The sequence below is a fragment of the Enterobacter soli ATCC BAA-2102 genome (genome assembly GCF_001654845.1).
Lineage (GTDB): Bacteria > Pseudomonadota > Gammaproteobacteria > Enterobacterales > Enterobacteriaceae > Enterobacter > Enterobacter soli.
Genome location: NZ_LXES01000042.1, coordinates 1 through 86,880, shown reverse-complemented (window position 1 = coordinate 86,880; position 86,880 = coordinate 1). Strand labels below are relative to the sequence as shown.

Here is an 86,880-nt window from a genome sequence, read left to right as displayed (position 1 = left end):
TGGCCAGAGGCGAATCGAGACAGGACAAAATTGCCGGGAGCAATTTTGAACAACGCTTGCGTTGGCCCCGAAGGGGCGAGTCCCAGGGATGGGACGAGTAATCTCGAGTTGAGCCGACCGCAGGCAGAGGGTCGGGAGGTGAGCGCAGTGCGAAGCACCGATTTCCTGGCGGGCCGCGGGGATTGATAAGGGGGCCGCGGCGGCTCCCTTATCCCGTTCACGTGTTCTGAACGCGGCTATTAAGGTGAACGGAACACTCCACCGTGCTTAGCTGACAAGCATTACAACCTATGAGTTGCCGTTTTACTGTATGCCCCTGACATTTCCCCTGCTTCCAGGCTCACTAAAAAGTTAAAGAAATTCCTCAGCTTGTCGATTTACAGCAATACTGCATTTTACTTAGCACGAGGAATAAATGTTAAAAGCACTGGCAACGATCTATGTCATCGGGTTCTTTGTTGTTGGGCTTTTTCTGACGTTTACATCAGAAATGACAGCCTATGAATCAATGGATATCGCAGCAGAGTGGCCTTACAGGCTTTATAAGTATGTTGACCTGTATTTGACGATGAAAGAATACAGTCAGGAGACAACGTTTGGTAAATAACCGGCAGTCAGCTATAGCCCTGACGAACAGGTTCATAATGCGCTCTCTCTACCCAGAAAAATAGACGAACACGCACGGCCCCTCTCCCCAAACAGGAGAGGGAGCGGATTGTGATCGTCTTTTTTGTAGTGTTCCCTCACCCCTTAACTCAACCCGCGATTCTTCAACATCGGTTCAATCTTCGGATTGTGCCCACGCCAGTCACGGTATAACGCTTCCAGGTCACTGCTGTTTCCGCGCGACAAAATCGCATCGCGGAATATCTGCCCGTTCTCACGCGTTAACCCGCCCTGCTCAACAAACCACTGATAGCCATCGTCCGCCAACATTTGCGTCCACAGATACGCATAATAGCCAGCCGCGTAGCCGCCGCCGAAGATATGGGCGAAATAGCTGCTGCGATAGCGCGGTGGAACAGCAGGAAGATCCAGGCCTTCTTTTTTGAGTGCAGCAGCTTCAAACGCATCAACATCGTCCACCGGTTCCGCGATCCCGTGCCAGTTCATGTCGAGCAGCGCAGCACTGAGCAGCTCCGTCATGTCGTAGCCTTTATTGAACTGGGTGGCGTTAAGCATCTTGTCCCGCAGCGCCTCCGGCATGGGTTCGCCCGTTTCGTAATGCCGCGCATAATGGGCAAACACCTGCGGATGGCTGGCCCAGTGCTCGTTAATTTGCGACGGGAACTCCACAAAATCACGCGGTGTATTGGTGCCAGAAAGCGTGGCGTACCGTTGGCTGGCAAACAGACCATGCAGAGTATGACCAAATTCATGGAACAGCGTGACCACGTCATCCCAGGAGATCAGCGCTGTCTGCCCGTTAGCCGGTTTTTGATAATTGCAGACGTTATAAATGACCGGACGTGCGGCAAATTCGTAAGACTGCTCCACGAAATTGCCCATCCAGGCCCCACCGCCTTTTGAGTCACGGGCAAAGAAATCACCGTAGAACAACGCCATCCCTTCGCCCGTGTGGTCGAAAATTTCCCACACGCGAACATCCGGGTGATACGCAGGAATATCAAAACGTTCGACGAAGCTAATGCCAAACAGCTGGCTGGCGGCCCAGAACACGCCGTCTTGCAGGACAGTATTGAGCGCAAAGTAAGGTTTAATCTGCGACTCATCCAGGGCGTATTTCCCCAAACGCACGCGCTCTGCATAAAGCGACCAGTCCCAGGCCTGTGCGGTGAATCCGCCCTGCTCGTCGTCGATCACTTTCTGGATATCCGCCAGTTCTTGCTCTGCCCGGCCACGTGCCGCCGGGACAATGCCGCGCATAAACGTCAGCGCTGCCTCCGGCGTTTTGGCCATTTGGTCGGCGGTGCTCCAGCTTGCGTAACTGTCGAACCCTAACAGTTGAGCCTGACGTGCACGTAGCGCCGACAGACGACGTATGATCTCGCGGGTATCATTTTCATCACCCTTTTGCGTGCGCAGCCAGCCGGCGTTGAACAGGTTTTCACGCGTCTGTCGATTTTCAAGTGTTGAAAGCGCAGGCTGTTGCGTGGTGTTAAGCAACGGAATAAGCCAGCGATCGTTCAGCCCCTTTTCCGCCGCTGCCTGGGCGGCAGTGGCAATCTCATCGGCACTAAGCCCTTCCAGTTGGTGAACATAATCCACCACCAGCCCACCCGTTTTATCCGCCGCCAGCAGACGCTGGTTAAACTGGCTTGTCAGAGAGGCTGACTCGGTGTTCAGGGATTTCAGTTCAGCTTTTTCGTCAGCATTCAGTCGCGCACCCGCCAACACAAAATGCTGATGGGTTTCTTCCACCAGGCGGCGGGATTCGGCATCCAGCGTTGCCCTTTCCTGCCAGACGGCCTCGACGCGGGAAAAGAGCGTTTCGTTCAGCCAGATATCGTTGGCAAGCCCTGCGAGCTCGGTTGAAAACGCCTCGTCCAGCTCCTGTAAATAATCATTGGTATGCGCGGACGTCATGGCGAAAAACACGCTATTGACGCGCGACAGCATGGCACCGCTTTTTTCCAGCGCCAGCACGGTGTTGGTGAAATCAGGCGCAGTGGTTTGCGCGCTGATGGCATCAATGTCAGCGCGCTTTTGGCGCATGGCTTCATCAAATGCCGGACGGTAGTGGCTATCGTTAATTACATCGAATCGCGGAGCCTGGTAAGGTAAGAGGCTGATTTCAAAAAAAGGATTGCTGACCGACATCGTTGACTCCTGAGAACGGGATATCCCCCCAGAGTAGGTCAGCCGCTCCCCGCCTGCAATCCTGACATAGAAAAGTTGCCTTAACGCGCTCCCTGAGAGCGTGCTATGGTAGTAAAACATAAAAAGCGTTGAGGAACAGTGAGATGATTATTTTAGTTACCGGGGCGACGGCAGGTTTTGGTGAAAGCATCACGCGCCGCTTTGTTGCCAACGGCCATAAAGTGATTGCGACCGGGCGCCGTCAGGAACGTTTGCAGGAGCTGAAAGACGAGCTCGGCGACAGCATCCTGACTGCGCAACTGGATGTCCGCAACCGTGCGGCGATCGAAGAGATGATTGCCAACCTGCCTGCTGAATGGCGTGCCATTGACGTGCTGGTCAACAATGCTGGTCTGGCGCTGGGTCTGGAGCCTGCGCACAAAGCCAGCGTTGAAGACTGGGAAAACATGATCGACACCAACAACAAAGGTCTGGTATACATGACGCGCGCAGTTCTGCCTGGAATGGTTGAACGTAATCGCGGCCATGTGATTAACATCGGGTCCACCGCAGGCAGTTGGCCTTACGCGGGCGGCAACGTCTATGGCGCAACCAAAGCTTTTGTTCGCCAGTTCAGCCTCAACCTGCGCACCGACCTGCACGGCACGGCAATTCGCGTGACGGATATCGAGCCGGGCCTGGTAGGCGGCACTGAATTCTCCAACGTGCGTTTCAAAGGCGATGATAACAAAGCGGACAAAACCTATGAGAACGCCAATGCGTTAACGCCGGAAGACGTTACCGAAGCGGTGTGGTGGGTGGCGACGCTGCCAAAACACGTCAACATCAATACCGTTGAAATGATGCCGGTTAGCCAGAGCTTTGCCGGGCTGAGCGTGCATCGCGGTTAATCCGCTCCCTACCCGGCCTGCGGGCCGGGTCTGTGATGGCCGGCAAAAGAATGGTAGTATGTTCGCGTTAACTCTCTGAGAAATCACAACCCATGGCCGCTGAATCGCAACTCAACCCTACCCAGCCTGTTAATCAGCAAATCTATCGCATTTTGCGACGTGACATTGTGCATTGCCTGATCCCGCCGGGAACGCCTCTTTCTGAAAAAGAAGTGTCGGTGCGTTTCGACGTTTCTCGTCAGCCCGTTCGCGAAGCCTTTATTAAACTCGCCGAAAACGGTTTAATTCAGATCCGTCCTCAGCGCGGCAGCTATGTAAATAAGATTTCACTTTCCCAGGTCCGTAACGGCTGCTTTGTACGCCAGGCCATCGAGTGCGCCGTCGCTCGCCGTGCCGCTTCGCTTATCGACGACAATCAGTGTTACCTGCTGGAACAAAACCTGCATCAGCAACGCATTGCTATCGATCGCAAGCAGCTAAATGACTTTTTCCAGCTTGACGATGAATTCCATCAAAAACTGGCGCAAATTGCCGATTGCCAGCTTGCGTGGGACACCATCGAGAATATCAAAGCCACCATCGACCGTGTGCGCTATATGAGCCTGGATCACGTCTCGCCGCCGGAAATGCTGCTCCGTCAGCACCATGATATTTTTAAGGCGCTGGAAAAACGCGATCCTGATGGTGTGGAGAAAGCGATGACGCTGCATTTGCAAGAAATCAGCGAATCCGTGCAGTTAATTCGACAGGAAAATAGCGACTGGTTTAGCGAAGACTAATTTATGCCGCATCCCACGACTATCGGGGGACGCGGCGGTGTTATTAGCGAACCACTAATACCGGGATTCTGGCGTACCGTAATATCGATTCCGCATTTGAGCCAAGCAAGTGCGTGGTAATGCTTGGATTTTTCGAACCGATAACAATGATGTCATATTCGCCCTCTTTACTCATGGCGATAATTTCATCACGCACGTTACCAAAACGTACCGTGCAATGGATATTCTCTGGCGCAATATCAAATAAGCGTTTTAATTCGCTCATCTTTTTTTCTGACTCATTCGTCATATATTCTTCAAACTTCTTGATATCCGCGTTGAAGCCGCGCAGAAGAGAACGACTGCTGCTGGGCAGGATGTTCACCAGCGTGATCGCTGCCCCTTCTTCCTTCGCCAGATTAGCTGCATGGCGAACCGCTTTATCGCTCAAATCCATTTCAAACACATCAACAGGCATCAAAATGTTTTTATACATAAGCCTGGCTCCTTATTCCGCTGAAGAGTTATTTTCTGAATACAGAGTGACATTCACCCTATAAACAAACCTTAAACGGTCACATGCAGAAACTATCAATAAAAGAAAATAACTGTCCGCTTTGTAAATACCTGTCGGGTTACGTCAACCCCTACGAAAATTGAGAAAAAAGTGTGAGTTTGATCAAAAACAAAAAAATGCGTGGCTGACAGGCGTATTTATAGTGCTCCGAAAGCGGCAAGAGATGAATATCGCCGTATCGGCTAAGCAAGAGAGGAGAAAATACCATGATGACTTACGATCGTAACCGCAACGCAATTACCACTGGCAGCCGTGTAATGATCAACGGCACAGGCCGCACCGGCATTATTAAAGCGATTCACAGCAACGGCCTGGATGCCGCACACGTGCGTCGTAGCAAAACGGTTGAAGTGGAAGGATGCGAAGGGAAATTTGAACCGATTGAACTGATTCGCCTTGGTATGCACTAAAACGTGCGGAACATGCCGCCGCGAACGGCGGCATGTGATGGATTACAACTGCCCGGCGTATGCTTCAACCGTGGCTTTCGCGCCGTTCGCCAGTAATGACTGATAGGCTTTCTTCACCGCATCAACAAAGACAGGCTCCTGCGGCAATTCCTTACCGAAAATGGCTTCAATGCCCAGCAGCGCTTTCACTCGGCTTTCACCTTCGGCACTGCCCTTCACTGCGGCCTGAATCACCGCTAACTGCGGATCGCTGACTTCAATGGCGTTACCCTGCTCATCCACGCCACCGACATAGCGCATCCAGCCTGCCACACCCAGCGCCAGCAGAGGGAAACTACGCTGATGCACCAGATGCCAGCGCACAGAATCCAGCATCCTTTGTGGCAGTTTCTGGCTACCGTCCATCGCAATTTGCCAGGTACGGTGGCGCAACGCCGGGTTGCTGTAGCGTGCAATCAGCAGGTCGGCATAATGTGCCAGATCAACCCCTTTTACTTTCAAAGTCGGCGCCTGTTCTTTCAGCATCAGCGCATGTGCTGCCCGGCGATAGTGGGCATCTTCCATGCAGTCGTTGATGTGCTGATAACCGGCCAGATAGCCGAGATACGCCAGGAATGAGTGGCTACCGTTCAGCATCCGCAACTTCATTTCTTCAAACGGGATGACGTCTGCAACCAGTTCTGCACCGGCTTTCTCCCACTGCGGGCGGCCAGCAACAAAGTTGTCTTCGATGACCCACTGACGGAACGGTTCGCAGGCCACACCTGCCGGGTCACGTACGCCGGTCAGTTGCTCAATTTTATCCAGCGTTTCAGCCGTTACCGCCGGAACAATACGATCCACCATGGTGGACGGGAATGTGACGTTTGCTTCAATCCACTCCGCCAGTTCGCTATCCAGTGCGCGGGCAAATGCGCAGGTGACATTGCGCATCACATGGCCGTTTTCAGGCATGTTATCGCAGGACATCACCGTAAAGGCAGGTAGTCCCGCCGCTTTACGGCGTGCCAGCGCTTCAACAATCACGCCAGGTGCGGATTTAGGCTGATGAGGGTTTTGCAGGTCAGCAACGATAAACGGATTGTCGAGCATCAATTGCCCGGTTGCCGGAGAATGGCAGTATCCTTTCTCCGTAATGGTCAGCGACACAATCGCGACCTGAGGTTCGCACATCGCCGCCAGCACGGTCTCCAGACCATCAACCTGAACATGCAACGCCCTGTTCACCACGCCTACCACGCGTGAGGTCCACGCATCGGCAGACATTTCAGCCACGGTGTAGAGATTATCCTGAGCTTTGAGGTCGGCAATTTGCTGCTCGCCACCAATCAGGTTAACTTCGCAGTAACCCCAGTCGCTACCCTGTTCAGCGGCAAGGATATCGGTATACACCGCCTGGTGCGCACGATGGAAGGCACCAAACCCTAAATGAACAATGCGCGTCTTCAGGCTGTCGCGATCGTACTGAGGAAGCGTAGCTTTCGCCTTTAATAACCGGTTTTCCATGATTGAGACTCGTTGTCGTAAATGAAAAATGTAACCCCGCAGCAGCAAGATCATCACCGCTGCGGATTTGCTGACTACACCAACTAGAATGGCAGTGCGTATAATTTTGGATGAGCCATAACCATACTGAATGCACCGGGCCGAATATTGATTTACATTAACTTTGGTCTAATTGGTGTGATATAAAAATTAAGTTGTGTGACATCTAAGGCAGAAGTTATAAACCACCCAGCCAACGCTGGGTGGTGTTTGCTGAAGGGTTATTGCCATTCAAAAGCGGTCATTTAAAACTCATGACTGCACCCCGTAGTTATGCGCTTTCACTTTTAACGCGTTAGCCTCTGCGGCATCTTCGGCTTCGCTCAAATCCCGGTCGCACACTTCCGGCATTAAAATTGCGGACAACAAGCCTATCAGTGAGTACACCACCATCATCACCACAATAGGCCACCAGGAACCGGTCATGTTGCAGAAGATCCCCGCCAGCACCGGACCAAAGCCAACCGCCACCAGGCCACCCGCCTCTTTCGAAATAGCCATACGGGTAAAGCGGTTACGCGAGCCGAACATTTCCGCCATGGTGATGTTTTCCAGCGCGAACAGCCCCAGTACGGCGAAGTTGTGGATAATAATGATGCAGAGCATTACCACACCCGGAGTGTAGGTTTTGTCGACGATGATCGACAGCATCGGGTACGCCAGAATGATGGCCGAGATGTTAAGAACAATGTAAGGCAGACGACGCCCGATTTTGTCCGACAGCCAGCCCAGCAACGGAATGGTGATGAACCCCAGAATGGAACTGATCATCAGCGCATCGGTTGGAATGCTTTTATTAAACAGCAGCGTCTGCACCAGATAGCCCGCCAGGAAGGTCTGAATCAGACCAGAGTTACCCGCCTGACCAAAACGCAGACCGGTCGCCAGCCAGAAGGATTTGCTTTTGAACATCGCGCCCAGCGTCGTTTCCTGCTCAGGGACCGGCGCCGCGTTGTCTTCATCATTTACCTTCTCAAAGACCGGGCTTTCTTTCAGGTTCATTCGCAGCCAGATAGCAAAGATCATCACCACCACGCTTGCCAGGAAAGGAATACGCCAGCCCCATGCCACCAGCTCTTCACGATCGAGAACAAAGAACATCAACGCCCAGATAGCCGTCGCGCTCAGCGTTCCGCAGTTAGTCCCCATCGCCACCAGTGAAGAGATAATGCCGCGCTTACCTTTCGGCGCATACTCGGCAAGCATGGTGCCCGCACCAGAGATTTCTGCCCCGGCGCCAAGCCCCTGGATAATACGTAATGTGACGAGCAGAACCGGGGCAAAGATGCCAATCTGCGCGTAGGTGGGTAATACACCAATCAGGGTGGTACAGATCCCCATCATCGTGATGGTGATGAACAGCACTTTTTTACGACCGATTCTGTCGCCCATTCTGCCGAAAATAAACGCCCCGACGATGCGCGCAATATAGCCTGCACCGTAGGTTCCCATTGCCAGGATCAATGCCATCGCAGCGGATTGTTCCGGGAAAAAGATCTCATGGAAGACAAGGGCGGCACCCAGCGAATACAGCTGAAAATCCATAAACTCGAGCGCGGTGCCAAGCCAGCCGGAAACAGCGGCTTTCACCAGATCCGAGGTCGTTCTTTGAGGTTGTGTCTGAGTCATAATGGCTATCTCTGAAAGGTAAGATGCGTACCACGTAGAGCCTGTCTGCGCAGGCTCTTAACCGCACTCATTGTTATTGGTCGAATGTGAGCAAAACCTTGCAGCACTGCCGCTGGTCTTTCTCAAACAGTTCAATGGCGTCTGTTACGTGGTGATAGTCAAAGGTATGAGTAACCAGTTTTTCCGGGTCGATAAGCCCTTTTTCCAGCCACTCAATAACAACCGGGAATTTGTGTGCATTCAGGCGCGACGAGAAAATCGACAGCTCTTTGCCGGTAATGCCCTGCTGCACAATCTGGCTCGGTTCACTGGAGAACCCCATCAGGACAATGCGGGCTGCCGGTGCAGCCAGGTTGATAGCCTCCTGTAGAATGGATGGATGACACGCGGCATCAATAATCAGCGTGGGTTTGATGTCTTTTTCTTCCAGTACGGACTGCACGGAGCGCTCTACGTTGTTGAATACCCAATCCGCGCCGCTACGTTCGGCCATCGCCAGGCGTTCATCGATCCTGTCGACGACGATGACTTGCTTCACCTTGTAAACCCCTTTCAGGGCCTGCACGGTGACAAGCCCCATCGGGCCTGCGCCGAAGATCAAGGCCACATCCTGCTCCGTGGGTTTAGCCTGCCCGGTCACGTTCGCCGCAATGGTAAAAGGTTCGACCATTACCGCATGTTTATCGGGGATGGCATCGGGAATAACCCACGCATTTTTTGCCGGTACCACGGCGTACTCACTGAAGCCGCCGTCACGGTGCACGCCCAGCACCACAAGGGATGCACAGACGTTTGGTTTACCGACTGAGCACTGATAGCAGTGACCACAGCTAATGACCGGGTCAACCGACACGCGCTGTCCAACACGTGAGGCATCAATCCCCTCACCCACGGCATCAATCACGCCAAAGAACTCATGGCCGATCACTCGCGGATATTTGGCGAAGGGGTTGTGGCCGCGATAGATATGACTATCTGAACCACAGATCCCGGCAAGTTTGATTTTGACGCGGACTTCACCAGCTGCGGGAGCCGGGAGCGTGCGCTCTTCAATCACCAGTTCATTCGGTTTTTGAATCACTACGCTTTTCATTGTTCGCTCCTCTTTTACCAGTTCCACAGCGTGCCATCTTCAAGACGTGCCACCGGCAGGTAGGCCGGATCGTACGGATATTTCGCTGCCAGTTTTTCGTCGAACTCGATGCCCAGCCCTGGCTTTTCGCCCGGGTGCATATAGCCGTTATCAAAGCTCCAGTTATGCGGGAAGACTTCGAGCATCTGTTCGGAATAGCCCATATATTCCTGCACGCCAAAATTCGGCACCCACAGGTCGAAGTGCAGCGCGGCCGCGTGGCATATCGGTGACAAATCGGACGGGCCATGCGAGCCAGTGCGCACCTGATACAGCGAGGCGAAATCAGCAATTCGACGCATCCCCGTGATCCCACCCGCATGGGTGATGGTGGTACGGATGTAGTCGATTAGCTGCTCTTCGATGAGCTGTTTGCAATCCCAGATGCTGTTGAACACTTCACCCACCGCAATCGGGGTAACGGTGTGCTGGCGAATCAGGCGGAAGCACTCCTGATTTTCCGCAGGGGTTGGGTCTTCCATCCAGAACATGCGGAATTCTTCGATGCTCTTGCCAAAACGCGCCGCTTCAATTGGCGTCAGGCGGTGGTGCATGTCGTGCAGCAGGTGTTCATTGAAGCCATACTTGCTACGCACGGCATCAAACAATTTCGGCGTAAAATCGAGATATTTTTCCGTTGACCACAACTGCTCTTCCGGCCAGCTGCCCTTGGTGGCAGGCTCGTAGGCCAGCCCTTTCCCTTTAGACATACCGTAAGTGGTTTTCATTCCCGGCACGCCGCACTGGACGCGAATGGCTTTGAAGCCCATCTCTTTGTGACGCGCATAGTCTTCCAGCACATCATCAATGGTGTGGCCCGTGGTATGGCAATACACCATAACCCCTTCACGGGATGCGCCGCCAAGCAGCTGGTATAACGGCATATTGGCCGCTTTCGCTTTGATGTCCCACAGCGCCATATCAACGGCAGAAATCGCCGACATGGTGACCGGCCCGCGACGCCAGTAGGCACCTTTATAAAAGAACTGCCAGATATCTTCGATTCGGTGGGCATCGCGGCCAATCAGCTGCGGGCAGAGATGATCTTTCAGGTAAGAGGCAACGGACAGCTCACGCCCGTTAAGCGTGGCATCACCCAGACCGACAATTCCGTCATCGGTGGTGATTTTAAGGGTGACAAAGTTGCGCCCCGGACAGGTCACAAATACTTCAGCCCCGACAATCTTCATAATCCAGTTCCTTACATCGCTCGTTGTGATGCAGGAAATTTACTCAACTACACTACTACCATACAAGTATAATGATCATGAAATAAGCGCCTGGTCACAAAATTGGGGCACTTAGGTGCGCCCCCATCCGGCTACGATGATCAGCATTCCGCACAGCGCAACCAGCGCGCCAGCCCAGTCATACAGGCTCAGTTTTACGCCATCCACAACCCGCAGCCACAGCAGCGCAGTGCAAACATACACGCCACCGTAGGCCGCATAGACCCGGCCACTGGCGGCGGGATGCAACGTCAACAGCCAGACAAACAGGGCCAGCGCTATCCCGGCGGGAACCAGCAGGAATACCGAAGCCCCCTTTTTCAGCCAGAGCCAGGGTAAGAAACAACCGATGATTTCACACAGTGCGGTGGCAAAAAAAAGCAGCGTTGTTTTGATCATATCGAACATCTTGTGAGGATTGATTTAGACATCATACGCGATAATCTCCTTTACTTTTCCATACCTGCCGCACGGGTATGCCGCCCTTTTGGATTGGTGTAGAATCCGGGTTGGGTATAACGCTTATCTGCACCCATTAAAAAGGAAACGCGATGACTACATTAAGCAAACGCCTTTGTCTGTCAGCGATGCTCGCGCTGTCAACGTTCGCCTTCGCCGCTACGGCATCAGCCGAAACCAGCAAGCTCGTTATCGAGTCTGGTGATAGCGCGCAAAGCCGTCAGAACGCTGCTATGGACAAAGAACAATGGAATGACACCCGCAATCTTCGCCAGAAGGTAAACAAGCGGGCTGAAAAAGAGTGGGACAAAGAAGATGTCGCCTTTGATGCGCGTGACAAATGCCAGCAAAGTGCGAACGTCAACGCCTACTGGGAGCCTAACACGCTGCGCTGCCTGGATCGCCGTACCGGCCGCACCGTTGCCCCCTGATTTCGCGGAGTCACTATGGCCGATATGTTAGCCGTTAAACTTCGTCCGCTGGAACGCGAGGATCTGCGCTTCGTCCACCAGCTCGATAACAATGCCAGCGTGATGCGCTACTGGTTTGAAGAGCCTTACGAGGCGTTTGTTGAGCTGTCAGATCTTTACGATAAGCACATTCACGATCAGAGTGAGCGTCGCTTTGTGGTGGAGTGTGAAGGCGAAAAAGCCGGTCTGGTCGAACTGGTTGAAATCAACCACGTTCACCGTCGGGCGGAATTTCAGATCATTATTTCGCCAGAGCACCAGGGCAAAGGTCTGGCGTCACGGGCGGCGAAGCTGGCGATGGATTACGGGTTTAACGTCCTGAATCTCTACAAGCTGTATCTTATCGTCGATAAAGAGAACGAAAAAGCGATCCATATCTACCGCAAACTGGGCTTTATGGTGGAAGGCGAACTGATTCATGAATTCTTTATCAATGGTGAGTACCGCAACACCATTCGCATGTGCATCTTCCAGCATCAGCACCTGGCCGGACACAAAGCCTCTCCGGCAAGCCTGCTAAAACCAACCGCGCAATAACCTGCGCGGTTTTCATTTTCATCAATAGTAATCAATGCTGTTCTTGATGGTGTACTTGCGTTCAACGGCCGGTTTTACGCTGTCGTCGGTGATCAACAATTGGCAGGTAACCGGGTTGTTATGACGATCGTAATCGCAGCTCTGTTTTACGTGCCCGAGCGGTTTGTCGTTCAGCAGGCTGATGGCCGTGTAGTCCAGTTTTTTACGCACATCTTTTGACGGCGTGGCCTGAACAGACAAATGTTGCTCGCCGGATACCGTGGTTTTTCCCAGCGGATACCCTTCTGCATCATAGCGATACTTCACTTCCATCTCTTTGCCGTGCGCGGCCACCACAAATCCGTTGTCGTCGGTATCCCAGGTTACCCCTGCCGCAGGCAGTTCTGCCAGCTGACATTTGCCCTGCAACTTCACATTACGCTGCTGCGTTTCCGCGTCAAGGTAGTAGTTGGCATCCAGTACCAGTGCGACACCGGTATTGGCCTCCAGGTCGTGTAATTCCAGCGTATCAAAGCACCCTTCTGTTGATACGGTTCCTGTTACCCGTTTCGAGACTTCGCCCTTATCGTTGAGCAACGTCTGGGTAAAGTCTTTTACCGGCCCGCGCAGGGGATCAAAATCAAACTCATTCGAGAAACTGGCCATCTCCGGCGAAAAAGACAACGGCGCAGAGGCGTTATCGCACCCCACCAGCGCCGTAGCCAGAAGCGTCATCACTGCGTATTTCTTCACATTATTTACCGATACAGGGAGATAATTCCCAATCATATTAGCAAATACATATGTTTACGCGAACCCTGCTAAAATTATTCTACACACAGAGAAGAGAGAAGGAGCTACAGATGAAACGGTTACCCTGGATTACCGCCCTGCTGTTGATGAGTGTTTCCCCGGCCATTCTGGCTGCGCCGGACTCCTGCGAGCGAATTAAAAGCGACATCCAGCAGAAGATTATTAACAACGGCGTGCCTGAAACCGGCTTTACGCTGAACATCGTGCCGAACGATCAGGCCGACCAGCCGGATGCGCAGGTCGTTGGGCATTGTGCCAACGACACCTTCAAAATTTTGTACATCCGCACAGGAAGCGGTGCGGCAGCGGGCACTCAGGACAGCACACAAGGTGAGCCGCAGTGATTTTTATCCAATTTCGCCGCAACAATACCCGTTGATTTGATGAGGATTAATATTTAGTACCTCCAAATAAGTAAAACTCACCCATCATTAGCCCGGTTGTAATAACGGGTGTAAATAGTTCCCATTACAATGATGGAGTGAGTCATGTCCGAGGCAGATATCCACGGCGGGATTAGCCGTCGAACGCTGGTTAAATCCACCGCAATTGGCTCACTGGCGCTTGCCGCCGGTGGGCTTTCATTACCTTTCGGTTTAAAAAGCGCAGCCGCCGCGGTGAAAGATGCCGTGTCGCCCGCTGAAGATAAAGTGGTCTGGGGAGCCTGCTCCGTAAACTGTGGTAGCCGGTGTGCGCTACGCCTGCACGTCCGCGATAACGAAGTGTATTGGGTAGAAACCGATAACACCGGCGACGATATTTACGGTAATCATCAGGTTCGCGCCTGCCTTCGTGGACGCTCAATCCGTCGTCGTATCAACCACCCGGATCGCCTTAACTACCCGATGAAACGCGTGGGGAAACGCGGTGAGGGCAAATTTGAGCGCATCAGCTGGGATGAAGCCCTGGATACCCTTACCGCCAGCCTGAAAGGGGTGGTGGAAAAGTATGGTAATGAAGCGGTGTACATCAACTACTCCTCCGGCATTGTCGGCGGCAATATCACCCGCTCCTCCCCTTATGCCTCGCTGGTGGCGCGTCTGATGAACTGCTACGGCGGTTTCCTGAGCCATTACGGCACCTACAGTACGGCTCAAATTGCCTGCGCAATGCCTTACACCTATGGCAGCAACGACGGCAACAGTACCTCTGATATCGAAAACACCAAACTGGTGGTGATGTTCGGCAATAATCCGGCGGAAACGCGCATGAGCGGCGGCGGGATCACTTACTATCTGGAACAGGCCCGTGAGCGTTCCAATGCCCGCATGATCGTTATCGATCCGCGCTACACTGACACCGCCGCCGGACGCGAAGACGAGTGGATACCGATTCGTCCAGGCACCGATGCCGCACTGGTCGCCGGGATTGCGTGGGTACTGATCGACGAAAATCTGGTTGACCAGCCGTTCCTGGATAAATACTGCGTAGGCTATGACGAAAAAACGCTGCCGGAAGGCGCGCCAGCTAACGGCCACTACAAAGCCTACATCCTCGGCCAGGGCGATGATGCCACCGCCAAAACGCCGGAATGGGCGTCGCGGATTACGGGTATTCCCGCCGACCGAATCATCAAGCTTGCCCGTGAAATCGGCTCAGTGAAACCGGCGTATATCTGCCAGGGATGGGGCCCACAGCGTCAGGCAAACGGTGAGCAAACCTCACGTGCTATTGCCATGCTGCCAATTCTGACCGGCAACGTGGGGATCAACGGCGGCAACAGCGGCGCTCGCGAATCCACCTACACCATCACCATCGAACGTATGCCGCTGCCGGACAACCCGGTGAAAACGCAGATCTCCTGCTTTAGCTGGACGGACGCCATCGTGCGTGGCCCAGAAATGACAGCGCTCCGCGACGGCGTGCGTGGCAAAGATAAGCTCGATGTGCCGATTAAATTTATCTGGAACTATGCCGGGAATACCATCACCAACCAGCATTCCGATATCAATAAAACCCATGACATTTTGCAGGACGAAAACAAATGCGAAATGATCGTCGTGATCGACAACTTCATGACCTCGTCCGCGAAGTACGCCGACATCGTGTTGCCAGACCTGATGACCGTAGAGCAGGAAGACATTATTCCTAACGACTACGCCGGTAACATGGGTTACCTGATATTCCTTCAGCCGGTGACCGCACCGAAATTCGAACGTAAACCGATCTACTGGATCATGAGCGAAGTCGCTAAACGACTCGGCCCGGATATTTACCAGCAGTTTACTGAAGGGCGCACTCAGGAGCAGTGGTTACAGTATCTGTACGCCAAAATGCTGGAAAAAGATGCCAAACTGCCTTCGTATGATGAGCTGAAAAAGATGGGCATTTATAAGCGCAAAGATCCTGCCGGGCACTTTGTCGCCTACAAGAAATTCCGCGATGATCCTGCGGCGAACCCGCTCAAAACCCCTTCCGGTAAGATTGAGATTTACTCCAGCGCGCTGGCGAAAATCGCCTCGACCTGGGAGCTGGAAAAAGACGAAACCATCACCCCGCTGCCGGTGTATGCCTCCACATTTGACGGATGGGATGCACCAGAACGCAGCACCTACCCGCTGCAACTGTTCGGCTTCCACTTTAAAGCCCGTACCCACTCCAGCTATGGCAACGTCGACGTACTAAAAGCGGCGTGCCGTCAGGAAGTCTGGCTGAACCCGGTCGATGCCGCGCAACGCGGGATTAAAAACGGCGATATGGTGCGTGTATTCAACAGCCGTGGTGAGCTACGCATTCCGGTCAAAGTGACACCGCGCATCATGCCGGGCGTAAGCGCCATGGGCCAGGGGGCGTGGCACGATGCCAACATGAATGGCGATCGAATCGACCACGGCTCTTGCATCAACACGCTGACCACGCATCGCCCTTCTCCGCTGGCGAAAGGTAACCCACAACACACCAACCTGGTGCAGATCGAGAAGGTATAAGGAGTAACCGATGACAACCCAGTATGGATTTTTTATTGATTCCAGCCGCTGCACCGGTTGCAAGACCTGCGAACTGGCCTGTAAGGATTACAAAGATTTAACTCCGGATGTCAGCTTCCGCCGTATTTACGAATACGCCGGCGGCGACTGGCAGGAGGATAACGGCGTCTGGCACCAGAACGTGTTTGCCTACTATCTGTCGATTGCGTGTAACCACTGTGAAGATCCGGCCTGCACCAAAGTGTGCCCGAGTGGCGCGATGCACAAACGTGACGACGGTTTTGTGGTGGTGGATGAAGATGTCTGCATCGGCTGCCGTTACTGCCACATGGCCTGTCCGTATGGCGCACCGCAGTACAACGCCGCCAAAGGCCACATGACTAAGTGCGACGGCTGCCACACCCGCGTGGCGGACGGCAAAAAGCCAATCTGCGTGGAGTCCTGCCCGCTGCGTGCGCTGGACTTTGGCCCGATTGAAGAGCTGCGCCAAAAGCACGGCCAGCTTGCGGCAGTAGCACCCCTGCCGTCTGCGCACTTCACGAAGCCGAGCATTGTTATTAAACCTAACGCCAACAGCCGTCCGACGGGTGACACCACCGGCTACCTGGCAAATCCGAAGGAGGTGTGAGATGGGAAGTGGATGGCATGAATGGCCGCTGGTGATCTTCACCGTCTTTGGGCAGTGCGTAGCCGGTGCGTTAATTGTCAGTGGATTTGCCTGGTTCAAAGAGGAAGACGCGGCTGCAAAAGCGCGCATTGTGCGCAGCATGTTCTTTTTATGGGTTGTGATGGGGATTGGCTTTATCGCCTCTGTGCTGCATCTGGGTTCTCCGATGCGCGCCTTTAACTCGCTTAACCGCGTCGGCGCTTCCGCGCTTAGTAACGAAATCGCGGCCGGCTCGGTGTTCTTTGCCGTTGGCGGGTTCTGGTGGCTGGTGTCTGTCATCGGTAAAATGCCCCCGGCACTGGGCAAAATCTGGCTGGTGGTGAGCCAGATCCTCGGGCTGGTTTTTGTCTGGGCGATGACCCGGGTGTATCAGATAGATACCGTCCCCACCTGGTACACCGGCTACACCACACTGGCATTTTTCCTGACGTTAGTTCTCGGCGGCCCGCTGTTTGCCGCATTGCTGCTGCGCGCAGCCAGAGCACCCTTTAAGGGTTCTGCCGCCGCGGGGCTGAGCGTCCTGGCCCTGCTGGCAAGCGTGGGAGTGATTGTGTTGCAAAGTAACGAATTAGCCACGATCCACAGCTCAGTCCAGCAGGCCAGCGCCCTGCTGCCGGAGTATGGTACATGGCAAATCTGGCGTATCCTGTTAGTAACAGCCGGTTTAGGTTGCTGGCTGTGCCCGCTTAATCGCCGCCAGGAGCCCAAAACGCTCGGCCTGTTCGCAGGGATCGTGCTGGTGGTATTCGGTGAGCTGATTGGTCGCGGGCTGTTTTATGGCCTGCACATGACCGCAGGTATGGCGATTGCCGGTTAATACACGCGTGCGGGGCAACCCGCGCGTGCGCAAGGAATGTCGTAATGAATGAATTATCACAACGCGAGTCTTTCGCTTTCAGCGCCCGGGTTCTGGGTGCATTGTTTGGTTTTGCCCCAGACAGTGAACAGGCAGCACCGCTGGTGAGTGCGCTCACCACCAGCGACTGGTATCAGGACTGGCCTTACGCGCATCAGTCGCTGGCGAGTATCGCGCAGACGTTTAAAACCCCTGCCGATGAGCCGTTAACAGAGGCCTGGCAGCGCCTGTTTATTGGCCCTTATGCGCTCCCGGCTCCGCCGTGGGGTTCCGTCTGGCTGGATCGTGAGTCTGTGTTATTCGGTGAATCCACCCTGGCACTGCGCCAGTGGATGCGTGAAAACGCGATAGCTTTCGAGATGCAGCAAAACGAGCCAGAAGATCACATCGCGACGTTACTGATGCTGGCGGCCTGGCTTGCGGAGAATGGACGTGACGCGGAATGCGACCAACTGCTGGCCTGGCATCTTCTGCCGTGGAGCCATCGCTTCCTCTCGGTGCTTATCGACAACGCCGGCCACCCTTTCTACGTTGCGCTTGGCAAACTGGCACAGTTAACGCTGGCTGACTGGCAATCCACATTGCTAATCCCGGTCGCAGAAAAGCCGCTTTACCGCTAATACCCCGCAGCCAGTGTTTCCACTGGCTGCTCTTTTTCGCCTCTTACTCTTTACTGTTGGCAAGCCACGTGCGCCACCCGCCAAACTCCGTGATGTCCCGCGCATTCTGCAATCCATACTCTTCGCAGATAAACCCGGTGACCCAGCGCCCATCCTCCAGCTCGATTTTGCCTAACCCCAGAGGGGCAGGAATACCGGCCAGAAACGATCCGACTTCGCTGTGCGGCATGTCCCACACTTCAACCGCGATAGCGGCCCCCTGCTCCCGGATACGCACCATGCCAGGCCGCTTACCATCCGCCAGCGCATACAGCTGGTAATGTGGCGCACTGCGTGTAGCTTTCAGCAAGGTTGCGCCACGCTGACGCAGCTGATAATTCAGTGCCAGTCCATCAAGATGCGCGCCGCAAACCACAATGGCCATTTTGTCGTGGGTTGCACAGGTTGCCGGGGCTTCAGTGCGCATTTCACGCCCGCCAGGCAAGGCCAACGGCTGAGTGCGTTGTAAGGCATCGGCAAGGCTCAGTAAATACTGATCTGTAAAGGCGCGGCCAAACAGCGTCACGCCGGAAGGCAGTCCATTCGCCATAACACCCGCCGGGACCGCAACCGCCGCGTAGTCGAGCAGGTTCATAAAGTTGGTGTATACCCCAAGGTCGGAGTTGCGTTTCACCGGCTCTTCTGCCAGCTCCGCCAGGGTCACAGGCCGTGGATAGGTTGGGGTTAACACACATGACACCCCGGCCAGAATGGCATCACACTGCATTTTGTAATGCTGCAATTTGTACTGGGCATCAAACGCCGCCACCGCATCCGTTGACGGTGCCTTTTGCAGGACATCGCGGATCACCGGCAGCACGGCATCCGGTTGATCCTCAATCAGTTTACCCGCCACGTGGTAACGCTCTGCCACCCACGGGCCGTCGTATAGCAGCTTTGCCGCGGCCAGGAACGGCGAGAAATCGATGGTTTCCGGCACGCCGCCGAGTGCCATCAGGCGCGTTTTGGCGGCATTAAATAGCGCTTCACTTTCCGCACATCCCAGGAATTCCAGGGTGTCGGGGATGCCAAAGCGGAATCCCGGTTCTGGCGCGCCAAAGGCCTGAATACCATTCCAGGATGGGTTAGCGCGGCTGTACGCATCACGTGGGTCTTGCACCGCCGTCAGCGCCAGCAAGCGGCTGGCTTCTGCGGCGGTAGCGGTAAAGAAGGTTACGCAGTCCAGGGTGCGACAGGCTGGCACCACGCCAGCCGTTGAAATTAACCCTTTGGTGGCTTTCAGCCCCACCAGGTTATTCAGCGAGGCCGGAACGCGGCCGCTGCCCGCGGTGTCCGTGCCAAGGGCGAAACTCGTTATTCCCAGTGCCACCGCCAGGGATGATCCGGCGCTGGAGCCACCCGACGGATAATCCGCATGAACGCTGTTGCGGCACAAGCCATACGGCGAACGGGTGCCGTTTAACCCGGTGGCAAACTGATCAAGATTGGTCTTTCCGAGCGGTACGGCACCTAACGCAATCAGCTGCGCGACAATGGTCGCATCGTCTTTCGCCTGATAGGCAAACGCCGGGCAGGCAGCGGTGGTGTCAATCCCCGCCAGATCGATGTTGTCCTTGATAGCAAAGGGAATGCCGTAGAGCGGTAACGACGCAGGATCAGCCTCTTCCAGTGCGGCGAGGTACGGCTCCAGCTCGGCTGACGTCAGGACATAAATAAAGGCGTTAAACTCCGGGTTTAACGCAAGCGCACGTTCACGCAGTGTGGTGATGACTTCTCGCGGCGTGTAACGCCCTTCGCTGTAGACCTGAGCCAGAAAATCAAGACGTAAATCAAACGGATGCATCATGCTGTTTTCTCCAGAACGACCACACACTGCCCCGCGCGAACCGATGATCCCGGCTGCACGCGCACCTGGCTGACCACACCGTCCCGCGTGGCGAGCAGCGGGATCTCCATTTTCATGGATTCAAGCACCACCAGAACATCGCCTTCCCGCACCGGCTTGCCGACTTCAACGTTCACCTGCCACAGGTTGCCCGACACCGGGCTATCAACCCCTTCCTGCCCGGGTTTGAGCGGCGCATCGTCCCCCTCATCCACCAGCACATCACTGCTGTCGAAATGGGCCTGACCATTGGCAATCCAGCGTTCACGCTCGGCGTCAAACGCCCCCTGCTGATGGGTGCGAAACGCGGCAATTTCTTCGGCTTCATCAGTAAGGAACTGCTGATATTCCGCCAGCTTCAGGGTGGTGTGCTCGATACGCAGCGGGTAACGTCCCAGCGGGAAATCGCGCCGGATGGTCAGTAGCTCGTCGGCAGAAACAGGATAGAAACGGATCTGGTCGAAGAAGCGCAGCAGCCAGGGCTTACCGCCGAAGTCTTCAACCGCGTGATAGCGATTCCACATCTGCAACGTGCGCCCGACGAACTGATACCCGCCAGGCCCTTCCATCCCGTAAACGCACAGATATGCCCCGCCGATACCCACCGAGTTTTCCGCCGTCCAGGTGCGCGCCGGGTTGTACTTGGTGGTCACCAGCCGATGACGCGGGTCGAGCGGCGTGGCCACCGGTGCGCCGAGGTAAACATCCCCCAGCCCCATCACCAGATAGCTGGCATCAAACACCGTTTTGTAGACCTGATCGATATTCGCCAGGTCGTTAATACGGCGAATAAACTCCAGGTTGCTCGGGCACCACGGCGCATCACGACGCACGGTGGTCATATATTTATCGATAGCCTTCTGGCAGGCAGGATCGTCCCATGACAGCGGCAGCCAGACGGTACGCGAAGGCACATCCAGATCCTCGCGCTCGCAGACGCTTTGCCACAAACCAGCAACCACATCCAGCAGGCTCGCCAGGCTCAAAGCCTCTGGCTGATAGTGAACCTGCAACGAACGAATACCCGGCGTCAGATCGATAACCCCATTAAGTTCATGACTCTCCAGGGCCTGCATCAGCGCATGAGCGCGAAAACGCAGCACCAGATCCAGCTCCGGCTCGCCAATCTCCAGCAACAGGTGTGTATCACCAGAAAGCCTGGCAACAAGGCGTTTATCCGCATGGCCCTGTTCCAGAACAATGGGTGACGCAAGTTCTGCGGGTTGCCACACCACATCCTGCGGATGGAGGCTGTTTATTTGCGCCTCCTGCGCCTGCGCCAGCTGCCGCGCAGTGGTAATATCCACCGGCACAAAGCGCACTTTATCCCCTGCTTTCAACTGCCCGACGGCATGTAGATCGGCTTCAATGATAGTGACCGGGCACACAAATCCGCCCAGGCTTGGGCCATCCGGGCCGAGGATCACCGGCATGTCGCCCGTAAAATCGACCGCGCCAATGGCGTAGGGGTTATCGTGAATGTTCGACGGATGCAGCCCCGCTTCGCCGCCGCTTTCTCGCACCCATTCCGGTTTCGGTCCAATCAGGCGCACCCCGGTACGGCTGGAGTTGAAATGCACTTCCCACTCGGTCGCGAAAAAGGTCGCCACATAAGCCGGGGTAAAATATTCCGGTGCGCCGTGCGGCCCGTAAATCACCCGCAGTTCACGCACGGCCGCAAACGTGGTGCGCAGCGCCTGGGGTAAAACGGCCTCACTGCCCGCAGTGGCAAGCGGCGTAAGGTGCAGTACATCCCCGGTTCGCAGCGCGCGCCCGGCGTGCCCGCCAAACTGGCCCAGAGTGAAGGTACTTTTGCTGCCCAGATAATCCGGCACGTTAAACCCGCCGCGCAGGCACAGATAACTGCGCACGCCGTCACCACGAATATCGCCCATGCGTAGCGTCATCCCGGCACGCACCGTAAAGACACTGTTGTTTTCCAGCGGCTCACCGTCCAGCGTCAGGTCTATTTCTGCCCCGGTGACGACCAGCTGCGCGTCACAGTTGAATTTCAGCGTAGGGCCGCTGAGGGTGATTTCCAGCGCGGCAGCGCGATCATCATTCCCTAGCAGACGGTTGCCCAGACGCAGGGCGCGGCTGTCCATTGGCCCGGAGGGCGGCACGCCCACGGCCCAGTACCCCACACGCCCGGGATAATCCTGAACGGTGGTTTGTGTCCCGGCGCTAAGGACTTCCAGGGTGGACGCCTGATAGGTCAGCCCTTCCAGGCAACGCGTCCAGGGTTCGCCGCAGGCAAACGGCGTGAAGGTCAAAATCTGTCGCAGGTAGCTGCGGTTCGTCTCCACGCCGTAGAGCCGCGTTTCACCAAGTGCTGCGTGCAGCGCGCGAATGGCCTCATCTCTTGTCGGCTCCCATGCGATAATCTTTGCCAGCATCGGGTCAAAAAACGGCGGCACCTCACAACCGGATTCCACCCAACGGTCGATACGCAACGTGGTGCGGTTATCTTTCGGAAAAACCACTTCGGTCAGCAGGCCCGGCGAAGGCTGAAACTGACGGCCGGGGTCTTCCGCATACACACGCGCCTGAATGGCGTGCCCGCTGGCGGTAAGGCTTTCGCGCAGCGCGGCCAGAGGTGGCAAATCCCCGGCGGCAAGGGTAATCATCCAGCGCACCAGGTCGACACCCCAGACCTGCTCGGTCACGCCGTGCTCCACCTGCAAACGGGTATTCACTTCGAGGAAATAAAAGCGTGCGGCATCGCTGTCGTAGACGAACTCAACCGTGCCTGCACTGCGATAATTCACCGCTTTGCCAAGCTTTATGGCCGCCTCACATAATGCGCTTTCCATGCCCGCAGGCAGGTTTGGTGCGGGGGTTTCTTCCAGCACTTTCTGGTTACGGCGCTGCACCGAACAGTCCCGCACACCGAGGGCAATCACCTCGCCCTTGCCGTCACCAAACAGCTGCACTTCAAGATGGCGTGCCCGCTCGATGTACTTCTCAATAAACACGCCCGCATCGCTGAAGTTGTTTTTACCCAGGCGCACCACGGCATCAAACGCCTCGCTGAGTTCGGCGGCGGAATAGCACACACGCATCCCGATACCACCGCCACCGGCTGTGCTTTTCAGCATTACCGGGTATCCCACGCTTTCAGCAGCCTGGAGCGCCTCGCCGACATCCGCCAGCAGCTCTGTGCCCTCCAGCATCGGTACGCCATGCGCTTTTGCCAGCGCACGGGCGGTGTGTTTCAGGCCAAACAGACGAAGCTGTTCCGGCGTGGGGCCCACAAAGGCGATCCCTGCGGCTTCACAGGCTTCGGCAAAGGCGGCATTTTCCGAGAGAAAACCGTAGCCCGGATGAATAGCCTGTGCGCCGCTGGCTTTCGCCGCCGCGATGATTTTATCGGTGACCAGGTAAGTATTCGCGGCCGGGCCCTCGCCCAGGCTCAGAGCTTCATCGGCTTCACGAATGTGCAAACTGCTGATATCGGCTTCAGAATAAACGGCCACGCCGCTCACGCTCATGGTGCGCAGCGTACGAAGAATGCGGCAGGCAATGGCCCCGCGGTTAGCGATCAAGAGTTTAGTAAACATAGTTAAGACTCAATCGGGGCGGGTCGTCCCGCCGAAAATCGGCTCGCCGCATGGTCGTCCATGGGGAAAAAGCAATTACGGCAGGATGCGTCCGGCACGTACTTCAAACAGGCGATAAATCATCTTTCGCAGGCGCTGCCAGCGCCCTGGTGTCAGTTCCATACCAGCACCTCGGCAGGCGTCGGGTTCCAGCCGTTGCAGGGGTTGTTGAGCTGCGGACAGTTGGAAATCAGCACAATGACGTTGCACTCCGCGCGCAGCTCAACGTATTTCCCCGGCGCGGAAATGCCGTCTTCGAAGGTTAATCCGCCCTGCGGGGTAACCGGCACGTTCATAAAGAAGTTGATGTTGGCGCCAATATCGCGCTTTTGCAGGCGGCCATCATGCAGGCAGGCGCACAGGAAATTGTCGCGGCAGCTGTGCATATGGCGCTTGTCGAGGGAGTAACGCACGGTGTTACTTTCCTGAGCGCAGGCGCCTCCGAGGGTGTCGTGACGTCCGCAGGTATCGGCAACGATGGTCAGCAGCGGGTTACCGAGGTTGGAGTACAGCACGCTGCCGGTGGTGAGATAGGCATTATTCTGGCGGCGCAGCGTGCGCTGGGCATCGTAGCGTTCGCGCGGGCTGTCGGCGTTGTAAAACAGCGTGTCGACGGCCTGGTTACCTTCCAGATCGAGCAGGCGCAGGGTCTGCCCTTTTTTCACTTCGAACAGGTAAGGTTCGCCCGCCGGGATCACATGGCGGAAGCTGGCGTGTTGGGCGTTTTTTTCGCTGGCAACGGTCATTTGCGGCTCCTTACAGGGCAAAAAGTTGAGTGTTGGTGAAGGCGCGGTCATTTTCCGGGCGCGTAAGCAGCGCGTGAATGGCCGCCTCCTCGTCCTGCGCCTGTCGCCAGCTCAGCGCAACCGGGCGCGGTGCATACTCGGTGGAAGGATCCATCGGATGCTGTAACGCCGTCATCACCACCAGCACGTCCATCGGCGCGAACAGTTCGACATAACTGCCGGGCTGCGAATGGCCGCTGTGGAAGCTGAACTGGCCGTTGTTGTCCACTGACACCTTGCTGAAGAAGTTCACCACCATCAGCAGGTCTTCCAGGTTGAGATCCCACTTGCCCATCTCTACCAGCAGGTTGTCCGTGCCGTTACGGAAGAAGCCGTTACGTAATTCCTGATAACGTCCCTGACCATATTTTTCCGCCACTTCAGCCGCGTTGAGCACGCCGCCAAACGGATCATGCCAGCCGCAGGTATCGGCGGTGATCCCCGCCAGCACACGCCCCATATCGGAATAGAAGCAGTGTCCCGCCGTCAGGCGCGCGGTGTGCTGGCCTTTCAGGGTGTCAGGCAGGTTCAGGCGTTCACTTTTTTGGTGGGCGTTGAGCATCATCAGGCTGACGTTTGCCCCACCGTCGATGTCTGTCATGCGCAGGATCTGTCCGCGTTTGAGGATAAAAGAGAGATGGCCGCCACCGGGCAGGATCTCTTCGCGTAATGTTGTTGTATTCACAGGATTAACCCCTTAATGCGTAAACGTTATCTTGTGCAGTACCGCTCAGCGCGGAAAGGCGCGTCTCGTTGAGCGGGATGTCGTAAGTAATGCGCGCGCCGTAGGCGTTAGGTGCCTGTGGGTCAAGGCGCACTTTGTCGAACACCAGCAAACGGGTGCCAAGGTTGAAGCCTTCAGAAAGATCGTGCGTGACCATAAAGACCGTCATGCGGGTTTCCCCCCACAGTTGCAGCAGCAAGGCGTGCATGTCTTTACGAATTCCCGGGTCAAGCGCGCCGAAAGGTTCATCAAGCAACAACACGCGTGGCTGCATAATGAAGGCCTGGGCAATGGCCAGACGCTGCTGCATCCCGCCGGAGAGCTGCGCGGGATATTTGTGCAACGCGTGGCCAAGACCCACTTTTTCCAGCATCTGTGTTGCCCGTTCCCGCGCCGCGCGCTTTTTCGCGCCAAACAGCCGTCCGAACAGCGGTGATTGCGGCAGTTCAAGACCGATGGCAACGTTATCCAGTACGCTGAGGTGCGGAAAAACGGAGTAATGCTGAAACACCACGCCACGGCTGCTGTCCGGCTCGGCGGTCAGCACGTTGCCGTCCAGCGTGATGGAGCCCCGGCTTGGGGATTCCTGGCCCAGCAACAGGCGTAAGAATGTCGATTTACCGCAGCCGGACGCCCCCACCATCGAGCAGAACTCCCCCTCTTTCACCGTTAAATTCAGGTTCTCCAGCACCACGTGGTCGCCGTACTCCTGCCAGATATTGTTGATGGTGATAAAACTCATGCTTTTCCTCCTTCCGCCCACGGGAAACAGGTCTTGTGAAGCTTGCGCAGCGCCAGATCCATCAGCCATGCCAGCAGCGTGATCCACAGGACATAAGGGATGATGACGTCCATGGCCATATAGCGGCGCACGAGGAAAATACGGTAGCCAAGCCCGGCGGTTGACGAGATTGCCTCCGCCGAAATCAGGAACAGCCACGCCGAGCCCAGCAGCAGACGCAGCGAGGTCAAGAGGCGGGACAGCAGCTGCGGCAGCACCACCCGCAGCACCAGCGTCCAGCTGTTTGCCCCCAGCGTCTGGGCTTTGATCAGGATCTCCGGCGGGATTTCACAGGCGCGATGTTCAAGGTCACGAGCCAGCATCGGGGTGATGCCGATAACAATCAGCATCACTTTTGATAGCTCGTCCAGCCCGAAAACGATAAACAGCACCGGTAAAATCGCCAGCGGTGGGATCATCGACAACACCGTCATCAGCGGTGACAGCGAGGCCCGCCACAGCGGGAATACGCCGGAGGTGATGCCAATGCACAGGCCAATCAGCGACGCGATCGCCAGCCCTGTCAGCAGACGGGCCAGGCTCACCAGGGTATCCACCCAGAACAGGTACTCGCCGCTGCGTTTATCCGGGCTAAACGCCATCCGTGAAAGTGCATCCAGCATCTGTTGCAGGCCGGGCAAAAGTTTGTCCTGCGGGTTGGCTTCCAGCCGTACTGCGGAGCCAAAAAAGTAGGCGGCCAGCAGCAGGACGAAAGGCAACATCACAAGCATCAGCCTCATGCCCGAGGTGGGATGGCGGTTAATTTGTCGCATGGCGAACTCCGTCAGTTATCACAGCTTGCCGGCAGCGGCCATTTTCACGAAGCTGTCGTCAAAGCGCAGTTTCACGTTATTCGCATCACCCTGAATGACATTGCCCGGGAAACTCATGCCGATAAAATCAGCACTCTGCGCCCCATCGCCCAACAGCCCTTTCTCGAAGGAGAATGACGCCACGCGCTGCATGGTTTTCGCCAGGTCTGGCGAGGTGACAAAGGCGATGTTGTCCTGCGGGGTGTAGAACAGGTGCGTCGTTTTCAGCTGCGCCTGATAACCCGCCAGATCGGTGCCTGAGGCAGCGGCCATCGCGTTCAGGGCGTTTGCGTCCTGCGCTTTCATCAGCCCCATCATTTCGTACCATGCGCCGGTCAATGCTTTGCCCAGCGACGGGTTGTCTTTCAGGGTTTCACTGTTGACGACCATCATGTCGATGAGCTCGCCCGGTACCTGAGAGGAGCTAAAGACTTCAGTGGTTTTCGGTGTGGCTTTGATAACGGAAAGCTGCGGGTTCCAGGCCACGGCGGCCTGCACGCTTGCCGTGCCAAACGCCGAGACGATATCCGCATCAGAGGTATTCACCACGGTGACGTCTTTCTCGGCCAGCCCGGCTTTTTCCAGGCCGCGCACCAGCAGGTAGTGGGAAACGGACAGCTCCGGCAGGTAGACCTTCATCCCTTTCAGGTCCTTGAGGGTTTTGCCCTCACCTTTCATCACTACGCCGTCGTTGCCTTCCGAGTAGCTGCCGAGGATCAACGCAGTGGTATCGACCCCGCCCGCCGCCGGGATGGTCAGCGCGTCCATGTTGGTCATGGTGCAGCCGTCGAACTGGCCTGCGGTGTACTGGTTGATGGATTCGATATAGTCGTTGAGTTGTACGACATTGATTTTGATGCCGTATTTACTGGCCCATTTATCGATGATTTTGCTACTGCTGATGGTGCCCCAGGGCATCCAGCCGGCGTAGATGGTCCAGCAGACGTTGAATTCTTTTTTAACAGCAGCAAACGTGGGGAGACTGACCAGCATCGCCAGCGACAGTACAAGAGAGCGGAGTAATGGCGTTTTCTTCATTCTTGACCTCTGAGTGGCACAAAATTAGGGGGCAGCGCGACACCGTTGGTGCTGCTGTCTCCCGGGTTTTTGTCCCGCCGTGTAACCTCTCAGAGGTCGCCAGCTCTTGGACCAGCCATTCACCGAAGTGAACCGGAACCCTAGCCAGCTATTGTTCAAATTGTGTGGTGCTGCCCTTCAGTGAAAGAGATTGCAAAGGCTATGCCAGAATTTTTTATGTTTTTTATTAATCACTTAGAAATTAATACGGGTTGAGTTTCACTGTTTTGGGGAGGCGCGCGCAGGTGGTGCACTGTGGTGGGGCGTTGAGGCAGTTCTGGTTTCGGGGAGAGATTTCTCGCCAGCATCTCACCCCAGCGCTTCAAGATTCAACTTAACAGCCTTTAACATCCTTTTGCGGATCCAGCCGCTTCCCGCCCGTATTGCGAGCCAGTAGGCAGCCATTTTTAGCTGAGTCGCTCTGTCAGGACAATAGATGAAGGTTTCTGTACTGAGTTCATGCTGGTCTGTCGTCAGTTCCGATGCCTGATAGCGCAGTAAAAGCTTTGCGCTACCCGGCGCGATCGGCGCCTGAAAAGCGCGGGCATCCGGCACATCTTCCAGACCGAAATCCGCACGCCAGAACTGCCCTCTTAAGCCATAGCAGAGCTCAGTTGCAGAACTTTTCAACAGGGTAAAACTGTGCAACCCAAAGTCACTGGTCGCACGAGCTTGCTGGTTAGGCATAAATTTCTGCGGAATTTTCCGCAACGACATTAATCGCCGGATAACGGCGTCTTGCTGGACGTCAAATTGTGCAATTAACGGCAGAATAATTTCAGGACTCGTAGTGTGTATGATGGTGCGATGTTTTTCATGGAACTGAAACTGGGGTAAGAAGACCGGCGCATCCTGCCATTCAGCAAGCGCTTTGCGGGTAATGAATCCTGGGTTTAGCATTTGTCTTCCTGGTCATCCTTTCAACCCAGCCAGATTAACAGATACACCACCCCACGCAATTACCAGGAAAATGGAGTACTGGGGAATGCATCAATTGAATATTTGCAGTTTTACAATTCCAGTTTCGCGCGTCGCACACCGTTGATCAGCCCCCCAGCCAATCAAGATGAAGTACGTCTTTATCAAGCCAACCTTTGTAGGCGTATCATTGTATGTTTTGCCGGGAAATCGACAATATTAAGAACAGCGCAGACATTAGCCATTCTCTGACATTCACTAAGCCACATTTCAAACGTCATACCAGAAGGGAGATAAAACATAGAACGTAAATCCACTTCATCTGGATTTGGACGGCCTATAATTGTGATATGATTAGCATAATCATGAAGATGTAAACCCGCTTTGTTTAGAAAGTACTGCCGCCCATTATCGAAGGTAAAAACAGTACTATTGAAAAGTTGCGTGACTATTAATTTGTGATGACGGAATTCAGTTGTTTTTATCATTTACGGTATAACTCATTCCCTTATGAATAATGATATAATCAAGATTATCACAAGCAACTGCCATTGAATTTAAATACTTTTTGACCTCAGTAACGTGATTACACACTTTTCCACTGCTGAGTATAATTCCTTGCACCCGATTCATTTGCTCCTGGAGCTCTGGTGTAATGAACCGGGTAGCATTGCTACTACCCGCCACCAGTACTAATAACAGTACAAGATATTTCATCTACCACATCACAGATATATTATTTATACAGATCATTGAATACCCGACATACCAAACTACAGAATTAGCTTTGGCATTTGTTGTACTTTATGCCCTCTAACTCGTTCAGGCGTAATTGTGCCCTTTCACGGGCAGAATCTTTAGCCATGCCATTTCCGATCCCAAAGTCCCCCAAAAAGCCAAATACAGTACGTGCATCAAATTCACCTATCCGCTCAATCTCGCCCTGTTGAGCGTGTACCTTTGCGATTTCAGTCTTCACGTCCTGGCAAGTGAATAAAGCGTTTTCCTCACCGGTGACGGCGGCAGCCTGTGGGTACTGCTTAGTTGCACAACCACTCGTTGCCATCGCCAGTACTGCCAATGTGATAATTTTTTTCATTTAAATAGGCATCTCATTACTAAGTGGAAATAAAGTTCTGAAGAATAATAAACCGTACTTTTCTCTTGTAGATAACGGCCAGGCCTATGCCATAAAACAAGAATTACGTTTATGCCCCTATCCCAATAAAAGAATAACCTGATTTTTACCTTAGAATACTAATGGTGATAACAATACTGAAGGAGGCAATATGTTGTTTAAGACCGATAACATTATTAAGAGATCATGACCACATGCCTAAAGAGCCGCCGCCATTATTAACGCCCCCGTTAGTTTGATAATAATAGCCCGCGAAATTCTGTAACAGAAGTAATATTTATTGATACAACATTAGCACCACTAATTAAACCCAGGTATTACAAGGGTATCTCTCCCTGTCTTGTTACTTTGTGACTACCTTACGGAATTCATCAAAATTATCATTTACCGTTTCAGCTTTATACCGTTCAAAGTACTGTAACGCGGGACGGTGCTGATCCCGACCGTCCGCCAGATAGAACGACTCGCCCTTGTACGCTGCGTTAAAGCAGGTATGGCAGGCCCCTAACCCGGGTTTGGTTCACCCTCACCGGCTGAGTCACCCTCACTCACACTCTCTTTGCTTTGGATGAACCGAAGTGCCAGATAGAGGTCTGGCGCCAGAATCATGTCATCATCGTTCATTGTTGGCCGACTTTCTTTAAACCAACGTGTTAATTCTGTTTTCCTGCCCGCAAGGATTAACGTGATCTGTCGGCCTTTCAGATCGCGCTTTAATTCATTTATGGTGGCCAGGACGCTTATATCTGAATAGGTGAAGCAAGCAACGGCATCAATGACCACCCATTTAGTTTGTAATGTTGTACCATCAACTAAGTTTAATACCCGACGTTTAAAATAAGCCGCGTTAAAATAAGTCAACGGGGAGTTAAATCGATACATCAGAACACCAGGGACCATTTTAATATCGGTTGTATTACCTAAGGAGTGAATCATTCCATTTTCGTCGGTTCCCAGTAAATGTTCAGAGGGACGAAAGACGGTACGCAGGAACTGTAACAGACCAAGCAACACCGCGAGCCCGATCCCCTGGATAACGCCGATAATTAAAACACAGCCAAACGTGAAGAAGGCAAGGCGAAATGCCTGTTTATTTCTTCGTCTCAGATTCCATAGCCCGCGTAAATCAATCAATGACCAGGATGCATACATTAAAACAATGCCTAATGCAGAGACTGGAATAAACTGTAATGGCTGAGTGAAAAAAACGATCACGATACCGATGAGTAAGGCTGCGACAATGGAAACCAGCTGGCTTTTTCCCCCTGTTGAATCATTAACTGCGGTTCGGGAATCGGCGCCACTGATAGCAAAACCCTGAGATAATCCAGACATCAGATTCGCAATACCCAGAGCCCTGAACTCCGCATCAGCATTAATGTCATAGCCGTTTTTCGCGGCGAAACTGCGAGCGGTCAGCATCAGACTGACAAAACTGACCAACGCCAGGTTCAGCGCAGGGATCACTAAATCACGCATCGGGCCTGGCTGGAATGTCGCCCAGTTAACGACGGGTAAACCCGGCTGAAAACCGTCTCCTCCAATAGTGGCAATCCCATAATTTTGTGCATGGGTTCCCCATACCAGTGCCGTTGTTATCACAATGGCAATTAGCGGTGCAGGCCAGTGGCCGCGATACGTTTTGATAACCATTAAAATAGCTAACGTTAAAAGTGATAGCCCAAAGGTTAATAAATGGCTGTCCGCAATTCGACCTGGCAAGGCCATTATTTTCTCAATAACCTGCGCCTCATTAAGCGAGATCCCCAAGACCTTGCCTAATTGCCCGACAATAATCGTCACGGCGACACCATTAAGCAAACCCGTAAGAATGGGATGAGAAAGCAAGTCGGCAAGCGCACCGAGGCGAAATTTACTGGCAAGCAGGCACCATCCGCCCATCATCAATGTCATGATGATCGTCAGTTGCCAGTGCAGTTCGGGATTTCCTGCTGATAGGGGAAACACGACGGCCGCAATCACCGCGCAGGTTGTTGCATCAGGGCCAACAATGAGCTGACGTGAAGAACCAAACAGTGCATAAGCTATCATCGGTAAAACGCAGGAATAAAGCCCTACGATGGCCCCAACCCCCGCCAATTCAGCGTAAGCAATAGCAACGGGTAGTGCGACAGCCGCAACAGATAACCCGGCTTTAACATCATGTTTTAGCCAGCTTTTATCGTAGGCTAATAAATTCTGCAAACCAGGCATGTAATTTAATAATAATTTCCCGAACACGTTATTCTCCGGATGTTGTTCTTACCCACGCGATGTTGGCACACTTCTGAGTGAGGTTCTGGTTTTCAAATGCTTCCGGAATGCGAAAGTCGCTGCTCAGGCCATAATGACACTGCAACCAACTTATTATTCTGACTGGTGTTAAACATAGTTCAAAAACCACTACTTAGCTGGAGTGGACTTTTTGGTAGTTGTCAGCGGGGAGGTATTTCAGCAGAATGAAATCGCCTTTAATACTGACCACGAGTTGTACACAAAAGTAAGGATGCAGGAGATCGCGCTATGCGTACTCATCAACTGAACAAGCCCCGCAAACTGTATCGCCGCGAGAACACGACGACGCGGCACCATTCTTCTAATCCGGGTGCGGAGTATCGCTGGGAGCGCAATCGTAAAAAGGTCAGTGATGAACTGCTGGCAACGCGCGAGACAATGCACAGCGAGCAAAAGCGTGGCCGGGACTACACGCCTTTGTTTTACTTTCTGATCAAACAGATTGGTCAGCCGTGGGATGACATATTTAGCGAAGTATGTGGACGCCTTGATACCACAGAGCCCGTATTCTGGCTGGTGGCACTACATGAACATCAGCAACAGGATTTAGTCCGCATTGGTGAAAGCAGTTTTTATCCGGGTCTGTTTGTTGATGAGAATGGAATTCTGCAACAGGTAAACCCGTCAATTAGCGGGAAGGACGTTGTGGTGACTTGCCGCTGTTGCACACACACTTATATGGGTGAACCTGTACCCTCGATGGATTGAGTCACGACCCCTGTTCTGCCAGGAGCGTGCGTCATCAACCCTGAGAGCGGCACTCATAGCGCACCTTCAGGCCAGTTAACTTGTCCGCTTCGTGCCAGAAGCAGACATTGATGATCCCCATGATGTCATCGTCTCGATCAGTTTCTGCGATGAGGTTTAAATCCCTTTTGTAGAGTTGCAACTGGGCAACGTCCTTATATGCAAGCCCAGTGTCGGATGCACAGAGAAGAACATTTAGCTAACTTAAGTAAGAAATCCCCGGTGACTCAAACAAAAGTTTCATTGCGTTATTTTCATGACGATGTATTCAATATCGTCTCTGGAAGGTGGTGAGTGATCCACTGAGCAGTGAATACTGTACCCCTCTAGTAGAGCATCCAGCCCATCGGAAGTGCGCTTGTCAAAAAATACCAGTAACTTTTCTCTTACCTGTTCCAGCCAGTTCAGTAATATCCTTCCCGGATCACCACCTCGTCCAGAAAACGCATACAGTTCATAGCAAAGCAAAAGATTGCGCCGAGAAGCCCATCCTTCGCCGCAAATATGATCCACAACCGCTTTTACGGCGTCTTCACGACTTGTACAACGGTCCATTTTTTCGGCAAAACAAGCAAACATCTCATCGGCAAATTTGGCGAAGGATTCGCAAAGAAATGTTGTTCGATCTGTGAAGTGATAGGTCATAGATCCCAGAGGAACATCTGCTGCTGAGGCAACTCTTCGCAATGATGTTTCAGCAACTCCGTATTCGGCAATAACATCCAGTGCAATATCAAGAATTCTCTCACGTCTGTCTGGATCAAAGCGCCGCGGCGCGCGTTTCGTCTTCATCTTTATTCCTCAAAAGCAATGCAATACATATTGCTATGTACAGATGTACATAGCAATATGTACAAACGTACACATCGTTGTGTACAATCGTACGTATCGGCAAATCATCAGACATGGAGTACACATGAAAGAGCTGTATCGAATCCGAAGAGGCCTGTTTTGTTGTTTTCTGATCCTCGGATTTTCTATGGCGTCATGGATTGTAAGAACGCCCTCAATTCGTGATGTGCTTAATGCATCAACCGGGGAAATGGGCCTGATCCTCTTTGGTTTTTCAGTGGGTTCAATGACCGGCATTCTTATGGCGGGAAATGTCGCCTGGCGCATGGGAACACCCAAAACGATATTGTCAGGTCTTCTACTCGCCCTTGCGGGCCTGGCTGTTTTGGCGGGAGGAACGGTTCAGCTTTCGTCCTGGATTGCTGGATGCGGACTTGGCATGGTGGGGTTTGGCATGGCTATGTCTGAGGTAGCAGTGAATATCCAGGGAGTACAGGTTGAAAGAGGCCTGAAAAAACCAGTACTGCCCTCACTACATGGATGTTACAGCCTGGGCACGGCAGCCGGGGCCGTGTGCGGACTTGGTCTCGTTGGCTGGCAGATACCCGTTGGCTGGCACATGCTGGTGACCAGTATTATCCTTCTGCCCGCAGTATTTTACGTCTACGCTTCGGTACAAATATCTGCAGGCTCCCTTGACGACTCCAGCACTAAACGTATCAGCGTCGTGTCACTCATACGTTCCGATCCACGAATTCTGCTGGCTGGACTTATTGTGCTTTCAGTGGCACTGGCTGAAGGTGCAGCTAATGACTGGCTTCCATTACTGATCGTGGACACACATTCAGTCCCTGAGCAGATGGGTTCTCTAATTTTTGTTGCCTTCGCCTTAACAATGACTATTGGACGTTTCTCCGGTACCGCAATTCTGGACCGTTATGGACCTGCTATCGTCATTCGTACATGCGGCATCATCGGTGCTTTGGGGATTCTGGGTGTTATTTTTTCTCCTAACCTTTGGATTGCTGGCGTGGCTGTTGTTTTTTGGGCAATGGGGGCTGCACTGGGTTTCCCCGTAGCTATGTCAGCCGGAGCGGCAAGCGGCAATTATCCTGCAATGAGAGTCAGTATTCTCGCCACCGTAGGGTATACCGCATTTCTTGTTGGCCCTCCTCTACTGGGATTCATTGGTGAGCATGCTGGTTTGAGAATGTCCATGGTCCTGGTTGTAAGTATGCTGATTTTCCCGATCATGTTTGCAAGAGTTCTACATAAGCCTGTTGAACCAATTATCAATAATTAATTATCTGTACATACCCCCCGATATTTGTGTGAGGACGCATAATGAGTGTGAAAGTAATTGCTGTAGATATGGACGGGACTTTTCTTGATCACAACAGCGAATATGACCGAGTTCGCTTTAAGAAACAGTACAATGAACTAAAGAAACGTGGTATTCGGTTTGTTGTGGCTAGTGGTAATCAGTATTATCAACTTGCTTCTTTTTTTCCGGATATATGCGACGAAATTTCATTTGTAGCAGAGAATGGTGCATTTGTACTCGAAGCAGGTGAGAAAATATTTAATGGGGAACTAGATGCCAAAAGCGTAAAAAAAATAAATGGCATACTGGAGAACTATGGTGGTATTGATTTCGTTGTCTGCGGGTTGCGAAGTGCGTGGGTAAAAAGAGGAGCATCGGAGGAATTCCTTGAGATAATGAGAAAGTATTATCATTGTCTTCAGATCGTAGATGATTATGATGAAATAGACGATGTTATTTTCAAATATGCACTTAGCCTTGATGATGAGGCTATTCCAGCGCTTTTCAGGAGTCTGGTTGCTCAGCTAGGTGGGACTATGACACCCGTCACCAGTGGACATGGTTTCATGGATTTGATTATTCCAGGCACTCACAAGGCGAGTGGCATTCAGCGACTTCTGAACAAGTGGAAAGTGCACCATGATGAGGTTGCTGCTTTTGGCGATAGTGGAAACGATATTGAAATGCTGGCAATGACGAAATATTCATTTGCGATGGAAAATGCAACAAATGCAGTTAAAAATGTTTCTGCATATATAATCCCTCCCAACACGCAAAATGGCGTCCTTAAGATTATCGATGATATTCTGGAGGGTAATAAGCCATTCTGATTTTCAACTCCCTCGATTGATATATCAAACCCGGTTAAAGAGAATTTCTTTTTCCGGGGTTTAACAAATGCTATGTCAAACGTGATTTGCATACATAAACCTGAAAATAAGAAAGCGGTACCTGGCGCATTATCGATATAGATTGTCGTTACATCGATTGGATGACAACCTGTTTAACAGCAATATAGATATTTCTAATCTGATTTGAGACATATCTAATGACGACTTCTTTTGATCAAGGCAAAACAAAAGACAGTATCCAGCATTCCTCCTCCGAAATGACTGTATTGGGTGAAAATAATTCACTGTTGTCCAGAGCAAAACTGTCGACCCGACTTGCATTCTTCATGGGAGGATTTGGTATAGCATGCTGGGCTCCCATGGTTCCTTTCGCCCAACAACGACTCCAGGCTGATTCTTCTTTGCTGGGAAGCATACTTCTTTGTCTCGGACTTGGTGCGTTACTTGGCATGCCAGCATGTGGTGGGCTGGTCGCAAGAAAAGGCCCCAGGATTGCAGTCATCTCAGGGGCTGCTGGGCTGATCATCGCCTTGCCACTACTCGCTAGTGTGACGAGCCCCTTGTTAATGGCTCTAAGTTTGTTGCTTCTTGGGGCATCCGTTGGTGCTGTGGATGTTGCAGCGAATATCCATGGTACCGAAGTGCAGAATGCAGCAGGAACTCCCCTGATGTCTGGGTTTCATGGCCTTTACAGTATTGGTGGACTGTGCGGAGCCAGTGGGATGACCCTGGCAATTGCAGCAGGCCTGAGTGTCACCATGGCCGCATGTGTTGCTTCTGGTTTGATCTTTATTGCAGTCATCATTGCAGCATCCAGATTTCTTACTATCAATATGGACGTTCATCACCCTGTTATTGTTATTCCACGAGGCATTGTCATCGTGATTGGTTTCCTCTTGTTCACCATTTTTATGGCTGAGGGTGCAATATTGGACTGGGGGGGGATCCTTCTGACCCAGATTAAAGGTGTTGATGTTTCCATTTCTGGCTCTGGCTTTAACAATCAGCAGGCTTGTCGGGGATGCCATGGTTTCCCGCTTTAACAGTCGTACTGTGCTTATTGCAGGTATATCTCTGACAGCGACGGGGATAGTCATTGCGACAATTGGAACACACTTTGTTGCTGTTTTCGGGGGGATTGCAATAGCTGGTCTTGCTGCAGGAAATGTCGTTCCGATCCTCCTGACACTCTCAGGACAGCAAAAAACTATGCCAGCAACAATTGCCATTGCCGCTACCAGTACACTTGGCTACATGGGGATCCTCATAGGTCCAGCGCTGATTGGCTACATTTCACATTATACTGGACTGGAACTCTGCCTTATTCTTCTTGGCGTCCTTACTTTTTCCACTATTTTTATGGTCACTCCTGTGTATGCCAGTTTGAGTAAGAAGTGATGGGATTAACTCCATATTTCTATGTTCATCAATACAGATGGTTAAACTCTGGTTTTTGACTGTTAACTAAATTTTTCTGAATCGCCTTATTTTGAATATTTTATTTCCAACTTTAGAAGGGTAAAGCGATGGTGGATTTTTTCAGACCAATTGATTATGAGGTGGATAATTATTCCCCTGTTGTTGGTCGGGTTGATTTTTCAGAGCCGGAGTTGGTTCCTGAGCATTGTCACGAAAGACATCAACTTAGCTACGCCATATCTGGTGTCTTACATATTACGACGCATGCTGGCGAATGGGTATTGCCACCCAGCCGTGCGTTGTGGATTAAAGCAGGAACACCGCATTCATCAGAGGTTAAAAGACAAGCACAAATCAGGACTCTCTATATTGATTCTACTGTTTATCCTTCTCCCGGAGAAAATGAATGTCTGGCACTTGAAGTGACACCATTGGTTCGCGAACTTATACTGGCCTGTGCTGCGCTTCCCTGGAAAAGACCAACGGATTCCGCGGAAAACCGGCTTGGGCAATGCCTTGTCGACCAATTGCAGGTTCTTAGTTCTGCTCCTGTAAATATCCCAATGCCCTCAGATATGCGGGCACTACGGGTTGTGAAAATTTTGCAGCAAGATCCCGGCAATAAGCAAACTCTCAGAGAACTGGCGCTTCATGCTGGAGCCAGCTCACGTACTATTGAGCGGATTTTTAACACCCAGACAATGATGAGTTTCAGGTCGTGGCGTACGCGCAATCGCCTGATATGCGCGGTTGAGAGACTGGCATATGGTGAAAGCGTCGCTAATGTTGCGCTAGATGTTGGTTATGAATCGGCCTCCAGCTTCGTTTACGCATTCCGTTGCCTTTTTGGAACAACACCCTCGAAGTATTTTCAGATTTCACAATCTGCATGACTTTTATCGTAAACAATTAATTCAAAAGATAATGCTTCGTAGAATGAATGTCCGCTCTTCGCTCAAAGCGGACGTTCATCTGATTCTGTCCGCTCTGTGCCATGAGCAGACAGGGATGCGTAGCACCATGGATTACACGTCGCGGGATTTCTCTAATCTGATATCCGTGCCATCGATGTTCTTTTTTTTAACCCAGCCGAGTTGCATATAGAATTGCGCCGCACGACTATTTTTATCCGTTTCCAGCCAGGCCGTTTCATGGTGTTTAAATAATTCATGCTCGGCTAGCTCGACAAGGCGACGGCCAATACCCCTGCCCTGATATTCCGGCAAAACAAACGCCGCAAATAGACAGCCTTCATCCGGCAAAATCATCGAGAAGCCAATGACGTTGTCGTTTAGGATGGCAACCCATGCACATTGGCTCTGCTCAATCATATCGGCAACGGCGCTTTCGGTAATTCCTATCAGTCGCATTTCTTCACGGCTCAAATGATTCTCGGTAACCGACGTTCTGACGTCGAAAATACTATTAACATCAGAAGGTTGAGCTGTTCTTATAAAGATTGTCATAGGGCTTAATCCATACAGGGCAAAGATACATATTGAGAATATGCTCGCAACCTCCTTATTCAGGAGGCGGTATCAGGCATGATTTTTCTCCACCAGTCTGGTTTCATATCCTGAAACGAGTGGGACTGGGGCGAAAATATAAGGCATTCGTTGTGATCAAAAACACCGCTGAGTAAAGCCGTCATCGGAGCGTCATCGATAGCACCCATTGAGCTACCACAGCGGGGGCAGAACGCTCTGGATGACGTCTCAGATGAGCGATACAGAGAAGGTATGCCCCCTTCACCAGTCCACTCAACATCCGCCGAGTGGAATTCAAGCCATACCGCGGTCTGACAACCAGAATGTTTCTGGCATATATCGCAGGAGCAGGAATGAGTGGAAACAGGGTTAATTGCTGTGAATCGGATCAATCCACATAAGCATCCGCCTGACAATTTTATATCCATATGAGTTGATACCTTATCAACGCTCAGAGAATGACACCGATAGCATCTTCCTCTTCGAACCCGGAACGGTCCGCGTTTACCCGCGAAGCCATGGGGTTATTGTAAGCCCTGTAAGCAACCCTTCAGGGCTAAGCAGACGCGTAACGGTTTGCCCCCAGGGCTCAGTGCGATTAGCCACCAGCAGGCGGTACCCCTTCTCACTCAGGATACGGGTAGCAGCATCGAGATCCTGAACCTCATATTCAATCCATCCCTGCGGTATGGGGTATTCGGTTGTCCATTGCTCCGTGCCAAAACATGAATTTGCGGCCTGTGGTAACGGCCAGACAGCAAAATGCTTAACGCCCTTCAGCCTGTTTTCCGATAGCAGATAATCGCAGTTACCCTCCATTGGCTTAAGCGGCAAACCGAGTACCTGTACATAAAACTCGGAACTGTCTTCAGCGTTCTGCGAGATGGGCCCAAACCCAGCGACAAACAAGACGTCAATTTCCGGTAAATTCTGCGACATACCTGCTTCCTTGATTCTCTGAAATTGAATCCTGAATGTATCCTACGGCTCACGGAATCACCACGCCCAATATTGGCATTTGAGTGCCCTGTAAGCGGCAACAATAACGTTCGCTTCTCGCTCTCAGCGGAACTTCCGCTCAGGTAGTTCGTCCGTACCTTGTGAGAAGCGGGCATTAATAGCTCATGAATCACCGCGAGTAAGCCTGCATTGAAATAGAAACGCCTGATGACATTCCACCAGGCGTTATTCCACGTCAAAAATACCCTTTGAGCCTATACGTCGCAGTATCTATATCTGGTTATTTCGGGTTTCTTCTTTGGCTTCCACCTCACGATACCAACGCGGGTGATGTTTCTTCGCCCAACGACGACTCACCTTACCTTCAATCATTCCTTTAATTGACCCTTTCACCCAGAAAGCCATATAGATGTGAATGAGGATGGCGTGGATCAATACAATCGCCGCCGTCGCATGCACGAGTAAGCTCCAGCGGATGAGTTTTATCGGGAAATAGTGAGCAAAGTACGGACGCCAGATAATAAAACCGGTCACCAGCAGGACAAATATCATGCTCATGATGCTCCAGAACATCATCTTCTGGCCGGCGTTATATTTGCCGACATCCGCCACCTTATGTTCGTTGCCCTTCAGAACTTCCACAATACCTTTAATCCAGGGGAGATCCTGTTTATCGGGAATATTGTGATGCACAAAACGGGCAAACATAAACATCAGCACGAAAAAGATCACCACCCCAAAGAAAGGATGCAGAATGCGCCCCATCTGCGGTGTACCAAAGGTTTCCGTCAGCCACTGTAATGTCGGGAAGAAAAGCGCAATGCCGGATAATGACACCAGGAAGAAGAAAATCACTACCGTCCAGTGACAGGCGCGATCGATAAATTTCGTGCGCAAGATCATCTTACTTTTACTCATGATCGTTCTCCTCTTCCTCGTCATCGCTCTCCTTGTTTGGCCCTATTCCCACATAGTGGTAAATCAGCCCGGCAAAGGTAGCAATAAACCCGGCAGCAGACAGCGGCTTGAGGATGCCTTTCCACAGGTTAACGGGCAGATCGATTTTAGGGTCGTTCGGCAGATTGTGGTAAAGCGCCGGTCTGTCGGCGTGATGCAGGACGTACATCACATGCGTTCCGCCCACGCCCTCCGGGTTGTAGAGCCCGGCATTACTGTAACCCCGCGTTTTTAGCTCCGTTACGCGCGTTCTGGCGACTTCCAGCATCTCTGCTTTGGTACCAAAGTGAATCGCCCCGGTCGGACAGGTTTTCACACAGGCAGGTTCCTGCCCCACGCTGATACGATCAACGCACAGGGTGCATTTGTAAACGCGGTTATCGTCCGGGTTCAGGCGTGGAATATTGAACGGGCACCCGGCAATACAGTATCCGCAGCCAATGCAGTGCTCAGACTGGAAATCGACAATCCCATTGGCATACTGAATAATCGCTCCGGCGGACGGACAGGCTTTCAGACAACCCGGATCGGCGCAGTGCATACAGCCATCTTTGCGAATGAGCCACTCCAGCTTGCCATTGCTGGCGGTTTCGCTAAAGCGCATCACCGTCCAGGATTTGGCGCTGAGATCGGTTGGGTTGTCATAGACACCGACACATTCACCCACGTTATCGCGAATGTCATTCCATTCGGCGCAGGCCACCTGACACCCTTTACAACCGATGCAGGTCGAGACGTCGATAAGTTTCGCCACCTCCTGCTTGTAGTTACGCGCCTGCGGTGGCGGAGTCAGATCGTTGGTGGCGGAACGTTTGATAATATCCTGTGATTCCATTGACATAATTCGCTTCCTTACGCCTTCTCAATGTTGACTAAAAACGCCTTAAACTCTGGCGTGTTTGAGTTGGCGTCACCCACGGACGGCGTCAATGTATTGGCCAGGAACCCTTTTCGAGTAGCACCCTCAAAACCCCAGTGGCACGGAATACCGATGGTCGGCACGGCTTTTCCGGCGACGTTCAGGGTTTGCAGACGCGCGGTCACCACTGCTTTAGCTTTGATAAAGCCACGACGGGAGGAGACTTTCACCCAGTCGCCCGCGTTGATGCCTTTTTCCTGCGCCAGCTGCTCGCCAATTTCAACAAACTGCTGCGGCTGGGCGATGGCGTTGAGTCGCGCATGTTTGGTCCAGTGGCGGAACAGTTCGGTAATCGAGTAAGTCGTGCCGACATACGGGAAGTCTCTCGCCTCACCGAGCATCGCTTTATCGCTTTCATAAAGGCGCACCACCGGGCTGTGGATCACATTCGGGTGCAATGGGTTAGTGCCAATCGGGCTTTCCATTGGTTCGTAATGTTCCGGGAACGGGCCGTCCGCCAGTTTGTTGAGGGCGAACAGATGGCCCAGACCATCGGGCAGCATGATAAATGGCCCCACTTTGTCTTCCGGCGCCGAAGTCGGCGGGAAGTCCGGCACATCGAAGCCCTGCCATTTTTTACCGTTCCACTGCATCAACGGACGAGTTGCATCCCACGGTTTCCCCTGTGCATCCGCTGATGCGCGGTTATAGAGAATGCGACGATTGAGCGGCCACGCCCACGACCAGTTGTTTACCGCACCGAGACCAGACGGATCCGCGTTATCGCGATTCGCCATCTGATTGCCCTGCTCGGTCCAGCTACCGGCGTAAATCCAGCACAGGCTGCTGGTCGAACCGTCAGCGCGCAGATGGGCAAACGAGCTAAGTTGCTGCCCCGCTTTCGCCAGCAATGTACCGTCTTTATCATGAACATCTTTCCAGGCACGACCGTTGGCCTCGCGCGCCAGCTCTTCCGGCTGAGGGTCGAGCGGGTCGGCGTAGCGCCAGTCGATAGCCATCAGCGGCTCAGGCGCAACGCCCCCTTCCTGGCGGTAAAGTTCACGCAGACGCAGGAAAAGTTGAGCAAGAATTTTGCTGTCGTGCAGCGCTTCTCCCGGTGGTGTAGCAGCAGAATAGTGCCACTGCAACCAGCGGGAAGAGTTAGCTACCGAACCATTTTCTTCAGCAAAGCAGGAGGTCGGCAGGCGGAACACTTCGGTCTGGATTTTGCTACTGTCTACATCGTTCATTTCATCGTGGTTTTGCCAGAAACTGGCGGTTTCGGTGGCCAGCGGATCCATTACCACCATAAACTTCAGCTTAGAGAATGCTTCAACGGCTTTGTTTTTATTCGGGAATGACGCCAGCGCGTTAAAGCCCTGCACCAGTAGACCATTGAACTGACCATCGACCATCATGTCGACCTGGCTGAGAACGTCGTATTTTTTGTCCCACTTCGGCAGATAATCGAAGCCCCACTGGTTTTCTTCCGTGGCGGCATCGCCATAAAAGCCTTTAAGCAGGCTGACCATAAACGCAGGGGTGTTCTGCCAAAAATTCACCTGCCCCGGGATCGTTGTTTTCGGTGTCGCCTGTTCAAGCAGCATTTGCAGGGTGGTCTGTTTTTCACTCGGCAGTGGCAGATAACCCGGCAGTGAGCCATCGAGCAAACCGAGGTCGGTATAGCCCTGAACGTTTGAGTGACCACGCAGGGCGTTAATCCCTCCGCCCATCATGCCGATATTGCCCAGCAGGAGCTGGATAATCGCGGCGGTACGGATGATCTGCGCACCGTTGGTGTGGTGCGTCCAGCCCAGCGCGTAGAGTATCGATGCCGTTTTATTGGTGGCGGCGGTTTCCGCCAGCGTCTGCGCGACGCGCAGGAATTCTCCGCGTGGTGTGCCGCAGACGGTTTCGACCATTTCCGGCGTATAGCGGCTGACGTGCGTTTTCAGCAGATTAAAGACACAACGCGGGTGACTCAACGTTTCATCACGTTTAACCTGGCCGTCTTCGCCCAGCTCATAGGCCCAACTGCTGCGATCGTACTGGCGAGTGACGTCATCGTAGCCGCTGAACAAACCGTCATCGAAACGGTAATCTTCACGTACAATCAGACTGGCATTGGTGAACTCACGCACGTACTGATGCTGAATTTTGTCATTCGCTAACAGATAGTTGACCATGCCGGAAAGGAACGCGACATCGCTGCCGGGGCGAATCGGCGCATACTGATCGGCAACGGCAGCGGAGCGGTTGAAGCGCGGATCAACCACCACCAGCTTCGCGCCACGATTTTTCTTCGCTTCGATAACCCATTTAAAACCGACCGGGTGCGCTTCTGCGGCGTTGCCACCCATAATCAGAATGACGTCGGCATTGCGGATATCAATCCAGTTGTTGGTCATCGCACCGCGCCCAAAGCTCGGAGCCAGTGCGGATACGGTCGGCCCATGGCACAGCCGTGCCTGGTTTTCTACGGCGACCATTCCCAGGCCACGAGCAAATTTATTGTCGATAACCCCGGTTTCGTTACTGGCGGCAGAAGAGCACAGCATACTGGTCGTCGCCCAGCGGTTAACCGTGACACCCTGCTGGTTTTTCACCTCAAAGTTGGCGTCACGATCCTCTTTCATCAGGCGCGCAATGCGCGTAAATGCGTCTTCCCAGCTAATACGCTGCCACTTGGTGCTGCCCGGGGCGCGATATTCCGGGTAATGCAGGCGGCTTTCACTGTTGATGAAATCCACCACGCCTGCACCTTTCGGACACAGTGAGCCGCGGCTGACCGGATGGTCCGCATCGCCCTCTACGTGATAAATACTTTCGCTGACGTTTTTTGCGTTATCGCCGAGGCTATACAGGAGCATTCCGCACCCGACAGAGCAATATGTGCAGTTGTTACGCGTCTCTTTGGCTTTTAAGAGTTTGTATTGACGAGTTTCCGCGTGAACGGAAAATGAGGATAGAAATCCGAGAGAGGCAACAGTTGTTCCTGCCATACCACCCGCGCAGATTCGGAAGAATTGCCTCCGATTAAGCTCCATGTAACCTCCAGCTTAAACTTAAGACTTGAAAAGGAACGGGTATTATCGTCATATGCACGACATAAAACCACTATCCTTTTGTGGTTATAGGGAGGCTACCTCGTTGCAGTTACCCACGTCGAAGAACAGACGTCTGTGAAGCGCTTTACCTGTTACCCGGCAGCTAAACAGCGCACGCTTAAAACGGTGTTGATCTTTCGCAGTGAACATTTTAGTTTCACAAAACCAGTCTTTCTCAACTCAAGTTAAGGATAACCATGCTTTGTCGAATGATTGTTGTATTGACAGGGATACTGAATTTAACAAGTTGCGTGGTGGCGGATATGGATTCAACAAACCATACCTCGGTCCCCTGGATACAGGTCTTTCAAAAAGTGGATTCGACAGGACAAACCAATAGTCATGAACGGAAAGAGGCGCTTTATAGTTGCGGCGTTGATCGACGTGAAAATCTCGACGACAAAAATTGGGGGTTAAATACTGTTTATAAAAATCAGACTATTGAAGAAATGATGGACAGAAAAGACAGAGTTATCTCCTGCATGAAAAGTAAAGGCTATCAGGTTTATGGTTTCGAACAGTGCGGGCCGTTAAAAGCGCCCAGCGGGTTATGCCCAAATTAATACGCTCCTCACTCCGGGCGTGCTCATGCCCCATCAGTTTTGAGCCAGAAGCGGAAGTTACTAACAACAATCAGTGTTAATAATTAGGGTATGGGTCAGCGTGAAAAAGCGTCGGGAAGCACCCACAGTACATTAGCGTATCATGCACAGTTTTTCGTCCCACACTCTACGTCCTGGAATAGTGGCTCCGGTAGTATTGGCGGCGTCGAGTCTTCATAGCGCAGCCAGTTCTGCCACTGATTATGAATCCTTAATTCAATCAGAGTTATTTCACGTTCAGCAGCTTTAACTCCCCGAATGGTGCCTCCTTGCCACTCTACACCAGTAGCATGTGATGCCGCATCAATCAGAATATCCCATGCCTTATTTTCTGCCTCAAAGGCATTAAGGGTCTGCTCATCCTGTGTTGCCAAAATACGCTGACGTGATGCGCTTACATACTTCGCTTCGACAGACTTAACTGCATCACGTTTTGTGCCCATACAATCATTCATATCAATAGTGGTCTGCCGGGGATTATTAGGGCAAGCTATCTCAAAAGTTTCAGCATTATCCTTCAGCACACTACTCGGCAGCGGAACCTCGGCATAAGCGTATAAACCGTATCCTAATAAAATAGCTAGCGGTATCAGACGATAGTGTAGTGGTGACATATTGGGAAGTTATTAAAGATTATTGATAAATCGACAGTAACACATCTCGAACATAAAGTTCATCCTGCTAGCTTGTCCGCTCCGTGTCAGACTGTTCCGGAGCGGTTCAGCTCAGAAACCGGATGAGATAAAGTATCCAGTTTCGGTTCCCGTACTATTTGGCCCCCCAATATGGCGGGTGAGATGGTCAGTTCCAGTATTCGTATTTCGTCGTCATGACGGCTTTATGTTTGTCCGCATATTGTTTACCCGTCCGATCGACGGGGACGATCATAATATCCATATTGGCGCGTGTGCATTCTCCATGCAAATTCCACTCCTCACACGTGGTCAGGTTCTTTTCGATAGTGAAATACGTCTGGGTCTTGCTCAAGGACAGGTCACGGCCCTCGTTATCATAAGCATACTCTTCTATGGTTGAGGGAGACTGGGTTTTGATCAGGCGATCATTACCATCATAGCTGTATACAATCGTATAGTTGTTTATCGCCATACTTCCTTTGTTTACCGCCCTTGCCAGCAACCCTGATGAATTGAAAACGTAGTCTATTGCGCCCACAGTGGTTTTGTCTTTATCTCCTGCTTTTGTGGCCGCGATAATCGAACGATTAGCCGCGTGGCTGATGAATCCCTTATTGTTTAGCTGGTACAGTCCTTCCAGAGTCTGCCGATAGAGTTGTGTGGTCTTCTGACTGTCGTTATCGGTTATGACTCCGTTTGCATCCATCTGAATGCGCCAGCCAAATTCCGTTCTGTTCAGCTGGACTTCATTGGTAGCCGTGAAAACATTTTTTGTCGGGCCTGTTGAGATTTTGACCTCTTTTATACTGCTGCCAATGAGCTCACCGCATTGCGTAAAGTGGCTTTGAGCCGATGCGCGGAGATAACCATCAGGGCTATCAATAGTCATTTCAACCGATTTGGGGATTTCTGTTCTTGTCTGCTGGCTCAGGAGGATGAAGTTGTTCAGTTTGTTTTTAGCGAAGGTTTCCGCTGTGCATTGTGCTGCATAAGTCTGGAAAGTGCAGAGGGATAAGAGAGTAATAAACAGGTTTTTATTATTGAATGGCATTATTTGTTGTCCTCAGGAACCGATCAATTATCTGAATGTACTATTTAACTTGCCTGGGAAAGGTTTATTTCTTGGGCTCGGTTGAACTCCGGCATCGTCTCATCGGTATGGAGTGGCGAAATAAACTGTGCCTTTAAATCAAATAATCGGTTCTTTTTCCCACACCTGATGAAACAATGCGCGATTCCAGTCCGGCTTGAGCCGACCACGCCGTTTAAGGCGCTCACCATTATATATTGGGTGTTCGGCGGGCCACTGCGCTTTGCCGAAACAATCCTGAATGTATCCTACGGCTCACGGAATCACCACACCCAAGATTGGTATTTGAGTGCCCTATAAGCGGCAATAATTATGTTCGCTTCTCGATCGAAGCGGATCTACTGCTTAGTTAGCTCGTCCGCTCCGTGCCATGAGCGGACGTTGCTAGTTTTGACCAGAAAATTGCTCAGTTATCTTTGATCAACTGAGATACACAAGACAAATTACGGAACTTGTTCTGCCAGGGCATGCCGTAGCCTATCAGCAGATCATCATTCTCCATTTCATAAGCGTAATAACAGCGCGCAGGAATGGATATGCGGCCGGGTTTTACGAAAAGCACGGCAACCGAGACTGACTGTGGGTTATATTTTTCGTTAAGGTGTTCAACAAGCCGTTTCATTGTCCCCCCGGATTCGATCGCGTCATCGATAACAATCACATTTCGTCCTTCAATGCCGATGTTATTATGGAAGACAATCTCTGACGCGTTATTGCGCTCTCCAGGTGTGTGCGGGCAAGAAATATAATCCATTTCAACATCAAATTTCAGCTTTCTGGTTAAGTCAGCGGTGAGGAATATCCCTCCTGGTGTAACGGTAATAATCACCGCATCACTGAAGTCAGAATTAAGCCTGTCGGCAACAAGATTGACACCTTCCGCGATTGCGGATTCGTTGAGTATGATTTTTCCTGCATACGAATGATTCATTTTAGTCACTCTCCTTTACTGAATCTATTTTGACACTCTGGCGGGCCCCCACCGGCTATAGCCCTGTCCGGAATATCACGGGTCACAACGCTCCCTGCGGCAATAACAACATCATTGCCGATCTTCACTCCCGGAAGAATGACCGATTCACCTCCAACCCAGACGCGGTCGCCGATTGGTTTCCTCTGAATTCAACGTATCATCGGCGGGCGATGCTTCGTGAAAATATCAGCTCAATCGCTTCGTGCCTCTTTGAAATAGAGAACAAGCATTGCTGATAATGCGTTATGTTTATGAGTCTCAAACCACGCGGAACTGAGTTTTTCCAGGTTCACAGCGTATTGCTCAAGTCTTTTCATACATACTGGCGCACACATTTTTCCCGCTCTCCCGATCAACATGGTCAAAAGATACCTGCCCGGTACATCACACGTGTATGATATTCACAGACCCACTATGCTTCATTGTGTACACTTATGCAATTTTACGTTTATTTTGAGAGTATAGAATGATTGATTATGACGCCCTGCCTGAACAGAGGCAGGAAGTGATTTACCAGATTCTGCAGCAGACCGGTCGGGTGATTGGCGCTGATATTGCCCGCCAGCTGGGCGTGTCTGAACACACGATACGCAGAGATTTGCAGGCGATGGTCCGCAAGGGGATGTGTAAAAAGGTCTACGGGGGGGCTGTCAGCCAGTTCAAACAATCCGCAAGCTTTGAAACGCGGGTTATGCACAGCATTGAGGAAAAGTCAGGGGTGGCAAGGCGTTGTGCGGAACTGATCAGACCCGGAACCTGTATCTTTATAGATGGGGGGTCGACGTATCTTGCTATGGTCAGCTTCATTCCTGAGGATTACGATCTCACTATCGTGACAAATTCCCCACAAATAGCAGCGGCCCTGAGCGGACGCAAGCAGGGGGAAGTTATTATGCTGGGCGGAAAACTCAATTCACAGACCGGAAGCATTCTGGGGTCAGAGCCGCTTAATCACGTCAGGGAGATGTTGTTTGATCAGATGTTTATCGGCGTCTGCGGATTAGACCTTCAGGCAGGGCTGACGGCTGTTTACTATGAGGATGCCTGCTTCAAAAAAGAAGTGATGCGCCAGAGCAATGAGGTTATCGCCGCTGTCATTGCGGATAAAATGCCTCAGGTCGCCCGGTATAAAGTCGCTTCATGTGAGGATCTTGATGTCGTCGTGGCAAGCAGCCAAACGGATACAAGCTCTCTTGCGCATACAAATATACGGCTGGAAATTGCAGGCTGATATGCACCCAATCTTCGGGAAGGCATGTGTTAAGCCTTCCCTTTCATTCCCGTCAGGATTGTAGTGCAAGCAGGCGGTTGATGGTTTCCATTACCGCACTGTCATCGTTGGTTCCGGTGACAAAACGCGCCGCGTGCTTTACCTCTTCAAAAGCGTTTCGCATGGCAAAGCTATATTCTGCCTGGGCCAGAAGCTCCAGATCGTTGTAGCCGTCACCAAAGGCCATTGTTTCTGCCGGACTGACATTCAGGATTTCCTGAAGTTTTTGTACGGTGCTTCCCTTGTGCACGCCATAACCGGCAATATCGATCCATGAGGCTTCAGACACTACGATGTACACATCATCCTCAAACGGACTCAAGTGCGGGCGAGTTTGCGGGCAATTTCCTTCCTCATCAAAAACAGTGATTTTGACAAAATCACTGTCGACCCTGTTAAAGTCCACGGTCTCTAGCATGCGGGCATAGGAGCGTCTGACTTTATCCTTTAGATGCTGGGGAACATCAGAGCGAACAATCGCGCCTTCCGGAGTACAGGCAATAATGACATGCGTGGAGCTCACTTCCTCTAGCGTGTTAATGATTGCCTTGCCTGTCGCATTATCTATCAGTGACTGAAAGGCAAAATTACCCTTATGTTTGATGCGTGTAGCGCTATCGCCCACTATCCAGATGTCTTTACTTAATTCCCCGAAAAGCTCTTCCACCCGCTCGCATTGCTTGCCGGTACATGCAGCAAAATGCACCCCGTTGGACAACATATTCGCCCACGTTTTGGCAAATAAATCACGGTCATAGTCCCCATGGCTGTTTAAAAATGTGCCATCAAGATCCGTAATAATCAGTTTTATCATGCTTCCTCCTGACTGCCTGGTCATCAATAGTCGTTTTGAACACATAAATCTGAGCGCTTAAACGTTACGTAAATCAAAGTATCACTGCATGATAGATCATGCAGAGTTATGTTTACTTGTGTTCATTTTATTGATGAGTAAGCAAGAGATAATGGCCGCTTCTCGCTCAAAGCCGGCCGTGCTGTGCCTGGAAGCGGATTTGTGCCACCGCGGGACGTTCAAATCGTCAACGGGTGTCTATAGTTAATCTATCGTCCCTTCGCTAATACACTCACATCATGCTCTTTTCTTTCAGAACGTATTTTCACGGGCGCATGCGTTTGCTGGTTGCTATTTTGGCCGGAGTCATCTGCTTTTTAGCCCTTCCCCCCGAGCAGGGATATCTGCAACGGTTGCTGATAGGCTGGAATGTGCTGGCGTGGCTATATTTGTTCTTTCTGTGGTTTCGTATGTTACGCACTGATGTGAAGGATATTCCGCATATTGCCAGAATGCAGGATGAGAGCGCGGGGCTGGTGCTGGGCATGATGATTCTCGGCTGCCTGGTCAGTATCCTGGCGATCCTGATTGAGCTGACCTCACTAAAGCACCTCACCGGAACACCGCGCGTGCTGCATCTGCTGTTGACCGGCACCACGCTGGCGGTTTCCTGGGCCTTATTGCCCACTTCATTTGCCATGCATTACGCTCACCACCATTACTTACACCGAAGTAAAAACGTCACGCCGATGATCTTTCCGGAAAAACCGGAAGAACCCGGTTACTGGGATTTCCTCTATTTTTCCTTCACCATCGCTGTGGCGTCACAAACCGCCGATGTGGCGACCGGTACCACCGACATGCGACAAATTACGTTGCTCCAGTCCGTGATTTCTTTTGTATTCAATCTGGCGATCCTTGGTCTGTCGGTGAACGTCGGCGCCGGGCTTCTGAGCTGAACTTCCGCAGAAGGTGGCTCATGGTGACGGTAAACTCCTCGCATCGCGCGTTCGCGTGAAAAGAATATGATGCTCGATCACGAATGCCGCAGATTGCTTCAAAATAATTACCGTATTTGTTATATTGTTGTTTATTGCTTATTCACCTCTGCGGTGCCAAAAAGAACAAGATTCACCGCAACCCAGGACAGAAAAATGTTAGATTACCGCTTCCCGACAGCTTTGCAGATGGTTCTCAGCGTAGCGATGGCGGAGCAATTGGGTGAACGTTCGACGAGTGCAATTCTGGCCTACGGCCTGGAAGCGAATCCGAGCTTCATCCGCAAATTGATGGTTCCGCTCACGCGTGACGGCATTATCGTCTCAACGCTTGGCCGTAACGGCTCAATTCATCTTGGTCGCCCGCCGGAAGAGATCACCCTGCGCGACATCTACCTTTCCGTTATCGAAGATAAAAAGCTGTGGGCGTCGCGCCCTGATGTACCGCCCCGCTGTGTGGTCAGCGCTAACGCCTGCTGGTACTTTAAATCGATTTCTGAAGAAGCTGAGCAGGCGTCGTTAGAGGTATTAGCCCGCCATACTGTGGCAAGCGCCCTGGAAGCGGTCAAAAACGCCGACAGCAGCGGATGTGATCCGCTCCCCGAGCTTATGGCTCAGTATCAAAAATCCTCTTAACGCTTTCCTTGTTACGAAAAAAAACCGCCTTCATTGTGAAGGCGGTTTTTTATTATCTGCGACGTTCCTACGCAGGCAGAACTTCTCTTGCCACTTTGCCGCGCGTCACGAATTTACGCAGCGTCACGTAGAACACCGGCGTCAGGAACAGACCAAACAACGTCACGCCCAGCATCCCGGAGAATACGGTGATCCCGGTAACGCCGCGCACTTCTGCCCCCGCGCCGTGGCCAAGGATCAGTGGAATGGTCCCGGCAATAAAGGCGATGGAGGTCATCACAATCGGACGTAAACGCAGGCGGCAGGCCTCCAGCGCGGCTTCCATAATGCCTTTTCCCTGAATTTCCAGCTCGCGGGCAAACTCCACGATAAGGATCGCGTTTTTACACGCCAGCCCCATCAGCACCACCAGCCCCACCTGCACGAACACGTTGTTATCGCCACCAGTCAGCCAGACGCCAAACAGCGCGGACAGCATGGTCATCGGAACGATCAGGATCACCGCCAGCGGCAGCGTCCAGCTTTCATACAGCGCCGCCAGCACCAGGAACGCCAGCAGCACCGCAACCGGGAAGACGATCAGCGCCGTATTACCCTGCGTGGCCTGCTGGAAGCTCAGGTCCGTCCATTCAATATTCATCCCGTTTGGCAGGATTTGTTTAGACATCGCATCCAGCTGCGTCATCGCCTGAGCGGACGAGAGCACGCGCGGGTCGGCATCGCCAATCAGATCCGCTGCCGGGTAGCCATTGTAGCGGATAACCGGATCCGGCCCGTAGGTGGTCGTGATTTTCACCATGCTGCCAATCGGCACCATTTCGCCCTGGTTATTACGGGTGCGTAAATTCGCAATATCTTCCACGCTGTCGCGGAACGGCCCGTCGGCCTGGGCCATCACGCGCCAGGTACGCCCGAACTGGTTGAAATCATTCACGTACGACGAACCCAGATAAGTTTGCAGCGTACCGAAGAGATCGGTCAGCGATACGCCCTGCGCTTTCGCCTTATCACGGTCAACCTGTACGTCCAGCTGCGGAACGTTAGCCTGATAGGTTGAGATCGGGAAATGCATCCCCGGCGTCTGCATAATCGCACCGGACATGGTGTTCACCGCGTTTTGCAGCGCACCATAGCCCAGGCCCGCGCGATCCTGAATGTACAGGGAATAACCCGACCCCTGACCCAGCCCTAAAATCGGCGGCGGCAGGATGGAGAAGCCAAAGCCCTCCTGAATTTGCGCAATTTTGGCGTTGATCTCAGCGTTAATTTCCGCCGCAGTATGTTTACGCTGATCGAACGGTTTCAGGCCAAAGAAGACTGTCCCGGTGTTCGGCGTGTTGGTGAACTGCAACGCATTCAGCCCCGGAAACGCGACCGCATAGTCCACGCCTTCAGTATTCATCCCGATTTCGCTCATTTTGCGGATCACCGCATCGGTGCGCGCCAGAGATGAACCTTCCGGCATTTTCACGCCGCCAATCAGGTACAGCTTATCCTGCGTCGGAATAAACCCGCCGGGTACCGCTTTAAACATCACGCCTGCCGCGCAAAGCAGCAGCAGATACACGGCAAACACCGCGCCGCGTCGCCCGAGCGTTTTCCCCACCAGCCCCTGATAGCCGTTCGAGCTGCGATGGAAAAAGCGGTTAAACGGACGGAAGATCCAGCCGAACAGACGATCGATAAGCCGGGTCGGAAAATCTTTCGGCGCGCCGTGTGGTTTTAACAGCAGTGCCGCCAGCGCCGGAGAGAGCGTCAGCGAGTTAATGGCGGAAATCACCGTTGAAATCGCAATCGTCACCGCAAACTGCTTGTAGAATTGACCGGTAACGCCGGAGAGAAACGCCATCGGCACAAACACCGCGCACAGCACCAACGCAATCGCGATGATCGGCCCGGACACTTCTCGCATCGCCTGATGCGCCGCCGCAAGCGGTGCAAGACCCTCTTCGATATTTCGCTCGACGTTCTCCACCACCACGATGGCGTCATCCACCACGATACCAATGGCGAGAACCAGCCCGAACAGGCTCAGGGTATTCAGTGAAAAGCCCAGCAGGTAGAGAATACTGAAAGTCCCCACCACGGATACCGGCACCGCGATCAGCGGAATGATCGACGCGCGCCAGGTTTGCAGGAACAGAATCACCACCAGCACGACCAGCACCACCGCTTCCAGTAGCGTTTGCACGACCGCACGGATGGAGTCGCGCACAAACACCGTCGGATCGTAAGGTGCGGCCCACTTCATGTCTGCCGGGAAGCGCGTGGACAGTTCATCCATTTTAGCGCGCACCGCGTTAGACAAATCGATGGCGTTCGCCCCCGGAGACTGGAAGATACCAATCCCGACCGCGTCTTTATTGTTCAGCTGGGAACGCAGCGCATAGCTGCCGGAGCCCATTTCGATACGTGCCACGTCACGCAGGCGGACAACCGATCCGTCCTGCGCCGTTTTCAGCACAATATTGCCGAACTCCTCTTCGGTATGCAGGCGGCCCTGGGCGTTAATAGAAATCAGGAAATCGCTCTCTTTCGGCAGTGGCTCAGCACCAAGCTGCCCGGCAGAAACCTGCACGTTCTGCTCTTGCATCGCCGTGACCACATCCGAAGCGGTCAACCCGCGTGACGCCACCTTGTTGGGATCCAGCCAGATGCGCATCGCGTATTCACCCGAGCCGAAAATCTGGATCTGACCGACACCGGGCAGACGCGCCAGCTCATCCTTCACTTTCAGCGTGGCGTAGTTGCGCATATACAGGGAGTCGTATTTCCCGTTGGGCGAAAACAGATGCACCACCAGCGTCAGCGTCGGCGACTGTTTCTGGGTGGTAATGCCCAGACGTCGCACATCCTCCGGCAGGCGCGCTTCAGCCTGCGCGACCCGGTTTTGCACCTGAACCTGCGCCTGATCCGGGTCGGTTCCTGGACGGAAGGTTACGGTGGTCACCAGCACGCCGTCAGAGCCCGCAACGGATTTCATGTACATCATGTTTTCAACGCCGTTGATCGCCTCTTCCAGTGGCGTCGCCACGGTCTCGGCAATCACTTTCGGGTTGGCGCCCGGGTACTCCGCGCGTACCTGCACGCTTGGCGGCACGACGTCAGGATATTCGCTCACCGGCAACAGCGGGATGGCGATCAACCCTGTGATAAAAATCAGAATCGACAGTACGGCGGCAAAAATCGGCCTGTCGATGAAAAAACGGGAAAAGTCCATGGGTTGGATTCTCAGGTAAGGGATCAGTTAAGGGCGGCGTTGGCGGTCATGGCAACGGTTTTCGCGTTAACCGGCATCCCCGGCATAAACACTTTTTGCAATCCCTCGACGATGACTTTATCGCCAGGATTTAGCCCCAGCCGCACGATGCGTAAACCGTCGGCCAGACGCCCTGGCGTAATGTCGCGACGCTGCGCCTTCCCCTCTTTATCCACGATATACACGTATTTACGATCCTGATCGGTCAGCACGGCTTTGTCGTCGATAAGCGTGGCTTTGAATTCCGCACTGCCCGGCAGGCGTACGCGGGCAAACAGACCCGGCGTGAACTGCCGCTGCGCGTTATCCAGCAGCGCGCGCATACGGATCGTGCCGGTACTTGGCGTGAGCTGATTATCAAGGAAGTCCACTTTGCCCTGATGGGGATAACCCTCTTCGCCCGTCAGGCCAATCTCAACGGGAAGCGCCATGTGATTACTGGACGCCCCTTGCCCGCTGCGGGCCAGATTTTGATAGTGAAGGTAGGTCGACTCATCCACGTCAAAGTAAACGTAAACCGTTTTCTGCGAGACCAGCGTGGTGAGCACGCTGGCAGTGTCGCCCGCAGTGACCAGGTTGCCGCTGGTGATCAGCGCACGGCTGGCACGGCCGTCGATAGGTGCGGTGACTTTGGTGAAATCCAGGTTGAGCTGTGCGGCATCAACCGCTGCCTGTGCGGCGCGAATATCGGCCTGCGCCTGAGTGGCGGCCGAACGACGCTGCTCCCACTCTTCACGGGAAACCACGTTGGTATTGACCAGTTTATCGGTACGGTTTGCCTCACTTTGCGCCAGGCTGGCCTGGGTTTTGGCTCTCGCCAGGTTCGCCTGTGCCTGTTCCAGCGCCGCACGATAGGTTCGGTCATCAATGGTGAACAGCACCTCGCCCTTTTTCACTTCCTGGCCGTCGGCATAATTCACTTTATCGATATAACCGGAAACGCGTGGACGCAGCTGAACGCTTTCCACCGCTTCAATCCGGCCGTTAAAACTATCCCACTGGCTAATAGATTTCACGACCACGTCAGCGGCACTGACAGTGGGCGCAGGTGGCGCGGCGTTTTGCGCGACGCTGTTATCACATCCGACGAGCAGCAGGGAGAGCAACATCGCTCCCAGCGCGCTCGGATAAACGTTACCCCAGGTTTTTTGCAGGCTCATTATTTTTATTCCGGTATTGGTAGCCGCCGGGCAAGACGCTGCGGGAGACGCCGCGCCACTTCCTTTGTCCGGTAGCTGGCTTAAGGCCATTTGTGCCGTTCATCGCCACAAAACTGTAACAGTTGCGAATACACTATTCGCGGCGATTGTAGGAAGGCGCTTAATTAAGTGCAAGAATAATTGTTGCACTTTATGTGCTATTTGTATCGATGTGAAAAGACCCATTTCGGGCTTGGATTTAAATGCAACAATAAAACTTGCAATTAACGTAAAAACACGCCACCTTTAAATGCAACAAACAAAGATACTTTTAGATATACTGCTTGGGGTAACCAGATGAACACTGGCGCATTTATGCATGATTTACTTGACTGGATCGACAACAACCTGGATAGCCGTCTTGATATTGAGTCCGTCGCCAGGCGATCCGGCTACTCGAAATGGCACCTCCAGCGCCTGTTCAAGGAACATACAGGCTATCCCCTCGCGGGGTATATTCGCGCGCAAAAGCTGCAAAAATCGGTTGAGCGCTTAACCCGCAGCGATGAACCCATTCTGAACGTGGCGATCGCACTGGGCTTTGACTCCCAACAGTCCTTCAACCGCAGCTTTAAGCGTCAGTATGGTCAGGCACCTGGGGCATGGCGGCGCAGTTTAGGTGGCCCACAAGCGCAGCAACTACGCCAGTAATCCAGGGTGTGCCGGGTAACTTACTCAGGAATCATCACCCGCAATCGACGGAAATGCTCTTTCGTATGCTGGCAATAAAATTGTCACGGATGACATCCTCCTTGCTTGTGTCCCACGCGATGCCCACCTTCCAGCTTATCGACTCCCCCGTTAACGGGATAATCACCAGTTCCGGCGGCGCGATATGTGTAACGCTGGTGGGCAGAATGGCAACACCGATACCCGCAATCACCATCGCGACGATAGTCTGGATATCGTCAGTCAGTTGAGTTGATGAGATGAAAAGATCGTTGTCGTGCAGATAACGGTCGATCTGCGTATTTAAACCCCGTCCTCGCTCATCATAAAGGCGTAACAAGGGACGTTTTGCTAGCCACTGTGCAGCAGACATTTTCGCAGACGTTGCGGGCGCCACCAGAACCAGCCGATCGGTAAATAACGGCAGGTATTCAAGCGCCACAGGGGCTGGAACCCTGACAAAACCGACCTGAAGCTCATCATTTTGCAAAAGCTCGTACTGCTGGAATGAGGGAAGATCCGTCAATGACATCTCTACGCCAGGATAGTCGCGGCGAAAGTCAGCAATACAGCGTGGTGCCAGATAAAAGCTTGAGAGACCGAACCCAACGGCGATATGCCCCTCCATTCCTTTTGATACCCACTCAGCATGTTGCATGAATGACTGGGTTTGCCTGACCACTTTTTCAGCCTCTGGCAGCAAACGCCTGCCAGAGGCCGTCAGTATTGCGCCGTGACGACCACGTGAAAAAAGAGACATATTCACCTGGGATTCGAGGAGATTAATCTGTTTGGTCAGTGCCGGTTGCGAGATAAACAACGCCCGCGCCGCATCGGCATAATTTCCTTTTTCAGCCAGTATCAAAAAGGCTTTGAGCAAACGGATGTTCAATTTTACATTCCAGATGGTTATCGAAATCAGAAATCATTTGATTATACAGTTATTGGTTATCGTTATGTAATTCAGTTTCGATGACAACTGGAGACACATCATGAACGAATCTCAATCCTTAAAGGCGGCAACCGTGCAGTTTCAGCACCAGGCCAATAACAAAAAACACAACCTGCTGATCATGGAGAAATTTATTGAACAGGCGGCGCTTGAGCAGGTGAAAATCCTCACGTTCCCTGAAATGTGTATCACCGGGTATTGGCACGTACCCAAACTCACCGCAACTGAGGTGTCTGCTCTGGCAGAGTCGATTGCTGATAGCCCTTCCCTGACGTTAATTCGCGCTCTGGCGATAAAACATCAAATGCTGATTGGCGCCGGTCTTATTGAAAGGGCCGACGATGGCCGCCTTTATAATGCCTATGTTGCCTGTATGCCGGACGGCTCAATGCATACGCATCGTAAACTCCATGCTTTTGAACATCCGGCCATCAGCAGCGGGGACAGCTTTACCGTTTTTGATACCCCCTGGGGAGTGAAAGTCGGTATCCTGATTTGCTGGGACAATAATCTGGTCGAAAATGTGCGCGCAACGGCGCTGCTGGGGGCAGATATTCTTCTCGCGCCGCATCAAACAGGCGGTACCGATTCCCGCAGCCCTCACGCGATGAAGCGTATTCCGCTGGCACTCTGGGAAGAACGGGAAACGCGCAAGGATGAAATTACAGCTGCATTCAAAGGGGCAAGCGGTCGGGAATGGCTCATGCGCTGGCTGCCTGCCCGTGCCCATGACAACGGATTATTTCTTCTTTTCAGCAACGGTGTCGGTGCAGATGATGACGAAGTGCGCACAGGGAATGCCATGATCCTCGACCCTTATGGAAGGATCATTGTTGAAACCTGGGCAGCGGAAGATGCTATGGTGAGCGCTGAACTGGATTTAAGCCTGCTCGCAATGAGCACCGGACGCCGCTGGATCCATGGTCGTCGCCCTGATTTATACCAGATACTGACACAGCCGCAGGGCTATGAACGTGATGCGATCAGTGCGCGGTTTTCGAATGTGATCCCTGCTCGCCGGGAGTGAATGGATTTTTTAGCTGCAACATAACCCTGGGATTGTTATACTGTTTATAATTACAGTGTGAGGTGCGCATAATGGCTGTTGAAACAAAATTCGTTGTCGTAAGAAAAGGTGAAGAGAAAATGACATTTGCCAGTAAGAAAGAGGCTGACGCTTACGACAAACTGCTCGATATGGCAGACGCGTTCACCGACTGGCTGCTGCAAAGCGGAATGCAGATGGATGAAACGCAGGCTGAAAATCTTGGCCTGTATCTCGCCGAGCAGAAAGAGACCGTGCAGCATATCCTGCGTACCAGCAAACTTCCCGAGCTTAATGCTCCAGTTGCAGCGGATAAAACAGAATCCGATGCGGCTGACTCGAAAAAAATCAAAGCCGTAAAAGCGGCCTGATTGTCAGAAAAACCATCCCCTGCCCTGGGCCGTAAGCAGATAGCTGCTTACGGCCTTTTTGTTGGGAGAGACGGCAGCGTTAGAACCCTGCATTATTGATTTCGTTTCACTTCGTATTGCAAGCACACTACGCCCGACGGGAACACGTTACTCTTCACCAGCATGAGTGAGGTTCTGTCTTTTACGTTTTTGAACAAGGGAATACCGTGCCCCAGCAGCACCGGATTGACGAACAGCCAGTACTCATCGATAAGGTTTTCCGCCATCAGCGAGTGAGTCGCTGAGGGACTGCCAAATATTAAGATTTCGCTGCCCGCGTTATGCTTAAGCTTGCTGATTTCGTCGCTTAAATTGCCACTGATGATTTGCGTATTAGGGTGATCTTTTTGCAACAGCGTTTTCGACAACACCACTTTGCTGGCTGATTTATACCAACGCGAATGCGCATGGTCATGCGGGCTGGCGTCAGGCTTATCGGCAGCCGTTGGCCAGTACGATTCCATCATCTGGTAGGTGTTGCGGCCATACAAAGCGGTGTCGGTCTGCTGAATTCGCTGCTCCACGTATTCAAACAAATCAGGGCTGATGCTTATCCAGTCCAGGCCCGCCGGGCCCTCGGCGGTAGAAGCGACAAAACCATCCAGCGACACATGAACAAACGATACGAGTTTTCTCATGATTTTCTCCAGGGCCATCTTGATACCTGACCGGTGAGGGCTGTTTAACGGGCTTTTCGGGTGAACTGTTGCTCAGTAATGGTACTCCCCCACTGATCGCCTTCCCATTCTTTGGACAATTCAAATCCAAATGATTCGTACAACCGCCTTGCCGCCTTAAGCTTATTAAACGTCCATAACTGGACTGACGAGAACTTTTGCTCATCACAAAATTTCATCGCCTCGGCAATGAGTTTTCTGCCCACCCCGCTGCCGCGACATCCATCGTCAAGGATAAACCAACGCAGATGTGCCTCATTATTTCCCAGGTCTTCCCCGTCAATCGCAACGGAGCCAACGACGCGATCGTTCACCATTGCCAGCCAGATCTGATTACAGGGCTTATCCAGGCGGTCAGAAAAATCAACAAGACCTGCGGCAACCTTCCTTTCAAAAAATGAACCGAAGTGATGCTCTCGGGCGTAATAGCTGCCATGCATTTCAGTAATTCGGCCAATCATACCGGGATGATATCCCGTGACTATGTTGACGCTGTTTCGCACTTTGCCTTCGCCGTTTTCGCGGCTGGCTTTCAGCGCGCTGGCATAAGAAGAAAGGCCTTGTGATACGGTGTCCTGGGTAAAGGGATCCAGTTTCCCGAGTGCTGCTGCGACCCGTTCGTCAGCATAAGTATTAATGTTCCGCACGGTCTCTCTGCCCTTCCCTGTGAGGCTTAGCAGCTTCGTCCTCGCATCTTCGGCGGATGGGGTTTCTTCGAGTTCTCCGGCTTTGACAAGTTTAGCAAGCATCCGGCTGACGCTGGATTTCTCTAGCCCCAGAATCTGAACCAATTGCGCGGCAGTCATTGACCCATGCGCGTCAACTTCCAGCATGGAGTGAACGGCTGAGGGGGGATAGTCCGTTGTCGCCAGATTTTGGTTCATAAACCCCAGCTCTCGCACCATTAAGCGCGATGCCGCACGTATCGTTTGTATGTTCTTTAGTTCAGAAATCATCTGTATTGCCCTGCAATAATAGTTGTACTATACAACCATTATTGCAGAGAACGTGTCAATCACTTCATGTCTGCTTCGTGCCAGGTTGATTTTTGGTGTTAGCCCGCCGCCCTTTTTGGCAAACGGTTAAAACGATCTGACCATGGCTGAAACGACAATCCCGGCGGAGATAGCAATCAAAGGTCTTTTAAAAACTAACATCACGACTGCCGTGGTCAATAATGCCAACTGAGCGCCTTTGTCGCCTGTGAGGGCAACGGGGGCTAATATCGCCACAAGAACCGAGCCTGACATACCCTGAATAAAGGCTTTTATGCGGTGATTAAAAGGAACAAAAGACATAATCCAGACGCCGCCCCACCGGGTAGCGAGTGTCACCAGCGCCATCACTAAAATAATTATCAGTGGTCCCGCACCTACCGTCTCAATACTCATTTTTTCTCTCTCATGATAATTCCAGTAATACCTCCGGCGAGGGCTCCGGCGATCACATGACTATTTTCTGGTAACCATTTAAACGCTAGCAGCGAAGCACCGGCCGCTACGGCCCAGATAATAAACATCCTCAGGTTTCTTTCCCCTTCGAACACCATAGAAAGGAGAAAACACCCCATGACCATATCCAGACCAAAGCTTTTGGGATCCTGTATAGCACTCCCGAGATAAAGTCCTGCAATGGTACCGACTCCCCAAAAAAGCCATAACGCGAGACCGCCGCCAAAAAGTAATCCCAGCCCCGCTCTTCCCCGGCTGAATGCCTGAATGGACATAGCCCAGTTAGCATCGGATACGACCATCATGATCCCGTAGCGTTTCGCAGGGGTTAACGATCGCAACCACGGGTATAAGGTGGCCCCCATTAACAAATGTCGGGCATTAATGGCAAAAACGGTGGCGATGAGCGTGACGACGGGCACGTGAGACGTCCAAAGTTCTAACGCGGCAAACTGCGCATAACCGGCAAAAACCAGCACACTCATCATTGTCGCCGACATCTGGTCCATCCCTTTCTGTGATGCGGCCAGGCCAAAGGCAGCACCAAAAATAGCGACAAACAGAGAAACCGGGATAAGTTGCCGAAAACCCGCCCATACCAGTGAATGACTAAGTTGAGATAATTCGGGCTCGTGATACGTCATCGGTGACCTCATGATCGTTCAAACGGTGAAAGCGATGAGCGCCACTATGGCAGTATTGTTGAATCGATAAAAACGCATAATAATAGATGTTACTATTTGATAATCGAATGCAAGGATCACCGGTGCATTATCAAGATCTCCAGATGGACTGGCTCAAATGTTTTGTTGCGGTAGTGGATGCAGGATCGCTTTCGGCTGCATCACCTGAGGTCCATCGCTCACAGTCTGCGGTCAGTATGCAGCTTAAAAAGCTGGAATCTGCATTAGGGTGTCAGCTTTTGCTGCGCGGCCCACGGCAGCATCAACTCACCTCTGAAGGACAAAAACTGCTGGGGTATGCCCGAAGGATGCTCGACCTTCATGCTGAAGCGCAGGCGGCATTCCACGGTAAGGAGCTAACGGGGCGTATTCGCCTGGGTGTCCCGGATGACTATGCAGCAAAATACCTGACACCTGCTCTGAAGAGATTTGCCCCAAACTTTGGGTCAGTCGAGATCGAACTGAGTTGCGAGCAGTCAACGTCATTAATTCCTCGCGTTGAGGCCGGCGATCTTGATTTGGCGCTGGTCTCCAGGGAACATCCTGGTCAGGGAGCGTTATTATTTTATGAACCGATGGTGTGGGTCGGTTCTCCACAGTTTGAAGTCTGGAGGCGCGACCCATTACCCATTGCGGTGTATGAAAGCACAAGCCTTGCTAAGCGTAGTGCTATCAACGCATTAGCCCTACAGGGGCGGAGATATAAGGTGGTGTATAACAGCTCCAGCCTGTCAGGGCAGATCACAGCAGTGGAAAGTGGCCTGGCTGTTGCGGTTCTGACCCAGTGCAGCGTACCGCCTCACCTGCACGTTCTTGGCAGCGAACATCTTTTGGGCCCCCTTGAACCGATGGAAGTCGCATTGTTCAGAAGCCGTGCTTCTCAGGGGTCTTCTGCTGTGGATAGTTTGTATGATTTGCTACTGCGAACGTTACGGGTCAGAAAGGTGTAACGGTGAGACGATTTTTAGATGTATCAACGTCTGCACCTTGCTCACAGTGGATAGAGACCAACAAGGCGAAATTTCCAATTGTAATGATAACTATTCTCATATTAATATGGCCGCGTGATAATTAACTTTTGATACACTTCGCATGTCTGACCGCGCCACTACCACTGCCTCATTAACGCTCGAGTCGCTTTATGGCTCACATCACGGCTGGCTGAAAAGCTGGCTGATGCACAAGCTCCGGTCTGCTTTTGATGCAGATGACATTGCCCAGGACACTTTTCTGCGGGTAATGGGCAGCGACACGCTCTCGACAATCCGCGATCCTCGCTCATTCCTGTGCACTATCGCCAAACGCGTGATGGTCGATTTATTCCGCCGAAACGCGCTGGAAAAAACGTATCTGGAGATGCTGGCGCTTATGCCGGAGGAGATGGCACCTTCTCCCGAAGAACGCGAAAGCCAGCTCGAAACCCTGCAACTCATCGACACCATGCTTGACGGGCTAAGCGGAAAAACACGCGAAGCGTTTCTGCTTTCGCAACTGGATGGTCTGAAATACAGCGAGATCGCGCTGCAACTGGGTGTTTCCGTCAGCTCGGTGAAAAAGTATGTGGCGAAGGCTATCGAACATTGTCTGCTGTTTCGTCTGGAGCACGGCCTGTGAACGCGTCTATCACCGATTCTCGCCGCCAGGCATTGCGCTCGGCCTCACACTGGTATGCCGTATTGAGCGGCGAGCGCGTCAGTCCACAGCAGGAGGCGCGCTGGCAACAATGGTATGAAGAGGACAAGGATCATCAGTGGGCCTGGCAACAGGTTGAAAATCTGCGCAGCCAGCTCAGCCACGTACCGGCCGATGTCGCCAGCCGGGCGCTGCACGATACACGCCTTACCCGTCGTCACGTGATGAAAGGGTTGCTGTTGCTGCTCGGCGTGGGCGGCGGCTGGCAGATCTGGCAATCTGAAACCGGTGAAGGTCTGCGTGCAGACTACCGCACGGCCAAAGGCGCAGTCAGTCATCAGCGGCTGGAAGATGGCTCGCGGCTGACGCTTAACACCCAAAGCGCAGCTGACGTTCGTTTTGATGCGCATCAGCGCGCTGTCCACCTCTGGTACGGCGAAATTGCCATTACCACCGCAAAAGACACTCAGTCGCGACCTTTCCGCGTGATGACCCGCCAGGGCCAACTCACCGCGTTAGGCACAGAATTTACCGTCTACCAGCAGGACAACATCACTCGCGTTGCCGTTCAACGACACGCTGTTGAAGTCTTACTGGCAAGCCATCCGCAGGAAAAACGTATTGTAAACGCTGGCGAGAGTCTGGAGTTTAGCGCGTCGGAATTTGGTGCGATAACCCCAACAGATGATGAAAGCACCACCTGGACGCAGGGTGTTCTGAGCTTTAGTGATAAACCGCTCGGTGAAGTGATCGCCGCGCTCAGCCGCTATCGCAACGGCGTGCTGCGCTGTGATCCGGCGGTGGCCGGGCTGCGCCTGAGCGGGACCTTCCCGCTGAACAATACTGATGCCATCCTGAATGTTATCGCTCAGACTCTTCCAGTTAAAATTCAGTCGGTTACGCGATACTGGGTAAATATCTCAGCATTGTAAGAAAAATAATTCTCATTTCCATTGTCCCTTTTCCCCTTCTCGTTCGACTCATAGATGAACACAACAAAAATGATGATGGAGAAGGTATGACGCCTTTACGCGTTTTTCGAAAAACAACACCTTTGGTTAACGCCATTCGCCTGAGCCTGCTGCCGCTGGCCGGGCTGTCTTTATCCGCCTTCGCAGCACAGGTTGATATCGCACCGGGTTCGCTCGACAAAGCCCTTAACCAGTATGCCGCGCAAAGCGGAATTACTCTGTCGGTTGACGCCAGCCTGACGCGCGGCAAACAGAGTGACGGTCTTCACGGTGACTACGACATCGAAACCGGCCTGCAACATCTGCTGAACGGTAGCGGCCTGCAGGTGAAACCGCTGGGGAATAACAGCTGGACGCTGGAGCACGCCCCCACACCGAAAGAAGATGTCCTGACCGTGGTGGGAGACTGGTTAGGAGAAGCGCGCGAGAACGATGTATTCGAACACGCTGGCGCGCGTGACGTTATCCGCCGTGAGGATTTCGCCAAAACCGGCGCGACGACCATGCGCGATGTGCTAAACCGCATCCCTGGCGTCACTGCCCCGGAAAATAACGGCACCGGCAGTCACGATCTGGCGATGAACTTTGGTATTCGTGGCCTGAACCCGCGCCTCGCCAGCCGTTCAACCGTGCTGATGGACGGTATTCCCGTGCCGTTTGCCCCTTACGGCCAGCCGCAGCTTTCACTGGCGCCCGTCTCGCTCGGAAATATGGACGCCATCGACGTGGTACGTGGCGGTGGTGCGGTGCGTTACGGACCTCAGAGCGTGGGCGGCGTGGTGAACTTTGTCACCCGCGCCATTCCACAAGACTTCGGTATCGAAGCCGGCGTGGAAGGCCAGCTCAGCCCAACGTCCTCACAAAATAACCCAAAAGAGACGCACAATCTGATGGTGGGCGGCACGGCGGATAACGGTTTTGGTACCGCCCTGCTTTACTCCGGCACCCGCGGCAGCGACTGGCGCGAGCACAGCGCGACGCGCATCGACGACCTGATGCTGAAAAGCAAATATGCGCCGAACGAAGTGCATACCTTCAACAGCCTGCTGCAATACTACGACGGTGAAGCCGACATGCCCGGAGGCCTGTCTCGCGCGGATTACAACGCCGACCGCTGGCAGTCCACGCGCCCTTACGATCGCTTCTGGGGGCGTCGCAAGCTGGCAAGCCTCGGCTATCAGTTCCAGCCGGACACTCAGCATAAATTCAATATTCAGGGCTTCTACACCGAAACCCTGCGCAGCGGCTACCTGGAACAGGGCAAACGCATCACCCTTTCACCGCGTAACTACTGGGTACGCGGCATTGAACCGCGCTACAGCCAGAGCTTTATGCTTGGCTCTTCCGCGCACGAAGTCGGCGTGGGGTATCGCTATGTGAGCGAGTCGACGCATGAAATGCGTTATTACACCGCCACCAGCAGCGGGCAGTTGCCGTCCAACTCCAGCCCTTACGATCGCGACACCCGTTCCGGTACCGAAGCGCACGCCTGGTATCTGGATGACAAAATCGACGTAGGCAACTGGACGATCACACCGGGTATGCGCTTTGAACATATCGAGTCATACCAGAACAATGCCATCAAAGGCACGCATGAGGAAGTGAGCTATAACGCCCCACTTCCGGCGCTCAACGTGCTCTATCACCTTACTGACAGCTGGAATCTTTATGCAAATACCGAAGGCTCGTTCGGCACCGTACAGTACAGCCAAATTGGCAAGGCTGTGCAAAGCGGCAATGTGGAACCGGAAAAAGCGCGAACCTGGGAACTCGGAACCCGATACGACGATGGCGCGCTGACGGCAGAAATGGGGCTGTTCCTGATTAACTTTAATAATCAGTACGACTCCAACCAGACCAACGACACCGTTACCGCACGGGGTAAAACGCGCCATACCGGGCTGGAAACCCAGGCCCGCTATGACCTCGGCACGCTGACACCCACGCTGGACAATGTTTCGGTCTACGCAAGCTATGCGTATGTGAACGCCGAGATCCGCGAGAAAGGCGACACCTACGGCAACCAGGTGCCGTTCTCGCCGAAACACAAAGGCACATTGGGCGTGGACTATAAACCGGGCAGCTGGACGTTCAACCTGAACAGCGATTTCCAGTCCAGCCAGTTTGCGGATAACGCCAACACCGTTAAAGAGAGTGCCGACGGCAGCACCGGCCGCATCCCGGGCTTCATGCTCTGGGGCGCACGCGTCGCCTATGACTTTGGTCCGCAGATGGCAGACCTGAACCTTGCGTTCGGCGTGAAAAACATCTTCGACCAGGCGTACTTCACCCGCTCTTACGACGACAACAACAAAGGCATCTACGCAGGCCAGCCGCGCACGCTGTATATGCAGGGGTCGTTGAAGTTCTAATTCACACCGATTTCGTAGGCCGGGTAAGCGCAACGCCACCCGGCTTTCAGGAGCACCGATGTTCACATTTATCCGCACACTTTTCGCCGCTCTGCTGCTGGTCACCAGCCACGCTTTTGCCGCCACGGTTCAGGACGAACATGGCACCTTTACGCTTGATAAAACGCCACAGCGGATAGTGGTACTGGAGCTGTCATTCGCGGACGCGCTGGCTGCTGTCGATGTCAGTCCTGTCGGTATTGCCGACGATAACGATGCCACGCGCATTCTTCCCGAAGTTCGCGCACATCTGAAACCCTGGCAGTCTGTCGGCACGCGTGCGCAGCCGAGTTTAGAAGCCATCAGCGCGCTGAAACCGGATCTGATCATTGCCGACAGCAGCCGTCATGCGGGTATTTTCAGCGCCTTACAGCAAATAGCACCGGTTCTGCTGCTGAAATCTCGCAATGAAACCTACGCTGAAAATCTTCAGTCTGCGGCCATCATTGGCGAGATTGTGGGCAAAAAGGCACAGATGCAGTCACGCCTGGCGCAACACAAACAACAGATGTCAGCGTGGGCCAGCCAGTTGCCACAAGGCACGCTGGTGTTGTTTGGTACGTCCCGGGAGCAGCAGTTCAACCTGCACACGCAGGGGACCTGGACCGGTGGCGTCCTGACCTCTCTGGGGCTGAAGGTACCTGCGGCGATGGCGGGTGCGTCTATGCCGTCCATCGGCCTGGAACAGCTGCTGGCGCTCAATCCTGCATGGCTGCTGGTCGCACATTATCGCGAAGAGAGCATCGTGAAACGCTGGCAGCAAGACCCGCTGTGGCAGATGTTAACGGCTGTGCAAAAACAGCAGACGGCGTCGGTCGACAGTAACGCCTGGGCGCGGATGCGCGGCATTTTTGCGGCCGAACGTATTGCCAGCGACACGGTAAAAATCTTTCATCAACAGCCTTTATCCGATGTGAAATGACAGTTCTCAGACATCCGGCGTTGCAATGGGGGCTGCCCCTTGCCGCGCTTATCGCAATTTTCTGGCTGAGTCTGTTTTGCTACTCGGCCATTCCTGTTTCTGGTGTTGAGGCTATTCGCGCCCTGCTGCCGGGTCATGCGCCGACGCTTCCACAAGCGCTGGTGCAAAACCTACGTCTGCCGCGAAGCCTGGTCGCCATTCTGATCGGCGCAAGCCTGGCTCTCGCGGGCACGTTGCTGCAAACCCTGACGCATAATTCAATGGCCTCCCCTTCGCTGCTCGGCATTAACAGCGGCGCGGCGCTGGCTATGGCGCTCACCAGCGCCATCAGCCCTGTGCCCGTTTCGGGTTATTCCATCTCCTTTATCGCCGCCTGTGGCGGCGGCATAAGCTGGCTGCTGGTGATGACCGCAGGCGGCGGATTTCGCCATGCCCAGGACAGAAACAAACTGATCCTCGCGGGTATCGCTTTCTCGGCTTTTTGCATGGCTCTGACCCGCATCACCCTGCTGCTGACGGAAGATCACGCCTACGGCATTTTTTACTGGCTCGCAGGGGGCGTATCTCACGCACGCTGGCAGGAGTTCTGGCAGCTTTTCCCGGTGGTGGCGGTTGCTGTACCGGTGGTGTTGCTGCTGGCCAATCAACTGAACCTGCTTAACGTCAGCGACAGCACCGCCCGCACGCTGGGGGTGAATCTGCCGAAGCTGCGTTTGATCATCAACATTCTGGTGCTGCTTCTGGTCGGTACCTGCGTCAGCGTGGCTGGCCCGGTGGCGTTTATCGGCCTGCTGATGCCGCATCTGGCTCGCTTCTGGGTAGGATTCGACCAGCGCAAGGTCCTGCCGATGAGCATATTGATGGGCGCCACGCTGATGCTGGTGGCGGATGTTCTGGCCCGCGCGCTGGCCTTCCCTGGCGAATTACCCGCGGGGGCCGTGGTGGCTCTGATTGGTGCGCCCTGCTTTGTCTGGCTGGTCAGGAGGCGTGGATGAAAATTACGCTAGTCATTTTCATCGCCCTCGCACTGGCAGGATTTTCGCTGCTGTCGCTGCAAATGGGGGTGATCTCCGTTCCCTGGCGCGCCCTGCTGACCGACTGGCAGGCCGGACGTGAGTATCATTACGTGTTAACGGCTTACCGCCTGCCGCGACTGCTGCTGGCGCTGTTTGTCGGTGCAGCCCTCGCGGTTGCAGGCGTTCTGGTACAGGGGATAGTGCGTAACCCTCTGGCGTCGCCGGATATTCTCGGCGTAAACCATGCCGCCAGCCTTGCCTCTGTGGGCGCACTGCTTCTCTTACCGTCACTGCCGGTGATTGTCCTGCCGCTGCTGGCCTTTGCCGGTGGCATGGCGGGCCTGATCCTGCTGCGAATGCTGGCGAACACCAGCCAGCCGATGAAGCTGGCACTCACGGGTGTCGCGCTGTCTGCCTGCTGGGCCAGCCTGACGGACTGGCTGATGCTCTCGCGCCCGCAGGATGTGAACAGCGCCCTGCTGTGGCTGACCGGCAGCTTATGGGGCCGTGACTGGAGCTTTGTGAAGATTGCCGTCCCGCTGCTGATGTTGTTTCTGCCGCTGAGCCTGGTTTTTTGCCGCGATCTCGACCTTCTGGCACTGGGCGATGCACGCGCCACCACGCTCGGTGTGGCAGTTTCGCGTACCCGGTTCCGAGGTTTGCTACTGGCTGTCGCCATGACATCGACTGGCGTAGCCGTCTGCGGCCCAATTAGCTTTATTGGTCTTGTGGTGCCGCATATGGTGCGAAGTATCACCGGTGGACGTCACCGCTGGCTGCTGCCCGTTTCGGCGCTGGCAGGTGCGTTGCTGTTGGTGGTTGCCGATCTGCTGGCGCGAATTATTCATCCCCCGCTGGAGCTTCCGGCTGGCGTGCTGACCGCCATTATCGGTGCGCCGTGGTTTGTCTGGCTGCTTGTGAGAATGCGATAAATGACATTACGAACTGAAAATCTGACGGTCAAGTACGGTACGAACACAGTGCTTGACGGCATTTCGCTCGTACTGCCAGCGGGGAAGATTACCGCCCTGCTCGGCCCAAATGGTTGTGGGAAATCGACGCTGTTAAACTGTTTTTCGCGGCTGTTAACGCCACAGTCCGGCAGCGTATTTCTCGACAATAATCCGATCAACGCACTCTCATCGCGCCAGCTGGCTCGCAGGCTGGCTCTGCTGCCACAGCACCATTTAACGCCAGAGGGGATCACCGTCCGGGAGCTGGTTTCGTACGGTCGCAACCCGTGGTTGTCACTCTGGGGGCGCCTTTCCGCTGAAGACAATGCGCGGGTCAATGCCGCCATGAGCCAGACCCGGATCCATCATCTTGCCGAACGTCGGTTAACCGAACTTTCCGGCGGTCAGCGCCAGCGCGCCTTTCTGGCGATGGTCCTGGCCCAGAATACCTCCGTCGCACTCCTCGATGAGCCAACCACCTATCTCGATATCAATCACCAGGTGGAACTGATGCGGTTGATGGGCGAACTCCGGGATCGGGGGAAAACGGTGGTCGCAGTGCTGCACGACCTTAATCAGGCCAGCCGGTACTGCGATCATCTGGTAGTCATGGCGAACGGACAGGTTATGGCGCAAGGCACGCCAGAAGAGGTGATGAACCCTGGATTGCTGAGAACCGTATTCAGCGTAGAAACGGAGATACACCCCGAGCCAGTATCTGGCAGGCCGATGTGTGTTGTGAGGTAGATGGTGCAGGCCGTAATTCAGCCATTAACATGCCAGACAGGTTCAGTCCCCCATGGTCTGTCTGGCACGATGATGACGATATCAGACTAAATCACTGATAATTTTCACTCTGATGCCTTCTGTTTTATTTCAGCATAGCGGGCTGCCAGTTGTTTCAGATGCATCTCCAGTTGAGACTGCGCTGCGGCAGATAAAGGGTCTCCAGCGGGGTTTCCTGACAATACACGCAGTTGCTCTTCCGCCGGAATGGACTGGTTAAAAGACTGTCGGATGGAAAATACAACGGACTTCAGTTCGCTGACCGTCATGTATTTGCCCTTCTGCTCATCAAGTCCGTTCAGGCGGTCACTCAGTTTTTGTAACGTTGTCATCCCCTGATACCAGCCATTGAGTTGTTCTGTGGGTAGTGCGGAAGCATGAAGTTGTTGCTGCCACTGTTGAACCAGGGGCTTAGCCTGTTCCGGCCACAGCATCAGTGCCTGTTCTGTTAGTTTTCGGCTGTAAGTAATATTCCAGTCAGGCGGCAATTTCTCCAGTCGGGCAAGCTGCTGCTGGGTTTGTGTAATTACGGTTTGTGATAATGGCGACTGCTGACGCAACACATCCAGCTGTTCAGGGGTGAGTGTCGCAGGTAACGGTGTCAGAGATGCGGCAAGCTGAGTTTCTAACGGATCAGGCCGGTGAAGAAACAGCCAGCCCCACACGGCAAGGGGGCCGATCACCAGCATGGTACCCATGCCGGCAACAAAGGATTTCCACTTTTTTACCGGCGCGGGCAGTGCCGTCAGCACGTCCACGTTCGTTTGCTGTTCCTGCTGCGCAACGTACACCCACTTCATGGCGTTGCCTGGCGTATCGTCAGGCGTACTACTGGCGCGGGCGCCTGACGAGATCCCGACACCATGTATTTCGGTAGCAGGCAACACGTTACCCGACTGAATGGTCGCCCCGGAGCGGGTTACGTCATCGAGGTTTTCCAATCTGACAGCACTGTTGTGCATCAAAGTACGCAACGTATCGAGCTGACTGAGATGCTTAAGCTCCAGGCGCTGCAGCACCTCTCCCAGCCCCGTAAGTAACTGTTCTGCCCGGTACAACTGGCTAAGGTCGTTGTAATTGAGCGGAAGCGAGCGCATCCGTTGCTGCAGGCGCTGACTCAGACTGCTGAGGATTTCCATGCGGGCATGGACGGGCTGCGGCCAAAGTACGCCCCACTGATGGCTAATCAGAGCCTCGAGTATCGCCAGCCCTTCATTGAGCCCGACTAAGCCGGCCAGCTGCGTCCGCGCCAGCGTATACCAGGCCGCTGTCTGTAGCTCCACCCCGTTCTGCTCAAACAGTGAAAGACAGCGTTTTTCGACAGACTGCCAGTTCACATCCGGACGCGCCGGATGGGCCAGCTTACTCAGTTCATCACGCAGGGCGTCATAATCCGGCAGCGTGCGCGGATCGCCACCGGTTTTTATTTTACGTGGAATAATGTCATTCATGACCCGTTGTCCATTAGGTATATCAGGAATTGTTGAACGTTGACGTTTATGCAGCGTCGCTTTCTGCATATTCAGAGGGGATGGGTACTGCAATACCCGCAGCTATGGCAGAAGCCTCAGGATCAAACTGAAAAATGTGCTTTCATCAAAACCCTGTCCAGGGCGGGATAACGCACCGGACGGAGCAAAGGTCCAGGCACTCACGGTACCTGACCGCATGAATAAACGCCCCAGTGACGTCACATGCCCTCCATCATGGAAGGTCGTCTCCACGCCCCCGGTCACGCTTTGTCCGTACAAAAAAACTGGCGTAAATTTTACAAACCGGCCATCAACACGCAGAACAATACCGGCAATCTCAAAAGCCCCGCACCCCACCAGCAGATCTGTAACAGAGACGGTTAACATCTCCACGTTCAGTCCGGAGCCCTCCAGCCACGCGTCCATCTGCTCCTGAAGTTGCGTCATTCGCAGGCGAAACTCTGCAATATCAGCCTGAGTCTTGCTGACAGATGAAGCCGGAGCAGGTTGTCTGGCTTGCAGTTTTTTGAGGAACTGTGATTTTACTGACATGATGTTATCTGACCTCACAGACGGGTAGTCGTGTCTAGATACTGCTGTTGCCTGAGATGCCTCAACAGGACACGTCCTTCGGGCATAAACTCGGTGCCGTAACGCACGAGGCCAATCCCCTTAAGCTCAGCATCAATGGCATAACGCAGCTCGCCCGGGACACTCTGCTCCAGCAGGACAACGGCTATTTTTTTCAGTCGCGGCTCATATCTGAGCAGAACAGCCGACAACGTGCCCATTAACTCATGGGCGGTACCTGGCATACCCTGAAGGATTTTGGTCATATCCGGTAGCCCGAAGTCCGGCAGATGCGCCAGCGTACCGGCGCGGCAGTTGAGGATACGTTGCATGTTATCGAGCACGGACAGAATCACCTGGTTCTGTTCGCTGACCTGATGGAGAGCAAGGCCGCCGGTGAAGTTGCCGGTCAGCATTTCATACAGGGAAGGAGTGTTATGTCTCTGGGGCATCAGTCGTCCTTGAGCGGTTGCAGCGTCAGATGATTGTTACCGGCTTCCAGAATGCGCGGCGTATCCGGGTCAAGGTCTTCGCGCCCTATCACCAGCTTCCAGGTGTTGTTGACCATATCCGGGTGACGGAACAGCCCCACCACTGCCACAAACTGTGTATCGGCCTCCATCGGCATATTCAGGTTCGCATCACCACCCGGCTTCACCACCACATCACGGCTCGCCAGCAGGTCAGCTTTCAGAATGGTCTCCCCATCTTTCAGCAACTGCGGGTAGACCGTTTTGTCGAAGGTTTTGCGGTCTTTCAGCTGGTAGATTCGAATCATTACCGGCTCGGACAGTGAATGATTCTCGCGGGAATCGGTGTTTAGCGCTTCACGCGCCGTGAAGTCCAGGTGCAGCACCTTAATCTTTTTGTAGAACACGGCGTTAAATGCCGATTTAGTGCCATCGGTGATGCCCTGCGTCACCCCGCACCCCACCAGGCTGAATGCCAGCAGGGGTAACAGCCAGCGCGCTGTTTTAGTTAAACTTGTACGTAACACGTCGGTTTCCTTGTTGTGGTGTCGCAGGCTCCAGCCCGGCGTAGTAACCCAATTCGGTGGTAAAGGTCTGTGGAATATCCTCGGGGAGGTCTTCGTCTTCTGCGCCCAGCACACCATTCATGCCGAGCCAGAAAGGGCCGTCGCCAAGCGGCGGAGCGGCCAGCAGGCGGGTTCGGGCGGTCAGGGTGATTTTGGCCTTGAATCGCCAACCGAGGTAGACCCGTAGCATCACCAGAAAGTCCTGATAAAGCAGGCTATCCGGTTTCCAGCCCTGTGATTCTTGCTCGTTATCGGTGAACAGGGCAATCAGCAACTGGCTGTTGGCATCCATTGCTTCGTCACCCAGTGGCGTATTGCCGTCCAGGAGGAATTCATCGTCACCGTAAAAACCCAGGGGTCGACTGACCTCCACCGGACGCAGACAGTAAGGACTGACCCTGACGGTGGTCTCTGGGGCCAGCAGACTCACCAGGGCCTGCATCCCCTCCTGGGTTTTCCCGGGCTGCTGTAGCACACCCAGCAGCGACAGAAAGCGCGACACCGGGGTGGCAATGTGGTTTGCCGTACCGGGAATACCCAGCCCCACCAGGCCAAGCAGCGACTGTGAAATGCTATCGGTGCCGCCGGGTTCAAACGTAGCCGGATAAGAGTATTTACGCCAGATGCGGTAAAACTGCGTCAGGATGCGGTGGCTGAAGATATCGAGGAAACTCTGCAACGCCTCGTGCCCTTCCCGGCGCTGGGAGATGTCGTCGAGATAGGCGGTCGGCAGCGGCGAATCCACACCGTACATCCCCATAAAGGTGGTGCGTACTACCGGCGGCTTGCCGTCATCCTCTTCGTCATATTCCACCGCTTTCAGCTCGCTCGCTGGAAAGCCCATCCCGGGGTGCGGCGCAAAGCGCACCGGGTCGTCACCAGGATGGCTAGTTGAGCCCATCAGCGGCCGGTCCGGATTCAGTTTCTCCAGCAGTTGGCAGAAACGGTAAAAATTTATACGGTTAAGATCAGCTTCCAGCCGCGGGGTCAGCCGGGAATACGGCGATTGTGCTTCTCTTCCCATTCCAGGCGTTCTCCGGTCGGTTGCAGGATGATAATCAGGCGGTTAAACAGATAGATATCGGTGTATAGCGCAAAGAAGCGACTCAGCATTTCACCAAACAGGCAGATATCCCCACGTCCGGCAAAGCCGTGACTATCGAGCGTCACCTCAATCTGCACGCCGCGCACCAGGTAGCCCTGCTCAAAGCGCTCGGTTTCGCTGTGCTTTACGTCGATAATCGCTTCCAGACGGCGGCGGTTCATCTCGCTATCAGTCCACTCATACAGCGCCAGGGTGCCTCGAAGCACGTCAGCGTTGTCCATCATCGACAGAAAACTGCTGCCAAGGTGGCTCAGCACGCGCCAGTGGAAGCGATCCTGATCCGGCGGGTAACAGGGTAATGTCGGCGCACAAAGGTTGCGCACGGCAATACTGGCTGAGGTCGTTTTCATCACCGTATCCAGCACTGTGCTTTGTAGCGCGCGACGTGGCAGCTGGCCGTTAGTGCCGGTGAGCATCAGCGACAGGCTTTCATTTTCCGGTACCGTGTGGCTATCAAACGCTTCTCCACCAAGGATAAGCCAGGTGTTATGCAGCCCGGATGGACCCCGTCGCACGCGGGTGTGGTAGTAATATTCCGGGGCCTCATGGCGCATCATTCCACCCTTGTGGCGGAAGCTCGAGAACGGCACGTAGGTATGCTGGCTTGATGACATTACCGAATCGACCGCATATATCTCGGTATGGCCATCCTGCACCCGCATCGGGCGCAACATGTATTCGGTTTGCAGGGAGTTGAGCGTCAGCGGGTCAGACTCCAGCGGGAACAGGTTAATCACCGGTACGCAGTTCAGGCGCAGATGCTTTTCGGTAAAGCTGAAGTCATGCTCCCAGCGATCCGCCAGTACCACGTCGATTTCAAACCAGGGGAGCTCAGCCGGGAAGGCCACGCTCTCCAGACCACGCAGGCCCGTAAACATGAACTTCTCGCGGAAGGTGAAATACTCCAGCAGCAGCTGATAGCCGCTAAAGCTGCTGCTTCCCTTCGGCCACAGGTCATCGTCATCGCCAAAACCCAGCGCAGTGAAATATCCGTCGAGCGGCTTTCTGTCCGTGTCACCCGGCATACGCAGCCAGAGGCGCGCAGTGTTCATGGTAAAGGCTTCATGCATGGCGCAGGCCAGCGGCGCGTCGGCATTGAAGTAGAACGGGATTTGACTGAGATCGACACGGCTCCAGTCGGCAAGGTGGCTGCAGTTAAACCGCAGGCTGATAACCGAACGCCCGTCAGAGTCGGTCGACAGGCGAGCGTGTTCCAGCGACAGCGGCTGAAGGGTGATCTCTTTGGTAGTGGTGTAGCGGCAACGCGTGCCCTTCTCCCCTATCGGACGCGAGTTTACCTCAAAGCCTTTGACGATACGCATCTGCTCTTTCATTTCGCGCCAGTCAGGGGTGAATTCCACCACCGACATCGACGGAATGGTGCGCAGGTAATGCGGCCACAGTAAGCTCACCAGCCCTTCGGTCAGTTCCGGGAGGTCGTCGTCAAGCTTCTCCCGCAGGCGGCCCATCAGGAAAGCAAAGCCTTCGAACAGGCGCTCTACGTACGGGTCGCGCGCCCCCGCTTTATCGAGATTGAGCATTGCCGCCTGCTCGGGGTGAGCGCGGGCGAACTCTTCGCCAGCTTCCAGCAGGTATCGCATTTCGGCGTCGTAATAACGCAGGGTTAAGTCATCCATAAAAAACCTGAATATATGAATTTTAAAAGTAGGCCAGGCGTTTTTACCCGCACAGCACCGCACTGCTTGCCGGGTCGAGCGCAATCAGACCGGCCAGAAGCTGGTCCATCTCCGGCTGAAGGCGTGATTTATCGGTTTCGCTGCGTGTTGCTTTCATACGCAGTAGTCTAAGGCGACGGGATTTCACTTCAAATAACAGCGCCGGTGTCCACTGCGTGAGGGTGATTGACTGCGCGGCACTATCGAGCTCACCCAGCAAATGCAGCGCCAGTTCATTTTTACCCTTCTGCTCGGCCACGCGGGCCATCAGCAAACGCAGCAGCCATTTTTCTTTTGTGGAGTCGGTGCCCGGACGCGTCTGCAGCCAGTGGAGTGTGGCATCCAGACCTTCGCTGTCTGCTTTCTCCAGCGCTTCAGGTTCAAGCGCCAGAATATCGTTGTCACCCGTGCTGATAGCACTAACTGGTTCATCCCGCCAACAGGGCATATCGTCCAGCACGCTCTGATTTATCCAGTTGAGCGTGATCTCATCGGCAAACGGCGTTCCGTCATTAAAGGCCAGCGTTTCAAGCCCGGTGAGGCGTCGCAGCAGCCCTTTCAGGTCGGCGATGATGATGTCGGCCAGCACATCTTGCCCCAGTTTCACCAGCGCCTGGTGGATATACCACTGCAAATCCAGCCAGAGGTGATTAGCGCCACGCGAGAAAGTGCTGTCCGCTTGCTCCAGTATCTCCAGCCAGCTCTGCTGCAGATACAACCGTTTGAGCATGGCCCGCTGGTCAGCCCGCGGTGGTTCGATACGCGTTTTCCCTTCGGCATCCGGTGCAGGGATCACTCTCAGCGTGTCATGACGCAGGCTTTTCATCAGCCGGTGTGCAGCAAGCCAGCCATCGGGCTGCTCACGCAGAAATCCCGTCAGAATACGGGCCTGGGCCAGCAAATCCTGACCGGAGGTAATGCGGCTCAGAACCGGCGTATCTGACTCGGCCGTATGCGTGGAGGCCTGTGACTGCACCTTATTACCTGCGTTCTGCGGTACTACGGCATCCACACCACCGGCCTTCATCAGGCGAGACTCCAGCCCGCTGTACAGGGTATTCAGCTCTGGCCGCGATGCTTCCGGCTCTGTCTCCAGACTGGTATTGATGAGCAGTAAGGCCCCGGTGGTACGCTGTGCACCCTCTCGTACGACCTCCGGGAACAGTGACAGACTGTCCAGAACACGGGTACCGGCGAGCCATTCCAGCGCAGCCTTGCGGCTGCGGTCCCGCTGCGGGTGAAGCTGCATGCCGTAGCGCTGCAGTAATCCCGCCAGCAGTTCAAGTCCTTCGGCAAAGCCGGCTTCGCCATCCTGGTGGAGGCGCGCCCAGCAGTAGTAGGTAGCAATCCGGATGTCTTTGGCCGTGGTTGTCAGCAGTTTTTCGGCAAGCGTACAGATCAGTCCGGTATCAATGCCGGAGAGCTTATTGACCTCTTCGCGGATGCGCTGAAAATCATCGTCATATCCCGGGTCTTCCCCGGTCGGACTGGCAGCGCTTACCGGAGTAAGCCAGGGCTGCCAGTTATCCGTGCGCGTCTGCGCCTGTTCCCGAAGCTGAGCATGGTCAGCCTGACAGGCGGCAACCAAATTCTGCAGTGTGCTCATTACTCGACTCCCTCCATGTCATTGTTTTCCGTATTAGCCATCAGCGCCTGAGCGGTGGCCGCGCTGTCGACACTGAAAATTTGATCCGGCAGCGTAAAACCGCGCAGATCCAGCAGCGCGAGCGGACCGTTTCCAAGCTGCGAACGCAGTACCCACTGCAGGGTACGACCATCCGGGGCAGTGAAGCTCATCATCCACTGGCTGCGGTCAAGCTGCTGTCGCTTGCCCTGATCCAGCCAGCGAATAAAGCCCCAGGTGCCGCTGTAATCGCCGAACAGGCGCGCGCCCGCACTGGTTGAAGTCCAGGTAAGCATGGTGCCCGGCTTGTAGGTATCCCCCGGCCAGCGGAAGGACTGCCAGTCAGCCATCTGGTTGAAATAATGTAGCTGCTGTCCGTCAATCGTCAGTTGGGTTTCCACCACCTGCGCTGCCGGGCGGGCTTGTAGCTCGAAGCTAATCCCCTGGCTGCCGTCGGTGAAGAGGATGTCGGACAGCTGACTCAGTTGGTTAACCGCCCGCAGGAAGGCTGGGTTGAACGTCAGCCCCTGGCTGTGGGCGCTATCCGGCACCCACTGGCTGCCCTCTTTGTGCAACACGCCGTTTAACTCCGTGGTCAGGAACCTGTCGATGCGCCCGCTGTCCTTACGAATAAACTCTGCCAACATGGGTAAAGAGGCATCGCTTTTGCCTGCCGCGAACGGGAATCGGCCGTCAAAGGCCGTACGCCAGTTCGCCACCACCGAGCGACTCCAGCGGTCATTGAGGCTGGCCGCAGAGGGCTGTAAAACCGTTTCCCAGGCCTGGGTCAGCGGCTGTACGAACATCGTGCGGCCAAATCCGCTCCACTCTTCACCGAGGCTTGCCGCCACCAGGCTGCCGTACTGCTGAGTATCGGTCAGATCGACGCTCTTGCCCTGAAACACGGTCTGGGCGAGGGTCTGCATCATCTCCTGTGGATCAGAAGCACTTGCCACCTGCTGCAGGCGTAAACGCACGCGGGTGATGCGGGTCAGGTAGGTTTGCAGACTCAGCGAGCTATCCGCAGACATAACGCTGCTGGCTTTGTTTTTACCCATCAACGTCAGCAACGGACCGAAGGTGTCATCCAACGGCCCCTGCGGCCCGGCGGCGGTTTGATCGATAGCGGGCTTGTCTTTGTTGCCGATAAGATCTTTTGCCGACTTGATGAGCGAATCAGACAGCCCTTCCGTCTGCTGCCCGGTCTGCCCCTGCCACGCCAGGGTGTTCATCAGGGCAATCATCGGCGACTGGCGCACGTCGCTCATCAGCGTCAGCTGGTCGGTCACGTCCGCAATATTCTGCACCGGGTTCCACTGCAGGCTGTTGAGGACGTTCAGCCAGCTTCCGGCAAAATCGATGAAATAGCGCTGGGTGAGGCGGGCTTTCAATGCGTCCGGCGAGAGATCGGCAGAAATGGCTTTGCGGCTATCGCTCAGCACCCAGTCAATTTCATCGCGGCGGGAGTTTGCAGCCTTTTCGATAGCCTGCTGAATGCCGCCTTCCCAGGCCTGACGGGTGAACATCCCCGGAACCACTTCATCAGTGGTGAACAGGCGGCGGGCGTCAGTACCGCTGGTCATGTCCTCTAGTGATACATCGGCAAAGTTACGGCGCACCGATTTAAGCATGTTTTCATACAGCGTGCTTTCCGCGTTTCGGCGGCCTATCTGCTGCAACAGCACCTGACGACTCTGGCTGACCAGTTGCGCGTCAGGCGTAATTTTCCACTGCGGCTGTTTTGGTAATTCTGAGATATAGAACGCCCATAAATCCGGCGACAGGCTCTGCCACAGGCCAGTTGAGATGGCCATGCGCGTCGGCTGTACGGTTTTCAGGGTTTGAGCGTAAAACGCGCCGTCGACTTTATCCGGGCGGGCCATCATCAACCAGGCCTTCAGCTGTCCATAGCCGGGCTTCGCAAGCTGAGCACGCCGATCGCTGTTTGGTTCTGAATTAGCCAGCGCATGGAGTTTTTGAGTCAGTGCAGCATTAGCCGGATCGCGGATCAGGCGATTGTTTGCCACGCCGTACCACGGCAGCATCGCGTCGAGCAGTTGCTTATTATGATCAAGCCCAAAACGTTGATACCAGGGGGTGCCCTTCTGAATATGGTTTTGCAAGCGACCGGCGTCGTTTCGCAGATCGTGCAGCGCCGTCAGCTGGTAATCGGAGACCGAAGCATGATCCACTAAATCATGCGCTTTACTTGCCACAAAGGAAATCTGGCTGTAGTTCAGGATAAAGGAAAGCAGCATGCCCGCGCCCCAGATGCCGATCGCCCCCATTAGCCCCCAAGCCAGCATCTGTTCCCAGGCCATACCGACACGATGACCACGTACGCGGGTGCAGTCGTCAACCACCCCCTGCCAGGCCACCGGCAGAGTCAGGGAATGGCGCTGAGATTCCGGAACATATTTCTCAGCGCTGGCTGTTCCCCCTGACGTATCAGCAGGTTTATTCTCCGGCAAACTGAACATCAGGCCGCGCAGCGGAACGCGCTGTTGGGAAACAGAAAGCCATGGCAGAAGTTGCTGAGCCCAGCGGGCGATGCCGCCGTCTTTCAGGTGCTGACTCAGACGCAGCAGGAAGTCGTGGCTGTTGTTCTCTGCGACCTGACTCACCCCCTGCATCCGCAGGGTCGGCAGCATAATTTCAAGCTGGCGAGTAATATCGTCAGGCTTAGCACGCAGCGGGAAAGTAGCCCCCACCGTCTGTTCAGTACGTTTTGCCTGCGGCCAGTCGCTGTCGCACAGCTGCCACAAATAAACCGGGACGGAATAGCGCAGCAGCTCGCTGATTTTTTCCAGGCCGCGCAGATCGCTATCACTCATCTGCGGCGTAATACTCTGTCCCTCGCCTATTACGCGCACGATGCCGTCCAGAGGACGACCACGTCGCAGCTTGCGCAGGGCGGTATATTTTTTTTCGTCGGGTTCAGCGGTCAGGCTGCCGCCATAAATCAAGACCGTGCGGTTTCCTTCCAGCCACTGACGGGCTTGTAGGTTGGGCACCAACTGAGCGATGGCGTTCTCATCGCCTGTAACTAACAGCAGACGGACTTTACGTCGCCAGAAGAGGTTATAGCGGCGACGGAGATGGCTGCTGATGTCCGCCTTGAGCGGCAGCGGGTGCGTCCTTTTCTTTTTGACCGGTCTGGAAGAAGCCTCCCCAATCACTTTATCCCGAATCATTAAATGAAAAGCGATAAACCCCAGCACCAGTAAGCAGAGCGACACTCCCCAGACAACAAAACAGGCCGTCATGATTCGACGTATCACGTCCCATTCTGTGGAGAGATCCTCCCCCCAATACCACCACAGCAACCCACCTGCCAGCACAAGCAGCGTGACAGTAGCAACAAACAACACCGCCGTGGCAAGCACAGAAAATTCAGCGGGTTTATTTTCCTTCACCATAAGGTTTAATAATTCCAAGTGCGAGAGTGTGTAGAGGATCTTTGGCTATCCAGCCGCAGGGTTCTTGATAATTTTTTGCGTAAAGGGCCGCCAGAACCAGCACGATGAGCATTTCCATATCGCCGGGGTTCCCCCAGTTGAGGTCCTGAACGTGATGGGTCACATTCCAGCCACTTTGCGCCAGGGCGGGCAGCGCTGGCTGTGAAAACAACAGACAGGCGTCAGGCGGCTTTTCGAGTTCGCTTTGCTGTTCCGCTCGCTCGCAGACTGCGGTTAAAACCTCTTTCCCGGCGATATCGTAAACCTCTCCCCGGGTGAGGCTGACCAGCCCTTTCCGCGCGACCAGACACAGTGCAGCAGACTCACCGGCAGGCTGCGCAGAATCAAACGAGGCCGCTATCGAATGACACCCGGCGACCAGAATGGCCTCTGTTTCAGGCAACGTTTGCGCCGTTGCGGCAAGTGCAGACAGCGTCTCTTCGCCTTGCCATGTCTCCGGTTTTTCAGGAAGTGCTACGCCCGGAAATGAAACCTGCATTTGGGTACAGAATGCACGCCAGGCATCCAGAGAACCCTGCCAGTAGCAGCGCCATAAGTGTGGGAGAGAGGCATCTGCGCGTTGCGTCTGCCATTGCAGCACCAGCATTTTTGCCAGCAAAGCCTCGCGTTCAGCCACCGTATCGACCAGCGTTCGACCGATACGCAGCGCTTTCCCGCTCGACTCATTTTTTATCTCAGGAACCCGATGCTCCCGCTTTAGCAGCCGCAGCCAGTGTGGCGTATCGGTTCCGGCCGGTCCCAGCAGTACCATTTCACTAAGCGCGAAGCGGTGTTGATGCTGCTGCCACCAGGCCTGCTGCCGCTGTTCAACCAGTTGTTCATAATACCGGGCGTTATGGGCCGAAGCCCGGTAATACAGCAGGCGTAGTAACCAGAGCACGCCCATCAGAACTACCGCGCCAGCCATTCCTTTTATCACCAGCCCGGCACCGCTCCCGGCAGGATGAAGCAGCGCGCCGCCGCCCCCACACAACAACACCATCAGCGCACCCGCTGACAGCCATCGTTTGCCATCAGGAGGACGCGCAACCCGGTAGGGTGGATACTCCGGTAACGGCCTCACAGCTCAATGCCGCAATCGGGAAAGGAACTCACCAGCGTGCAGCCACAGGCACAACGGTGGCCGTGCAGCGCCACTGGCTGTCCGTCCACTTCCGATAACGAACTGCCTTCGCTGATGACCGTCATGCCATGTTTATTGCACTTCACCGCATCGCCTTTGCAGGCAATCCCTTTCCCGAAGCAAAGATAATGCCCGCCCAGCACTTTCCCGCCGTACTCCCGCAGGGTATCGCCCTCGCGTATCACTGCTTTCATCCTTCATCCCTCCCTGAATCAGGCCGTTACGGTCGCCTTAAGATTTTCCGCCCAGTTGGACTCAATTATCGATTTTGCCAGCGCCAGCCTCTGCTCGCTGATGACCTGCGTTTGCTGTGCAACCACCGTGCCTGGCTCCATCGTTGGCGCCTGCAGCTGTGCGGCATCAGGCAGCATCGGCAGCGGTTTGCCGGAAAGCAGATCGATGGCCTGTGTTTCGAAATAAACGGCCCCCACGGTACCGGCAAGCCCCGCGAGTTTGCCCTTCGCGCTTTTCTGTTTGATGATAACGGCCGCGCCTGCGGCAAGGGTCGCGACCCCCACCACCGCCCCGGCAATCATCAACGGCGTCATTGGCTTACTGCTGCAGTTGCCGAAATAGATCATCCGGTAGAGGAAATAGCTGCCCCAGGGTTCGCGGGAGCCGAAGGCGTTGTGCATAAACCACGCACGGGAGTCATGGACCTGATCGTCAAACAGCGCCCGCACCAGCCCGGAAGGCTGCGTGGCGTTACTCGCTTCGCCGGCCGCCGGGAAAAGCACTTCTTTGCGATCGTCTCCGGCGGTTTTTATTTTCAGCCACTCGCCGTACTCATTGTCGTTATTCAGCAGGAAGATGGCGTTACTCATTGAATCAACAGCAGTAAACAGCCAGTTACCGGTACCCGACCGGGAGAGGCCGCTGTAATCTTCCCTGAACTCCTCGGCGGCCTGGCGCAGCTGGGTTTGCCCCAGCGCGGCGTCGAAATCCTTCGGGCCCGGCGGGAGCATCAGGAATCCCTCTTCCGCAGTATGCGCGGCTTTCATGTCCCGCCGAGTATCATCAACCTTTTTCTGTGCTTCTTTCCTGTCTTCCTCAGACTGCTTTCTGACCAGTGGATCGCTGTCTTTATCCAGCCCGTTTGCCGCCGAATCGACATAGAAGCGCTGGGTCTTGTAGGTTCCCCCGGCATAGCGGTTGATACGCCACGCGGTGATCCAGCCCAGTTGATTTTCAAGGGCTTTCTCCAGGCTTACCGGCGCTCGCGGCGGATCGTATTTTGCGGCTTGTTCGGGGGGGATGGGTTTATCTAGAGCTGTCTGACCGAGGGTTATTTCGCGCCAGGCATTAAAACGATTTATGAGTATTGAGTCTGTAAAAAATTCATCTAAAAGATCTGGAGACATTCTTCTCCAATTATCTTTTTTTAAATCTGAAGGTAAGCATTCTTCAGGTACCTTGAATGGAGCACCTTTGGAAAAAGCAGCACTGAATAAATCATTAAGGACTATCTGAGATAATAAAAGACCATCATCAGACCCATTTGCCTTTCCCTGATCCCCTGGCGGGTACCCTCCCCCAAGGTCCGAGTGCATACCTGGATAAACTACCTCCTCGCTGTTCGCCGGATACTTACCATCCGGACGGCGGATCGAATCCAGCGGGAAGCACAGCCGTTGCTCGTGGGAAGAGACCAGATGGACGCACTTTTTAATCAACCCGCCGTAGATCTTCTCTGCCGGCAGCTCCTGGGTCCCGTCCGCCCAGCCCATATGCCCTTCAGCCACCGGGGCGATATGCGCTACCCCCACCGAGGCCACCGTATCCAGCAGGCCAAGAAACTCCACGCTGAGCGGAATTTTCAGCCCCCCTACCGCCAGACACTGCTCGGGCTTGTCCTTTCCCTCTTCAGGCTTTGGTAACAGTTCGCTGAGCCAGCGGACAAAGGCCCGCGCCGCCGCTGCCCCGCGCGAAAAGCCGTACACGTACAGTTTAATCCCCAACAGCTTCGACTTTCCGGGATCGACAGGTACCAGGGCCTTTTGCAGGTCTGGTGCCATATCCTTTAGCAGGCTCTGGAAGGTTTCAAAACGGTTAGCGCTGCCGGTCAGCCCAAAAGACGCCATAGAGGTCGCCATTTTGTCCACCGCCGTCCAGCTCGCACTGTTCGACAGACTCTTCTTAGTTGTCGTCCGCTTCAGGGCATCGATAATCCGCAGCAGGCCCCAGTTGATTCTGTCCTCCCCGTGGGTTGCTGCCGCCAGCCCCATCATGCTGAAATCCAGATCGTTCACCTCGGGAAAAGGCGTCCCGACTCCGGGAATATAATATTTGTAGTACTTATCTTCACCGCTACCATCCGCATCCAGCAATCCTTCACCTTTAGTGACTCCCCCGGCTGCTCCCTGCCCGATGGTGGCGCGAAACAGACGGGCAATATTGGTGGGGTGCTTCGGGTCGGCAATATATAAGTCGTGATTGAGGTTATTACCGGTACCGTCAAAAAACAGGCTGATATGCAAAGTTTTACAGCAGGGAGGCTCCACGCGTCGCCCGGCGGCCAGGCACAGCTCCTGCCTGTAGGCAAGCTCGTGGCTGTCCTGCTGCGCGCAGTTTGCGCCAGCCAGCGCAGCCTGGGTGGGTAAACGCCCCTGAGCCGGAAATGCCGGCGGGAACCATGCCAGATCGGTGATTATTTCGGACATACTTTTGGCTCCGGCATCTTGAGAGGCTCTTTAATCGGGTGTTCAGGATGGCCATAGTTGGCACAACTGGTCGTCACTTTCACCTCATCACAGGGCAGAAAATGCACCGTGATCCCGCAGATTTCCTGCCCTGTATAGTCCGGCACCGGTACCACCGCGCTGTGCTGCTTATTCTGAGCCTTAATTTTATCTCGCCATTCTCTGTATTTTTTTGAATCAGCGAATCCTGGAAACCCTTTTGTTGATGCTTCGCCACTTTCCCAGTCCACCCTCACCGTCATTCCGGGCCGCCATTTCGCCGGCACGCCATAGCAGCAGCCGCCGCCGCCGCCCTGCCAGGGACCAATAGCATCAATCCCCGACTGACCGTCGACGCTGAAATGGTTGATTGCCCATTTGGTGTGGTTGATTGCCTCTATGGTTCCCCCACCACCCCGGCTTTCCGCGTTCGCCGTCGGCTGGCTACAGCCCGCCAGCAGCAGGGCCCCCAGTGCCACGAGGTAATGTCGTATTTTCATTTTGCATTCCTTTCATGAATTAACAGGTTACGTCCGCCTTGCTTAGCCATGACTTTCCGGGATGGCATGGCTAAGCATTACTGGAAGGAAAAAACGTCAAACGGTGATTAGCGCCTGCCGGTAGGCCAGCTCGTGGCTGTCCTGCTGTGCGCAGTTTGCGCCAGCCAGCGCAGCCTGAGTGGGTAAACGCCCCTGAGCCGGAAACGCTGGCGGGAACCACGCCAGATCGGTGATTATTTCGGACATACTTTTGGCTCCGGCATCTGCAGCGGTTCATTGATTGGATAACCCGGCCGGCCGGGGCTCACACAGCTGGTGGTCACCTTCACCTCATCACATGGCATAAAGTGCACCGTGATCCCGCAGGTTTTTTGCCCCGTATAGTCCGGCACCGGTACCACCGCGCTGTGCTGCTTATTCTGGGCCTTCATTTTTTTTTCCCAGGCCAGATACTTGGCATCGTCACCAAAACCTGGGAAACCATCCATATCTCCGACTCCCGTTTCCCAGTCGATTTTGACCGTCATACCCGGTCGCCATTTCGCCGGCACACCGTAGCAGCAGCCACCACCACCGCCCTGATACGGCCCGATAATATCAATCCCCGACTGACCGTCGACGCTGAAATGATTGATTGCCCATTTGGTGTGGTTGATGGCGACAATAACCCCACCACCGCCACTTCGGGTTTCAGCGTTCGCCGTCGGCTGGCTACAGCCCGCCAGCAGCAGGGCACCCAGAACCACGAGGTAATGTCGTATTTTCATTTTGCATTCCTTTTATGAACT

Annotated in this window: 84 protein-coding genes and 1 riboswitch; of the genes, 32 read left to right on the top strand and 52 right to left on the bottom strand. The window is 53.8% G+C overall.

The features are described 5' to 3' along the window. Positions 1–415 precede the first annotated feature (415 nt). Positions 416–607, top strand: a complete 192-nt coding sequence (locus M987_RS16070; RefSeq protein ID WP_014070158.1) for a hypothetical protein — start codon at positions 416–418, stop codon at positions 605–607. A 143-nt stretch (positions 608–750) separates the two neighbouring features. On the opposite strand, the gene dcp is transcribed toward M987_RS16070, so the two are convergent. Then, positions 751–2,781, bottom strand: a complete 2,031-nt coding sequence (gene dcp / locus M987_RS16065; RefSeq protein ID WP_014070157.1) for a peptidyl-dipeptidase Dcp — start codon at positions 2,779–2,781, stop codon at positions 751–753. Positions 2,782–2,924: 143 nt separating this feature from the next. Here dcp and ydfG point away from each other — a divergent pair, with 143 nt between their 5' ends. After that, positions 2,925–3,671: a bifunctional NADP-dependent 3-hydroxy acid dehydrogenase/3-hydroxypropionate dehydrogenase YdfG gene (ydfG, locus tag M987_RS16060; RefSeq protein WP_014070156.1), complete on the top strand. Its 747-nt coding sequence runs from the start codon at positions 2,925–2,927 to the stop codon at positions 3,669–3,671. Positions 3,672–3,763: 92 nt separating this feature from the next. Beyond that, on the top strand, positions 3,764–4,450 hold the full coding sequence (locus M987_RS16055) for a GntR family transcriptional regulator (protein ID WP_014070155.1): 687 nt from the start codon (positions 3,764–3,766) through the stop codon (positions 4,448–4,450). Positions 4,451–4,493: 43 nt separating this feature from the next. Here M987_RS16055 and M987_RS16050 read toward each other — a convergent pair whose 3' ends face one another. Further along, on the bottom strand, positions 4,494–4,925 hold the full coding sequence (locus M987_RS16050; protein ID WP_014070154.1) for a universal stress protein: 432 nt from the start codon (positions 4,923–4,925) through the stop codon (positions 4,494–4,496). 287 nt (positions 4,926–5,212) lie between these two features. Here M987_RS16050 and ydfZ point away from each other — a divergent pair, with 287 nt between their 5' ends. Further along, the gene (gene ydfZ / locus M987_RS16045; protein WP_014070153.1) at positions 5,213–5,416 is read left to right on the top strand and encodes a putative selenium delivery protein YdfZ; all 204 of its coding nucleotides are present in this window, start codon (positions 5,213–5,215) and stop codon (positions 5,414–5,416) included. Between the two features lie 42 nt (positions 5,417–5,458). Here the strand turns inward: ydfZ and M987_RS16040 are convergent, their stop codons facing one another. From M987_RS16040 to M987_RS16020, 5 genes are all read right to left on the bottom strand, one after another. Continuing rightward, complete coding sequence (locus M987_RS16040) at positions 5,459–6,922, bottom strand: mannitol dehydrogenase family protein (protein WP_014070152.1); 1,464 nt, start codon at positions 6,920–6,922, stop codon at positions 5,459–5,461. Positions 6,923–7,213: 291 nt separating this feature from the next. Continuing rightward, positions 7,214–8,590, bottom strand: coding sequence for an MFS transporter (locus M987_RS16035; RefSeq protein WP_014070151.1), 1,377 nt, complete (start codon positions 8,588–8,590; stop codon positions 7,214–7,216). Between the two features lie 73 nt (positions 8,591–8,663). Beyond that, positions 8,664–9,683: a Zn-dependent oxidoreductase gene (locus M987_RS16030; protein WP_014070150.1), complete on the bottom strand. Its 1,020-nt coding sequence runs from the start codon at positions 9,681–9,683 to the stop codon at positions 8,664–8,666. Between the two features lie 14 nt (positions 9,684–9,697). Next, positions 9,698–10,912 carry a starvation-sensing protein RspA gene (rspA, locus tag M987_RS16025; protein WP_014070149.1) on the bottom strand — a complete coding sequence of 405 codons (1,215 nt, stop codon included), beginning with the start codon at positions 10,910–10,912 and terminating at the stop codon, positions 9,698–9,700. A gap of 111 nt (positions 10,913–11,023) precedes the next feature. Beyond that, complete coding sequence (locus M987_RS16020) at positions 11,024–11,350, bottom strand: YnfA family protein (RefSeq protein WP_041162057.1); 327 nt, start codon at positions 11,348–11,350, stop codon at positions 11,024–11,026. A 152-nt stretch (positions 11,351–11,502) separates the two neighbouring features. Here M987_RS16020 and M987_RS16015 point away from each other — a divergent pair, with 152 nt between their 5' ends. Then, positions 11,503–11,841, top strand: a complete 339-nt coding sequence (locus M987_RS16015) for a DUF1283 family protein (protein ID WP_014070147.1) — start codon at positions 11,503–11,505, stop codon at positions 11,839–11,841. 15 nt (positions 11,842–11,856) lie between these two features. Next, positions 11,857–12,417 (top strand): spermidine N1-acetyltransferase, encoded by a 561-nt coding sequence (gene speG / locus M987_RS16010; RefSeq protein WP_014070146.1) that lies wholly within the window; start codon positions 11,857–11,859, stop codon positions 12,415–12,417. Positions 12,418–12,438: 21 nt separating this feature from the next. Here the strand turns inward: speG and M987_RS16005 are convergent, their stop codons facing one another. Beyond that, positions 12,439–13,185, bottom strand: coding sequence for a YnfC family lipoprotein (locus M987_RS16005; RefSeq protein ID WP_014070145.1), 747 nt, complete (start codon positions 13,183–13,185; stop codon positions 12,439–12,441). A 74-nt stretch (positions 13,186–13,259) separates the two neighbouring features. On the opposite strand from M987_RS16005, the gene M987_RS16000 reads away from it, so the two are divergent. The 5 genes from M987_RS16000 (at position 13,260) to dmsD (ending at position 18,279) form a co-directional block, all read left to right on the top strand. Then, positions 13,260–13,553: a DUF1161 domain-containing protein gene (locus M987_RS16000; protein ID WP_014070144.1), complete on the top strand. Its 294-nt coding sequence runs from the start codon at positions 13,260–13,262 to the stop codon at positions 13,551–13,553. 144 nt (positions 13,554–13,697) lie between these two features. Beyond that, complete coding sequence (gene ynfE, locus M987_RS15995; protein ID WP_014070143.1) at positions 13,698–16,136, top strand: selenate/tellurate reductase subunit YnfE; 2,439 nt, start codon at positions 13,698–13,700, stop codon at positions 16,134–16,136. 10 nt (positions 16,137–16,146) lie between these two features. After that, a complete protein-coding gene (locus tag M987_RS15990; RefSeq protein WP_014069571.1) occupies positions 16,147–16,764 on the top strand; it encodes a DMSO/selenate family reductase complex B subunit in 618 nt (205 codons plus the stop codon). A gap of 1 nt (position 16,765) precedes the next feature. Next, positions 16,766–17,620 (top strand): dimethyl sulfoxide reductase anchor subunit family protein, encoded by an 855-nt coding sequence (locus M987_RS15985; RefSeq protein ID WP_014070142.1) that lies wholly within the window; start codon positions 16,766–16,768, stop codon positions 17,618–17,620. Positions 17,621–17,664: 44 nt separating this feature from the next. Next, positions 17,665–18,279 (top strand): Tat proofreading chaperone DmsD, encoded by a 615-nt coding sequence (gene dmsD, locus M987_RS15980; RefSeq protein ID WP_014070141.1) that lies wholly within the window; start codon positions 17,665–17,667, stop codon positions 18,277–18,279. Positions 18,280–18,322: 43 nt separating this feature from the next. Here the strand turns inward: dmsD and atzF are convergent, their stop codons facing one another. The 11 genes from atzF to M987_RS15925 form a co-directional block, all read right to left on the bottom strand. After that, positions 18,323–20,125, bottom strand: a complete 1,803-nt coding sequence (atzF, locus tag M987_RS15975; RefSeq protein WP_014070140.1) for an allophanate hydrolase — start codon at positions 20,123–20,125, stop codon at positions 18,323–18,325. Then, complete coding sequence (gene uca, locus M987_RS15970; RefSeq protein ID WP_014070139.1) at positions 20,122–23,724, bottom strand: urea carboxylase; 3,603 nt, start codon at positions 23,722–23,724, stop codon at positions 20,122–20,124. Before uca ends, atzF begins: the two co-directional genes overlap by 4 nt. Positions 23,725–23,876: 152 nt before the next feature. Beyond that, positions 23,877–24,509 carry an urea amidolyase associated protein UAAP2 gene (locus M987_RS15965; RefSeq protein WP_014070138.1) on the bottom strand — a complete coding sequence of 211 codons (633 nt, stop codon included), beginning with the start codon at positions 24,507–24,509 and terminating at the stop codon, positions 23,877–23,879. A 10-nt stretch (positions 24,510–24,519) separates the two neighbouring features. Next, positions 24,520–25,233, bottom strand: coding sequence for an urea amidolyase associated protein UAAP1 (locus tag M987_RS15960; protein ID WP_014070137.1), 714 nt, complete (start codon positions 25,231–25,233; stop codon positions 24,520–24,522). Positions 25,234–25,237: 4 nt separating this feature from the next. Beyond that, positions 25,238–26,014, bottom strand: coding sequence for an ABC transporter ATP-binding protein (locus M987_RS15955; RefSeq protein WP_014070136.1), 777 nt, complete (start codon positions 26,012–26,014; stop codon positions 25,238–25,240). After that, positions 26,011–26,826, bottom strand: coding sequence for an ABC transporter permease (locus M987_RS15950; protein WP_014070135.1), 816 nt, complete (start codon positions 26,824–26,826; stop codon positions 26,011–26,013). The genes M987_RS15955 and M987_RS15950 overlap by 4 nt, the downstream gene beginning before the upstream one ends. 18 nt (positions 26,827–26,844) lie before the next feature. Next, on the bottom strand, positions 26,845–27,903 hold the full coding sequence (locus M987_RS15945; protein ID WP_014070134.1) for a putative urea ABC transporter substrate-binding protein: 1,059 nt from the start codon (positions 27,901–27,903) through the stop codon (positions 26,845–26,847). 56 nt (positions 27,904–27,959) lie between these two features. Next, a riboswitch (guanidine-I (ykkC/yxkD leader) is annotated at positions 27,960–28,058 on the bottom strand. Between the two features lie 193 nt (positions 28,059–28,251). Beyond that, on the bottom strand, positions 28,252–28,842 hold the full coding sequence (locus M987_RS15940; RefSeq protein WP_014070133.1) for a hypothetical protein: 591 nt from the start codon (positions 28,840–28,842) through the stop codon (positions 28,252–28,254). A 489-nt stretch (positions 28,843–29,331) separates the two neighbouring features. Next, complete coding sequence (locus M987_RS24855) at positions 29,332–29,577, bottom strand: hypothetical protein (protein WP_014070132.1); 246 nt, start codon at positions 29,575–29,577, stop codon at positions 29,332–29,334. A gap of 64 nt (positions 29,578–29,641) precedes the next feature. Next, complete coding sequence (locus tag M987_RS15930) at positions 29,642–29,959, bottom strand: hypothetical protein (RefSeq protein WP_014070131.1); 318 nt, start codon at positions 29,957–29,959, stop codon at positions 29,642–29,644. A 543-nt stretch (positions 29,960–30,502) separates the two neighbouring features. Then, a complete protein-coding gene (locus M987_RS15925; RefSeq protein WP_014070130.1) occupies positions 30,503–32,239 on the bottom strand; it encodes a SulP family inorganic anion transporter in 1,737 nt (578 codons plus the stop codon). A gap of 282 nt (positions 32,240–32,521) precedes the next feature. Between M987_RS15925 and M987_RS15920 the strand changes: the two genes are divergently transcribed. After that, a complete protein-coding gene (locus M987_RS15920; RefSeq protein WP_014070129.1) occupies positions 32,522–33,001 on the top strand; it encodes a hypothetical protein in 480 nt (159 codons plus the stop codon). Between the two features lie 279 nt (positions 33,002–33,280). On the opposite strand, the gene M987_RS15915 is transcribed toward M987_RS15920, so the two are convergent. Further along, positions 33,281–33,832, bottom strand: a complete 552-nt coding sequence (locus tag M987_RS15915; RefSeq protein ID WP_014070128.1) for a TetR/AcrR family transcriptional regulator — start codon at positions 33,830–33,832, stop codon at positions 33,281–33,283. A gap of 124 nt (positions 33,833–33,956) precedes the next feature. Between M987_RS15915 and M987_RS15910 the strand changes: the two genes are divergently transcribed. The 5 genes from M987_RS15910 (at position 33,957) to M987_RS24070 (ending at position 38,319) form a co-directional block, all read left to right on the top strand. Then, positions 33,957–35,135: an MFS transporter gene (locus M987_RS15910; protein WP_014070127.1), complete on the top strand. Its 1,179-nt coding sequence runs from the start codon at positions 33,957–33,959 to the stop codon at positions 35,133–35,135. A 41-nt stretch (positions 35,136–35,176) separates the two neighbouring features. Beyond that, positions 35,177–35,986 (top strand): Cof-type HAD-IIB family hydrolase, encoded by an 810-nt coding sequence (locus M987_RS15905; RefSeq protein WP_014070126.1) that lies wholly within the window; start codon positions 35,177–35,179, stop codon positions 35,984–35,986. A gap of 218 nt (positions 35,987–36,204) precedes the next feature. Next, positions 36,205–37,050, top strand: a complete 846-nt coding sequence (locus M987_RS24515; protein WP_049796675.1) for an MFS transporter — start codon at positions 36,205–36,207, stop codon at positions 37,048–37,050. Next, the gene (locus M987_RS24510; RefSeq protein ID WP_049796674.1) at positions 37,034–37,405 is read left to right on the top strand and encodes an MFS transporter; all 372 of its coding nucleotides are present in this window, start codon (positions 37,034–37,036) and stop codon (positions 37,403–37,405) included. Before M987_RS24515 ends, M987_RS24510 begins: the two co-directional genes overlap by 17 nt. A 128-nt stretch (positions 37,406–37,533) precedes the next feature. Continuing rightward, the gene (locus M987_RS24070) at positions 37,534–38,319 is read left to right on the top strand and encodes an AraC family transcriptional regulator (RefSeq protein ID WP_014070125.1); all 786 of its coding nucleotides are present in this window, start codon (positions 37,534–37,536) and stop codon (positions 38,317–38,319) included. Between the two features lie 132 nt (positions 38,320–38,451). Here M987_RS24070 and M987_RS15890 read toward each other — a convergent pair whose 3' ends face one another. The 6 genes from M987_RS15890 to fdnG all read right to left on the bottom strand — a co-directional run bounded on the left by M987_RS15890 (position 38,452) and on the right by fdnG (position 44,736). Further along, positions 38,452–38,892: a GNAT family N-acetyltransferase gene (locus M987_RS15890; RefSeq protein ID WP_014070124.1), complete on the bottom strand. Its 441-nt coding sequence runs from the start codon at positions 38,890–38,892 to the stop codon at positions 38,452–38,454. A gap of 59 nt (positions 38,893–38,951) precedes the next feature. Then, a complete protein-coding gene (locus tag M987_RS24065) occupies positions 38,952–39,341 on the bottom strand; it encodes a GFA family protein (RefSeq protein ID WP_014070123.1) in 390 nt (129 codons plus the stop codon). A 76-nt stretch (positions 39,342–39,417) separates the two neighbouring features. Continuing rightward, complete coding sequence (locus M987_RS15885) at positions 39,418–39,852, bottom strand: VOC family protein (protein ID WP_014070122.1); 435 nt, start codon at positions 39,850–39,852, stop codon at positions 39,418–39,420. Between the two features lie 291 nt (positions 39,853–40,143). Continuing rightward, on the bottom strand, positions 40,144–40,791 hold the full coding sequence (gene fdnI, locus M987_RS15880) for a formate dehydrogenase-N subunit gamma (RefSeq protein ID WP_014070121.1): 648 nt from the start codon (positions 40,789–40,791) through the stop codon (positions 40,144–40,146). Continuing rightward, positions 40,784–41,671, bottom strand: coding sequence for a formate dehydrogenase subunit beta (gene fdxH / locus M987_RS15875; protein WP_014070120.1), 888 nt, complete (start codon positions 41,669–41,671; stop codon positions 40,784–40,786). Before fdxH ends, fdnI begins: the two co-directional genes overlap by 8 nt. 11 nt (positions 41,672–41,682) lie before the next feature. Next, positions 41,683–44,736, bottom strand: a complete 3,054-nt coding sequence (gene fdnG, locus M987_RS15870; RefSeq protein ID WP_014070119.1) for a formate dehydrogenase-N subunit alpha — start codon at positions 44,734–44,736, stop codon at positions 41,683–41,685. 323 nt (positions 44,737–45,059) lie between these two features. On the opposite strand from fdnG, the gene M987_RS15865 reads away from it, so the two are divergent. Further along, positions 45,060–45,359, top strand: a complete 300-nt coding sequence (locus M987_RS15865) for a hypothetical protein (RefSeq protein WP_245551569.1) — start codon at positions 45,060–45,062, stop codon at positions 45,357–45,359. Between the two features lie 140 nt (positions 45,360–45,499). Here M987_RS15865 and M987_RS15860 read toward each other — a convergent pair whose 3' ends face one another. The 4 genes from M987_RS15860 to M987_RS25295 form a co-directional block, all read right to left on the bottom strand. Next, entirely contained in the window at positions 45,500–46,012 is a 513-nt protein-coding gene (locus M987_RS15860) for a lysozyme inhibitor LprI family protein (RefSeq protein ID WP_014070117.1), read from the bottom strand. Positions 46,013–46,199: 187 nt separating this feature from the next. Further along, the gene (locus tag M987_RS15855; protein ID WP_014070116.1) at positions 46,200–47,084 is read right to left on the bottom strand and encodes a hypothetical protein; all 885 of its coding nucleotides are present in this window, start codon (positions 47,082–47,084) and stop codon (positions 46,200–46,202) included. A gap of 445 nt (positions 47,085–47,529) precedes the next feature. Further along, the gene (locus tag M987_RS15850; RefSeq protein WP_014070115.1) at positions 47,530–48,054 is read right to left on the bottom strand and encodes a phosphoribosyltransferase; all 525 of its coding nucleotides are present in this window, start codon (positions 48,052–48,054) and stop codon (positions 47,530–47,532) included. Between the two features lie 5 nt (positions 48,055–48,059). After that, a complete protein-coding gene (locus M987_RS25295; RefSeq protein ID WP_425359149.1) occupies positions 48,060–48,230 on the bottom strand; it encodes a DapH/DapD/GlmU-related protein in 171 nt (56 codons plus the stop codon). A 332-nt stretch (positions 48,231–48,562) separates the two neighbouring features. Between M987_RS25295 and M987_RS15845 the strand changes: the two genes are divergently transcribed. Next, positions 48,563–49,327, top strand: coding sequence for a DeoR/GlpR family DNA-binding transcription regulator (locus M987_RS15845; protein WP_014070113.1), 765 nt, complete (start codon positions 48,563–48,565; stop codon positions 49,325–49,327). Positions 49,328–49,379: 52 nt separating this feature from the next. On the opposite strand, the gene M987_RS15840 is transcribed toward M987_RS15845, so the two are convergent. Next, positions 49,380–50,180: a Cof-type HAD-IIB family hydrolase gene (locus M987_RS15840; protein ID WP_014070112.1), complete on the bottom strand. Its 801-nt coding sequence runs from the start codon at positions 50,178–50,180 to the stop codon at positions 49,380–49,382. A 278-nt stretch (positions 50,181–50,458) separates the two neighbouring features. Here M987_RS15840 and M987_RS15835 point away from each other — a divergent pair, with 278 nt between their 5' ends. After that, positions 50,459–51,118 (top strand): DUF1345 domain-containing protein, encoded by a 660-nt coding sequence (locus M987_RS15835; protein ID WP_014070111.1) that lies wholly within the window; start codon positions 50,459–50,461, stop codon positions 51,116–51,118. Positions 51,119–51,313: 195 nt separating this feature from the next. Continuing rightward, a complete protein-coding gene (gene oqxR / locus M987_RS15830; RefSeq protein ID WP_014070110.1) occupies positions 51,314–51,793 on the top strand; it encodes an efflux pump transcriptional repressor OqxR in 480 nt (159 codons plus the stop codon). Between the two features lie 67 nt (positions 51,794–51,860). Here oqxR and oqxB read toward each other — a convergent pair whose 3' ends face one another. Next, entirely contained in the window at positions 51,861–55,013 is a 3,153-nt protein-coding gene (gene oqxB, locus M987_RS15825) for a multidrug efflux RND transporter permease subunit OqxB (protein WP_014070109.1), read from the bottom strand. 23 nt (positions 55,014–55,036) lie between these two features. Then, positions 55,037–56,212 (bottom strand): multidrug efflux RND transporter periplasmic adaptor subunit OqxA, encoded by a 1,176-nt coding sequence (gene oqxA, locus M987_RS15820; RefSeq protein WP_014070108.1) that lies wholly within the window; start codon positions 56,210–56,212, stop codon positions 55,037–55,039. Between the two features lie 336 nt (positions 56,213–56,548). On the opposite strand from oqxA, the gene M987_RS15815 reads away from it, so the two are divergent. After that, positions 56,549–56,902, top strand: a complete 354-nt coding sequence (locus tag M987_RS15815; RefSeq protein ID WP_014070107.1) for a helix-turn-helix domain-containing protein — start codon at positions 56,549–56,551, stop codon at positions 56,900–56,902. A gap of 34 nt (positions 56,903–56,936) precedes the next feature. On the opposite strand, the gene M987_RS15810 is transcribed toward M987_RS15815, so the two are convergent. After that, positions 56,937–57,812: a LysR family transcriptional regulator gene (locus M987_RS15810; RefSeq protein ID WP_014070106.1), complete on the bottom strand. Its 876-nt coding sequence runs from the start codon at positions 57,810–57,812 to the stop codon at positions 56,937–56,939. 100 nt (positions 57,813–57,912) lie between these two features. On the opposite strand from M987_RS15810, the gene M987_RS15805 reads away from it, so the two are divergent. Both M987_RS15805 and M987_RS15800 read left to right on the top strand, forming a co-directional pair. Further along, positions 57,913–58,899 (top strand): nitrilase family protein, encoded by a 987-nt coding sequence (locus M987_RS15805; RefSeq protein ID WP_014070105.1) that lies wholly within the window; start codon positions 57,913–57,915, stop codon positions 58,897–58,899. A 71-nt stretch (positions 58,900–58,970) separates the two neighbouring features. Continuing rightward, positions 58,971–59,288 (top strand): YebG family protein, encoded by a 318-nt coding sequence (locus M987_RS15800; RefSeq protein WP_014070104.1) that lies wholly within the window; start codon positions 58,971–58,973, stop codon positions 59,286–59,288. Between the two features lie 92 nt (positions 59,289–59,380). On the opposite strand, the gene M987_RS15795 is transcribed toward M987_RS15800, so the two are convergent. The 4 genes from M987_RS15795 to M987_RS15780 all read right to left on the bottom strand — a co-directional run bounded on the left by M987_RS15795 (position 59,381) and on the right by M987_RS15780 (position 62,099). Next, positions 59,381–59,965: a dihydrofolate reductase family protein gene (locus M987_RS15795; RefSeq protein ID WP_041162227.1), complete on the bottom strand. Its 585-nt coding sequence runs from the start codon at positions 59,963–59,965 to the stop codon at positions 59,381–59,383. A gap of 44 nt (positions 59,966–60,009) precedes the next feature. Continuing rightward, positions 60,010–60,960 (bottom strand): bifunctional helix-turn-helix transcriptional regulator/GNAT family N-acetyltransferase, encoded by a 951-nt coding sequence (locus tag M987_RS15790; RefSeq protein ID WP_014070102.1) that lies wholly within the window; start codon positions 60,958–60,960, stop codon positions 60,010–60,012. 126 nt (positions 60,961–61,086) lie between these two features. Beyond that, a complete protein-coding gene (locus M987_RS15785) occupies positions 61,087–61,395 on the bottom strand; it encodes an AzlD family protein (RefSeq protein WP_014070101.1) in 309 nt (102 codons plus the stop codon). Continuing rightward, entirely contained in the window at positions 61,392–62,099 is a 708-nt protein-coding gene (locus M987_RS15780) for an AzlC family ABC transporter permease (protein ID WP_014070100.1), read from the bottom strand. Before M987_RS15780 ends, M987_RS15785 begins: the two co-directional genes overlap by 4 nt. Before the next feature lie 122 nt (positions 62,100–62,221). Here M987_RS15780 and M987_RS15775 point away from each other — a divergent pair, with 122 nt between their 5' ends. From M987_RS15775 to fecE, 8 genes are all read left to right on the top strand, one after another. Continuing rightward, complete coding sequence (locus M987_RS15775; protein WP_014070099.1) at positions 62,222–63,088, top strand: LysR family transcriptional regulator; 867 nt, start codon at positions 62,222–62,224, stop codon at positions 63,086–63,088. Positions 63,089–63,230: 142 nt separating this feature from the next. Continuing rightward, positions 63,231–63,752 carry a ferric citrate uptake sigma factor FecI gene (fecI, locus tag M987_RS15770; protein WP_014070098.1) on the top strand — a complete coding sequence of 174 codons (522 nt, stop codon included), beginning with the start codon at positions 63,231–63,233 and terminating at the stop codon, positions 63,750–63,752. Next, positions 63,749–64,702: a ferric citrate uptake sigma factor regulator FecR gene (fecR, locus tag M987_RS15765; RefSeq protein WP_014070097.1), complete on the top strand. Its 954-nt coding sequence runs from the start codon at positions 63,749–63,751 to the stop codon at positions 64,700–64,702. Before fecI ends, fecR begins: the two co-directional genes overlap by 4 nt. An 86-nt stretch (positions 64,703–64,788) precedes the next feature. Further along, positions 64,789–67,113, top strand: a complete 2,325-nt coding sequence (gene fecA / locus M987_RS15760; protein ID WP_014070096.1) for a TonB-dependent Fe(3+) dicitrate receptor FecA — start codon at positions 64,789–64,791, stop codon at positions 67,111–67,113. A 58-nt stretch (positions 67,114–67,171) separates the two neighbouring features. Then, positions 67,172–68,074 carry a Fe(3+) dicitrate ABC transporter substrate-binding protein FecB gene (locus M987_RS15755; RefSeq protein WP_014070095.1) on the top strand — a complete coding sequence of 301 codons (903 nt, stop codon included), beginning with the start codon at positions 67,172–67,174 and terminating at the stop codon, positions 68,072–68,074. Beyond that, complete coding sequence (fecC, locus tag M987_RS15750; RefSeq protein ID WP_014070094.1) at positions 68,071–69,069, top strand: iron-dicitrate ABC transporter permease FecC; 999 nt, start codon at positions 68,071–68,073, stop codon at positions 69,067–69,069. The genes M987_RS15755 and fecC overlap by 4 nt, the downstream gene beginning before the upstream one ends. After that, positions 69,066–70,022 (top strand): Fe(3+) dicitrate ABC transporter permease subunit FecD, encoded by a 957-nt coding sequence (gene fecD / locus M987_RS15745; RefSeq protein WP_014070093.1) that lies wholly within the window; start codon positions 69,066–69,068, stop codon positions 70,020–70,022. The genes fecC and fecD overlap by 4 nt, the downstream gene beginning before the upstream one ends. After that, entirely contained in the window at positions 70,023–70,790 is a 768-nt protein-coding gene (gene fecE / locus M987_RS15740) for a Fe(3+) dicitrate ABC transporter ATP-binding protein FecE (RefSeq protein ID WP_014070092.1), read from the top strand. It begins immediately after the preceding gene. A 104-nt stretch (positions 70,791–70,894) separates the two neighbouring features. Here the strand turns inward: fecE and M987_RS15735 are convergent, their stop codons facing one another. The 14 genes from M987_RS15735 to tli1a (M987_RS15675) all read right to left on the bottom strand — a co-directional run bounded on the left by M987_RS15735 (position 70,895) and on the right by tli1a (M987_RS15675) (position 86,859). Continuing rightward, positions 70,895–72,280 carry a VasL domain-containing protein gene (locus M987_RS15735; RefSeq protein ID WP_014070091.1) on the bottom strand — a complete coding sequence of 462 codons (1,386 nt, stop codon included), beginning with the start codon at positions 72,278–72,280 and terminating at the stop codon, positions 70,895–70,897. Between the two features lie 102 nt (positions 72,281–72,382). Beyond that, positions 72,383–72,853, bottom strand: a complete 471-nt coding sequence (locus M987_RS15730; protein WP_014070090.1) for a hypothetical protein — start codon at positions 72,851–72,853, stop codon at positions 72,383–72,385. A 14-nt stretch (positions 72,854–72,867) separates the two neighbouring features. Further along, entirely contained in the window at positions 72,868–73,323 is a 456-nt protein-coding gene (tssE, locus tag M987_RS15725) for a type VI secretion system baseplate subunit TssE (protein WP_014070089.1), read from the bottom strand. Further along, positions 73,323–73,868, bottom strand: a complete 546-nt coding sequence (gene tssJ / locus M987_RS15720) for a type VI secretion system lipoprotein TssJ (protein WP_014070088.1) — start codon at positions 73,866–73,868, stop codon at positions 73,323–73,325. Before tssJ ends, tssE begins: the two co-directional genes overlap by 1 nt. Next, the gene (gene tssG, locus M987_RS15715) at positions 73,846–74,931 is read right to left on the bottom strand and encodes a type VI secretion system baseplate subunit TssG (RefSeq protein WP_014070087.1); all 1,086 of its coding nucleotides are present in this window, start codon (positions 74,929–74,931) and stop codon (positions 73,846–73,848) included. The genes tssJ and tssG overlap by 23 nt, the downstream gene beginning before the upstream one ends. Then, the gene (tssF, locus tag M987_RS15710) at positions 74,895–76,649 is read right to left on the bottom strand and encodes a type VI secretion system baseplate subunit TssF (protein WP_014070086.1); all 1,755 of its coding nucleotides are present in this window, start codon (positions 76,647–76,649) and stop codon (positions 74,895–74,897) included. The genes tssG and tssF overlap by 37 nt, the downstream gene beginning before the upstream one ends. A gap of 43 nt (positions 76,650–76,692) precedes the next feature. Then, the gene (gene tssA / locus M987_RS15705; protein WP_014070085.1) at positions 76,693–78,294 is read right to left on the bottom strand and encodes a type VI secretion system protein TssA; all 1,602 of its coding nucleotides are present in this window, start codon (positions 78,292–78,294) and stop codon (positions 76,693–76,695) included. Further along, a complete protein-coding gene (locus M987_RS15700; protein WP_014070084.1) occupies positions 78,294–81,731 on the bottom strand; it encodes an ImcF-related family protein in 3,438 nt (1,145 codons plus the stop codon). Before M987_RS15700 ends, tssA begins: the two co-directional genes overlap by 1 nt. Then, positions 81,715–82,854 (bottom strand): hypothetical protein, encoded by a 1,140-nt coding sequence (locus M987_RS15695; RefSeq protein WP_041162055.1) that lies wholly within the window; start codon positions 82,852–82,854, stop codon positions 81,715–81,717. The genes M987_RS15700 and M987_RS15695 overlap by 17 nt, the downstream gene beginning before the upstream one ends. After that, a complete protein-coding gene (locus M987_RS15690) occupies positions 82,851–83,108 on the bottom strand; it encodes a PAAR domain-containing protein (protein ID WP_014070082.1) in 258 nt (85 codons plus the stop codon). Before M987_RS15690 ends, M987_RS15695 begins: the two co-directional genes overlap by 4 nt. An 18-nt stretch (positions 83,109–83,126) precedes the next feature. Then, the gene (locus M987_RS15685) at positions 83,127–85,574 is read right to left on the bottom strand and encodes a T6SS phospholipase effector Tle1-like catalytic domain-containing protein (RefSeq protein ID WP_014070081.1); all 2,448 of its coding nucleotides are present in this window, start codon (positions 85,572–85,574) and stop codon (positions 83,127–83,129) included. Beyond that, positions 85,562–86,092: a Tli1a family immunity protein gene (gene tli1a / locus M987_RS15680; protein ID WP_014070080.1), complete on the bottom strand. Its 531-nt coding sequence runs from the start codon at positions 86,090–86,092 to the stop codon at positions 85,562–85,564. The genes M987_RS15685 and tli1a (M987_RS15680) overlap by 13 nt, the downstream gene beginning before the upstream one ends. Positions 86,093–86,188: 96 nt before the next feature. After that, positions 86,189–86,338, bottom strand: coding sequence for a hypothetical protein (locus M987_RS24900; protein WP_014070079.1), 150 nt, complete (start codon positions 86,336–86,338; stop codon positions 86,189–86,191). After that, positions 86,326–86,859, bottom strand: a complete 534-nt coding sequence (tli1a, locus tag M987_RS15675; protein ID WP_064555883.1) for a Tli1a family immunity protein — start codon at positions 86,857–86,859, stop codon at positions 86,326–86,328. Before tli1a (M987_RS15675) ends, M987_RS24900 begins: the two co-directional genes overlap by 13 nt. Positions 86,860–86,880: the final 21 nt, after the last annotated feature.

What these genes read in the sequence shown, in the direction of transcription:
- M987_RS15985 (WP_014070142.1), top strand. Translation starts at nt 16,766, where the DNA reads ATGGGAAGTGGATGGCATGAATGGCCGCTGGTGATCTTCACCGTCTTT.
- ydfG (WP_014070156.1), top strand. Translation starts at nt 2,925, where the DNA reads ATGATTATTTTAGTTACCGGGGCGACGGCAGGTTTTGGTGAAAGCATC.
- M987_RS16000 (WP_014070144.1), top strand. Translation starts at nt 13,260, where the DNA reads ATGAAACGGTTACCCTGGATTACCGCCCTGCTGTTGATGAGTGTTTCC.
- fecA (WP_014070096.1), top strand. Translation starts at nt 64,789, where the DNA reads ATGACGCCTTTACGCGTTTTTCGAAAAACAACACCTTTGGTTAACGCC.
- M987_RS15840 (WP_014070112.1), bottom strand. Translation starts at nt 50,180, where the DNA reads ATGATAAAACTGATTATTACGGATCTTGATGGCACATTTTTAAACAGC.
- M987_RS15940 (WP_014070133.1), bottom strand. Translation starts at nt 28,842, where the DNA reads ATGCTAAACCCAGGATTCATTACCCGCAAAGCGCTTGCTGAATGGCAG.
- dcp (WP_014070157.1), bottom strand. Translation starts at nt 2,781, where the DNA reads ATGTCGGTCAGCAATCCTTTTTTTGAAATCAGCCTCTTACCTTACCAG.
- M987_RS15735 (WP_014070091.1), bottom strand. Translation starts at nt 72,280, where the DNA reads ATGAATGACATTATTCCACGTAAAATAAAAACCGGTGGCGATCCGCGC.
- oqxR (WP_014070110.1), top strand. Translation starts at nt 51,314, where the DNA reads ATGTTAGATTACCGCTTCCCGACAGCTTTGCAGATGGTTCTCAGCGTA.
- M987_RS15910 (WP_014070127.1), top strand. Translation starts at nt 33,957, where the DNA reads ATGAAAGAGCTGTATCGAATCCGAAGAGGCCTGTTTTGTTGTTTTCTG.
- M987_RS15885 (WP_014070122.1), bottom strand. Translation starts at nt 39,852, where the DNA reads ATGTCGCAGAATTTACCGGAAATTGACGTCTTGTTTGTCGCTGGGTTT.
- M987_RS16030 (WP_014070150.1), bottom strand. Translation starts at nt 9,683, where the DNA reads ATGAAAAGCGTAGTGATTCAAAAACCGAATGAACTGGTGATTGAAGAG.
- oqxB (WP_014070109.1), bottom strand. Translation starts at nt 55,013, where the DNA reads ATGGACTTTTCCCGTTTTTTCATCGACAGGCCGATTTTTGCCGCCGTA.
- M987_RS24065 (WP_014070123.1), bottom strand. Translation starts at nt 39,341, where the DNA reads ATGGATATAAAATTGTCAGGCGGATGCTTATGTGGATTGATCCGATTC.
- M987_RS15850 (WP_014070115.1), bottom strand. Translation starts at nt 48,054, where the DNA reads ATGAATCATTCGTATGCAGGAAAAATCATACTCAACGAATCCGCAATC.
- M987_RS15965 (WP_014070138.1), bottom strand. Translation starts at nt 24,509, where the DNA reads ATGACCGTTGCCAGCGAAAAAAACGCCCAACACGCCAGCTTCCGCCAT.
- M987_RS15785 (WP_014070101.1), bottom strand. Translation starts at nt 61,395, where the DNA reads ATGAGTATTGAGACGGTAGGTGCGGGACCACTGATAATTATTTTAGTG.
- rspA (WP_014070149.1), bottom strand. Translation starts at nt 10,912, where the DNA reads ATGAAGATTGTCGGGGCTGAAGTATTTGTGACCTGTCCGGGGCGCAAC.
- M987_RS15795 (WP_041162227.1), bottom strand. Translation starts at nt 59,965, where the DNA reads ATGAGAAAACTCGTATCGTTTGTTCATGTGTCGCTGGATGGTTTTGTC.
- tssF (WP_014070086.1), bottom strand. Translation starts at nt 76,649, where the DNA reads ATGGATGACTTAACCCTGCGTTATTACGACGCCGAAATGCGATACCTG.
- M987_RS15790 (WP_014070102.1), bottom strand. Translation starts at nt 60,960, where the DNA reads ATGATTTCTGAACTAAAGAACATACAAACGATACGTGCGGCATCGCGC.
- M987_RS15860 (WP_014070117.1), bottom strand. Translation starts at nt 46,012, where the DNA reads ATGTCACCACTACACTATCGTCTGATACCGCTAGCTATTTTATTAGGA.
- M987_RS15890 (WP_014070124.1), bottom strand. Translation starts at nt 38,892, where the DNA reads ATGACAATCTTTATAAGAACAGCTCAACCTTCTGATGTTAATAGTATT.
- fdnG (WP_014070119.1), bottom strand. Translation starts at nt 44,736, where the DNA reads ATGGAGCTTAATCGGAGGCAATTCTTCCGAATCTGCGCGGGTGGTATG.
- M987_RS16005 (WP_014070145.1), bottom strand. Translation starts at nt 13,185, where the DNA reads ATGATTGGGAATTATCTCCCTGTATCGGTAAATAATGTGAAGAAATAC.
- M987_RS24515 (WP_049796675.1), top strand. Translation starts at nt 36,205, where the DNA reads ATGACGACTTCTTTTGATCAAGGCAAAACAAAAGACAGTATCCAGCAT.
- tssE (WP_014070089.1), bottom strand. Translation starts at nt 73,323, where the DNA reads ATGCCCCAGAGACATAACACTCCTTCCCTGTATGAAATGCTGACCGGC.
- M987_RS15845 (WP_014070113.1), top strand. Translation starts at nt 48,563, where the DNA reads ATGATTGATTATGACGCCCTGCCTGAACAGAGGCAGGAAGTGATTTAC.
- tli1a (WP_064555883.1), bottom strand. Translation starts at nt 86,859, where the DNA reads ATGAAAATACGACATTACCTCGTGGTTCTGGGTGCCCTGCTGCTGGCG.
- M987_RS15905 (WP_014070126.1), top strand. Translation starts at nt 35,177, where the DNA reads ATGAGTGTGAAAGTAATTGCTGTAGATATGGACGGGACTTTTCTTGAT.
- tssA (WP_014070085.1), bottom strand. Translation starts at nt 78,294, where the DNA reads ATGAGCACACTGCAGAATTTGGTTGCCGCCTGTCAGGCTGACCATGCT.
- fecC (WP_014070094.1), top strand. Translation starts at nt 68,071, where the DNA reads ATGACAGTTCTCAGACATCCGGCGTTGCAATGGGGGCTGCCCCTTGCC.
- M987_RS15805 (WP_014070105.1), top strand. Translation starts at nt 57,913, where the DNA reads ATGAACGAATCTCAATCCTTAAAGGCGGCAACCGTGCAGTTTCAGCAC.
- M987_RS15945 (WP_014070134.1), bottom strand. Translation starts at nt 27,903, where the DNA reads ATGAAGAAAACGCCATTACTCCGCTCTCTTGTACTGTCGCTGGCGATG.
- M987_RS24510 (WP_049796674.1), top strand. Translation starts at nt 37,034, where the DNA reads ATGGTTTCCCGCTTTAACAGTCGTACTGTGCTTATTGCAGGTATATCT.
- M987_RS16055 (WP_014070155.1), top strand. Translation starts at nt 3,764, where the DNA reads ATGGCCGCTGAATCGCAACTCAACCCTACCCAGCCTGTTAATCAGCAA.
- M987_RS15700 (WP_014070084.1), bottom strand. Translation starts at nt 81,731, where the DNA reads ATGGTGAAGGAAAATAAACCCGCTGAATTTTCTGTGCTTGCCACGGCG.
- M987_RS15855 (WP_014070116.1), bottom strand. Translation starts at nt 47,084, where the DNA reads ATGCCATTCAATAATAAAAACCTGTTTATTACTCTCTTATCCCTCTGC.
- M987_RS16050 (WP_014070154.1), bottom strand. Translation starts at nt 4,925, where the DNA reads ATGTATAAAAACATTTTGATGCCTGTTGATGTGTTTGAAATGGATTTG.
- M987_RS15835 (WP_014070111.1), top strand. Translation starts at nt 50,459, where the DNA reads ATGCTCTTTTCTTTCAGAACGTATTTTCACGGGCGCATGCGTTTGCTG.
- M987_RS16035 (WP_014070151.1), bottom strand. Translation starts at nt 8,590, where the DNA reads ATGACTCAGACACAACCTCAAAGAACGACCTCGGATCTGGTGAAAGCC.
- M987_RS16040 (WP_014070152.1), bottom strand. Translation starts at nt 6,922, where the DNA reads ATGGAAAACCGGTTATTAAAGGCGAAAGCTACGCTTCCTCAGTACGAT.
- uca (WP_014070139.1), bottom strand. Translation starts at nt 23,724, where the DNA reads ATGTTTACTAAACTCTTGATCGCTAACCGCGGGGCCATTGCCTGCCGC.
- M987_RS15955 (WP_014070136.1), bottom strand. Translation starts at nt 26,014, where the DNA reads ATGAGTTTTATCACCATCAACAATATCTGGCAGGAGTACGGCGACCAC.
- M987_RS15780 (WP_014070100.1), bottom strand. Translation starts at nt 62,099, where the DNA reads ATGACGTATCACGAGCCCGAATTATCTCAACTTAGTCATTCACTGGTA.
- M987_RS15990 (WP_014069571.1), top strand. Translation starts at nt 16,147, where the DNA reads ATGACAACCCAGTATGGATTTTTTATTGATTCCAGCCGCTGCACCGGT.
- M987_RS15690 (WP_014070082.1), bottom strand. Translation starts at nt 83,108, where the DNA reads ATGAAAGCAGTGATACGCGAGGGCGATACCCTGCGGGAGTACGGCGGG.
- fecE (WP_014070092.1), top strand. Translation starts at nt 70,023, where the DNA reads ATGACATTACGAACTGAAAATCTGACGGTCAAGTACGGTACGAACACA.
- M987_RS15930 (WP_014070131.1), bottom strand. Translation starts at nt 29,959, where the DNA reads ATGAAAAAAATTATCACATTGGCAGTACTGGCGATGGCAACGAGTGGT.
- M987_RS16070 (WP_014070158.1), top strand. Translation starts at nt 416, where the DNA reads ATGTTAAAAGCACTGGCAACGATCTATGTCATCGGGTTCTTTGTTGTT.
- fdxH (WP_014070120.1), bottom strand. Translation starts at nt 41,671, where the DNA reads ATGTCAATGGAATCACAGGATATTATCAAACGTTCCGCCACCAACGAT.
- fecI (WP_014070098.1), top strand. Translation starts at nt 63,231, where the DNA reads ATGTCTGACCGCGCCACTACCACTGCCTCATTAACGCTCGAGTCGCTT.
- tli1a (WP_014070080.1), bottom strand. Translation starts at nt 86,092, where the DNA reads ATGAAAATACGACATTACCTCGTGGCACTGGGGGCCCTGCTGCTGGCG.
- speG (WP_014070146.1), top strand. Translation starts at nt 11,857, where the DNA reads ATGGCCGATATGTTAGCCGTTAAACTTCGTCCGCTGGAACGCGAGGAT.
- ynfE (WP_014070143.1), top strand. Translation starts at nt 13,698, where the DNA reads ATGTCCGAGGCAGATATCCACGGCGGGATTAGCCGTCGAACGCTGGTT.
- M987_RS16015 (WP_014070147.1), top strand. Translation starts at nt 11,503, where the DNA reads ATGACTACATTAAGCAAACGCCTTTGTCTGTCAGCGATGCTCGCGCTG.
- fecD (WP_014070093.1), top strand. Translation starts at nt 69,066, where the DNA reads ATGAAAATTACGCTAGTCATTTTCATCGCCCTCGCACTGGCAGGATTT.
- fdnI (WP_014070121.1), bottom strand. Translation starts at nt 40,791, where the DNA reads ATGAGTAAAAGTAAGATGATCTTGCGCACGAAATTTATCGATCGCGCC.
- M987_RS24900 (WP_014070079.1), bottom strand. Translation starts at nt 86,338, where the DNA reads ATGTCCGAAATAATCACCGATCTGGCGTGGTTCCCGCCAGCGTTTCCG.
- M987_RS15800 (WP_014070104.1), top strand. Translation starts at nt 58,971, where the DNA reads ATGGCTGTTGAAACAAAATTCGTTGTCGTAAGAAAAGGTGAAGAGAAA.
- M987_RS16020 (WP_041162057.1), bottom strand. Translation starts at nt 11,350, where the DNA reads ATGATCAAAACAACGCTGCTTTTTTTTGCCACCGCACTGTGTGAAATC.
- M987_RS24070 (WP_014070125.1), top strand. Translation starts at nt 37,534, where the DNA reads ATGGTGGATTTTTTCAGACCAATTGATTATGAGGTGGATAATTATTCC.
- M987_RS15865 (WP_245551569.1), top strand. Translation starts at nt 45,060, where the DNA reads ATGGATTCAACAAACCATACCTCGGTCCCCTGGATACAGGTCTTTCAA.
- M987_RS15920 (WP_014070129.1), top strand. Translation starts at nt 32,522, where the DNA reads ATGCGTACTCATCAACTGAACAAGCCCCGCAAACTGTATCGCCGCGAG.
- ydfZ (WP_014070153.1), top strand. Translation starts at nt 5,213, where the DNA reads ATGATGACTTACGATCGTAACCGCAACGCAATTACCACTGGCAGCCGT.
- M987_RS15730 (WP_014070090.1), bottom strand. Translation starts at nt 72,853, where the DNA reads ATGTCAGTAAAATCACAGTTCCTCAAAAAACTGCAAGCCAGACAACCT.
- M987_RS15755 (WP_014070095.1), top strand. Translation starts at nt 67,172, where the DNA reads ATGTTCACATTTATCCGCACACTTTTCGCCGCTCTGCTGCTGGTCACC.
- M987_RS15815 (WP_014070107.1), top strand. Translation starts at nt 56,549, where the DNA reads ATGAACACTGGCGCATTTATGCATGATTTACTTGACTGGATCGACAAC.
- atzF (WP_014070140.1), bottom strand. Translation starts at nt 20,125, where the DNA reads ATGATGCATCCGTTTGATTTACGTCTTGATTTTCTGGCTCAGGTCTAC.
- dmsD (WP_014070141.1), top strand. Translation starts at nt 17,665, where the DNA reads ATGAATGAATTATCACAACGCGAGTCTTTCGCTTTCAGCGCCCGGGTT.
- oqxA (WP_014070108.1), bottom strand. Translation starts at nt 56,212, where the DNA reads ATGAGCCTGCAAAAAACCTGGGGTAACGTTTATCCGAGCGCGCTGGGA.
- M987_RS15685 (WP_014070081.1), bottom strand. Translation starts at nt 85,574, where the DNA reads ATGTCCGAAATAATCACCGATCTGGCATGGTTCCCGCCGGCATTTCCG.
- tssG (WP_014070087.1), bottom strand. Translation starts at nt 74,931, where the DNA reads ATGGGAAGAGAAGCACAATCGCCGTATTCCCGGCTGACCCCGCGGCTG.
- M987_RS15950 (WP_014070135.1), bottom strand. Translation starts at nt 26,826, where the DNA reads ATGCGACAAATTAACCGCCATCCCACCTCGGGCATGAGGCTGATGCTT.
- M987_RS15915 (WP_014070128.1), bottom strand. Translation starts at nt 33,832, where the DNA reads ATGAAGACGAAACGCGCGCCGCGGCGCTTTGATCCAGACAGACGTGAG.
- M987_RS24855 (WP_014070132.1), bottom strand. Translation starts at nt 29,577, where the DNA reads ATGAAATATCTTGTACTGTTATTAGTACTGGTGGCGGGTAGTAGCAAT.